A 113,552-nucleotide genomic window follows, 5' to 3' on the forward strand; every position below is an offset into this window, starting at 1 on the left:
GAACCTGCAGAACTGAGTTGATGACGGCGTTTATTCATGGACACCTCTGGCAAGCAAACGCCGGCCGTCCCCACCCGCCGTCGATCGTCATCCCGGCGAAAGCCGGGATCCAGCCGACGCAAGCGTCACCCGCGCCGTTCACACCGAGCCCGACGTGGGTTGGACCCCGGCTTTCGCCGGGGTGACGTCTCACGCAAAGAGGCAGCGGCGCCCCACATGCCTTCTGTCGAAGGCCACGTGGACCGCCGCCGACCTCTTCCTCAGTTGATCTTCTGGTCCAGGCTGCCGCTCTTGTAGCGCTTGGCCATCTCGGCGAGCGGGATCGGCTTGATGCGCGCGGCGTTGCCCGCGGTGCCGAATTCCTCGAAGCGCTGGATGCAGAGCTTGCGCATGGCTTCCATGGCGGGCTTCAGGTACTTGCGCGGATCGAACTCGCTCGGGTTCTCGGCGAAGATCTTACGGATCGCGCCGGTCATCGCCATCCGGTTGTCGGTGTCGATGTTGATCTTGCGCACGCCGTGCTTGATGCCCCGCTGGATCTCCTCCACCGGCACGCCCCAGGTGGGCTTCATCTCGCCGCCGTAGCGATTGATGATCTCCTGCAGGTCCTCCGGCACGGACGAGGAGCCGTGCATGACGAGATGCGTCGTCGGCAGGCGGCGGTGGATCTCCTCGATCACGTTCATGGCGAGAACCTCGCCATCCGGCTTGCGGGTGAACTTGTAGGCGCCGTGGCTGGTGCCCATGGCGACCGCGAGCGCGTCCACCTTGGTGTCCTTGACGAACTGCACCGCCTGCTCCGGGTCGGTCAGCAGCTGGTCGTGGGAGAGCACGCCCTCGAAGCCGTGGCCGTCCTCCTTCTCGCCCATGCCGGACTCCAGCGAGCCGAGCACGCCGATCTCGCCTTCCACCGAAACGCCGCCCCAGTGGGCCATGTCCACCACCCGGCGGGTGATGCCGGCGTTGTAGGCGTAGTCGCCCGGCGTCTTGCCGTCCTCCTTCAGGGAGCCGTCCATCATCACGGACGTGAAGCCGTTCTGGATGGCGGTCACGCAGGTGGCTTCGTTGTTGCCATGGTCGAGGTGCATGCAGATCGGAATGTCCGGATGCAGCTCCACAAGCCCGTCGATCAGCTTGGCGAGCACGATGTCGTTCGCATAGGCGCGCGCGCCACGGCTTGCCTGGATGATCACCGGCGAGTCGGTCGCGGCAGCGGCTTCGAGGATCGCCAGACCCTGTTCCATGTTGTTGATGTTGAAGGCCGGTACGCCGTATCCGTACTCGGCCGCATCATCCAGCAACTGGCGAAGCGTAATTCGGGCCATCTGTCATCCTCTCGTTGGGCCGGCCGCCCACCGAGGGAGGGGAGGGAGGCGGATGCGGACCGGCGCGGAAGCAGTCGGGCTATGAAATACCCAGAAATGTGACGTCTTGATCTACGCCTTTGGGCTGATTGAGGCACGAAATTCCGCCCCGATGCATGCAGGACGGGCGGCGCTGCTGACATTCATTGATTAACATTAACGACGCCGGCTCACCGTTCTTTCATGCACAAGCTGGCAAGCCGCTTGCCGGATCAGCATTTCTCGGCCCCCCTCGTGTCATCCGCGCTGCCGGATTCCGATCAACACCTGTCTAACGATGATCGTGAATTGTGACGTCTGTCACAGTCATTCCTGTTGTTTACTGCAATCCTAGTTGGTACTCTGACGCTGCTACCTTCTTGCTGGATGAGGCACCCATGGTCGCCCGCTCATTACACGGCTTGTCGTGGCTTTTCGGCCTTCTTCTTCTGGTCTCGGGCGCCACCGCGGCGTTCGCCAACACGCCGGTGGAGAAGCGGGTGGCGCTCGTCATTGGCAACGGCGCCTACACGGGCATCGCGGCGCTCGCCAATCCGGCCAACGACGCGCGGGCGGTGGCCACCAAGCTGCGCACCCTCGGCTTCGACACGGTGGAGGCGATCGACGCCAACGACACCGCCATGAAGAAGGCCATCCGCGAATTCGCCAGCCGGCTCGATGACGCGGACGTCGGCCTCTTCTACTACGCCGGCCATGGCATCCAGCTCGACAACGTGAACTATCTCCTCGCGGTCAACGCCGAGATCGCCGAGGAGGACGACGTCAACTACGGCGCGGCCGCCATCCGGGTCGACGACTTCCTGAAGCCGATGGACGACAAGGCCAACATCAAGATCGTCATCCTGGATGCCTGCCGCAACAACCCCTTCGTGGCCGAACTGCAGCGCAGCATGGGCAAGCGCAGCGTGGCGGTCGGGCGCGGCCTCGCCCGGCTCGACCCGGGCATCAACCGGCTGATCGCCTATTCCACCGAACCCGGCAACACGGCGAGCGACGGCACCGGCGACAACAGTCCCTTCACCAACGCGCTTTTGAAGCACATGGATGCGCCGGGCGTCAGCTTCGGCGACATGATGTCGGAGGTGACGGCCGACGTCGCCACCGCCACCAACAACGCCCAGGTCCCGTCCGTGGTGCAGTCGCTGCGCCAGCGCTTCCAGATGCGCCCGGCCGCCGAGGTGCAGGTCGCCGTGGCGGCGCCCCAGGCCGTGGCGCCCGGCGCCCCGCCGGCCGTCGCGCCCGGCACCGTCTATGTCCAGCCGGTCCCGACTCCGCCCTCCGGCCCGGACCTTGCCGGCGAGGACGCGCTCTGGGAGATGGTGCAGGGCTCCGACGATCCCGCCGACCTCCAGTACTACCTGGACCTCCATCCTTACGGCCGCTACGTGGGGGCCGCGCGCTTCCGTCTCGGCAAGCTGAAGGCGAAGGAGGATCCCGCCGCCGCCGCCGTCGTCGCCGAACCGGCCGCGACGCTGCCGCCGCCCGCCGTCATGCCCGTGCCCTTCGCCGGCTCGCCCCAGGCCGGGCAGGCGCCCATGTTCCAGACCGCGCCGCTGCAGCAGCCCAACCCCTACGGCCAGCCGCAGCCCGGCACCGGTCCGGTGGTCGCCGGCGTGGACCCGGCGCTCGCGGCCCCGCAACCGGGCATGCCGGCCCAGCGCAGCCTGTTCGACCTGTCGCAGCCCGGCGATCCCAACACCGAGGCGGCCTTCACAAGGGAGATCCGGCGCGAGATCCAGGGCCGGCTCACCAGCCTCAACTTCGGCACCGGCGGCGTCGACGGTGCCTTCGGCAACCGCACGCGCGATGCCATCTACAACTGGCAGGTCAGCAACGGCGCCGCTCCCACCCGCTACATGACCCAGCAGCAGCTGATCGCCCTTCGCGTCATGTCGGAGGAGCGCTACCCGGTGTGGCTGGCGGATCAGCAGCGCGCCGCCGCGGCCCGCGCCCAGCACCGGCCGCAGAAGCAGCAGCGCAAGCAGAGTTCAGGCAACGACGCCTTCAGCGGTGCCCTGATCGGCGGCGCCATCGGCGGCTTCGTCGGCAGCGTCATCGGCCGCCGCTGATCCGGCGAGATCGAGGAGGGGACGTGGCCTCGCCCCGGCGCGGACGCGCCGGGCGCTGCTTGGCGCTCAGATCCGCTTCTTGCGCTCCATCAGCCGCATGATCTTCGGCGTCAGGATCAACTGCATGGCGAGTTCCATCTTGGAGCCCGGCACCACGATGGAGTTGGCGCGCGACATGAAGCTGTCGTGGATCATGGAGAGCAGGTAGGGGAAGTCGATGCCGCGCGGGTTGCGGAAGCGGATCACCACCATGCTCTCGTCCGCGGTCGGGATCCACCTGGCCACGAACGGGTTGGAGGTGTCCACCGTCGGCACCCGCTGGAAATTGATGTCCGTCTCGGTGAACTGCGGGCAGATGTAGTGCACGTAGTCGTGCATGCGGCGCAGGATCACGTCCGTCACCGCCTCGGTGGAATAGCCGCGCGTGTCCCGGTCCCGGTGGATCTTCTGGATCCATTCCAGGTTGATGACCGGCACCACGCCGACCCGCAGGTCCACGTGCTGGCAGATGTTGATGTCGCCGGTGACGAGCGCGCCGTGCAGACCCTCGTAGAAGAGCAGGTCCGTCCCGTCCGGGAAGGGCTCCCACGGCGTGAAGGTGCCGACCGGCGCCTTGAACAGCCGCTCCTCCTCGTGGTCGTGGATGTAGTTGCGCGTCTGGCCGCTGCCGTTCTCCGCGTAGGTGCGGAAGGTGTGCTCCAGAAGGTCCAGCTGGTTGGCGTCCGGCCCGAAGTGGCTGAAGGTGGCGTTTCCCTTGGCCATCTCGTCGTTGGCCTTGGCCTTCATGGCGTCGCGGTCGTAGCGATGGAACGCATCGCCCTCGATATAGGCGGCCTTGATGCCCTCGCGCCGGAAGATGCGTTCGAACGTGTGGCGCACCGAGGTCGTGCCGGCCCCGGACGAGCCGGTGACGGCGATGATCGGATGGCGTTCGGACATGAATGGACCTTCTTCCCCCAGCACGCCCGGCCGGCCCCGTCACCGGGTCCGCCGTGGCGCGTCTCGCTTCCCCCGCGCGCCGCGTGCTCCTCTGGCGGGAGCCGTCGGCGCTTGACCGGCCGCCCGGGCGGCCCGCCCGAATCCCCCCGGATCGGAGCGCACGGCCCACGGTCGGCGATGGCGGTATCCTAGCACGACCCGGTCCTTCCCCGCGCGTGCCCGGTCGCCGCAACCCCGTCGCGACGGATCAGGCGCGGAACAGGCCGCGGTAGCCGAACAGCGGCGAGCGCTCGCCGAGCGCATCCGGGTCCGCCTCGTACTGCTCCACCCGCTGCACCTCCTTGGAGGCGCCGAAGATGATCGGCGTGCGCTGGTGCAGATCGGTCGGCACTACGTCCATGATCCGCTCGCGGCCCGTGGAGGCGCGGCCGCCGGCCTGCTCCACCAGGAAGGCGATCGGGTTGGCCTCGTAGGTCAGGCGAATGCGGCCGTTGGTGTAGCCCTTCCGGCTGTCGCCCGGGTAGAGGAACACGCCGCCGCGGGCGAGGATGCGGCTGGTGTCGGCCACCAGCGAGGCCACCCAGCGCATGTTGAAGTCCTTCTCCCGCGGGCCGTCGGCGCCGGCCAGGAGATCGTCCACATAGTGCCGGAAGCCGGGCGACCAGAAGCGGTAGTTTGAGGCGTTGACGGCGAACTCCTTGGTCTCCTCCGGAATGGCCGCGTGCGGGTTGCGCACATAGAAGGTGTTGTCTGCCCGGTCCAGGGTGAACACCTCCACGCCGGTGCCGAGGGTCAGCACGATGTCCGTGTGCGGGCCGTAGATCACATAGCCGGCGGCAAGCTGCCGGTTGCCGGGCTGCAGGAAGGGGTTGCCGTCGGCCACCATGGGCAGCACCGAGAAGATGGTACCGACCGACACGTTGGTCTCGATGTTGGACGAGCCGTCCAGCGGGTCCGTCGCCACGATCACGAGGCCGTCCGGGTCGAGGGTCTCGGCCTCGTCGGCCTCCTCCGATCCGACCAGGGCGACGCCGGTGCCGCGGAGGTTCTCCACCACCAGGTCGTGGGCCTTCACGTCGAGCGCCTTCTGGGCGTCGCCGCCGGAGTTGTCGCCCACCACGGAAGCGTGGTCGGTGCCGTGCGGACCCTCAGCCACCAGCGCTCCCAGAGCCGCGCCGGCCTTGGCGATTCCCGCCACCGCGCGCGCCACGGCGGTTCGCAGCGGATCACCGCCCGCGTACCCCTCCAGAAACACTTCCAGGCTGTCTTGGCTCGCCATGGTCCCGTTCTCCTCTGCCCATCTCTGATGGGCCGATCAAGCACCGGGACCGCACGTCTGTCGACCCCGCTGTGCGTCGCACGACAGGACCAACATAGGAGCATAGGACACGCAAGAGGGCCATAGAAATTTAATTGTTTTGCGTTACCATTCAAAAAAGCTAAAGTCCGGCTGTGTCGCAGGGGCGGCGACCGCGGAATTGCGTTTGATTTTCGAGGAGATGGCCGCCATGCGGCACACGACGTTGAAGCAGCTCCGGTCCCTTGCCGCTGTGATCCGGACCGGCACCGTCACTGCCGCCGCCAACGAACTCAACGTCACCCCGCCCGCCATCACCGCCCAGGTCAAGGCCCTCGAGGATCTCGTCGGCCTGCCGCTGATCGAGCGGGTCAGCGATCGCTTCAAGCCCACCGCCGCCGGCGAGGAGATCGCCACCACCTTGATGCGGATCGAGTCGCTTCTCTCCGAGTGCGGCCATGCGCTTGCCGAGCTGAAGGACGCCGGTGCCGGCAAGGTCACCATGGGCGCCGTCTCCACCGCCAAGTATTTCGCCCCCCGCGCCATCGCGGCCTTCCGCAAGGAACGGCCGCGGGTCGACATCCGCCTCTTCGTCGGCAACCGGGAGGACATGGTCGCCGCGCTCCGGAGCTACGAGATCGACCTCGCCATCATGGGCCGGCCCCCGCGCGAGCTGGAGGTGGAGTCCTGGGCGATCGGCGATCATCCGCTGGTCATCATCGCGCCGCCGGATCACCCGCTCGTCGGCGCCACCCAGATCCAGCCCATGGACCTGATGACGGAGACCTTCCTCGTCCGCGAGAACGGTTCCGGCACCCGCACCTCGTTCGAGGGCTATATGCTGGACGTCTGCCAGACGGCGCCGCCGAACGCCATCGAGGTCAGCTCCAATGAGACCATCAAGCAGGCCGTGATGGCCGGGCTCGGCATCGCCTTCATCTCGTCGCACACCATCGCCACCGAGGTGGAGATCGGGCGCCTCGCCATCCTCGACGTGGTCGGCCTGCCGATCCGCCGCCAGTGGTTCATGGTGCGCCGGGCCGACAAGCGCCTGCTGCCGGCCGCCGCCGCGCTCCGCGATTTCTGGATCCGCCGCGGCACCAGCTTCCTGCCCACCGTCCCGGGCATCGACTGAGGCGCCGGCCGAAGCCTGCCCCGCTCAGTCCCAGCTGCGGACGACGGTGGAGGTGTCCCCGCCGACCAGTTCGATCAGCGTCCGGAGCGCGGTGAATTCCTTGCAGCCGTTGCCGAAGTCGCCGTCCGAGAAGGTCAGCTCCACCCGCTTGCATTCCGTGCCCAGCCGGTCCAGCACCTCCACCGCTTCCACGTAGCGTCCGAGCTCCACATAGGCCTCACCCATGTATTCCAGCGCCGCGCGGTTGTGCGGGTTGATGGAGAGTGCCCGGCCGTAGGCGGTCAGCGAGGCTTCGAACCGCTTCAGCTTGCGGTGGGCGAAGCCGAGGCGGGCCCAGGCGTTGTCGTGGTGAGGCCGCTTGCTGACGACCTGCGCCATGTGCGTCACCACGCCGGCCCAGTCCTCCTTCTCCCACGCCGCCATGCCGGCCGCGTAGTCGGGATCGCCGGAGGGCGCGCGCGGGCTCATGTCGCCGCTGAACACCGCGTGCGCGGCGGGCGGTGCGGCGACCATCGTGGCGGAAAAGGCGACGACCGCGCAAAGCGCGATCGCCAGAGGCGTCCAGGTCCGTCCGGTCCGCGCGGGGCGGCCGCTCGGACACGGCGGGCGGTCGATCTTGGTCGTCGCCATCGTCCCCTCCTCAAGGGCATGCCAGACCGTTACGCCGGCTCAAGGCAACCGGATCACGCTCCGATCGCGAGACCATGGCGCATCACGCATGATCCGGTCGTGAACTCCGTCTGTATGAAAGGTGTTGGGGCAAGAGCGGCGGGTGTTATCCTCGCCCGGCGAGAAGAACAGGGCCCCGAAAGAGGACATGCCCATGAGCGCTATCGAGATCGTGCTGACCATCTGCCTCCTGTCCAACCCGACGGCCTGCGAACAGCGCGCCATTCCGGCGGTCGACGCCGGAAGCGTGAGCCAATGCATGTTCTGGGCGCAGCCTCACATCGCCGCATGGTCCTCCAACCATCCGAAATACAAGATCATCCGCTGGAAGTGCGAAGCTGGCGGCGGCGACCGCGAGAACATCTGACCCGCGGTCCGGAACGCCGGAGGGGTCGGGCGCGATCCGGTTGTCCGCCCCTCGCCATCCGTGGCACCCGCACGGCCTCGATGGGTCGCCATCGGGGCCGTATCCGTGTAGGAGTGCGCCGCCGGGTCCGCCGCCCGGCGCCGGTCGGCGCGCGGCGGTCCGGCCGAACGCCGCGTCCCGGAGCCTGCCGCCGATGTCCCTCCTGATTGCCCCGTCCATGCTGTCGTCCGATTTCTCCCGGCTCGCCGATGAACTCGGCGCCATCGACCGGGCCGGCGCCGACTGGATCCACCTCGACGTGATGGACGGCCATTTCGTGCCGAACATCACCTTCGGTCCGCCCATCATCAAGGCGATGCGCCCGCACACCACGAAGCTGTTCGACGTGCACCTGATGATCGAGCCGGTCGATCCCTTCCTGGCCGCCTTCGCCGATGCGGGCGCCGACCTCATCTCCGTCCACGTGGAGGCCGGCCGGCACGTGCACCGGACCCTGCAGGCGATCCGCGGCCTCGGCCGGCAGTCCGGCATCGTGCTCAACCCGGCAACGCCGGAGACCAGCCTCCAATACCTCCTCGACGACGTGGACCTCGTCCTCCTGATGACGGTGAACCCCGGCTTCGGCGGCCAGGCCTTCATTCCGGGCGTGGTGGAGAAGGTGCGGCGGGTGAAGGCCATGATCGGCGACCGGCCGGTCCGCCTCGAGATCGACGGCGGCGTCACGCCCGACACCGCGCCGGCCCTCGTCGCCGCCGGGGCGGACGTGCTCGTCGCCGGCACCGCCGTGTTCCGGGGCGGCACCGAGGCCGCCTACGCGGCCAACATCGCCGCGCTCCGCGCCGCCGGGGCGCCCCGATGAGCCCGACGACCCCGCTGCGCCCCGCTGCCGTCGTCTTCGACCTCGACGGCACCCTGGTCGACAGCCTGCCGGACATCGCCGACGCGCTCGCGGACCTGATGGTCGAACACGACCTGCCGCCGCACAGCCACGAAGCCGCCCGGCGGATGATCGGCAAGGGCGTCGCCGGCCTCGTGGAGCGCGCCTTCGCGGCCCACGGCCAGCACCCGGCGCCGGACGACCTGAAGGTCGCCGTCGCCCGCTATCTGGCGCTCTACGAACCCCGCGCCATGCGCGACACCGTGCTCTTCCCGCACGTGGAAACCGTCCTGCGCCAACTGGCCGCAGACGGCTGCAGACTCGCCGTCTGCACCAACAAGCCCACCGCCATCTCCCGCGAGATCATCGCCGCCTTCGGCCTTGCCGACCTCCTTCCGGTGGTCGTCGGCGGCGATTTCGGGCCGCCGCGCAAGCCGGATCCGGCCCTTCTCCTCGCCGCCCTCGACCTTCTCGGCGTCGCCCCGGCCGATGCGCTGATGGTCGGCGACAGTGCCGCCGATGTCGCAGCCGCCAAGGCCGCGGGGGTGCGTGTGATCGCGGTGGAATATGGCTATACTGACGTCGCGCCCGCCGACCTCGGCGCCGACTGGGTGATCGCCGACTTCAGCGGTCTTGTCGACGCCATGGCGGCGCTCCACGGCGCGGCCGAAGCCGGTCGAGGCTGACCCGCCGAGGCTGACCGGCCGTTCGTCGGTCGGCGGCGGTGTCCGGCGGGCACCGGAAAGGGCGAATTCCTATGCGTGATGAATGCGAGGGCAGGGCATGCGCGGGCTGAAGGCCCTCATCTTCGACGTGGACGGCACGCTGGCCGAAACCGAGGAGGTCCACCGCACCGCCTTCAACGAGGCCTTCAAGGCGGCCGGGCTCGGCTGGGTGTGGGACCAGGTGCTCTACCGCAAACTGCTCGCCGTCAGCGGCGGCCGCGAGCGGATCACCCATTATGTGGAGACCTACGATCCGCCGGGCGGTCCTGAGGCCCTCGGCCGCCTGCAGGAGATCCACGCCCTCAAGACCCAGCGATTCAACCGTCTGGTGGACGAGCGCAACTGCCCGTTCCGCCCGGGTGTCGAGCGCCTGCTGGAGGAGGCGACGAGCCGCGGCCTGAAGCTTGCCATCGCCACCACCACGGGCATTCCCAACGTGGAATCCCTCATCATCGCCAACCTGGACTATGCCGGCCTCGACCGTTTCGACGCCATCGTCGGCGGCGACGATGTGCAGGCCCGCAAACCTGCGCCCGACATCTACCTGATGGCCCTGGAGGCGCTTGGCCTGCCGGCGCGCAACTGCCTCGCCTTCGAGGACAGCCTCAACGGCCTGAAGGCCGCCACGGCGGCGGGTCTTCGAACCGTCGTGACGCCGAGCGTCTACACCGCCCAGGAGGATTTCTCCGGCGCCTTCTCGGTGATCTCCCACCTCGGCGATCCGTTCGATCCCTACGAGCACCTGGGCGGGGCAGGGGACCGCGACCGCATGGTCACCGTCAACGCGCTCCGCCGCTGGATGGACGACGACGACGACATGCGCAGCCTGCTGACCATCGGTGGCCGCAGCATCTACTGAAGGCGGCGGGCGATGGTCTTCGCAGACTGCCCGTCCGGCACGCAGGCCCGAGCGCACCTGTTCGACCAAATCTGCCTAAGATATAGGCGACTGATGGTGGATTGCATGCAATCCTTTCGGCCTCGATCCGGCCCCTCGCTCAACCGGCGCCTTCGGGTTCCCGGCTAACCGGTCGCTCCCTCTTCATTTTCACATCTCCGCGCCGGCCCGACCGGCGCTGGCACGCGCATTGCTCACATCCGCCTGAAGGATCGGGTCACGGGCCGCACGTCGCCCCGAAGACCGCAACAGGGGGAGACTTCATGCTGCATTCCATGATCAACCGCCGCGCGCTCTTGAAGGGCACCGGTGCCGGCGCTCTGGCGCTCGGCTCGGGCCTCATGTCCCTGCCGGCCCGCGCCGCCGGTCTGACCATCGGCATCCTCTACGTCGGCCCGCGCGACGACTTCGGCTGGAACCAGGCCCACGCGGTCGCCGCCGCCGCCCTGAAGGAAGTGCCGGACGTGACGGTGGTGGAAGAGGAGAACGTGCCCGAGACGATCTCCGTCGCCCAGTCGATGGAGTCCATGATCAGCCTCGACGGCGCCAACCTGATCTTCGCCACCTCGTTCGGCTACTACAATCCCTTCATGGTCGACATGGCCAAGAAGTACCCGGACGTGCAGTTCCGCCACGCCGCCCCGCTCTGGGTGGACGGCGACCCGACCAACGCCGGCTCCTACTTCGGCCAGCTCGACCAGGCCCACTATGTGGACGGCATCGCGGCCGGCCTCTGCACCAAGACCAACAAGCTCGGCTTCGTCGCCGCCAAGCCGATCGGCACGGTGCTGCGCAACATCAACTCCTTCGCCATGGGCGTGAAGAAGGTGAACCCGGCCGCGACCGTCCAGGTGATCTTCACCGGCGAGTGGTCCATGCCCGTGCGCGAGGCCGAGGCCGCCAACGCCCTCGTCGACGCCGGCTGCGACGTGCTCACCTGCCACGTGGACGGCCCGAAGGTGGTGATCGAGACCGCCGAGGGACGCGGCGTCATGAGCTGCGGCCACAACGCCTCCCAGGCGCCGCTCGCCCCGAAGGGCTTCATCACCGGCGCCGAGTACAAGTGGGAGACCATCTACAAGGACTACGCCGCCAAGCTCGCCGCCGGCGAGGCGCTGCCGAACTTCATCGGCGGCGGCTTCGACCTGGACTTCGTCCAGAACACCCCCTACGGCGCCGCCGCCACCCCGGAGGCGATCGCCGCCGCCGACACGGCCCGCGCGGACGTCAAGGCCGGCAAGCCGATCTTCGTCGGCCCCCTGAAGAAGCAGGACGGCTCCGTCCTCGTCGCCGAGGGCGCCTCGCTCGACAACTACGCGCCGGAGCTGAACGGCACCGACTACCTGATCGAAGGCGTCGTCGGCTCGATCACCTGACGGGTGGGGGCGACCCCTCTCCCCAACCCTCTCCCACAAGGGGAGAGGGGGACCCCCTGCGGTTCCGGCGGTTGAGACGGCGGCCGCGTCAGCCAATCGGCTCTTCCAGGCGTCCCCTCCCCCCTGGTGGGGGAGGGACAGGGAGAGGGGGGAACCTCCGTCCTCCCAAATGGATCAGACTGAAGGAACCCCCATGGCCGACATCCCCGTCCCGGCGCCATCCTTCGCCTTCTCGGAAGTCCTCGACCGGATCCGCCGCTCGGCGGAATACGTCGTCATCCCGCTCCTGGCGCTCGCCGCCTCGGCGGTGCTCTTCTCGGTCTTCCTGCTCTTCCTCGGCAAGAACCCGATCGACTTCTACAGCCTCGTCTGGCGCGGCGGCTTCGGCACGTCCTTCTCCTGGCAGAACACCCTGGTGCGGGCCTCCCCGCTCATCCTCGCCGGCCTCTGCGTCGCCATCCCGGCCCGGCTCGGCATGGTGGTGATCGGCGGCGAGGGCGCGCTCGTTCTCGGCGGCTTCGCGGCGGCGGTGATCGCCATCCCGATGGTCGCCTGGTCGCCCGCGCCGCTGACCCTCCTGATGATGATGATCGCCGCCATGGCGGTCGGCGGCATCTGGATCGGCTTCGTCGGCTACCTGCGGCACTACAGGGGCATCAACGAGACGATCTCGTCGCTCCTTCTCAGCTACATCGCCGTCTCCATACTGAACTTCTTCGTCGAAGGCGCGCTCCGCGACCCGTCCGATCCGAACAAGCCGTCCACCATGCCGATCGGGCCGGACACCATGATCGGCGCCATACCGGGCACCTCGGTGCACTGGGGCCTCGTGGCCGGCATCATCGCCTGCATCGCCACCTGGGTGCTGATGAACCGCACCACCTTCGGCTTCGCCGCCCGCATCACCGGCGGCAACGTGCGCGCCGCCATGGCCCAGGGCTTGCCGGTCGGCCGGCTGGTGCTGGTGTCGACGGCGCTCGCCGGGGCTTGCGCCGGGCTCGCCGGCTTCTTCGAGGTGGCGGCCATCCACGGCAAGGCCAACGCCTCGCTGATCGCCGGCTACGGCTTCACCGGCATCCTCGTCAGCTTCCTCGCCCGCCACAACCCGCTCGCCATCATCCCGGTCGCCATCTTCCTCGGCGGCATCGATGCGGCCGGCGGCCTCGTCCAGCGGCGCATGGAACTGCCGGACGCCACCGTCCAGGTGCTGCAGGGCCTGATGTTCCTGGTGCTCCTCGTCTCCGAGACGCTCTACGGCCGCTTCTCCATCTTCAAGGCAAAGGGAGCCTGACCGCTCATGGACGACGTCGGCCTCTCCACCGTCCTCCTCGCCATGCTGGCGGGGGCCATCCGGGTGTCCACGCCCTTCCTGTTCGTCGCCCTCGGCGAATGCCTCACCGAGAAGTCCGGCCGCATCAACCTCGGCCTGGAAGGCACCCTCGTGTTTGGCGCCATGGCGGCCTACGCCATCTCCTACGAGACCGGCAGCCCCTGGCTCGGCGTGTTCGTCGCCGGCCTCACCGGCGTCCTGTTCGGTGCCCTCCATGGCGCCATCTGCAAGCTGAAGGGCGTCAACGACATCGCCATCGGCATCGCCCTCATGCTGTTCGGCACCGGCCTAGCCTTCTTCTTCGGCAAGAGCTACATCCAGCCGGTGGCGCCGCGCCTCTCCTCGGTGGAGCTCGGGTCCTGGTCCAGCGACCCGAACGTCCAGAAGGCGCTGGAGGTCAACCCGCTCTTCCTGATCGGCATCCTGCTCGCCATCGTCATGTGGTGGGCCTTCCGCAACACCCGGCTCGGCCTCGTCATCCGCACCACCGGCGACAGCGCCCCGGCGGCGCTCGCCCTCGGCATCAACGTGGACCTCGTGCGCTTCCTCGCCACTGCGGCGGGCGGCTTCCTCGCCGGTGTCGGCGGCGCCTTCCTGTCGCTCTACTACCCGGGCTCGTGGACCGAGGGCCTCTCCTCCGGCCAGGGCCTGATGGCGGTGGCGCTCGTCATCTTCGCCCGCTGGAACCCGCTCGCCTGCTTCGGCGCGGCGCTCCTCTTCGGCGCGGCGGGCGCGCTCGGGCCGGCGCTCCAGTCCATCGGCATCAGCCGCGGCTACCACTTCTTCAACGCCGCGCCCTACGTGATGACCCTCGTCATCATGATCCTCTCCATCTCGCCCAAGCGGTCGCTGCGCGGCGCGCCGGGCGAGCTCTCCATCACCAAGTGATCCGGTCGGGCGGCCGCCCCGGTGCCGGCCGCCCCCTCATGCGCATGACAGAGGAGGCATTCCGATGAACGGTCTCGGCGGGCTCAACAAGTCGGACAACGGCGTCGTCATCGGCCTCGTGCAGCTGCAGCTGCCGGTGGTCGTCACCCCGGCCGACCTCCAGGCGCAGACCGAGAAGGTCGTCGCCATGGTGGCCAAGGCCCGGCGCAACCTTGGCACCATGGACCTGGTGGTCTTCCCCGAATACATGCTCCACGGCCTCTCCATGGACACCAACCCGGCCATCATGTGCCGGATGGACGGGCCGGAGGTCGCCGCGCTGAAGCAGGCCTGCGTGGACAACCGCATCTGGGGCTGCTTCTCCATCATGGAGTACAACCCGGACGGCTATCCCTGGAACACCGGCCTCATCATCGACGACACCGGCGAGGTCAAGCTCTACTACCGCAAGCTCCACCCCTGGGTGCCGGTGGAGCCGTGGGAGCCGGGCGACCTCGGCATCCCGGTGATCGAAGGGCCGAAGGGCGCCAAGATCGGCCTCATCATCTGCCACGACGGCATGTTCCCGGAGATGGCCCGCGAGTGCGCCTACAAGGGCGCCGAGATCATGATCCGCACGGCGGGCTATACCGCGCCGATCCGCCAGTCCTGGCGCTTCACCAACCAGGCCAACGCCTTCCAGAACCTGATGGTGACCGCCAATGTCTGCATGTGCGGCTCGGACGGCACGTTCGATTCCATGGGCGAGGGCATGATCGTCGACTTCGACGGCACCGTCATCGCCCACGGCACCACCGGCCGGCCGGACGAGATCATCACCGCCGAGGTCCGCCCGGACCTCGTGCGCGAGGCGCGCGCCGGCTGGGGCGTGGAGAACAACCCCTACCAGCTCTGGCACCGCGGCTACGTGGCCGTGAAGGGCGGCGCCATGGACTGCCCCTACACCTTCATGAAGGACATGGTGGCCGGCACCTACCGCCTGCCCTGGGAGGACACCGTCAAGATCACCGACGGCACCCCCTGCGGCTTCCCGGCGCCTACCCGCCTCTTTGGCGAAAGCCTCCTCAAGGACGCGGCGGAGTGACACCCATGCACGGCTTCGATCTGGTGGTGCGGCCGGTTCTGCGCGAGCGGGTGCGGGCGGGGGGCGGTTCCCCCCCACCCCAACCCTCCCCCGCAAGGGGGGAGGGGGTCGGTCGCGGGTCCGTGGCCCGTAGCGGTCTGCTCGCCGCCCTTTCAAACGCGCTGACCCGTCTCCCTCTCCCCTTGCGGGGGAGGGCCGGGGTGGGGGGGAACCTCGTCCTCGGTCGGCTCTTCGCCTCCACCCTCACCCCCCGGAGGCCCGCATGACCTCCCTCGACGAGCGCATCGCCGCCACCCTCGTGGCCGAGCCCCGCACCATCGCCTCCGAACCCTACCCCTGGCCCTACGACGGCGATCTCCGGCCGGAGAACACCGCCCTCGTGGTCATCGACATGCAGACCGACTTCTGCGGCCCCGGCGGCTACGTGGACTGCATGGGCTACGACCTCTCGCTCACCCGCGCGCCGATCGGCCCCATCCAGGCGCTGATGGCCGCCATGCGGACCAAGGGCTACACCATCATCCACACCCGCGAGGGCCATCGGCCGGACCTCTCCGACCTGCCGGCCAACAAGCGTTGGCGCTCCCAGCGGATCGGCGCCGGCATCGGCGACCAGGGGCCGGCGGGGCGCATCCTGGTGCGCGGCGAGCCGGGCTGGGAGATCATTCCGGAGCTCGCGCCGCTGCCGGGCGAGACCATCATCGACAAGCCGGGCAAGGGCTCCTTCTGCGCCACGGACCTGGAGATGATCCTCCGCCTCAAGGGCATCCGAAACATCGTGCTCACCGGCATCACCACCGACGTATGCGTTCACACCACCATGCGCGAGGCCAACGACCGCGGCTTCGAATGCCTGCTGGTGGAGGACTGTTGCGGCGCCACCAAGCACGAGAACCACCTCGCCGCCATCGACATGGTCAAGATGCAGGGCGGCGTCTTCGGCGCCGTCGCCACCAGTTCGGCCCTTCTGGAGGTCTTGTGATGAGTGCGCTCCCCGCCGCCGCACCAAGCCGCGCCATCGGGCTTGAAACCAAGGGCATGACCAAGGTCTTCGGCGCCATGACGGCGCTCGACACCGTGTCGATCAACGTCCGCCCCGGCTCCTTCCACGCCCTTCTCGGCGAGAACGGCGCCGGCAAGTCGACCCTCGTCAAGTGCATCATGGGCTTCTACCAGCCGACCCGCGGCCAGGTGTTCGTTAACGGCGCCGAGGTGCAGATCCCCAACCCGAAGGCCGCCCGCAGCCTCGGCATCGGCATGGTCTACCAGCACTTCACCCTCGTCCCGTCGCTCACCGCCACGGAGAATCTGGTGATCGCGCGGGCCGACGTGCCGGCGGTGATCGACTGGAAGAAGGAGAAGAAGACCCTCGCCGAGCTGATCGACCGGCTGCCCTTCAAGGTCCCGATGGACGTGCCGGTGTCGGGTCTTGCCGCCGGCGAGAAGCAGAAGCTGGAGATCCTGAAGCAGCTCTACCTCGACCAGCGCTTCCTGATCCTCGACGAGCCGACCTCCGTGCTGACCCCCCAGGAGGCCGACGAGATCCTCGGGCTCCTGCGCGGCATGACCGAGGCGGGCGACCTCACCATCCTGATGATCAGCCACAAGTTCCGCGAGGTGACCCAGTTCGTCGACGACGTCACCGTGCTGCGCAAGGGTGCCTTCGTCGGCAGCGCCTCGGCCAAGGACCTGACGGTCGCCGAGATGAGCCGGATGATGATCGGCGACATGAAGCTGCGCGAACGCGCCGCCCGCAAGCCCTTCACCAACCAGCCGGTGGTCTTGGAACTCGCCGGCCTCTTCGCCGACGACGACGAGGGTCTGCCGGCGGTGGAGGCGGTCAGCCTCAAGGTGCATGCGGGCGAGATCGTCGGCATCGCCGGCGTTTCCGGCAACGGCCAGTCGGAACTCATCGAGTGCCTCTCCGGCCAGCGCCCGCTCACCGACGGCCGCCTCTTCGTCAAGGACGAGCCCTACGAGCCGGAGCGCAAGAAGATGGCCCGCTTCAAGGTGTTCGGCCTGCCGGAGGAGCCCCTGAAGAACGCCGCCGTGCCGAAGATGAGCGTCGCCGAAAACCTCGCCTTCCGCTCCTTCGACCAGCCGCCCATCTCCAAGTCGCGCGGCTGGTTGTCGCCCGGCCCCATGCGCGCCAAGGCCAAGGAGCTGATCGCCGCCTATCGGGTGAAGACCCCCGGCCCGGACGAGCCGATCCAGAACCTCTCCGGCGGCAACGTCCAGCGCGCGATCCTCGCCCGCGAACTCTCGTCCGACGTGGACGTGCTCGTCGTCGCCAACCCCTGCTTCGGCCTCGATTTCGCGTCCATCGCCGAGATCCGCGGCCAGATCATGGACCAGCGCAACCGCGGCGCGGCCGTGCTCCTCGTCTCCGAAGACCTCGACGAGATCCTGGAGCTCTCCGACCGCATCGCCGTCATGAGCGAGGGCAAGATCGGCTACGTGGCGCTCGCATCGGAAACCGACCGCAACACCATCGGCCAGCACATGGCCGGGCATCACTGAGGGGAGGGGGGCGTCCAAGCGGGTGGAGGCGGATCGTTCGGTTCGGCGCGCTTCTCGACCAGCCGCATGCTTTCGCTGATCCCTGTCCACCGGCGGTGTTCCCCCCTCTCCCCAACCCTCCCCCTCCAGGGGGGAGGGGGTCCGTCGAGGCTGAAGGAAAAGGCGGCTCGTTCCCATCAACCGCCACCCGCCCCCTCTCCCCTTGAGGGAGAGGGTTGGGGAGAGGGGTGAACCTCCGACGCCAAACGCCTCGAACACCCTTTGACGGAGAGGGCACACCGCCCTCCACCCCCCGCCCACCAACCCATCCCCCCTCCAACCCCCCACGAGCCCCCGCCCATGTACACCGTCGCCGCCCAGCCCTTCGCCTTCACCTTCCCGGCCGAGACGGTCGCCCTCATCGTCATCGACATGCAGCGCGACTTCATCGAGCCCGGCGGGTTCGGCGAGACGCTCGGCAACGACGTGGCGCTCCTGGAGGCGATCGTGCCCACCACGGCGGCGCTGATCGGCCTCTTCCGCGAGCAGGGATGGCCGGTGATCCACACCCGCGAGAACCACGCGCCCGACCTCTCCGACTGCCCGCCCGCCAAGCGCGAGCGCGGCAACCCGGCGCTCCGCATCGGCGACGAGGGCGCCATGGGGCGCATCCTCATCCGCGGCGAGCCGGGCGCCGACATCATCGCCGCGCTCTATCCGGTCGAGGGCGAGTATGTGGTCGACAAGCCCGGCAAGGGCGCCTTCTACGCCACGCCCCTCACCGGCATCCTGAAGGACCTCGGCACCACCCACCTGATGTTCGCGGGCGTCACCACGGAGGTCTGCGTGCAGACCACCATGCGCGAGGCCAACGACCGCGGTTTCCAGAATCTTCTGATCGAGGACGCCACGGAGAGCTATTTCCCGGCCTTCAAGCAGGCCACATTGGAGATGATCCGCGCCCAGGGCGCGATCGTCGGTTGGACCGCGCCCTTCAGCGCCCTGAAGGACGCCGTATCCAGGGGTGATGCATGACGGATTTCGACGCCAAGGCCCACGTGGCCCACATGGAGGCCGTGATGGGCCTCGCCCTCGCGCCGGAGTGGCGCGCCACCGTGGAGGCTCACGTGGCCACCACCGCCCGCATGGCCGCCCTGGTGGCGGACTTCCCGCTGCCGGACGAGGTCGAACCCGCCGCCGTCTACGAGGCCGGCCGATGAGCCTCGATCCGCTGAACGGCACCGCCACGGAGATCGCCGCCCTCGTCAACGACCGCCAGATCTCCGCCCGCGACATCGCCCGCCTGTCGGTGGAGCGCATCGGCGCCATCGACGAGGCGGTGAACAGCTTCACCGACGTCACCGCCGCCCGCGCCTTCGCCGAGGCGGAGATCGTCGACAGCCGCATCCTGGCGGGTGAGAGCCTGCCGCTCGCCGGCGTCCCTTACGCGGTGAAGAACCTCTTCGACCTGGAAGGCGTGGTCACCCGCGCGGGCTCGAAGATCAACCGCGACAACCCGCCGGCCGGCCGCGATTCCACCCTGGTCACGCGCCTGCGCGAGGCCGGCGCCGTCTGCCTCGGCGCCCTCAACATGGGCGAGTACGCCTACGACTTCACCGGCCAGAACGCCCACGACGGCAACTGCAACAACCCGCACGACCTTGCCCGCATCACCGGCGGCTCGTCGTCCGGGTCGGGCGCGGCGCTCGCCGCCGGTCTCGTCGCCGTCACCCTCGGGTCCGACACCAACGGGTCGATCCGGGTGCCGTCGTCCTTCTGCGGCACCTTCGGGCTGAAGCCCACCTTCGGGCGCCTCAGCCGGGCGCACAGCTTCCCCTTCACCGCGAGCCTCGACCACCTCGGCCCCATGGCCCGCTCGGTCGCGGACCTTGCCACCGTGTTCGACGTGCTCCAGGGCGACGACCCGGCCGACCCGCATCTCGCCCACCGCCCGCCGGTCGCCACCGCCACGGAGCTTCCCAAGGGGGCGGAGGGCCTGCGCATCGCCATCGCCGGCGGCTACTTCCGCGACCCGGGCTTCCCGGTCGCCCTGGCGGCCGTCGACCATGTGGCGAAGGCCCTCGGCGTCGCCGAGACCGTCGAGATCCCGGAGGCCGCCCGCGCCCGCGCCGCCGCCTATGTGATCACCAACGCGGAATCCGCCGCGCTGCATCTGAAGCGCCTCCAGACCCGCGCCGCCGACTACGACCCGGAGACCCGCGACCGCTTCCTCGCCGGCGCCATGGTGCCGGCGGCCTGGTACCTGGACGCCCAACGCTTCCGCTCCTGGTTCCGCGCGGCCGTCAACCGGGTGTTCGAGACCGTCGACGTGATCCTCGCCCCCGCGACGCCCTTCCCGGCGCTGATGGCGACCGAGAAGACCATGACGGTCGGCGGGCAGGAGGTGCCAGTCCGCCCCAACATCGGCATCTTCACGCAGCCTATTTCCTTCGCCGGCCTACCGGTGGCGGCGGTGCCGGTGTGGCTGGACGGCCAGCGCATGCCCATCGGCGTCCAGGTCATCGCCGCCCCCTGGCGGGAGGATCACGCCCTCCGCGTCGCGGCCGCCCTGCAGGCGTCCGGGGCCGCGAAAGCGCCGGTGGCGATGATCGGCGGCTGACCCGCCGCCCGAAACCAGCCCGTCGGCGCCGCCGGCGGGCGACCGCATGGAGCATGAGGACCATCATGGCATCGGAAGGACGTTGGGCCGGGCGCAACACCGACAAGGACAGGCTGCGCGCCTCCATCTGGTCGGCCCTCGTGGAGGCGGGCGTCAACGTCGGCCCGGTGGAAAGCCGCATCCCAAACTTCGCCGGCGCCGACCTCGCCGCCCTCCACCTGTCGCGCACGCCCGAATGGGCCGCCGCCCGCGTGGTCAAGTGCAACCCGGATCCGCCGCAGATCCCGGTGCGCCTGCGCGCCCTCTACGACGGCAAGATCGTCTACGCCCCGGTGCCGGAGCTGACGGCCGGCTTCCCCTACATCAAGCTCGACCCGGCCGACCTTACCGAGCGCGGCGTCGACTACGAACTCGCCGCCACGTCCCAGGGCTATCTCATCTACGGCGAGCCGCTCGAGTTCGAGGCCATGGAGCGGATCGACTTCGCCGTGGTCGGCTCCGTGGCGGTCAGCCGGGCGGGCGGGCGCACCGGCAAGGGCGCGGGCTTCGCCGACCTGGAGACCGGCATCTTCCGTGAACTCGGCATCCTGCCCGACACGACGCCCATCGCCACCACCGTCCATACGGTCCAACTGGTGGACGACGCGGTGCTGCCCATGATGGCGCACGACAGCGCGCTCACCCAAGTGGCCACCGAGGTGGGCCTCATCGTCACCCACACCACCCATCCGCAGCCGAAGGGCGTCGACTGGTCCATGGTCCAGCCCGACCAGTTCCGCGACATCCCCTTCCTCTCCGCGCTCCGCGCCCGCATGGAGGCCCGCCCGTGACCCTGCCGATCAACCTGCCCGAGGTGGTGGCCGAAGTAGAGGCGGCCTTCGCCCGCTACGAGACCGCCCTCGTCACCAACGACGTCGCCACCCTCGACGCCCTCTTCTTCGACGCGCCGACCACCATCCGCTACGGCATCACGGAAAACCTCTACGGCTATCCGGAGATCGCCGCCTTCCGCGCCGCCCGCCCGTCCGTGGGTCTTGCCCGCACCATCGAGCGGACGGTGATCACCACCTACGGTACCGACATGGCCACGGCCTCCACCCTCTTCCGGCGCGAAACGACCCCCGGCCGGATCGGCCGGCAGATGCAGACGTGGATGCGCACCGCCGAGGGCTGGCGCGTGGTGGCGGCCCACGTGTCCGTCATCCCGGAACCGGATGGTCCGGCCGCCGGAACCGCCGGAACCGCTCCATGACCGATCCGGACGGCCCTGCGGACCCGCTTCTGGAACGGCGTTCCCGCACGCGGACCGAGGACCTGCGCCTTCAGCTTGCCGACGAGATCGTGCGCGGCGACCTCGCGCCCGGCATGGCCCTCGACGAGATGCGGATCGCCGCCCGTTTCGGCGTGTCGCGGACCCCTGTGCGCGAGGCGCTCCGCCAGCTCGCCGCCAGCGGTCTCGTGGAGATCCGCCCGCACCGGGGCGCCGTGGTGGCGCGGCTCTCCACGGAGAAGCTGCACGAACTCTTCGTCGCCATGGCCGAGCTTGAGGCCGTCTGCGCCGGCCTTGCCGCCGTGGCGATGACGCCGAACGAGCGCCGGGCGCTCGAAGAGATCCACGAGCTCCTCCGCGATCTCGTCCGCGCCGGCGATCCGCAGCGCTACCACGAGCTCAACGAGAGCTTCCACACGGCGGTCTATCTCGGCTCCCACAACGGCCACCTCGCCGAGGTCACCCTCGCCACCCGCGTCCGCCTCCAGCCCTTCCGCCGCGCCCAGTTCCGCACCCTCGGCCGCCTCTCGCGCTCCTACATGGAGCACGACGACATCGTCCGCGCCATCCTCCGCGCCGACCGCGACGCCGCCAGCCTCGCCATGCGCGACCACATCGGCACCGTCGAAACCGCCTTCGGCGAGTACATCGACATGCTCTGACGGGGGGAGGGTGCTTGGACCCGGTCGGCATCGGGCCAACCCTTCGACACCCGGCCAACCCTTCGACACTGGGCTATACCATCACCGCGAGAGCGCCCACCCTCCCCCTTGCGGGGAGGGTCGACAACCGCCGGCCGTCGGGAGGGGCCTCCCCGCCACCCGCCACCAACGCCCTAACCCCCCGCCACCCTCGACGTCATCCCGGCGAACGCCGGGATCCAACCGTCGCCGCCATCACCCGCCCGGATCCCGAACGCCCGCCGTCGGCTGGATCCCGACTTTCGTCGGGATGACGGTCGCGCGACGGATCCCCCGGCGCATCTCACCGCCCCGCCATACCGTCCCCCTTGCGCGTCGGGGAGGGGTCGCCCACGCCCCAATCCCCTCGACCGTCATCCCGGCGAACGCCGGGATCCAACCGTCGCCGCCATCACCCGCCCGGATCCCGAACGCCCGCCGTCGGCTGGATCCCGACTTTCGTCGGGATGACGGTCGCGCGACGGATCCCCCGGCGCATCTCACCGCCCCGCCATACCGTCCCCCTTGCGCGTCGGGGAGGGGTCGCCCACGCCCCAATCCCCTCGACCGTCATCCCGGCGAACGCCGGGATCCAACCGTCGCCGCCATCACCCGCCCGGATCCCGAACGCCCGCCGTCGGCTGGATCCCGACTTTCGTCGGGATGACGGTCGCGCGACGGATCCCCCGGCGCATGTCACCGCCCCGCCATACCCTCCTCCTGGCGGGAGGGTCGACGGCCGCAGGCCGTCGGGGAGGGGTCTCCACCCCCCTCACGGCAGCCCTTCCGTCGGGATCTTCAGCACCGTTCCGCAGTGCTTGCAGTGCACCGCGTCCGGGTCGTGCCGGTAGAGGCCGCAGACGGTGCACTCGAACAGCACCTTGTTCGGGCGGAACAGCACCTGGGCGAGGCGCAGGAAGAGCGTCACGCCGGCGATCATGATGACCACCGCCAACAGCCGCCCGGTGGTGCCCTCCAGGGTGATGTCGCCGAACCCGGTCGTCGTCAGCGACGTCACCGTGAAGTAGAGCGCGTCCACCCAGTTGTTGATCTCGTCGTTGCGCGCGTGCTGCGTCTCGTAGACGAGGCCGGTCATCACGAAGAGGAACACCATGAAATGCACCGAGGCGACGAACACCTCCTCGTGCTTGCGGAAATAGTCGAAGTCTTCCCTCAGCTTGCGCAGCAATTGGTAGGTGTGGAGCAGGCGCACCGTGCGCAGGATCCGGAGGAAGCCGGCCCCTTCGCCGAGCAGCGGCGCCAGGAAGGAGATGATGGCGGCAAGGTCGGCGAGCGATGCCGGGTGGATCAGGTCGCGCCACGGGCGGCGGCTGATCCAGAGGCGGGCCGCGAAATCGGCGAGCACCATCAGCCCGAGCAGCACATCGATCACTTCCACGATGACGTTGCGCTCCACGAACGACGTGCCGACGATGAAGAGCACCACCGCGGCGTCGATCACCACCAGCCCGTAGCGGAACCGGTGCGCGGTCGAGCTGTCGCCGAGGTAGAGCGCCCGCACCCGGTCGCGCAGCGCGCCCTCCGGCCTGGTCCTGTCCGTCCGCGTCTGTCCGAGCACGCCGCGCCTCGCTTACCGTATTCAAAAATCCAAACCGAACGTACCAGCCTTCCGCGCCGCCGCGCACCCGCACCATGGGCGGAGGCGCCAAGGATCGGGCGGCCTGCCCATAATCTGGGCGAGCGAACCGGAATTGTATGCAATACCCTGACGTCGGTACACCGGATCGCGACCTGCTTTCCCTGGCACGGGCCTTGCGACGCCGGTCCTGCCCAAGATCAACCGTTGAGGATGCGGACCTGACCATGACGGACATCGCGCTTGATCTCGCCCGGCTACGGCAGGCCTACGCGGACGGGCTCTCGCCCGAGCGGGTGGTGGAGGCGGTCTACGGGCGGATCGCGGCCGCGAACGACCCCGGCATCTTCCTCGCCCTGGTGCCGGAGGCCGAAGCAATGGCCGCCGCCCGGGCGCTCGGCCCCTACGATCCGGCCAAACCGCTCTTCGGCGTCCCCTTCGCGGTGAAGGACAACATCGACGTCGCCGGCTTGCCGACCACCGCCGCCTGTCCGGACTTCGCCTACACGCCCGCGGCCGACGCCGTGGCGGTGGCGCGGCTTCGCGCGGCGGGGGCCATCGTCATCGGCAAGACGAACCTCGACCAGTTCGCCACCGGCCTCGTCGGCGTGCGCACGCCCTATCCGGTGCCGCGGAACGCCCTCGATCCGGACCTCGTCCCCGGCGGCTCCTCGTCCGGATCGGCGGTCGCCGTAGCGCGCGGGCTCGTCAGCTTCGCGCTCGGCACCGACACCGCCGGCTCCGGCCGCGTGCCCGCCGGCCTCAACGCCATCGTCGGCCTGAAGCCCACGGTCGGGGCCGTCTCCGCCACCGGCGTGGTGCCGGCCTGCCGCACGCTCGACTGCGTGTCCGTGTTCGCCGGCACGGTGGCGGACGCCTGGGCGGTCTACGCCGCCATGGCGGGCTATGACGCCGCCGATCCCTATTCGCGCCGCGTCCCGCTCGGCCCGGTCGCCCTGCCGCCGGCGCTCACCGTCGGCCTGCCCACCGACGAGAGCCTGCGCTTCTTCGGCGACGAAGCCGCAGCCGCCGCCTTCAAGGCCAGCGTCGACGACCTGAAGGCCCTCGGCGCCCGCTTCGTGCCGGTCGATCTCACGCCCTTCTACGACGTGGCCGCGCTCCTCTACGAGGGCGCCTGGGTGGCCGAACGCTACGCCGCCATCGAGGGCTTCATCCGCGAGCGGGCCGACAGCGTCCACCCGGTCACCCGGGCGATCACGGCCGGCGCGCTCACCCGCTCGTCGGTGGACGCCTTCAAGGGCTTCTACCGCCTCGCCGCCCTGAAGCGGCAGGTGGAGCCGGTGCTGGAGGCGATCGACCTCCTCCTCGTGCCCACCTATCCGTCGCCCGTCACCCTCGCCGAGATCGCGGCCGAGCCGATCGCCGCCAACAGCCGGCTCGGCACCTACACCAATTTCGTCAACCTCCTGGACCTCTCCGCCCTCGCGGTGCCGGGCCGCGCCCGGCCGGACGGCCTGCCGGCCGGCATCACCCTCATCGGTAAGGCCGGCGCGGACGGGCTCCTGGCGGCGGCCGGCGCCGCGCTCCATGCGGCGCTCGGCACCACGATCGGCGCCACCGGCGTCCCGGTCCCGGACGCGCCCCCGCCGACGGGCGCCATCCCGGACGGCTGGATCGCCGTGTCCGTCGTCGGCGCCCACCTCTCCGGCATGCCGCTCAACCCGGAACTCACCCGGCTCGGCGCCCGCTTCGTCATGGCCGGCGAGACCGCGCCCATCTACCGGCTCTATGCGCTGGCCGGCGGCCCGCCCTTCCGGCCGGGTCTTGCCCGCGTCGGCGAGGCGGACGGCGCCGCGATCGCGCTCGAGGTCTGGGCCCTACCGCCGGAGGGCTTCGGCCGCTTCGTCGCCGGCATCCCGTCGCCGCTCGGCATCGGCACCGTGCGGCTCGCCGACGGCTCCACCGTGAAGGGCTTCATCTGCGAGGCGGCGGGCCTCGACGGCGCGCTCGACATCACCCACCACGGCGGGTGGCGCGCCTACATGGCCGCCAAGGCCGCATGAGACCGGCGCGACCCGACCGGGCCGGGCCGAGCTTCCGGTGGAAGGCGGTGCGCATGCTCCGGTCCGGTTGCGGCCGATTGCCTCATCGGCCCGTTTTCCTTTTCGCCATTTCCGGTCCTTCACACGGATGACGCCGGACGCAATGCAGTTAGTATAGTTCCCGTTCGATTGCCGAAACGTCCCGGTGTAGAAGCTAACCACCTGTCGTCTTCCGCCGAACGGACGCTCATTCGGAGCCGCATTTCAAAGGGGGTAGCATTTCATGGATGTCCAGAAGCTACTGATGCTCACCGCTGGTGGCGCGCCGGGGGCGATGTCCGGCGGCTATGCCGGCTTCGTCGGCGGATCCTCCACCGCGATGCGGATCACGCTCGGCGTCGCTCTGGCGCTCGGTGTCATCGGCTGGTCGCTGGCCGTCACCCGCGGGTCCGACATCGCCACCTACCAGGCCCAGATCGCCGAGGCGGGTCTTGGCGGCGTCGCGCCCGACAAGCTCACCGTCGCGCTTGCCGAGCGCCGGCGCGAGCTGACCCAGATCGAAAGCGCCATCGTGTCCCGCGCCGCCGCGCTCGGCGCCCGCGAGCAGCAGCTCGCCAAGGCCATCGCCGCCCAGGAGGCCGCCGAGGCCGCCGCCGCCGAGGCGGTCGCCCTGAAAGTCGCCGCCGAGGAAACGGTCGCCGCCGCCGCCACCCAGAAGTCCGGCATCGACCGCACCATCATCCGCGGCGAGAACGTGCTCGTCTCGCTCACCGCTGCCGTCGGCGCGCGGGAGAAGCAGCTCGCCGGCCTCACCGCCAAGGCCAACGCCCAGTCCAAGGAGCTGGACGAGCTTCGCCGCTTCCAGGCGTCCATGGCCGCCTACCACGCCGAGCGCGAGACCCTGAAGCGCCAGACGATCCGCGACGGCAACGCCCTCGTGTCGCTCTCCGCCGCCGTCGGCGCCCGCGAGCGCCAGCTCGGCGGCCTCATCGGCAAGGTGAACGCCGCGTCGGACCAGGTGCGCGAGATCGATCTCTGGCGCGCTGAGAAGGGCCGGATGCTGGCCGCCAACGCCGAGCTTGCCCGCGACGTGACGCGCACGGAAAACCGCCTCCTCACCACCAGCGTCGCCGCCAACGCCCGGCAGGTGCAGGTGGACAAGGCGATCGCCAAGCTTGCCGCCGTGGAGACCGAGGCCGAGAGCCTGAACCGGGCAGTGCTCGGCCACGAGGCCAAGCTCGTCGACCTCGACCGCCAGATCGCCAGCCTCGGCGAGGAGGCGACCGAGAAGTCCCGCGCGGTGGTGCGCGTCCACAACCAGCTGATCCCGATGATCTCCGCCGTCGGCGCCCGCGAGCAGCAGGTCCAGCGCCTGATCACCCGCAACGACGCCCTGGAGGCGGACGCCATGGCGCTCTCCCGCGAGATCGCCCTCAAGGACGCCCGCCTGGAGGAGATGACCGAGACCGCGACCGTCGCCGCCGATCGCCTGAAGGCCCTCAGCGAGTTCCTCTCCACCCAGACCACCCCGGTGGTCTCGCAGTAAAACGCCCCGGTCGGCGACGATCGACGCCCTGAAACGAAGAACGGCGGCCTCATGGGGCCGCCGTTTTCGTGTCCTGCGTCCGTGCCCGTCAGATCCGCCCCTCCCGCACCGCGTGGCAGGCGACCAGCAGGTCGCTGTCCGGCACCGCGAGCTCCGGCCGCTCCTTCGGGCAGGGCTCGTACATGTAGGGGCAGCGCGGGTGGAAGGCGCAGCCGGTCGGCGGGTTGAGCGGGGAGGGGAGTTCGCCCTTGAGCCGGATCCGCTCGCGCCTCCCGCCCGCCTCGGTCGACGGCGTCGCGGAGAGAAGCGCCCGGGTGTAGGGATGCTTCGGGTCGGCGAAGATCTCGTCGCGCGTCCCGTACTCCACCGGACGGCCGAGATACATCACCATCACCTCGTCGGCGATGTGGCGCACCACGCCGAGGTCGTGGCTGATGAACAGGTAGGCAAGGCCCATCTCCTCCTGCAGGTCCATCAGGAGGTTCAAGACCTGCGCCTGGATCGACACGTCGAGGGCCGACACCGGCTCGTCCAGCACCAGGATCTTCGGGTTCAGCATCAGCGCCCGCGCGATGGCGATGCGCTGCCGCTGGCCGCCGGAGAACATGTGCGGATAGCGCTCCGCGTGCTCCGGCCGCAGCCCCACCCGCCGCATCATGGCCTGCGCCTTGGCCCGCCGCGTCGCCGCGTCGTCGTCGGTGTTCACATAGAGCGGCTCCTCAAGGATGGCCGCCACGGTCTGGCGCGGGTTGAGCGAGCCGTAGGGGTCCTGGAACACGATCTGCACCGACTGGCGCAACAGCCGGGCATCGGCGGCCGAGCGGCCGTCCACCGTGCGGCCGTCCACCGTCAGACTGCCGGCGGTCGGCTTCTCGATCATGGTCACCACGCGGGCGAGGGTGGACTTGCCGCAGCCGCTCTCGCCCACCACCGCCAGCGTCTTGCCGGCCTTCAGATCGAAGCTCGCCTCGGCCAAAGCCCGCACATAGGCCGGCTTGCCGAAGAGGCCGCGCTTCAATTCGTAGGTGCGCGCGAGGCCGTCGGCGGCCAGCACCACCGTGGCGGGATCGACGGGGGCGTTCATGCGACCTCCTGCAGGTCCGGATGGATGGTCGCGCCGGGGCCGGGGTGCCCCACCGGCCGTCCGCCGGCGAGCGGATAGTGGCAGAGCGCGTAGCCCGCCTGCCGCCCCTGCACCGGCGGCACCTTGGTGACGCATCGCTCGGTGGCGAACTTGCAGCGCGGCGAGAACAGGCACCCGGTCGGCCGGTCGAACTGGCCCGGCACCACGCCCGGGATCGACGGCAAGCGCCGGGACGTCGCCCGCTCCGGCAGCGCCGCCAGCAGCGCGGCCGTGTAGGGATGGTGCGGATCGGCGAAGAGCCCGGCCACCGCCTGCTCCTCCACCTTCTGGCCGGCGTACTGCACCGACACCCGGTGCGCGGTCTCGGCGACCACGCCCATGTCGTGGGTGATCAGCACCAGGCCCATCCCGGTCTCGCTCTGAAGCTGCATCAGGAGTTCCAGGATCTGCGCCTGGATGGTCACGTCGAGCGCCGTGGTCGGCTCGTCGGCGATCAGGAGCTTCGGCTGGCAGGCGATCGCCATGGCGATCATCACGCGCTGGCTCATGCCGCCGGACAGCTGGTGCGGGAAGGCGTCCACCCGCTCCGCCGCCGCCGGAATGCCGACCATCTCCAGAAGCTCGATCACCCGCCGCCGCCGCGCCTTGCGGTCGAGCTTCAGGTGCACCTTCAACGCCTCGCCGATCTGGAAACCCACCGTGAAGCAAGGGTTGAGGCTCGACATGGGCTCCTGGAAGATCATCGCCATGTCCTTGCCGACGATCCGCCGCCGCTGCCGCGCCGACAGGCCCGCCAGTTCATGGCCGTCGAACAGCATGCGGTCCGCGGTGATGGTCGCCGTCCACGGCAACAGCCCCATCAGCGCCAGCATGGACACCGACTTGCCGGACCCGGACTCGCCCACGATGGACACGATCTCCCCCGCGTCCACCGTCATGGACACGCCGTCCACGGCTCGAAACGGCCCGCTGGCGGTCTTGAAGTCGACCGAGAGGTTCTGGATGTCGAGGAGTGGCATGGAGGTCAGCTCCGCCTGAGCTTCGGGTCGAGGGCGTCGCGAAGGCCGTCGCCGATGAGGTTGATGGCGAGCACGGTGATCAGGATGGCAAGGCCCGGAAAGGTGACCACCCACCAGGCGCTGAGGATGAACTCCCGCGCCTCGGCCAGCATGGTGCCCCACTCCGGTGTCGGCGGCTGGGCGCCCATGCCGAGGAAGCCGAGCGCGGCCGCGTCCAGGATGGCGTTGGAGAAGGAGAGCGCCGCCTGCACGATCAGCGGCGCCATGCAGTTCGGCAGGATGGTGACGAACATCAGGCGCAGCCGGCTCGCACCCGCCACGCGGGCGGAGGTGACATAGTCGCGGTTGCGCTCCGCCATCACGGCGGCGCGGGTCAGGCGCACATAGTGGGGCTGGGCGACGAGCGCGATGGCGATCATCGCGTTGACGAGGCCCGGGCCCAGCACCGCCACCAGCACCAGGGCGAGGAGCAGCGACGGGAAGGCGAGGAGCACGTCCATCACCCGCATGATCGCCGTATCCACCCAGCCGCGGAAGAAGCCCGCCACCAGCCCGAGGACGATGCCGCCGATCAGCGAGATGGAGACCACCACCACGCCGATGAAGAGCGAGTAGCGCGCGCCGAAGATGAGACGCGAGAGGATGTCGCGCCCCACTGCGTCGGTGCCGAGCAGGAAGCGCGTGTCCGCGCCCTCCGCCCAGGCGGGCGGGGAGAGCAGGTGGTCGCGGAACTGCTCGTTCGGGTGGAAGGGCGCGACCAGCGGCGCGAACACGGCGACGACGACCAGGAGGCCGAAGACGACGAGGCCGATGACGGCGCCGCGGTTCTCCGAGAAATAGGACCAGAACTCGCGCAGCCGGCCGGGCCGGGCATCCGTCTGCACCTTGGCGGCCGCGACGGTGTCGGTGCGGGTGACGTCGGTCATCGGATCACCTCGTGTGCCGGATCTTGGGATTGATGAGGCCGTAGAGCATGTCGACGATCAGATTGACGACCATCACCATCAGGGCGATCAGCACCAGCCCGCCCTGCACGGCCGGGTAGTCGCGGCGGAAGATGCTATCCACCATCCACTTGCCGATGCCCGGCCAGGAGAAGATCGTCTCCGTGAGGATGGCGCCGGCGATCAGCACGCCGATCTGCAGGCCGATGGTGGTGATCACCGGGATCAGCGCGTTGCGGAGCGCGTGAACGCCCACCACCCGGAAGGGCGACAAGCCCTTGGCGCGGGCGGTGCGGATATAGTCCTCGGACAGGACCTCCAGCATGGCCGACCGGGTCTGCCGGGCGATCACGGCGAGCGGGATGGTGCCGAGCACGATCGTCGGCAGGATGAGGTGCGAAGCCGCCGACGCGAAGGCGCCCTTCTGGCCGGAGATGAGGCTGTCGATCAGCATGAAGCCCGTGACCGACGGGAAGAAGTAGAGCAGCGAGATCCGCCCGGACACCGGCGTCCACTGCAGGATGCCGGAAAAGACGATGATGAGGAGGAGGGCCCACCAGAAGATCGGCATGGAATAGCCGACGAGGGCCGTGGCCATCAGCCCGTGGTCGAAGCCGGAGCCGCGCTTGACAGCCGCCACCACGCCGGCGGGAATGCCGAGCACGACGGCGAAGATCATGGCGCAGATGGAAAGCTCCACCGTGGCCGGGAAGAGGGCGAAGAACTCCTCGAAAACCGGCTTCTTGGTGATGATCGAGGTGCCGAAGTCGCCCTGGATCAGGGAGCCGAGATAGCCGGCGTACTGTTCCCAGATCGGCCGGTCGAAGCCGTAGCGCCCCATCAGCTCGGCGTAGCGTTCCGGCGACAGGCCGCGCTCGCCGGCCATCAGCAGGATGGGATCGCCGGGCAACAGGCGGATGAGGAAGAAGGCGACCAGGCTGACCCCGATGAAGGTCGGGATCACGAGGCCGATGCGCCTGAAAAGGAAGCCGAACATGGGCGGTCAGGGTACCAGTCGTTTGGTGAAGCGATGGGTCGGGACGGTCTCCACGCGGCCGTCCCGGGTCCAGATGGGATTGTCGAAGACGCCCCGGTCGGTCCAGCCGGCTTTCGCGTAGAAGGCGTAAGCCCTGGCGTTGCCCGTCATGCACTCGATGAGGCCATCGACAACGCCGCGCGCCGCAAGCTTCTCTTCAAGCACGGATAGCAAAAGCTTGGCAACCCCCCGGCCGCGGAACGATCTCGCCACGTAGAATTGGTCGATCGTCTCGTCCTCCAGCGCACCGAATGCGATCGGTTCAGCGTCGACGACTGCCACGAAGCTTTGGGTATGAAGCCCTTCCAGACGCTTGCGGAAGGTGTCGAGGGTCCTCTCCTCGGTCACATGGGGCGCCGCGAGGGCGCCGTGGGCGTCGTGCCAGGCCTCATGCCAGAGACGCGAGACGCGATCGTGATCGTCGGGGGCGAGCGGGCGAATGGTGATGTCGAGCATGGAGCATCCTGGTCGGTTGGCGGCGATCGGACAGGACGCAAGCCGCCGCGCCGCAACGACAGCGGCGCCGGGAGCCATCACCCCCGGCGCCGCCGATCCGTCAGCTCCGGGCGATCACTCGGTGATGTCCACGCCGTCGAAACGGTGCGAACCGAGCGGGTCCATCTTGTAGTTCTGCACGGACTTTGCCATCGGCATGAAGACAGTGGAGTGGGCGATGGTGGCCCACGGCGCCTGTTCCTTGAAGATGACCTGCGCCTGCTCGTAGAGTTCGGCGCGCTTCTCCTGGTCGGCCACGGTCTTGGCCTCCATGATCAGCTTGTTGAAGTCCTCGTTGCACCAGTTGGCGCGGTTGGACCCGCCGACCGCGTCGCAGCCGAGGAGAACGGCCAGGAAGTTGTCCGGGTCGCCGTTGTCGCCGGTCCAGCCGAGGATGACGGCACCGTCGCGCTCCTTGTCCTGGCTGCGCTTCAGGTATTCGCCCCACTCGTAGGAGACGATCTCGGTCTCCACGCCCACCTTGGCGAAGTCCGACTGGAGCAGTTCGGCGGTGCGGCGGGCGTTCGGCATGTAGGGCCGCTGCACCGGCATCGCCCAGATCTTCATCTTGAGGCCTGATACGCCGGCTTCCTCGAGCAGCTTCTTGGCGGCTTCCGGATCGTAGGCATCGTCCTGGACCGCGTCGTTGTAGGACCACATGGTCGGCGGGATCGGGTTCTTGGCCGCCTGGCCGGAGCCCTGGTAGACGGCGTCGATGATGGCCTGCTTGTTGATGGCCATGTTCAGCGCCTTGCGGACGCGGGCGTCGTCGAACGGCTTCATCAGCGTGTTGTAGCCGAGGTAGCCGACGTTGAGGCCGGCCTGCTCCATCATCTGGACGCTGTCATCGGACTTCAGGGCCTCGATGTCGGCCGGGTTGGGGTAGGGCACCACATGGCACTCGCCGGCCTTCAGCTTCTGCAGGCGGACGGCGGCGTCGGGCGTGATGGCGAAGACGAGGTCGTCGATCGCCTGCTTGCCTTCGAAGAAGTCCGCGTGGGCCTGGAAGCGGATCACCGCGTCCTTCTGGTAGGCCACGAACTTGAACGGCCCGGTGCCGACCGGCACCTGGTTGAGGTCGGCCATCCGGCCTTCCGCCTCGAGCTTGTCGGCGTACTCCTTCGACATGATGGACGCGAAGTCCATGGCCAGATTCGCGATCATCGGCGCTTCCGGCCGGTTCAGCACGAACTTGACGGTCAGGTCGTCCACCTTGTCGATCGACTTGATGAGGTCCGGCATGGACATGCCGGAGAAATACTCCCACGTGCCGCCGGCGTAGCTGTACCAGGGGCTGCTTTGGTCCATCTGGCGCATGAAGGAGAAGATCACGTCGTCCGCGTTGAGGTCGCGGGTCGGCGTGAAGAAGTCCGTGGTGTGGAATTTCACGCCCGGGCGCAGCTTGAAGGTGTACTCCAGGCCGTCCGCGGAAACCTCCCAGCTCTCGGCGAGGCCGGGGATGACGTTCGTCGTCCCGCGCTCGAACTCCACCAGGCGGTTGTAGACCGGCTTGGACGAGGCGTCGAAGGTGGTGCCGGCCGTGTACGGCGCCGGGTCGAAGCCCTCGGGGCTGCCCTCGGAGCAGTAGACGAGCGTCTTGGCGTTCGCCGCGGTGCTGAGACCGGCGGCAAGGATCGTGGCCGCCAGCAGGCGGGTGGTGGATTTCATGGTATGCGCACTCCCCTGAGCCGGCCCCTCCGGACCGGCAAGTCGCTCAACGACGGCCGCGCGCGATTTCTGTTTTGTCCACGCGGTCGAGCGAGCCATATCGGAACGGACAAACGGCATATTTGCAATATGTATCGCGTTATTTTTTGACCGTCCGATTTGGAATAACTTGTCGTTCAAAGCCTCTCCGGCGAGCGGATCCGACTACGTGACGCAGCGTCGGCGCGAAATTCTCCCGGACAGCGGCCCGGAGGCAACCATACTGCCACCCATCCGTCCGGCGGTGGATCGAACGGGTTCCGTTTCGCCCGCCGCTCTGGCACAACGGGGTTCATCGTGCAGTGCAACGGAAGCGGCCGCCGCGACGGCCAGGAGGCGTGATGTTCGAATGGGTCGTCGGTTTCGTCCAGCAGGGCGGCTATCTGGGCGTCGCCTTCCTGATGTTCCTGGAGAACGTGTTCCCGCCGATCCCCTCCGAGGTGATCATGCCGCTCGCCGGCTTTGCGGCCGCCCGCGGCGACATGAACATCTGGCTCGTGATCCTGTCCGGCACCATCGGCTCGCTCGCCGGCGCCTTCTTCTGGTACTACATCGGCGTCTGGCTCGGGAACGGGCGCGTGGAGTGGGCCATCACCCGCTTCGGTCGCATCCTCACCATGAACCTCGACGACCTTGAGAAGGCGCGCGAGTGGTTCCGCTGGAAGGCCAGTTGGGCCGTCTTCCTCGGCCGTCTGGTGCCGACCGTGCGCACACTCATCTCCGTGCCGGCCGGCATCGCCGGCATGTCCTTCGGCACCTTCGCCTTCTGGACCACCCTCGGCACCGCCGCCTGGACCGCGATTTTGGCCATGGCCGGTTACCTCCTGGAAAGCCAATACGAGACCGTGGAGGGCTATATCGACCCCGCGTCCAAGGTTGTCGTCGCGGTGATCGTCCTCGGTTACCTCTATCGCGTCATCACCTACAAGCCGCGCGCCGCCGTTGAAAAGTGATCGCGCGCACCGGTCGTTCTCAGATCGCCGGTCCGACTTGCCGGCGGTCGCCGATTATTTGCCGACTAACCTTCAGAAATTCATTTTGACCTTTCCATCCGGTGCGCTAGCACTAGATCGCGCTCCCGCCCTGTCGTCAGATAAAGGGCGGAGCGCGCGCCCTGCGGCGCGTATCGGCGGCTCCTTCGCGCGGGTCTCCAGGCCGCGGGGGAGGGCCTCCGCGCGGCGTGGAGGTCGGGCGTTGGCACAGAGGTCAAGCGGATGGCGTCGTCGGTCGAGGCGGAACTGAAGTTCGAGTTGGTGCGGGCCGACCTTGAGGCGCTGTCCGGCGGGCGGGGGCTCGACGACCTCGTGGTCGGCACGCCCGAAGTGGCCGACCTCCTCACCACCTATTGGGACACCCCCGCCGCCGACCTGCGCGCCGGGACGCTGTCGCTCCGGGTCCGCCGGAAGAACGGCGCGTTCGAGCAGACCGTGAAGGCCGGCGGCGTGCCGGGCCTGGCGCTCTCCTCGCGCGCGGAGTCCTCCGTCGCCATCGACGGCCCGACGCCCGACGTCTCGCTCATTCCGGATCCGGACTTGCGCACCCTCGTCGCCGAGCGCATCGGTGCCGGACCGCTGGAGCCCGCCTTCACGGTCGCGGTCCAGCGCACCGCCCGCATACTCGTCACCAAGGCCGGCGACGAGATCGAGTATGTGCTCGACAACGGGTCGGTCATCGCCGGCAGCGCCCGGGCGGAGATCCTGGAGGCCGAGTTCGAGCTGAAGAGCGGCGACCCGCGCGCGCTCTTTGCCGTCGCCAAGCAGGCGCTCGCCGGCATCCCCGTCCGCTTCTCCCGCGACACCAAGGCCGACCGCGGCTATCGTCTGGCCCTCGGCGAGCCGCCGCTCGCCTGGACGCCGGTGAAGGCCGTGGAGCCGGACCTCGACCCGGACGGCTCCGTGGAGGAGGCGCTGCGGGCCGTCCTTCGCTCCTGCGTCGCCCAGATCGCCGCCAACGCCGTCGCCGTCCAGGCGGGCGACGACGCGGAGGGGCCGCACCAGCTCCGGGTCGGTCTGCGCCGCCTCCGCAGCGCGCTCCTCGCCTTCCGCGCGGTGATCGACCCGGTCGGCGCCGCCCGCCTCGGCGGCGAGGTGAAGTGGCTCGGCCAAGTGGTCGGGGAACTCCGCGACATCGACGTCCTCATCGAGGAGATCGTCCTGCCCTGCGGCACCCACACGGACGTCAAGCCGCTCGTCGCCGTGCTGAAGAGCCGGCGCGAGGCGATCCGCGCCCGCGTGGTGGAAACGCTCGCCGGCGACCGGGTCGGCGCCTTCCTGATCGACCTCGCCGCCTATACCGAGGGCCGCGGCTGGCTTTCCTTCTCCGACATCGGCCAGACCGCCGCGCTCTCCGAGCCGGTCGGCGACTTCGCCCGCAGCGCCATCGTGAAGCGGTGGACCAAGGTGGCCCGCATGGGCCGGCGCGCCGACGAGCTCGACGGCGAGGAGCGGCACGACCTCCGCAAGGCCTTCAAGAAGCTCCGCTACACGCTCGACTTCTTCGCCGGTCTCGTGGACCGCAAGGACGAGAAGCGCATGCTGAAGGACGTCAAGACGGCCCAGGAACTCCTCGGCTATCTCAACGACGTGCGCATGGCCGAGGGCCTGCCGGCCATCGTCCACGCCGACCCCGCCATCCGCAAGCGCAAGGACGCTGCCGTCCTGGAGCGCACCATCGGCTTCTGCCTCGGCTGGCACCAGGCCCGCGCCGAGGCCGCCTGGACCGAGGCGAAGACCGTCGTCGCCCTCGGCGACGCCCCGCTCTGACGTCGCCCTCGGCGACGCTCCGTTCTGATCGCGTACGGCCGGGCGGCACCCCGTCGGTCCTGACAGAATTTCCAACCGGAAAAGCGTCGTCCGAAGCGGAGCCGGATAGTTAAGCGCTGGATTGGCCCATCGCAAATTCGTTTCGAATTTGGCCATCTCGCAGCGACAATATTGCGCGGGAGGCGTCCGTGCGGCCCCCAAGTGTTTGAAATATGGTTAATTTTAAGTGTATGGTAAAACTTCGTTCGCGGTCTGATCCCGCGCCGCACAATCGTTTTCGCTTGCGAGCCGAGAAATCCAGACTAGTTTGGTAGAGTGACTACGACAATGAGAGGTCGGGCAGCCATGAGCATGACCAGAAGCCTCGACGTGTTGGTCGTCTGTGCGGCGTTCGTTTTCGTGGGCGCCATCATCCTCGGCGCCTTCTAGAACCGCGCCGCCACGAAGACGACAGGCCTCGCGAAGGGCCGCCGGATCCGCGCCCTCAAGGGCGTTGCCGGTCGGGCAAGCAGGCCAACGGGTTCGGTCCGCGGGTTGAGGCATCCGCGTCGAGCCTGACGATCCCGAACGCGGCACCCTTGCCGCGTTCGCTTGGGCCGGCCGGGCAGCCACCCGGCCAGACGGCTCCGCCAATCCCGCCGCCGGCACCGCCGCTTTCGGATGGGATGAGAGCCCGGCTCAACAGGCCCCGGCGTTCTGCCAGGGGGCTTCCAGCCAATCGGACCGCCCGTCACAAGGGCGGCCACACAAGGGGCGATGCCCCGTCGGATCCGTCGATGACGACGTGTCCCACGATGGGCCGCTCGGCCGATGCCGTGTCCTGAAACACGGCTGTCCGCCACGCCCCGACCGCGGCCAGAACGGTCCGCGGCCCCGCGCCCGCCGGCACCGGCCTTTTGCCGGAACGCCTCGGTGCGCCCGAGCTTCCCTCGTTTGGCCGGCTTGGAGGCCGGCCGAACGAGCCTATCCTGGCGGGCTGTCGGCTCGCCGGACGATCGGCCCCGATCAGGCGGCGAAGACGAACCGCTCCACCTGCGCGCGGCGGCCGTCGAACCGGCCGAAGGCGTGGGCGGTGATCGCCGTGTCGGCGCCCTTCAGCACGACGCGGGCAGTGCTGTCGAACAGGCAGTCGATGGTGGAGATGGAGTTGGCGTCGGCCTCGATCCGCTCGATCTCGAGCATGCGGCCGTCGGCGACCTTGGCCCATTCGGACGTGGATTGGAGGGGGAAACGGCTGACGGCTTCGGCAATGAGCAACTTGGTCGAGTCCATGGGTCCTGTATCCTGAAACGCCACGATGAATATGAGCCATCGTCGGGCGGACGCGTTCTTTTCCGCCTAATGGCGACGAATCTGTGGCGGATGTTCCCCCGAAAATCCGGGGTTTCCGCCACCACCATCAATAAAACATTGCTGGATTAGACCGCGTTCCTCTGTGCTTTTCATCACATCCGAAGGGATGTGTGGAATGTGCCTATCTGGATCGCGATTCCTGTCGATTCTGTGGCGTCCGGGGCACAAGTCGCTTTCATTCACCAACCCTAACGAAAGATCGGTGAAATCCCGAGCGGGCGCGCGAAAACCGCCGCCGGCCGCTGCCGACGACGGTCGCCAAGTGCGCAGGGCCATGTCGCGGCCCGCGAAGAGGGAAATCTGCAAGCCGGCGAACCGTCGCCGTCAGTCCGGCGGGCCGTAGCCGCCGCCGGTCGGCGTGCGCACGATCACCGCCTCGCCGGCCGCCACCAGGGTCTCGTCGCTGCCCTGCAGCGTCTCCAGCGTGCCGTCCTGCCGGCGCACCAGGGTGGCGCCCACTTCGCCCGGATCGCCGCCCTCCAGCCCGTGCGGCGGCACCCGCCGGTGCGACGACAGGATGGCGAGCGTCAGCGTCTCCAGGAAGCGGATGGTCCGCTCGGTGCCGCTGCCGGCCGACCAGCGGCCCCGCCCGCCGGACCCGCGGCGGATGTGGAAATCCTCCAGCACCACCGGGAAGCGGGCCTCCAGCACTTCCGGGTCGGTCAGGCGCGAGTTGGTCATGTGGGTGTGCACCCCGTCCGTGCCGTCGAAACCGGGCCCGGCGGAGGACCCCGAACAGATCGTCTCGTAATACTGGTAGCGCCCGTCGCCGAAGGTCAGGTTGTTCATGGTGCCCTGGGCGGCGGCCATGGCTTTCAGCGCGCCGAACAGGCAGTCGGTCACGTGCTGGCTCGTCTCCACGTTGCCGGCCACCACGGCCGCCGGCCACTCCGGCTTCAGCATGGAGCCATCCGGCACCAGGATCTCGATGGGCCTCAGGCACCCCGCGTTCATGGGGATGTCGTCCTCCACCATCACGCGGAAGCAGTAGAGCACCGCCGCCCGGGTCACCGGCTCGGGCGCGTTGAAGTTCGTCGGCCGCTGGCCGCTCGTGCCGGTGAAGTCCACCGTCGCCGAGCGGGTCTCACGGTTCACCCGGATGGCCACCTTGATCACGGCGCCGTCGTCCATCTCCACCTGGAAGCTGCTGTCGGTCAGCCGGTCGATCACCCGGCGCACGCTCTCCTCGGCATTGTCCTGCACGTGGCCCATGTAGGCCTCCACCACCGGCAGGGAGAAGTGGCGCACCATCTTGCCCAGTTCGGCGACGCCCTTCTCGTTGGCGGCGATCTGCGCCTTCAGGTCGGCCACGTTCTGCGCCACGTTGCGCACCGGGTGGGCATGCTCGGTCAGAAGCCGCACCAGTTCCGGCTCGCGGAAGCGCCCGTCCGTGCCGTCCACCAGCAGGAAGTTGTCGATCAGCACGCCTTCCTCGTCCACCGTGGTGGCGCGCGGCGTCATGGACCCCGGCGCCGCCCCGCCGATGTCCGCGTGGTGGCCGCGGCTTGCCACGTAGAAGAGAAGCTCCGCGCCGTCCTCGTCGAACACCGGCGTCACCACCGTGATGTCCGGCAGGTGTGTGCCGCCGTTGTAGGGCGCGTTCAGCGCATAGACGTCGCCGGGCCGCAGGTCCGTCCCGTTCGCCCGGATCACCGCCTCCACGGACCGGTCCATCGACCCCAGGTGCACCGGCATGTGCGGCGCGTTGGCGACGAGCCGGCCCTCCCGGTCGAACACCGCGCAGGAGAAGTCCAGCCGCTCCTTGATGTTCACCGACGAGGCTGTGTTCTGCAGCGTCACGCCCATCTGCTCGGCGATCGACATGAAGAGGTTGTTGAACACCTCCAGCATCACCGGGTCGGCGCTGGTGCCGATGGGCTGGGCCCGTTCCATGGCCTCCACGCGGCTCAGCACCACGTGGTTGCGCGCGGTGATCTCGGCGCGCCAGCCCGGTTCCACCACGACGGTCTGGTGCGGCTCGATCAGGAGAGCGGGGCCAGGCACCTGCTGGCCGGGGCTCAGCCTGTCGCGCGTCACCACCGGCGCCGTCCGCCACCGGCCGGCGGAGAAGAAGCGCGTCACCGTGATGGGCTCCGGCGCGTCGGCGGTAAGGGCGTAGGGTGCGTCCGGCGCCGGTCCCAGCCGCTCGTCCGCCGCCTCCACCTCGGCCGCCTCCACCACGATGGCCCGGTCCGGGAAGAGGAAGCCGAAGCGCGCCTTGTGGGCGGCCTCGAACGCCGCCACGGCCGCGCCCGGGTCGAAGTCCTGAAAGCCGATCGGCAGCGGGCTGTCCGTCCCGTCGTACTTCAGGTGCAGCACCGGCCGCCAGCCCACCATGTCGGCGGGCACGCCCTGGGCGATCAGCTCGTCCACCGCTTCGGTCGCCAGAAGGTCGATGGCGGCCTTGAGGTCCGCCATGTGGTCCTCGTCGAACGGCCGCGCCACCGCCCGGCTGCGGTTGGAGCGGATCGCCGCCAGCCCCATGCCGTAGGCTGAGAGCACCCCGGAGAAGGCGTGCACGAACACCCGCGTCATGCCGAGCGCGTCCGCCACCGCGCAGGCGTGCTGGCCGCCGGCCCCGCCGAACGTGGTCAGCGTGTAGCCCGTCACGTCGTGGCCGCGCTGCACCGAGATGGTCTTGATGGCGTTCGCCATGTTGGCCGTGGCGATCGCCAGGAAGCCGTCCGCCACCGCCTCCGGCGCACGCCCGTCGCCGATCCGCTCGGCAAGGTCCGCGAAGGCCGCCCGCACGCTCTCCGCGTCCAGCGTCCGGTCGCGCCCGCGGCCGAAGATGGCGGGAAAGAAGTCCGGCTGCAGCTTGCCCACCATCACGTTGGCGTCGGTCACCGTCAGCGGCCCGCCGCGCCGGTAGCTCATCGGCCCCGGGTCGGCGCCCGCGCTGTCCGGTCCCACCCGGAAGCGCGCGCCGTCGAAGTGCAGGATGGAGCCGCCCCCCGCCGCCACCGTGTGGATGCGCATCATCGGCGCGCGCATGCGCACGCCCGCCACCTCCGTCTCGAAGGCCCGCTCGTATTCGCCGTCGAAGTGCGACACGTCCGTCGACGTGCCGCCCATGTCGAAGCCGATCACCTTGGCAAAGCCGGAGAGCCGCGCCGTCTCCACCGCCCCCACCACGCCGCCCGCCGGGCCGGACAGGATGGCGTCCTTGCCTTGGAAGAGGTCGGCGGAGGTCAGCCCGCCCGCCGACGTCATGAAGTAGAGCCGCGGCCGCTCTCCTTCGGTGCGCTCTCCCTCCGTGCTCTCGTCGTCGTTGCCGATCGCCGCCGCCACCGTGTTCACGTAGCGCCTGAGAATCGGTGACAGGTAGGCGTCCACCACCGTGGTGTCGCCCCGCCCGACCAGCTTCATCAGCGGCGAGACCTCGTGGCTGACCGAGACCTGGCCGAAGCCCATGGACCGCGCCACCTCGGCCACCCGCGCCTCGTGCTCGGGAAAGGCGTAGGCGTGCATGAACACGATCGCCACCGCCTCGATGCCGTCCGCCGCCGCCGCGTCGAGTGCCGCCCGCACGGCGCCGAGATCCGGCTCCGCCTCCACGGTGCCGTCCGCCCGCACCCGCTCGGCCACCTCCACCACGCGCTCGTAGAGAAGGTCCGGCTTGACGATCTTCTTCGCAAAGATATCCGGCCGCGCCTGGTAGCCGATCTCCAGCGCGTCCCGGAAACCCTTCGTGACGAGGAGCAGCGTCCGCGCGCCCTTGCGCTCCAGAAGCGCGTTGGTGGCGACCGTGGTGCCCATCTTCACCGCGCCGATCCGCCCGGCGGGCAGCGGAGCGTCGGCCGGAACGCCGAGGAGTTCGCGGATGCCCTGCAGCGCCGCATCCGGATAGGCCTCCGGGTTCACCGACAGCAGCTTCTTCGCCGTCAGCGCGCCGTCCGGTCTCCGCGCCACGATGTCCGTGAAGGTGCCGCCCCGGTCGATCCAGAAGTCCCACCGCCCGACGTCGTTCATGGATGCACCTTTAACGCTTTGCCAACCGACTCGACACGACGGCGCGGGCAAGGTCAACCGTCATGCCGCACTGCGGCGCGACACCGCCGCACGCCGTGCGAGCAGCACCACCGCCATCACGGCCAGGGCAAAACCGAGGGTCGTGCCATCGATCGTCTCGCCGAGGAGGGCGGCCGAGACGGCGAGCGTCACGAAGGTCTGCAGGAGCTGCACCTGCCCGACCCGCGCCACCCCGCCGATGGCAAGGCCGGCGTTCCAGAAGAAGAAGCCGATGAAGACCGAGAACACCGCCACGTAGAGGAGGGCGCCCACCGCCGCGCCGGGTGCCGCCGCGTAGTCCGGCCGGAACAGGAACAGCGACCCGGTCACCGTCACCGGCGCCATCAGCACCAGCGCCCAGGAGATCGCCTCCCAGCCCGACACCCAGCGCCCCGCCCGGGCGAACAGCGCATATCCGGTCGAGGCCGCCACCACCGAAAGCACGAGGAAGACGTCGCCTGCCCCCATGGAGGCGTCGGTCGTGCGCAGCGGGAAGGCGAGCACCAGGCCGGCGCCGACCAGGCTCCACACCCAGAAGAGCGCCGACGGCCGCTCGCCGTTGATCACCACCGCGGCGATCGAGGTGGCGAGCGGCAGGAGCCCCAGCACCACGCCCCCGTGCGCGGCCGGCACCGTCGTCATGGCAACGGCGGAGAAGATCGGAAAGCCGATCACCGTCATCAGCGCCGCCATGGCGAGCGTCGGCCAGGCGGCCCGCGGCGGCGGTCGGCGGCGGAGCACCAGGAGCAGGCTCGCCGCCAGAACCGCCGCGATCCCGGCCCGGCCGAGCGTCACGAACCACGGGTCGAAGGTCGCCACCGCGATCCGCGTCATCGGCAGCGTGGCGCCGAAGATGGCGATGCCCACGAACCCGAGCGCGAAGCCGAGAAGGTCGCGGTGGCTGGCGGGCGGCGTGGCAACGTCGACGTCGGACATGATCACCAAGGGCGGTTGGGACGGCGGAACGGCCCGCGTCCGCGAAGGCGGGATGCTTCCATCGCCCGTCCGCGACGGTAAGGAAACCCCGTGTCCCGGCACAGCACCTTTGCTCTGGCGGCGTGCCTCGCGTCGACGCGCGCCGGTACGGACGACGGATTACGAATTCGGTAACCGTCGCGTGCGAAAACATCCCTAACCGTTCGTTTGCGTTCGAGGTGCGTCATGGCTGTCGGCAAGTCCTACGGCTACCGGGCCGGATATCAGCCGATCCGAACCCCGTCCTACACACCCCAGCTCTACGGCACCGCCGGCAAGTGGTCCGCGGAGGCCGTCCGCTCGCGCGGCGTGACCTCCACCAACGCGGCGGACCTCTTCTTCGGTCCGGCCCAGAGCGGCACCGACTGGGCCGCCGCCTTCCTCACCGCCAGCAGCACCGACAGCGCCTTCCAGGACTACGTGAAGCGCAACCACGAGAAGTTTACCGGCGGCGTGCTGGAGGCCATGCTCACCCAGGCGGACCTGGTCGACTGGTACCAGGCGGAGCAGAAGGCCAAGATCGCCGAGCTCACCGAGAGCATCGCGGCGAACTCCGAAGGGCTCGACCTCTCCCCGGACGCCCTCGGCGTCGACGCGGAGGCGGTGGCCGACGGCGAAGAGGCGACCCCGAAGGGCGTCGACATCACCGTCTGAGCGATCCCCGCCCTCGGACTCACGGCCTGATCGCCCAGCCGTGATTTCCGAACGGGCGGCATGGGCTCCATGATGCACGAGGCGAAGGAACGCGGCGCACGCGGGCTCTCGCGCAACGCCGCTGGATCCCGTAATGTTCGCCCTCATGAGCCTCTGGTCCCGTCTCTCCGAAATCCTTGCTCGGCTGCCGCTGGCCGACGCCATCGCGCCGGTCATCGACAAGGTGGCGGAAGCCCTGAAGAGCAGCCTCGGCACCGAGGCCCGCCGCCAGGTCGCCTTCACGGTGTCCATGATCGCGCTGTCCGCCAAGATGGCGAAGGCCGACGGCGTCGTCACCGAGGACGAGGTCGGCGTCGTCCGCCGCCTGTTCGAGGTGCCGGAGGCCGAGCGGCGCAACGTCGCCCGCCTCTTCAACCTCGCCAAGCAGGACGTGGCGGGCTTTGAATCCTACGCCCGCAAGATCCAGGGCCTTCACGCCGACGAGCCCATGCTGCTGGAGGACATCGTCGACGGCCTGTTCGTCATCGCCAAGGCGGACGGCATCGTCCACGAGCGCGAGCTCGATTTCCTGGAGACGGTGGCGGAGATCTTCCAGGTCGCCCCCCAGGCCTTCGTGCGCATCCAGGCCCGCCACGTGCGCGTCGGCGACTTCGACCCCTACATGGTCCTCGGCGTTCCCCGCGGCGCCACGCCCGACGAGGTCAAGTCCGCCTACCGCAAGCTCGCCTCCGAGCACCACCCGGACCGCCTCGTCGCCCGCGGCGTCCCCGCCGAGTGCATCCGTCTCGCCACCGACCGCATGGCCTCCCTCAACCGCGCCTACGACCTCATCTCCCGCGGCGTCCCCGCCTGAGGGGAGGGCGAAGGCCCGGGTGCTGGGAACGGGGCGGTCCAAGGTAGGGTCGCGCGCGAGACCGCTCCGGCCCGGACGCGCACCGCCAACCGTTCCACCTCCTCCACGATCGTCATGGTCCGTGCAGGCGGACCACCCACGCATTCTTTTTGCCCCCCAATGCGTGGCTGGTCTGCCTAGAGCAGACCATGACGACGCAGGAACTGAACCGCGCTGCCATGCACCGCCTTGTTCAGATAACCACCCCATTGCATGCAGCTCGTCACCCCGGCGAAAGCCGGGGCCCAACCGACCGAACCATCATCCGCGCGGCCGAACACCGGTCGCCGTCGGCTGGATCCCGACTTCCGTCGGGATGACGTCCAAACCATCCCCCCACCCGCTCCACTCTCCGCCCAACCAACCATCGCCACCCCCCGATGGTCCTTGTCCCCAGCCCCGGCGACACTCCGCCTCCCGCCCCGCCGGGCTGCCCGGCGCCCATCCCCCTGGACAAATCGCACCGGCCGTGGTCTTTCCCGGCCAACCAGCACAGAAGGACATACCCCATGGCCGACGCGGCCCCGCACCTGCTCGTCATCGACGCGCGGTTCTACGAAGACCTTTCGGACGAGCTTCTCGCCGGCGCCACCGAGGCGCTCGCGGCGCGCGGCGCCACCTGGGACCGCATCGCCGTGCCGGGCGTCCTGGAGATCCCGGCCGCCCTCGCCATGGCGCTCGACGCGGTCGAGGACGGCACCGTGGAATACGACGGCTACGTCCTCCTCGGCGTCGTCATCCGCGGCGAGACCACCCACTACGAGATCGTCTCCAACGAGTCCGCGCGCGTGATCATGGAACTGGTCGTCAGCGAGAGCCTCGCCCTCGGCAACGGCATCCTCACCGTGGAGAACGGCGAGCAGGCCTGGGCCCGGGCACGGCGCAGCGACAAGAACAAGGGCGCCGCTGCCGCCGAGGCGGCCCTGGCGATGATCGACGTACGGACGAAATTCGGATCCTGACACCCATGAGCGACCCTCAAGGCACGGACCGGCGCCAAGGCCCGGCCGCCGGTTCGGGCCGGTCGGCCGAGCCGCGCCCCGCCAACCAGCGCGGCGCGGCGCGCCTTGCCGCCGTCCAGGCCCTCTACCAGCTGGAGATCGGCGGCGAGGACATCGTTTCCGTCGTCACCGAGTTCGAGGCCTTCCGCCTCGGCAAGGAGATCGACGGCGTGGAGTACCGCCAGGCCGACCCGGCCTGGTTCCGCGACATCGTGTCGGGCGTCGTCGGCGAGCAGCGGCGCATCGACCCGATGGTGCACACCGCCCTCGTGGAGGACTGGCCCCTGAAGCGGGTGGACGCCACCTTGCGGGCCATCCTGCGCTGCGGCACCTACGAGCTGATGAAGCGCCCTGACGTGCCCGGCAAGGTGATCATCACCGAGTATATCGACGTCGCCCGCGCCTTCTTCACCGAGGACGAGCCCAAGCTCGTCAACGGCGTGCTGGACCGCATCGCCCACGAGGTCCGCGCCGACGAGTTCCCGAAGCCGCCCGGAGCCGCCCCCGGAGCCGCCTCTTGACGGGCGCCGGCGATCGCCCGCCGGACGCCGCCGGCGCGGACACCCGTCCCGGCGAGTTCGAGCTGATCGCCCGCGTGTTCGCGCCGCTGGCCGGGGAGGGCGCCCTCGGCCTCGTGGACGACGCGGCCGGCTTCGCGCCGCCGCCCGGCCACGACCTCGTCCTCACCAAGGACGCGCTCGCCGCCGACGTGCACTTCTTCCGTGCCGACCCGTGGGACGCGGTCGCCCGCAAGGCCCTCCGGGTCAACCTCTCCGACCTCGCCTCCAAGGGCGCCGAGCCCGTCGGCTACCTGCTCGGCCTCGGCCTGCCCTCCGACTGGACGCTCGCCGACGTGGACGCCTTCGGCCGGGGCCTTGCCGCCGACCAGGCTGAATACGGCATCCGCCTCTTCGGCGGCGACACCATCCGCTCGCCGGACCGGCTCGTCCTCTCCGTCACCGCCATCGGCACCGTCCCGGCCGGCCGCATGGTCCGGCGCGGCGGCGCCTGCCCGGGCGACCTGATCGTCGTCACCGGTACCATCGGCGACGCCGCTCTCGGCCTCGCGCTCCGGCTCGACCCGGACCTCGCCGCCCGCGTCGGCCTGCCGGACGCCGATCGCGACCATCTGCTCGACCGCTACCTGCTGCCGCAGCCGCGCACCGCCGTCGCCGCCGCCGTGCTTGCCCACGCGTCTGGCGCCATGGACATCTCCGATGGCCTCGTCGGCGACCTCGCCAAGATGGCCGCGGCCTCGTCCGCCCACATCCAGATCGACGCCGCCCTCGTGCCGCTGTCGGAAGCTGCCCGCGCCGCCATCGCCCGCCTGGAAGGCCACCAGGGCGACGCCGGCGTGCCCGCCGACCCGCTCCGCACCGCGCTCACCGGCGGCGACGACTACGAGATCGCCGCGGCCGTGCCGGAGATGCAGGTGGACGCCTTCGTGGCCGACTGCCTCGCCGCCGGCGTGCCCGCCACCGTCATCGGTCGGGTCACGGCCGGGGAGGGCGTCCGGGTGAACGGGCGCGACAGTGCCCCGCTCGACCTCGGCGGCGGCAGTTTTCGCCATTTCTGACAGGCGGTTGGGCCTGACATCTCAGAAACAGAATCCGATCTTTCCGGTGATCCTTGAAAGCTTCCGCCGCGTGTTCCGCGCCGGTCGAGGCTCAAAGCGAGGATCCATTCGGCCGCACCCCGCGTTGGTCGCGCACGATCCCTGCCGGAGGCGCCCGTCATGAACCCCGCCAATCTGCAGCTGGAAGGCATCTACACGGTGCTTGCCGCGCTCATCACTGCGTTGGAGCGCAAGCAGATTCTCTCGTCCGCCGAAATCCTCGACGCGCTCGACGAGGCGGAGCGGTCCATCGAGGCGGACACGCGCCGCGCCGGCGACCTCTCCCACGCCAACCAGGAGGCCGTGCGCTTTCCGGTCCGCTACATGCGGGCGATCGCCGAGGCGAACGGCCCGTCCGGCCTGAAGGCCGGCGGCGACGGCCGGATGCCCACCTTCGGCGAGGTCGCCACCGCCATCGGCCGCCGCAAGGACGTCTGACCGCCGCGGGCACGCGCGCCTTCCGGAGACGGAGAACCGAGCCGGACCGCCGATCCGGGTCGAAGGGCAATAGCTTGATGGCGCTCGGTTAGGGGCGGGGTGCCGGCGGATGTCCCATCCTCGCCGTCATGGTCCGCGAAGGCGGACCACCCACGATTTTGTCATGACCCCAACCGACGCGAAACCGATCGGATGAAGCACGAAACATGCGTGGGTGCTCCGCCTTCGCGGACCATGACGGCGAACGGAGCGAATCGACTAGACAAGCATCCCGCTCCGCTTCGTCTGAAGCGATTGCCCAGATCCGGGTCCGGGAGGACCCACATATCGCGGCGCCGGGAAGTGTGCCATGGAGGGGACCTCGTGCTGTCCCAGCCCGTGCCCGGAGCCGATCCGATCGTGTCACTGCCGCTTGCCGAAGCCAAGTCCGCCGCGCGCCTTCTCGCCGCCTGCAACGCCCTCGGTGGGACCGTCGGCACCATCGCCATCGGCACCGGCGGGCTGGTCGGGGCGGCGCTGCTCGATCCGGCGGATCGATCCTTCGCCACCGTCCCGGTCTCCACCTTCATCATCGGCAGCGCCTTCGCGTCCATCCCGGCGGCGCTCCTGATGCGCCGCGTCGGCCGGCGCGCGGGCTTCATGTTCGGCGCCCTGTTCGGCGCGTGCGGCGGCGTCTTCGCCACCTTCACGGTGGCGATCGGCTCGTTCGGCCTCTTCTGCCTCGCCATGGCGAGCCTCGGCGTCGCCAACGCGTTCAACCAGCAGTACCGGTTCGCCGCCGCCGACGCCTCGGAGGCCGCCTTCAAGCCGAAGGCGATCAGCTGGGTGCTGGTCGGCGGCATCGTCAACGCCATCCTCGGGCCGCAGGCCTCCATCCTCGGCCACGACCTCCTGCCGGACGCGCTCTACGCCGGCCCCTTCCTCATCCAGGCCGGCCTCTTCGTTCTGACGGCGCTGCTCCTCACCCGGCTCAGCGTGCCGCCGCCGCCGCCGATCGCCCTTCGCGCTGCGGGCCGGCCGCTCCGCGAGATCGTCACCCTGCGCCGCTTCGTGGTGGCGCTCTCCGCCGCCGTCGCCTCCTACGCCCTCATGAGCTTCGTCATGACGGCGAGCCCGCTCGCCATGCTGGACCACCACCACGGCCACGCCGACGCCCAGCACGCCATCCAGTGGCACGTCATCGCCATGTACGGGCCGAGCTTCTTCTCCGGCGCCCTGGTGGCCCGCTTCGGCAAGACCCCCATGGTGGCGGCCGGCCTGCTCCTGATCGCGCTCGCCGCCGTCACGGCGCTCTCCGGCACCAGCCTTGCCCACTTCTTCCTGGCGCTCATCCTCCTCGGCGTCGGCTGGAACTTCGGCTTCGTCGGCGCCACCGCCATGGTGACCGAGCTCTACGCCCCGGAGGAGGCTTTCCGCGTGCAGGCCTTCAACGATGCGGTGCTGTTCGGCTGCGTCGCTGCCGCGTCCTTCTCGGCGGGGGGCGTGCTCGCCGTCAGCGGCTGGGATCTCGTGAACTGGATCGTCTTTCCCGTGGTCGCCCTCTGCCTCGGTCTCCTCGCCCTCGACGCCCGGAACCCCGCGGTCCGGGCCCCGCATGCGTAGTTCCGCTGAAGGCACGCATTTTCGGCGCCTGAACGGGTGCACTCGCCCTTGACGGCTGTCGCCCCTCCGATACCGTACGCGCAATCCTGCGGCGCAATCAGCAGGAACGACTCTCAACCGACGGCCCGGACAGGAAAAACAGAGGCGGGCCGCCTGAAACCGTTGAGAGCATCGACAAACCCGGCCGGAGAGGGGACCGGGTCCACGGGAGGGATCATGACCACACTTTATCTGATAGTCGCGTGCGGGCTGTTGTCCATTGCGTACGGCATCTGGGCCATCCGTTCGGTGATGGCCGCCGACCCCGGCACGAAGCGCATGCAGGAGATCGCCGGCTACGTCGCCGAAGGCGCCAAGGCCTATCTGAGGCGCCAGTACACCACCATCGGCATCGTCGGTGTCGTCATCTTCGCCATCGTCGGGGCCTTGCTCGGCTGGCTGGTGGCCGGCGGCTTCGCCATCGGGGCGATCCTCTCCGCCGTGGCGGGCTTCATCGGCATGAACGTGTCGGTGCGCGCCAACGTCCGCACCGCCCAGGCGTCCACCGTGTCGCTCGCCGGCGGTCTCGACATCGCCTTCAAGGCGGGCGCCGTCACCGGCATGCTGGTCGCGGGCCTCGCGCTCCTCGGCGTCGTGGTCTACTACATCATCCTCACCGGGCCGCTCGCTCTCGCGCCCACCAGCCGCGCGGTGATCGACAGCCTCGTCGCCCTCGGCTTCGGCGCCTCCCTCATCTCCATCTTCGCCCGGCTCGGCGGCGGCATCTTCACCAAGGGCGCGGACGTCGGCGGCGACCTTGTCGGCAAGGTGGAAGCCGGCATTCCGGAGGACGACCCGCGCAACCCCGCCACCATCGCGGATAACGTGGGCGACAACGTCGGCGACTGCGCCGGCATGGCGGCCGATCTCTTCGAGACCTACGCGGTCACCGTCGTCGCCACCATGGTGCTTGCCGCCATCTTCTTCGGCGGCCAGGAGATCGTCGGCCAGGTGATGATCTACCCGCTCGCCATCTGCGGCGTCTGCATCGTCACCTCCATCATCGGCACTTTCTTCGTCCGCCTCGGCTCGAAGAACTCCATCATGGGCGCCCTCTACAAGGGCCTGTGGGCGACCACGCTGCTCTCCGCCGTCGGCGTCGCCGGCGCCACCTACCTGACGATCGGCTTCGGCCCGGTCGGCGGGCCCATCGTGGACGGGATGCAGCTCACCGGCCGGCACCTCTTCTACTGCGGCCTGATCGGCCTTGCGGTCACCGGCGCCATCGTGTGGATCACCGAGTACTACACCGGCATCGGCTTCCGCCCGGTGAAGTCCATCAGCCAGGCCTCCGTCACCGGCCACGGCACCAACGTGATCCAGGGCCTCGCGGTCTCGCTGGAATCCACCGCCCTGCCGACGCTTGTCATCGTCATCGGCATCATCGGCACCTACGAGCTCGCCGGCCTCTTCGGCACCGCCATCGCGGTCACCACCATGCTGGGCCTTGCCGGCATGATCGTGGCGCTCGACGCCTTCGGGCCGGTCACCGACAATGCCGGCGGCATCGCCGAGATGGCGGGCCTGCCCAAGGAGGTGCGCCAGACCACAGACGCCCTCGACGCGGTCGGCAACACCACCAAGGCCGTCACCAAGGGCTATGCGATCGGCTCCGCCGGCCTCGGCGCCCTGGTGCTCTTCGCCGCCTACAACTACGACCTGCAGTTCTTCATCAACGAGGCGAACAAGCCGGGGGCCACGGAATACGCCTTCTTCCAGGGCGTCACCCCGGACTTCCAGCTCTCCAACCCCTACGTGGTCGTCGGCCTCCTCTTCGGCGGCCTCATCCCCTACCTCTTCGGCGGCATCGCCATGACGGCCGTCGGCCGCGCGGCCGGCTCCATCGTCGAGGAGGTGCGCCGCCAGTTCAAGGAGAAGCCCGGCATCATGACGGGCCACGACAAGCCCGACTACGGCCGGGCCGTCGACCTCCTCACCAAGGCGGCGATCCGCGAGATGATCGTGCCGTCGCTCCTGCCGGTGCTCGCCCCGATCGTCACCTTCTTCGTGGTCTACGGCATCGCCGGCAAGAGCCAGGCCTTCTCGGCGGTCGGCGCCATGCTGCTCGGCGTCATCGTTACCGGCCTCTTCGTCGCCATCTCGATGACCTCCGGCGGCGGCGCCTGGGACAACGCCAAGAAGTCGTTCGAGGACGGCTTCGTGGATGCCAACGGCGTCAAGCACTACAAGGGCTCGGAAGCCCACAAGGCTTCCGTCACCGGCGACACCGTCGGCGACCCCTACAAGGACACCGCCGGCCCCGCCGTGAACCCCGCTATCAAGATCACCAACATCGTGGCGCTGCTCCTGCTGGCCGTCCTCGCGCACGGGTGAGCGGGGAGGGGGGGCGGACGTCCTCGGATGGGCGGGCACCAGTCCCGCCGACCGGCGTGGTTCCGGTTCGGCCGACCGGCGTGGTTCTCGTCCGGCCGACCGGCGTGGTTCCGGTCCTGCCGACCGGCGTGGTTCCCCCCTCTCCCCAACCCTCCCCCTCCAGGGGGGAGGGGGCCGTCTGCGGGTGAGGCACATCGCTCGCGTCACTCTCCCAACGCACCCCCTCCCCCCTTGAGGGGGAGGGTTGGGGAGAGGGGGAACCTCCGCCCTTTCAGACCGGGAACCTCCGCCCTTAGCCGAACTGAAACCTCCGTCCCCAGCCGACCGGGAACCCCCGCCCCCAGCCGACCGCGACCCACCCCACCCCCCAACGCAAAAAGCCCCGCGGGATCCCTCCCGCGGGGCTTTCTCATTCCATCCGCCGAGCCCCGTCCTACCGGGTGATCGTCCCACCCCCGAACGGGTTGGTCCGTCCGACGGAGCCGAGGATCTGCGCGATGAGGTTGAGGTCCGCGCCGGTGGAGCGGGTACGGCGCTGGATGAAGTCGAACACGCGGCCGTCCTGCAGGCCGTAGTTGGCGATCTCGCGGACGGCGCCGGTCTCGTCGAAGTAGACCGCCAGCACCCGCTGGTCGGTCACGGTGCGGCCGGTCCAGGGGCTGTCCTCGGTGGTCTGCGAGATATAGTAGTACGCGTCCCCGGCGAGCGACGAGGTGGTCGACGGCGTGCCGAGCACCAGCAGCACCTGCTCGCGCGAGGAGCCGACCGGAACCTGGTCGAGGGCGTTCTCGGCGAGCACGTAGCCGTGCTGGCGCGGAGGCAACCCGCAGGCGGTGAGCGTCAGCGCAGCCGCCGCGGAAAGGATCACCACTCGGGCGCACAGCATCTTCGTCATCGTGTCCCTATCCCCAAGACCAGTCCCGCATGAGAACCGCCGGTCCCTGCCGCCGCCCAGCGGGCGGCGACGGCGGATGCCCGGCGGCTTGGCAACACGGTTATCCTGCGTTAGGTCACGAAGCAACGCCCTTTCACGAGAGGCGGCCCGCCACCCCGACGGCGCCGCCGCCCTGGAGGCACGGCCCGCCATGGTCTTCGCCCTGTTGAGAAAACGCGCCCGGGACCCGGTCCCGGGCCTCTATGCCACCATCGCCGCAGCGGCGCGCCGGCCGGAGCATTACCTCGCCCATCAGGTGCCCGACACGGTGGAGGGCCGGTTCGAGCTTCTCATGCTGATGACCGGGCTGGTGGTCGACCGGCTCAACCGCGCGGAGGACGGCGCCGCAAAGGAAGCCGGACGCCGCCTCGGCGAGACCTTCTTCGACGACATGGACCGCACGCTCCGCGAACTCGGCGTCGGCGACACCACGATGCCGAAGAAGATGAAGAAGATCGCCCGCGCCTTCTTCGGCCGCCTCGTCGCCACCCGCGCCGCCCTTGCGGCGTCTGATCCCGCCGTGCTGGAACAGTCGCTCGTCCGCAATGTTTATCAGGGCACAGGCGACGAGGCCTTCGAGCGCGCCGCCACCGCCGCGGAGCCGGCGCCGGCCGCCGTCGCGGCGCTCGCCGCCCACGTCCGGCGCCTCGCCGCCGCCCTTGCCGCCACGCCGGCGGAGGTGATCCTCGCCGGCGGCTTCGCCTTCCCCGAACCGGACCAGACCCCGACGGACGCTCGCCCATGACGAAGGATCCCGCCCCGCCCGAGCGCCCCGCGCGCTCTCCCTTCCGCCGCATGCAGTCGGTCAACGCCCTGCCGGCCAAGGGCACCACCGTCGTCATCGAGGCGAGCGAGGCGGAACGGGCCGCGCTCGCCGCCGACATCGACATCCTCTCCGTCGAACGGCTGCAGGCGACCCTCCTGGTGGCGCCCTGGCGCAAGCACGGCGTGAAGGTCACCGGGGAGGTGCGCGGCACCGTCCACCAGGCCTGCGTGGTCACCCTGGAGCCGGTGGAGGAGACCATCGTCGAGCCGATCGAGCGCACCTTCCTCCCCGAAAGCGAGATCGGCCCGGTCGGCGACGAGATCGAGGTGGACCCGGAGGCCGACGATCCGCCCGAACCCTTGGAGGGCGCCGGCATCGACCTCGGCGCCATCGCGGCGGAGCATCTGGCCCTTGGCCTCGATCCCTATCCGAAGGCGCCGGGCGTCGCGTTCGACGGGCTGATCGAGGACGACGGCAGCGACGACGAGCCTTCCCCGTTCGCCGCCCTTGCCGCGCTCAAAGCCGGCGAAAAAGGTTCGGGCGACCCGCATTGACCGAGCGGTCCCGCCCCGGTCGCCCGCCGCTCGCCGTCGCCGGTGTGGTGTCCCGCCCATGGTACGAAGCGGCGCGGCGGCGGGTGCTTCTTTTTTGTTGTCACCACACCGCAACCGGGTATGGTCCCGCCCGCGTCGTCGCCTTGCGTGGTCACCAATCGGCGCCGCATGCGATTCATGGTTCCTGATGGCCCAAGCGATGATCATTTCCGTCGACGTCATGGGAGGCGACCACGGTCCGTCCGTGGTCATCCCGGGCTGCGACATCCTGTTGTCGCGCCGCCCCGACGTGCGTTTCGCCCTCTTCGGTGACGAAAAGATCGTCCGGCCGATCCTCGATGCGCATCCGCGCGTCCGCGACGCCTCGACCTTCACCCATTGCGACGTCACCATCGGCATGGAGGAAAAGCCGAGCCAGGCCCTCCGGCACGGCCGCCGCACCTCGTCCATGTGGCGCGCCATCGAGGCGGTGAAGCGCGGCGAGGCCCAGGTGGCCGTCTCGGCCGGCAACACCGGCGCCCTCATGGCCATGGCCAAGTTCTGCCTGCGCAGCCTCGCCGGCATCGAGCGGCCGGCCATCGCGGCCATCTGGCCGACGCTGCGCTCCGAATCCGTGGTGCTCGACGTCGGCGCCACCGTCGGGGCCGACGCCCAGCAGCTCGTCGACTTCGCCGTCATGGGCGGCGCCATGGCGCGGGCGCTGTTCCAGGTGGAGACGCCCACCATCGGCCTCCTCAACATCGGCGTGGAGGAGATGAAGGGCAACGAGGAGGTGCGCGCCGCCGGCCAGCTGCTGCGCGAGTCCGACCTTCCGAACCTCAGCTACGCCGGCTTCGTGGAGGGCGACGACATCGGTCAGGGCAAGGTGGACGTGATCGTCACCGAGGGCTTTGCCGGCAACATCGCCCTGAAGACCGCCGAGGGCACCGCGCGCCAGGTGGGCGCCTACTTGCGCGCCGCCATGAGCCGCACCCTCTTTGCCCGCATCGGCTATCTCTTCGCCCGCACCGCCTTCCAGCGCCTGCGCGACAAGATGGACCCGCGCAAGCTCAACGGCGGCGTCTTCCTCGGCCTCAATGGCATCGTCATCAAGAGCCACGGCGGCACCGACGCGGAAGGGTTCGCCAGCGCGCTCGACCTTGGATTCGACATGGTCCGCAACGATCTCATGGCCAAGATCAACGCGGATCTCTCCGTCTATCACCGTGGGCGGACCGGCGTCGCCAACGTCGAACCCTGAAAGGCATCGCCTCGTGACCGTCACCCGCTCCGTCGTCACCGGTACCGGCAGCCATCTTCCCGCGCGCGTGGTCAGCAACGACGAACTCGCCGAACGCGTCGAGACCTCCGACGAATGGATCGTGCAGCGCACCGGCATCCGCCAGCGCTACCTCGCCGCGCCGGAAGAGACCACCGCGTCGCTCGCCACCGAGGCGGCCCGGAAGGCCATGGCGGCGGCCGGCGTGACGGCCGACGACATCGACCTCGTGGTGCTGGCGACCGCCACGCCCGACAACACGTTTCCGGCGACCGCCGTCGAAGTCCAGGCGCGCCTCGGCATCACCCGCGGCGCGGCCTTCGACATGCAGGCCGTCTGCAGCGGCTTTATCTTCGCCATGACCACCGCCGACAGCATGATCCGCACGGGCCTTGCCACCCGCGCGCTGGTCATCGGGGCGGAGACCTTCTCGCGCATCCTCGATTGGACCGACCGCACCACGTGCGTGCTCTTCGGCGACGGCGCCGGCGCGGTGGTGCTGGAGAAGCAGGCCGGGGAGGGCACCACGGCCGACCGGGGCGTGCTCACCGCCCACCTCAGGTCCGACGGGCGCCACAAGGACAAGCTTTATGTGGACGGCGGTGCCTCTTCCACGGGCACCATCGGCCACCTCCGCATGGAGGGCCGCGAGGTCTTCAAGTTCGCCGTCGGCGCCGTCACCGACGTGATCGAGGACGCTTTCCTCGCCACCGGCTTCGATGGCGACACCATCGACTGGTTCGTGCCCCACCAGGCCAACCGCCGCATCATCGAGGGATCGGCGAAGAAGCTTGGCATCGATCTTGCTAAAGTTGTCATCACAGTGGACCGGCACGGCAACACCTCGGCTGCCTCCATTCCGCTCGCCATCGATGCCGCGGTTGCGGATGGGCGCATTCGGAAGGGCGACGTGGTGCTTCTCGAGGCCATGGGTGGCGGATTCACCTGGGGTTCGATGATCGTCCGGTGGTGAACCGCGGCAAATTCGCAACGGGGCCGAATCGTCTTTCGAATTGTCTATATCTGGTAACGGGTTGGCCGCTATCTCGGTTGACCGTGACGGCGCGTCGGGCTTAGGGTGGCGGGCTTGTATCGCCGTGTCCAATCCGATGATGTGAAGGCCTGAACGTTCACCAGGGAGACGACGACCGATGGGGGGCAAGACCGTCACGCGTGCCGATTTGTGTGAGGCCGTCTACCAGAAGGTGGGGCTATCGCGCAGCGAGTCGGCCGAACTCGTCGAGGCTGTCCTCACCGAGATCGCCGATTGTCTGGTAACCGGCGAATCCGTAAAGTTGTCGTCGTTCGGCACCTTCACGGTCCGGTCCAAGACCGAGCGCATCGGCCGCAATCCGAAGACCGGCGAAGAGGTACCGATCCTGCCGCGCCGGGTGCTGGTGTTCAAGCCGAGCAACGTCCTGAAGCTCAGGATCAACGGCCACGACACCGCCGGCATGGAAGACTGAGCCGCCGGCCGCGGTTCGCCCGTCGGCGGGGGCCGGCCGGGCGGTCCACCGGCCCGGCCAGCGCACCGATGAACGACGGAAGGCCGGCTCTCACGCCGGTTCCAACAAGCGGCCCGGCTTCCGTTTTGCGAAGCCCGACAGCCGGCAGGGGCGGATAGCGACGCGTGGACAAGTCACCCGACGCCTTCAGGACCATCAGCGAAGTGGCGGAGGATCTCGATCTTCCCCAGCACGTGCTGCGCTTCTGGGAGACCCGCTTCACCCAGATCCGACCCATGAAGCGCGGCGGCGGCCGCCGCTACTACCGGCCGGACGATGTGGAGCTCCTGCGCGGCATCCGCCATCTGCTCTACGGCGAGGGCTACACCATCAAGGGCGTCCAGCGCATCCTGAAGGAGCAGGGCGTCCGCTTCGTCATGGAGATCTGGCGCAACCCCGGCATGCCCATCCCGGTGGAGACCGCCCGCGCCGGCCAGCGCCGCATGGCGGCCGCCGCAGGCGAGCCGGACGACGCCGCCGACGAGGCCGCCTTCCTGATCCACGACAACGAGGCCGTGGACGACGAGGGGGCCGACGATCCCGTCCGCGCCGAGGTGCCGGTCGCCGCCGCCCCGCTGCCGGAGGAGGTGCTCCCCGCCGGCATCCTGCCCGACGACGTGCCCCCGCGCGGCGGCTTCCGCTTCATGGAACGCTTCCGCAGCCACGACGCCTCCCACCCCACCGGCGCCCTCTCCCGCGAGGACATCCGCCGCCTTCAGTCGACGCTCTTCGAACTCCTGGAGTGCAAGCGCCTCCTCGACCAGACCCGCTGAGGGCAGGGCGGTCGCGCGCATCTTCTCAGCGTCCCGCCCCAGCCGCCCTCGCGCGAGGCGCCCTCAACACATGCGCGCCCGCCTATCCCACCCCCGCCCGGCACCGCGATTGCCTCTTGTCCTCCCCCTCGGAAGGCGCTAAACCCCACCGCAGTCGGAGCGTAGCGCAGCCTGGTTAGCGCACCAGTCTGGGGGACTGGGGGTCGGAGGTTCGAATCCTCTCGCTCCGACCATCTCCCGCACCACCGCATTCGCCCTTGGACGACACCGCGTCGGATCCGCCGTTCCGGCGACGAGTAAGCTTGCGACGATTGACGGGTCGGGGATCGGGCGGCGTCCGCCTTCAATGCAGAACCATCTGCGGCCCTGCGTGCTTCCCTAAGGTCATCAACAGGGAAACCACGCCATGAAGACCCGTTTCATCCTGCCGATCCTTGCGACCTTCGCCCTCGTCGCCTGCGACGAGCAGACCGCGGAAGCCCCGACCCAGCCGGAGTCCGAGGTCGCGGTGGTCGACGAGACCGCGCCTGCCGCCGACCCGGCCGTGCCGTCCGCCACCGGCCCCGCCGAGGTGCCCGACACCGCCATCACGCCGCCCGCCGCCACCGGCACCACGGACCAGCAGACCGCCGCCACCGATCCCGCCGTCACCGGTCCTGCGGCCACCGGCGCCGTCGGCACCACGGGCATCGACGCCGCCAGCCTTGCGGGCGCCTACACCGCCGGCCCTGTCGCCATGCAGCTTGAGGCCGATGGCACCTTCTCGTTCGAGGAGATTCAGGGCCAGGACCGCGTCGAGGGCACCTATCTGGTGCAGGGCGACGAGATCGTCTTCTCCAACCCGGCCGGCAACGCCACGGGTGCCCAGTTCCCGATCCGCTGCCGCCTGGTCCCGGGCGCCAACGGCTTCACCCTCCAGCAGGCCGAGGGCGCCTGCGGCCCGTTCGCGGACCTGGCGTTCGAACGCGCCGGCTGATCCGCTCGCCGTCGCCGAAACGGAAAGGCCCACGGACGCGTGCCGCGCCCGTGGGCCTTTTGCCGTCGCCGCTGATACCGAGCCCGAGCGGGCGCCGGCCGGTCAGTCCGTCACGAGGCGTCGGATCAGTACGCATTCTCCTGGTTGAGGATGCGGATGGGCGTCAGGCAGAGAATGTAGAAGTCGAACAGCACCGACCAGTTCTCGATATAGTAGAGGTCGTGGTCCACGCGCGCGCGGATCTTCTCCGGCGCGTCCACTTCCCCGCGCAGGCCATTCACCTGCGCCCAGCCGGTCACGCCCGGCTTCACCTTGTGCCGCGCGAAATAGCCGTCCACCACCTCTTCCCACAGCTGCTCGTGGGTGTGGGCGTTCACCGCGTGCGGCCGCGGCCCCACCAGCGACAGCTCGCCCCGGAGCACGTTGAAGAGCTGCGGCAGCTCGTCGAGCGAGGTCTTGCGGATGATCCGCCCGACGCGCGTCACGCGCGGGTCGTCGCGGGTCACCACCTTCTTGGCCGCCGGGTCCGCCATGTCGGTGAACATGGAGCGGAACTTCAACACCGAGATCACCTCGTTGTTGAAGCCGTAGCGCTTCTGGCGGAACAGCGCCGGCCCGCGGCTGTCCCACTTCACCGCCGCCGCCACGCCGAGGAAGACCGGCGACAGCAGCACGATGGCGAGGCTGGCGATCACCACGTCGAACACCCGCTTGATCACCGAATCCCAGCCGCTGATCGGCTTGTCGAAGAGATCGAGCAGCGGCACCGCGCCGATATAGCTGTAGCTGCGCGGCCGCAGCCGCAGCCGGGTGCCGTGCGCCGACAGGCGGATGTCCACCGGCAGCACCCAGAGCTTCTTCAGCATCTGGAGAAGCCGCGTCTCCGCCGTCATCGGGATGGAGACGATCACCATGTCCACCGCGCCGGCGCGGGCGAATTCCACCAGATCGTCCAGGTTGCCGAGCTTCGGATAGCCGGCCTGGCTCTCCGGGCTGCGGTCGTCCGCCCGGTCGTCGAAGATGCCGAGGATGGAGACCTCGTTGCCGCCCGTCCGGTCGAGCGCGCCGATCAGCGCCTCCGCGTTCGGGCCGCCGCCGACCAGCACCGTCCGCCGCTGCAGCCGCCCGGCGGCCGTCAGGTGGCGCACGGAGGCGGCGATCGCCATCGTGCTCAGGCAGAGCACCACCGTGCCGCTGCCGAACAGCACGCCGAGCCAGTGGCGCGCCGCGCCGTCGATCACACCGGCGACGAAGAGGGCGAGCGCCATCGCCCCCACCGCGCCCGTCCAGGCGGCCATCACCCGGGCGATCCGCACCGCCGGCCGGCGCATGATCGGCATCCGGTAGCCGCCGGTGACCTTCACCAGCAGCATGGCGAACGCCGCCGTCGCCGCCACCACCGGAACGCGGAGGGCGCCGAGGTCGGCCGCGATCGCGGCGGAGACCACCAGCGACACGGCCAGCAGCGCCAGGGCCTCGCCGGCCGCCGCCACGGTCTTCACGCTGGAATGCTGGAGGGTGTGGTCGCGCGCCGCCGCGGCGCGGGCGCGGGCCGCCTCGCGGGCGGCGCCTTCGCTGATCGGAAGCCGCGGCGCGCCAGCGGCGGCAGCATAGGAAGGATCCGTGAGGCTCGTCATGGAAACGCTGGTCTCCTCTGGGCGGCCGGAGGCACGGCGGGGCGGCGGGGCAGGGCGCCACGGCACACTCGCCCGCGCGCCGGCACCCGGGCCGGTCTTCGCCGACCGCCGTCGTTCGTGGTCGCATGCCGGCATCCTGCGCACCGAGACCGCGCCAAGCGGTTAATCCCGCAGGCGGTTTTCCCGGCAGCGTTTCGCCCCGGTCAAGCCGCGGGCGCAAATTGGAGCGGCGGCGTTAACGATCAGAACAGGCGCTGGCGCACGGTCAGCACATCGCCCGGCCGCACCGGGTCGGTCAGCGGCACGGACCCGGTCAGCACCTCGCCGTTGAGCTGGCGGGTGATCTGCACCAGGTCCTCGAAGGCGCGCGGGGTGAAGCCGCCGGCGATCGCCACGGCGGTCTGCACGGTGAGGCCGGTCACGAACACATACTGCCCCGGCGCCCGCACCTCGCCCATGATGAAGAAGGGCCGATAGGCGTCCACCTCCACCGAGACGTCCGGATCGCGCAGGAACCCGCGCTTCAACGCGCCGGCGATGGTGCCCGCCAGCTCCTGGGTGGTCCGTCCGCGCGCGCCCACGCTGCCGATCAGCGGCAGGCTCACGTGGCCCGACTGGTCGACCGTGTAGGTGTTGGTGAGCGAGGCCTGCTCGAAGACGGTGATGCGCAGCCGGTCGCCGCTGTCGAGCCGGTAGGGCTCGATGAGCTGGTTCTCGAAGGCCGACGGCGGAGCCGTCATCGTCCTGCATCCGGCCAGACCGGCCGCCACGATGGTCAGGAACGTGCGCCGAAGCATGGGGCTGTTCACCTCTTGGAAAGCTTTCGGCACCCTACGGCGACATGGTTAACGAACGTTAAAACGCCTATGTGATTGCCGATTCACCCTCACACCCGCGGTTGATAACCGATCCTGCGTCGAGGGAGATGGCATTACAGGCAGAAATGCGCATTTAATATCGTAAAATACGACAAAACCGCAGTCGCTCCATGGCAATGATGCATATTATTAATTATTTATGTGAACAATGGGGCATCTTTAGGAGGATACGAGAAGACCACGTCGCGGAACGGCGGCGGGTCCGGGGAGACGAGCAAGCCCGATGCCCATTCTCAACGCTCTGGTGGTCGACGACGTGGCCATGGTCCGCATGCAATTGCGCATCGCCATCAAGGAGATCCTTCACGACTGCCACGTCTTCGAAAGCGAGAGCGCGCTCGACGCGGCGCGCTTCCTGTCCCGCTTCATTCCCGAGGTGGTCTTCCTCGACCTGAACATGCCGGGGATCACCGGCCTGCAGTTCCTGGAAAAGCTCGATCGCATCACCACGGGCCGCAAGGCGCCCATCATCGTGTCGATCTCGTCCGACATCTCGCCCGGCACGTTGAAAGCGCTGCAGGATCGCGGCGCCTACGACATCCTGCCGAAGCCGTTCGACCGCATGGCGCTCGCAACCGTCCTCCTCCGCCTCATCCAGATGGCGCGCCTGCGCCGCGTGCTCATCGTCGACGACAGCGCCACCGTCCGCACCCTCGTCCGCCGCATCGTCCAGAAGAGCCGCTTCAACCTCGCCGTGGAAGAGGCCTCCACCGGCGAGGAGGCCATGCGCCTCTTCCGCGGCCAGGGCTTCGACGTCGCCTTCATGGACGTCAACATGCCCGGCGTCGACGGTCTGGAGGCCGCCGGCGAGATCCTCTACACCCGCCAGGGCGTGCACATCGTCATGATGTCCGGCGATGGCAACGAAAACGTCCGCCGCGCTGCCGCCCACATCGGCGTCCAGCACTTCCTCGCCAAACCCTTCTATCCCCACCAGGTCGACGCCGTCCTCCACACCCTCTACGACATGTCCAACTCCCGCTTCATCGAAGCCGCCCGCCAGGAGGTCTTCACCCAAGTGGAGGAGCTGTGACAGGGGAGGGGACCGCCGCCGACACAAGCCCGGCCCCTCGCGCCGCCCGCGCCCGTTCCCCGTAGCCGCGCGCACCCATCCGAGCGAGCTCACACCCCCGCCACCGTCAACGCTCCCGAACCTTCCCGATCGTCATGGTCCGCGCAGGCGGACCACCCACGCTGTCCGTGAACCACCACCGTCCCATGCGTGGCTGGTCCGGCTGAACCGGACCATGACGAGGTCGGAGCACGTGGCAGGCGGCGGCACAAGCGCCCCGGCACCCACTCCCCCGGCACCCGCGACGCTCGGCAACGCACCCGCCTCCCGCCACCCCGGGTCGTCACCCCGGCGAACGCCGGGGCCCAACCGTCCCGTCCATCTCCGTGCCGGTCCCTCGCCAGAACCGTCGGCTGGATCCCGGCTTCCGCCGGGATGACGGAGAGCAGGCCCGGCCGCCACCACCAACACCCACTGCCCCTCGCGCCCCGTCCGAACCGCCCCCGACCGTCATGGTCCGCGCAGGCGGACCACCCACGCATTCCGCGAACCACCACCGTCCCACGCGTGGCTGGTCCGGCTGAACCGGACCATGACGAGGTCGGAGCACGTGGCAGGCGGCGGCACAAGCGCCCCGGCACCCACTCCCCCGGCACCCGCGACGCTCGGCAACGCACCCGCCTCCCGCCACCCCGGGTCGTCACCCCGGCGAACGCCGGGGCCCAACCGTCCCGTCCATCTCCGTGCCGGTCCCTCGCCAGAACCGTCGGCTGGATCCCGGCTTCCGCCGGGATGACGGAGAGCAGGCCCGGCCGCCACCACCAACACCCACTGCCCCTCGCGCCCCGTCCGAACCGCCCCCGACCGTCATGGTCCGCGCAGGCGGACCACCCACGCATTCCGCGAACCACCACCGTCCCACGCGTGGCTGGTCCGGCTGAACCGGACCATGACGAGGTCGGAGCACGTGGCAGGCGGCGGCACAAGCGCCCCGGCACCCACTCCCCCGGCACCCGCGACGCTCGGCAAGGCACCCGCCTCCCGCCACCCCGGGTCGTCACCCCGGCGAACGCCGGGGCCCAACCGTCCCGTCCATCTCCGCGCCGGTTCCTCGTCCGAAACGCCGGCTGGATCCCGGCTTCCGCCGGGATGACGGGGAGGACGCCCGGCCGGACCCCGAACGCGCCCACCCCTCGCGCACGCCCGAACCGCCCCCGATCGTCATGGTCCGCGCAGGCCGACCACCCACGCATTCCGCGAACCACCACCGTCCCGCGCGTGGCTGGTCCGGCGGATCCCAACCACGACACGGTCGGAGCACGTTGCAACCCACGCCCGCCCGAACCGCGGCCCGCACCGCAACTCGACCTATCTCTTTAACACTATAGTTACCATGTCGACGCAGAGTCGGGAGGCTCAGCGTACCCGAGGCATGGTGATGATCGGTTCGATCCAACAACGGCCGCCCTATGACGACGATGGCGATCTGGACCTGTCCAGAGGCCTTCGCGCGGTCTGGCGGCGGCGGAAGACCGTTCTGGCGACCACGGCCCTCGTCTCCGCGCTCGCCTTTGCGGCGCTCTCGCTCACGCCTGCCACATACCGTGCCGAAACCCGGATTCGCCTGGAGCCGCAGGATGTTGCGGCCACCGCCGGCATTCCTGCGCCGAGCCAGTCCGAGATGGTGGACAGCCAGATCCAGCTGCTCACTTCGCGCGATCTCGCCCGCCGCGTGGCCGAGATGCAGTCGCTCGTCGACCGGCCCGACTTCGACGGCGCGGACAGGTCGCTGCTCGCCCGCGGGTTGTCGGCGGCCGGCTTCGGCGGCGATCCGAATCGCGTCTCGCCGGAGGAGCGCGTTCTCGACAGCCTGATGCGGCAGACCGAGGTCTTCGCCGTGGAGGGCTCGCGCGTGCTCGTGCTGCGCATCGCCTCCGGCGACCCGGCCCTCGCCGCCTCCGTCGCCAACGCCATGGCGGAGGAATACATGGCCCTCCAGGCGGAGGCCAAGCCCCGGCCGGTGGACGACCACACGGTCTGGCTCGCCACCGAGATCGAGGGCCTCAAGGCCAAGATCCGCCGGGCCGAGGGCGAACTCGCCAAGGTCGCGGCCGGGGAGGGGATCGGCGCCGTCGACCCGGGCCCGGTGCGCCGCCAGATCGCCGACCTCGCCCAGCGCCTCTCCGTCGCCCGCGCCGAACACACCGACGCCGAAGCCCGCGCCGCCCGCCTCGCCGGCGTGGTGGAAGCGCGCGGCGACCTCTCCGAAGCCGCGGACATTCTCGACGGCGGCGTCTATCCGGCGCTGCGCGCCCGCGAGGTGGAACTCCGCAACCGCCTGTCGGAGCTGTCCGTCACGCTGCTGCCCGGTCACCCGCAGGTCCGCGCCGTCCAGTCGCAGCTTGCCGACATTGAGGTCCAGCAGGCGGCCGAGGCCCGGCGCACTCTTGCCACCCTGCAGGCCGAAGCGCTCGCCGCCGCCGGGCGGGTCGCCACCCTCGACGGCGAACTCAGCACCCTGAAGGCGGAAGCCGCCGCCATCGTCGATCCGGCGGGCGACGCCGAGCAGCGCGCGCTGGAGCGCGAGATCGCCTCGGAACGGGCCATGCTGGCGAGCCTGGAGACCCGCTACCTGGAGGCCACCGCCCGCCAGAGCGCCCCCATGCCGCCGGTCGACGTGCGCATCCTCAGCCGCGCCACCGCGCCGGCCGAGCCCATCGGCCCCAAGGTGCTGCCGCTCACCGGTCTTGCCGGGCTCGCCGGATTCCTCGGCTCGATCGGCTGGATCCTCTCCGCCGAGGCGTTGCGCCTGCGCGCCCGCCGCCGCTCCGCCGACCTGCCGGCCACCGGCGAGGCCGCCGCCGACCATCCGGTCGGCGAGCCGGTCGAGGTTCCGGCCGCCGTCGCGCCCGGGCCCATGGCCGACGGCGCGCTCGATCGGTCCACCGACGACCGGGTTGCCCGCTTCCGCGCCGCCGTCGCCCTTGCGGCGTCCGAGCGCGCCGCGGCCCATCCTCCGGCCGCCGAACCGGCGCCGGCTCCGGTCCATGCGCCGCGTGCCGAACCCGCGCCGGCCGCGCCCGTCCAGGCCGCCGGCATCGGCGAGATGCACGCCGTTCTCGTCAGCGAGGGCACCACGCGCGTCGGCATCACCGGCGCGGTGTCGGCCGACGGGGTGGAGCGGGTGGTCGCCGGCTTCTCGCAGCTTGCCGCCGAGGAGGGCTCGCGGGTGGTGGTGGTCGACACGGTTGCCGCCCATGCGGGCCGGGAAGGGCCGGGGCTCTCCGACCTCCTCGCCGGCACGTCCGCGTTCGACGACATCATCCGCCGCAACCCGGCGACCCGCGCCCACGAGATCGGCGTCGGCTCCCGGCCGCTCGCCTCGGAGGTGTTCGCCGGCGAGGCGATCGCCACCGTGCTGACCGCGCTCGAGCACACCTACGACGTGGTGGTGCTCGACTTCGGTCTCATCGAACCGGATCCGAACCGGTTCAGCCTCCTGGCGACCGCCGACCTGACCATCCTGGTCGGCGACGCCGACGATCCGGACGTCGTCCGGATCCACGACCTGATGATCCGGAGCGGCATCGCCCCGGTCTCGATCATCCCGGTGCCGGCCGGCGAGAGCGTCGGCGAAGCCGCCTGACCATCCCGCCGGGTCCGACCGTCACCGGGCAACCGCCGACGCAGCCTGTCTTGATTTCAAGCATTTGACGACCGAACGCCCGCCCGTCTTTTCGACCGGCGGGCGTTTCTCGTTCCGGCGGATCGCATGTCCGTCAGGCGGTCGGTCGCTTCCGCCGCCGGCCCATCCACCAGATGATGAAGGCGGCGGGCGGCACCCAGATCAAGCCGCCCACCACGTAGAACACCAGTTGCGTGAAGCCGCTCGAGCCGGGCAGCAGCGCGGCGGCGAACATCAGCACCAGGAAAGGGTAGGCGATCACCAGGATGATCAGCAGCACGGCTCCGATCAGCGTGCGCAGGCGCGGCGGCATTCTGGCTCTCTCCCATCGACGACCCGCATGCGGATAGCATCTCGGCCCGCCGGCCGAAAGGCCCGCGACCCTGGGCGGAAGGCCCGCGACCGGTCGCCGCGTGCCCTAATGTTGCGCCGCACGGGCGCTATCTGTGCTAACAACCCGCCCGTCAGCCGCATCGCTTCCGCCCGCGAGTTCGTCGCCGATCATGTCGTCCCCCACCGCCTCCCATCCGCGCCTCCGCTCCGCCGCCGCCGTCCATGCGGCCGAGCTGCGGGGCGACCGTCACGTGCGCCTCTGGCTCTGGACCATCGCGGTCTTCGTGTTCGCCATGGTCATCGTCGGCGGCGCCACCCGGCTCACCGAGTCCGGGCTTTCCATCACCGAATGGAAGGTGATCCACGGCATCCTGCCGCCGCTCACCGAGGCGCAGTGGCTGGTGGAGTTCGACAAGTACCGGCAGATCCCGGAATACCAGCAGATCAACAAGGGGATGAGCCTCGCCGACTTCCAGTTCATCTACTGGTGGGAGTACGGCCACCGGCTGCTCGGCCGGGTGATCGGCTTCGTCTTCCTCATCCCCTTCCTGTGGTTCGCCATCCGCGGCACCATCCGGCGCGACATGCTCGGCCGCATCGGCCTCCTGTTCGTGCTCGGCGGCATCCAGGGCGCGATCGGCTGGTGGATGGTGGCGAGCGGCCTCACCGAGCGCACCGACGTCAGCCAGTACCGGCTCGCCACGCACCTCACCTTCGCCTGCATCATCTTCGCCGCCACCGTCTGGATCGCCGAAGGCTTCCGCGCCGCAAAGCCTTCCCTCGACGAGCCGGCCCACCTCGGCACCCTCGCCAAGGCCGTGATGGTCCTCGTCCTCGTGCAGATCTTCCTCGGCGGCCTCGTCGCCGGTCTCGACGCCGGCTACATCTACAACACCTGGCCGCTGATGGACGGCGCCTTGGTGCCGGACGGTCTTCTGTTCCAGTCGCCCTGGTGGCTGAACTTCTTTGAAAACCACATGACGGTGCAGTTCGTGCACCGGATCGGCGCCTACGCGCTCTTCGCCCTGGCGCTCGTCCAGTGGATCGCGGTCGCCCGCAGCGCCGCCGACCCGGCGCGCACCCGCATGGCTGCGGTCGTGTTCGGCCTCGTCTGCCTGCAGGCGGCGATCGGCATCGCGACCCTCCTCCTCGTGGTCCCGCTCGGCCTCGCCCTCCTGCACCAGGGCCTCGCCGTCATCGTGCTCGCCGCCGCCGTCCTCCACGCCCGGCGCCTCCACGACAGCCGCGCCGGCTGGCCGGTCCGCGGCACCCTCCCGCTCGCCGCCTGATCGCGTCCCTGACGCTCCCCGGGCCTCACCCCCCGATGCGCGGCATCGCGAAACCCGCGCCTCACATCCCGAGGCGCGGCACCTCGATCGCCGGGCAGCGGTCCATCACCACGCTCACCGCCGCCGCCTCGCCGCGGGCGGCGCCCTCGGCGTTCACGACGCCGAGCTGCAGCCACACCACCTTGGGCTTCGCTTCCAGCGCCAGCGCCTCGTCGATCACCGCCCCGGCGGCGTCGGAGTTGCGGAACACGTCCACCATGTCCACCGGCCCCGGCAGGTCCTTCAGCGAGGCCACCACCGTCGCCCCGTGGATCGTCTTGCCGGCGAGCCCGGGATTGACCGGGTGCACCGTGTAGCCCCGGCCGAGCAAAAACCCCAGCACCCGGTAGGAGGCCCGGTCCGGGTTGTTGCTCGCCCCGACGAGCGCGATCGTCTTCGTCTCCCTCAGGATGGTGCGGATCTCATCGTCCGTCTTGCCGTCACTGGTCATCCGGTCCTCGCTTCCCGCCCCGCCTCGCCAGACACCCTCGTGGAACGCCCCCGGACCGGCGCGGGTTGCGCCAGCCACAACGTCCCGAGACCCCGTCACACCCACTCGCCCTTGCGCATCACCGGCTCCTCGGACCCGTCGGCGTGGATCCCGTCCACGTCCACCGCGCCCGAGCCGATCATCCAGTCGATGTGAATGAGGCTCTTGTTGGCGCCCTTCTCGGCCAGCTCCTCGGGCGTCAGCCCGGCGCCGCCGCCGATGAAGCACTTGGAATAGGCCTGGCCGAGCGCGATGTGGCTGGAGGCGTTCTCGTCGTAGAGCGTGTTGTAGAAGAGGAGCCCGCTCCTGGAGATGGGCGAGGAATGCGGCACCAGCGCCACCTCGCCCAGCCGCCGGGCGCCCTCGTCGGTCTCCAGCACCTTGGCGAGCACGTCCGCCCCCTTGGAGGCGGTCGCCTCCACGATCCGCCCGCCCTCGAAGCGCACCGCGATGTCCTCGATCAGCGTGCCCTGGTAGGAGAGCGGCTTGGTGGACCGCACGAAGCCCTCCACCCGGTCCTTGTGCGGGGTGGTGAACACCTCCTCGGTCGGGATGTTGGCGTTGCACGTCTGGCCGTTCTTGGCCTCCGCCGCGCCGCCGCACCACTCGTGGTCGTCCGCCAGCCCCACCGTCAGGTCCGTGCCCGGCCCGCGGAAGCGCACCGCCGAGAACCGCTTGGCGTTCAGCACGTCCTTGCGCTGGTGAAGCTCCCCGTTGTGCCGCGCCCACTCGGCCACCGGATCGGCCGCATCGATGCGGGATGCCGCGAAGATCGCGTCCCACAGCTTCTCCACCGCCTTCTCCTCGGTGTCGTCCGGGAACATGGCCTTGGCCCAGGCGGGCGTCGCAAAGGACACGATGGTCCAGTTGATGTCGAAGTTCACGATCGGCTGCATGGCCGGCATGTAGGCGGCGCTGTTGGCCTTGTTCGCCCGCGCCACCTTCTCCGGATCCTGCCCGGCGAGCAGCGACGGGTTCGCGCCCGAGATCGCCAGCCGCGCCGCCCCGGCCTTGTAGGCCTCCGCCATTCCGCCGTAGAGCCACTCCGGCGCCGTGTCGAACGCCGCGTCCGATCCGTGGCGATAGCGGGCGAGGGTGGTCTCGTCGTCGCCGTAGATGGTGGTGACGAGGCTCGCGCCGGCCTTGTAGGCCTCCTCGGTGATCTTGCGCACCAGCGCCTGCGCCTCGATCGGCGCCGTCATCACCAGCTGCTGCCCCGCCTTCAACCCGAGCCCCACCTTCACGGCCACCTCGGCCAACTTGTCGAGACGGGTATCGTTGGGAAGGCGAGCCGGGGCGTTCATGGGGCAGGGTCTCCGTGGAATAGCGATCCCGAAGATATAAGCCGCCCCACCGCCCTTGTCAGCCAACCCGCGTCCGGTTGGAGCGGGTGAGGGCCGGCAGCTCCCTCCATCAAGAGCCCCCCGTTCGTCATGGTCCGGTTCAGCCGGACCACCCACGCATGTTCACACCCGCCGCCCGTCAGCATGCGCGGCTGGTCCGCCTTCGCGGACCATGACGATGATGGCGGTGGAGGAAGTGGATGGCGGTTTATGGGGGCAGCTTCCCGCGATCGAAAGTTCTCGCCCGTCAAGAGCTCCGCCGATCGTCATGGTCCGCGCAGCCGGACCACCCACGCATTGGCCACCGTCCCGCCTGGGAGAAAGCGTGGCTGGTCCGGCTGAACCGGACCATGACGATGGAGGGGCTGGGGAACCTGTCGCGCACGACCGGCGCCCCCACCCCATCACCCCCGCCCCATCACCCCCGCCCCCTCACGCCGGCTCCGCCATCCGCAGCGCCCACATCGCCTGGAACGCCGGCCGCCCCTGGCACGCCCCCAGCCACGCCTGCAGCGCCGGCAGCCCCGCGAACAGGTCGGGCGCCGGCTGCGCGTAGCGCGTCACCTCTGCGACGATCAGGTCGGCGATCGTGAAGCGTCCCCCCACCAGCCAGCCGCCGCTCGCGGCCAGCGCCGCGTCCAGCTGCTCCAGCCGCGGCCGCAGCGCCATCTTGGCCGCCGCCACCGCCGCCCGGTCGCCGGACCCGTCCCCCGCATCGGCCACGTTGAGCACGATCACCACTGCCGGCGCCTCGCACTGAGTCGCCGCCCACAGCATCCAGTTCAAGGTCAGCGCCTCTTCGGCGAGATCCTTCGGCGCCAGCGGCCCGCCGTGCTTCCGGGCGAGAGCCAGGCAGATGGCGAGACTTTCCGTCAGCACCACGCCGTCCAGCACCGCCGCCGGGATCTGCCCGGCCGGGTTGATCGCCAGATAGGCCGGCGTCCGCGTGTTCATCGGCGCGTCCGGCGCCATCGGGTCGGCCAGCCGCCGGGCCTGGATCACCGGCACGTGCTCGTACGGCACATCGAGTTCCAGGCAGGTCCACATCACCCGCGCCGCGCGCGACCGCGCCACGCCATAAAGTGTCAGGGTCACGATGCCGTCTCCTTGCGATCAACCGAGCCCGCACCAGACCGCCTGCCGCGCCCCCGGTCAAGCCCGCGCGCCGCCCGCCGGCCCGCTCGTCCCCACCCACCGGCGGCCGGCCTCCGCCCCGGTTCGGCCTTCAATCCCCGCCCGGCCATGCTATCCTCTTCCCCATGAACATCCGAAGCATCATCGCCGCCGACGGACTGCCCCGCCGCGCCTTCACGGTCGCGGAGGTGGAGCGCATGGTCGAGGTCGGCCTGATCGAGGAGGGCGAGCGCGTCGAGCTCGTCGAAGGGGAACTCATCCCGATATCGCCTCAAGGCAATCAGCATGAGGTCCTGAAGAGCGCCATCCTGGAGCGGTTCCACGCCGTTCGGCCATCGACAATACGGATCGGGGTCGAAACGATCCTGCGGTTGTCGAACGAGACCTTTCTCGTGCCGGACATCATCCTCTTCCCCATAGCGGTCGGCTTCAAGGGACTGAACGGCCCGGCCGTTCTCCTCGCCGTCGAGATCGGCGTCTCCTCGCTCGCCTACGATCTCGGCCGCAAGGCCCGCATCTACGCCGCCTTCGGCGTTCCCGAGCTCTGGGTCATCGACGCCGGATCGAGCATCGTCCACGTCCACCGGCATCCCGGCCCGGATGGCTACGCCGACATCACCCCCTGGCACGCCGACCACCTCATCCGCCCAACCCAAGCCCCCGCCTTCACCCTCCGCCTCGCCGACCTCGACCTGACCGACTAGGGCAGTCCCCCAACCGCGCGACCGCCCACCCGCTCCACCCCGCCCGTCATGGTCCGCGCAGGCGGACCACCCACGCTTTGGGGTCGGGCATCGGCACTTGTGTGATAATGCGTGGCTGGTCCGGCTGAACCGGACCATGACGATGACGGAGAGGATGAAAAACGGGGTGGAAAGGGGCGCAACCGGCGCACCGGCCCGCGCCCCGGCCTCCCACCCGAACCACCCCGATCGTCATGGTCCGCGAAGGCGGACCACCCACGCATTTCGGATCAGGCCTCGGCACTTGAGTGAGAATGCGTGGCTGGTCCGGCTGAACCGGACCATGACGAAGGCAGAGCGGGCGGAAATGGTGAGCGCACCCGGCCACCGGACGCCCGCCCGATTCACATCGCGCGTCATGGTCCGCGAAGGCGGACCACCCACGCATTCTGACCCGCCCCCCTCAGTCCTCGATCTGCCCCACGTCCCGGATCGCCCCTCGCGCGGCGCTGGTCGTCATCGCCGCGTAGGCGCGGAGGGCAGGGGTGATCTTGCGGGGGCGGGCGTCGGCCGGCTTCCAGGCCGCCTTGCCCTTCGCCGTCATGGCGGCGCGGCGTTCGGCGAACACCGCGTCCGACACGTCCACCCGGATCACCCGGTTCGGGATGTCGATGACGATCGGGTCGCCTTCCTCCACGAGGCCGATCAGCCCGCCTTCCGCCGCTTCCGGCGAGACGTGGCCGATCGAAAGCCCGGAGGTGCCGCCGGAGAAGCGGCCGTCGGTCACGAGCGCGCACGCCTTGCCGAGCCCCTTCGACTTCAGGTAGCTGGTCGGATAGAGCATCTCCTGCATGCCGGGGCCGCCCTTCGGGCCCTCGTAGCGGATCAGCACCACGTCGCCGGCCTTGATCTCGTTGGAGAGGATGGCCTTCACGGCCGCGTCCTGGCTTTCGAAGATGCGCGCCGGCCCGTTGAACGTGAGGATGCTGGCGTCGACGCCCGCCGTCTTCACGATGCAGCCCTCCTCGGCGAGGTTGCCGTAGAGTACCGCGAGGCCACCGTCCTTGGAGAAGGCGTGCTCGGCCGAGCGGATGGTGCCGCCCGCCCGGTCCGTGTCCAGCTCCTCCCAGCGGTTCGCCTGGCTGAACGCCACCTGGGTCGGCACGCCGCCGGGCGCGGCGCTGTAGAAGGCGCGCACGCTTTCCGAACGGGTGCGGGTGATGTCCCAGCGGTCGATGGCGTCCTTCAGGGTGGCGGCGTGCACGGTGCCGCAGTCGGCGTGCACGAGGCCGGCCTTCTCCAGTTCGCCGAGGATGGACATGATGCCGCCGGCCCGGTGCACGTCCTCCATGTGGACGTTGGCGACCGACGGGGCGACCTTGCAGAGCACCGGCACCCGGCGGGACAGCCGGTCGATGTCCTTCATGGTGAAGTCGACGCCCGCCTCGAAGGCGGCGGCCAACAGGTGCAGCACCGTGTTGGTGGAGCCGCCCATGGCGATGTCGAGCGTCATGGCGTTCTCGAACGCCTTGAAGTTGGCGATCGAGCGCGGCAGCACGGAGGCGTCGTCCTGCTCGTAATAGCGCTTGGCGAGGTCCACCACCAGGTGACCGGCCTCCACGAACAGGCGCTTGCGGTCGGCGTGGGTGGCGAGGGTGGAGCCGTTGCCGGGCAGCGACAGGCCGAGCGCCTCGGTCAGGCAGTTCATCGAGTTGGCGGTGAACATGCCCGAACAGGAGCCGCAGGTCGGGCAGGCCGAGCGCTCGATCGTCTTCACGTCCTCGTCGGACATGGCCTCGTCGGCCGCCGCCACCATGGCGTCCACCAGGTCGAGCTTCTTCAGCTTGTCGCCGAGCACCACCTTGCCGGCTTCCATCGGGCCGCCCGAGACGAACACCGCCGGGATGTTCAGCCGCATGGCCGCCATCAGCATGCCGGGGGTGATCTTGTCGCAGTTGGAGATGCACACCATCGCGTCGGCGCAATGGGCGTTGACCATGTACTCCACGCTGTCGGCGATCAGGTCGCGCGAGGGCAGGGAGTAGAGCATCCCGTCGTGGCCCATGGCGATGCCGTCGTCCACCGCGATGGTGTTGAACTCCTTGGCGACGCCACCGGCCTTCTCGATCTCCCGGGCGACCAGCTGGCCGAGGTCCTTCAGGTGCACATGGCCAGGCACGAACTGGGTGAAGGAGTTCACCACCGCGATGATCGGCTTGCCGAAGTCCTCGTCCTTCATGCCCGTCGCGCGCCAGAGGCCGCGGGCCCCGGCCATGTTGCGGCCGTGGGTGGTGGTGCGGGAGCGGTAGGCCGGCATGGTGTGTCCTCGGCGGTGGCTAGGGCGGTGGGAGTCGTCGGACCGTGGAAGGGACGACGGCGAAATTTTCGTGCGTATATCGGGTTTGATTTTCGCTGTCCAAGCCCGTGAGCCGCTCCAAGCCTTCGAAAAGCGCATTGGCCGGCTACAGACTGGCTACAGACGGACGACAAGCACGCTACATGCGGCGACATCATGCCTACAAGGCGGCACCAAGCGGCGCCAAATCGCGACAAGATACGCCCTGTAGCGCACGCCGATACAACCTGTGAGGGAACCCTGATCCGGGTGACCGATCCCCGTCCGACGGTCGGCGACCACAACCGGAACGGTCAGCCGGCTTCCAGTTCGGCTGCCTCGTAGGTGCCGGAAAGCTCCAGCCACTCCTCTTCGGCGGCGTCGATGGCCTTGAGGGCGTCGGCCCTTTCCTTGGAGAGCTTCGCGCCCTTGGCCGGATCCTTCGTAAAGAGATCCGGGTCGGCCAGCGCCCCGTCGAGCTTGGCGACGGTCTTGCGGAGCGTCTCCATCCGGTTCTCAACCGCTTGAATCTGTTTGCGAAGCGGGGCCAGCTGGGCGCGTTTCTCGGCCGCCATCCGGCGCCGGTCCGCGTTGGTCAGCCGGTCGCCGGACCTGGCCTCGCTGCGCCCGCCGTCCGGGCCGGAGAGCACGTAGCGGGTATAGTCGTTCATGTCCCCGTCGAACGGCCGCACCTGTCCGTCCGCCACCAGCCACAGGCGGTCGGCGGTCGCCTCCACCAAGTGGCGATCATGGCTGATCAGGATCACCGCCCCGTCGAAGGTGTTCAGCGCCTCGATCAGGCTTTCGCGGCTGTCGATGTCCAGATGGTTGGTCGGCTCGTCCAGAATCAACAGGTTAGGCCCGTGGAAGGTGGCCAGGCCCAAGAGCAGCCGGGCCTTCTCGCCGCCGGAAAGCTCGCGCGCAGGCGTGTCCATCTTGGCCGTCTCCAGCCCCATTCGCGCCACGCGCGACCGCACCTTCGCCTCCGGCTGGTCCGGCATCAGCCGCCGCACATGCTCCACCGCGCTCTCCGCCGGCCGCAGTTCGTCGAGCTGGTGCTGGGCGAAATAGGCGATCTCGATCTTGGTCGCCCGGGTCACCTCGCCGCCGAACGGCTCCAGCCGGCCGGCGATCAGCTTGGCCAGCGTCGACTTGCCGTTGCCGTTCTTGCCGAGGAGAGCGATCCGGTCGTCGTCGTCGATCCGCAAATTCAGGTTCCGGAGCACGGGCTTGGCCGGGTCGTAGCCGACCGCGAGCCGGTCGAACACCAGGATGGGCGGGGCGATCTTGGCGCGCGGCGGCGGGAAGGTGATGGGCTCCACGTGGTCTTCCACGACCGCGTCGATCAGTTCCATCCGCTCCAGCATCTTCACGCGAGACTGCGCCTGGGTCGCCTTGGAGGCCTTGGCCTTGAAGCGATCCACGAAGGATTGCAGGTGCTTGCGCCGGGCCTCCTGCTTCTCGCGCGCCTTCTCCTGCAGCAGCATCTTCTCCCGCCGCTGCCGCGCGAAGCTGGAATAGCCGCCACGCCAGAGCGTCAGCCGCTGCTGGTCCAGGTGGCAGATGTGGTCGACGGCGGTGTCGAGCAGATCGCGGTCGTGGCTGATCAGCAGCACCGTGTGCGGATATTTCTGCACATAGGTCTGCAGCCAGACCGTGCCCTCCAGATCGAGATAGTTGGTCGGCTCGTCCAGGAGCAGCAGGTCGGGTTCGGCAAAGAGAACCGCCGCGAGGGCGACCCGCATGCGCCAGCCGCCGGAGAAATCCTTGCACGGCCGCAGCTGATCCGCCGCGTCGAACCCCAATCCCGCCAGGATCGTCGCCGCCCGCGCCTCCGCCGAATGGGCGCCGATGTCGGCGAGCCGGATCTGGATCTCGGCGATCCGGTGCGGGTCCGTCGCCGTCTCCGCCTCCGCCAGCAAGGACAACCGCTCCGTGTCCGCGGCGAGGACGAAGTCGAGCAGGCTCTGCTCCGTCCCGGGTGCCTCCTGCGCCACCCGCCCGAGCTTCATCGCCCGCTTCAACTCGACCGAGCCGCTCTCCGGCGAGATATCCCCCGCAATCAACCCGAAGAGCGTCGTCTTCCCCGTGCCGTTGCGGCCCACGAGCCCGACCTTCGCCCCGTCGTGGATCACCACGGAGGCCTTATCGATGAGCATGCGCCCTGCAATGCGGTAGGTGAGGTCGGTGATCGTCAGCATGGACATGGGTTTGGCCGAGCCGTCGTCCGAACGCAAGAGGCCGACTAAGCCATTCGCTGTCGGCTCAACTCATGCGCTATGTTCCATGTTTTTACAACGCCTGCGCGGAGGGTGCTTCATGGAAGCGTCGATCGATCCGATCGACGCATGCCGAGAGGAGGTGAGACGATTGAAGATCCGGCTTAGTCTGGTCATCAGGCTGTATGGCTGCCACCTGCACCTGAAGATCAGCTTCTAAGGGAACGGGGGTCGGGCCATAGGCCCGGCCTCCACCGGATGAAGGTCGTCTCACCTCCCTCGTGTCGCAGAAACTACCATGGGCGCACCCCGATCGAAAGAGTGCGGCCGACCCGTCACACCGTGAACTGCTGGCCGAGTTCCACCACCCGGTTGGACGGGATGCGGTAGAAGTCGGTGGCGTTCGCCGCCATCCGGGTGAGGGCGATGAAGAGGCGGTCCTGCCAGATGGGCATGCCGGATTGCGGCGATGCCCGGAACGACCGCCGGTTCAGGAAGAAGCTGGTCGACATGATGTCGAACTTCAGCCCCTGTTTTCGGCAGAGCGCCAGCGCCTTCGGCACGTTCGGCGTCTCCACATAGCCGAAGGTCAAGGTCACACGGGTGAAGTCCTCGTTGAGCGGGTCGATCTTCACCCGCTCGGCCTCGCTGACGCGCGGCGCGGTCGAGACTCGCACCGTCAGCACCACGTTCTTGGCGTGCAGCACCGTATTGTGCTTCAGGTTGTGCATCAAGGCGCTCGGCGCGATCTCCGGATCGGAGGTCAGGAAGACCGCGGTGCCGGGCACGCGCACCGGATGGGACTTCTCCAGCATCCGCACCAGTTCCGCCAGCGGCACGCTCTCCCGGTGCGACTTCTCGTAGACGATGCGGGTGCCGCGCACCCAGGTCCACATGGAGATGGTGATGAAGGTGGCGAGCAGCAGCGGGAAGTAGCCGCCGTCCATGACCTTCAGGAGGTTGGCGCCGAGGAAGATCAACTCGATGGCAAGGAAGGGCGCCACCAGGGCGACCGCCATCCAGAGCGGCCGACGCCAGGCCTTCCAGACCACGATGAAGGCGAGCAGCGAGGTCATCACCATCTCGCCGGTCACCGAGATGCCGTAGGCCGACGCAAGGGCGCTGGACGACTGGAAGAACACCACCAGGATGAGCACGCCGCCGAGAAGCAGCCAGTTCACCCGCGGCATGTAGATCTGGCCGGCCTGCGTCTCGGAGGTGTGCCGGCTCTCCAGGCGCGGCAGAAGCCCGAGCTGCACCGCCTGCTGCGTCAGCGAATAGGCGCCGGTGATCACCGCCTGGCTGGCGATGATGGTGGCCACGGTGGCCAGGATCACGTAGGGCAGCCGCGCCCACTCGGGCACGAGCAGGAAGAAGGGGTTCTCGATCGCTTCGGGATGAGCGAGCACCAGCGCGCCCTGGCCGAGATAATTGAGCGTCAGCGCCGGAAACACGAGCAGCAGCCAGGCAGCCTGGATCGGCTTGCGGCCGAAGTGGCCCATGTCGGCGTAGAGCGCCTCGGCGCCGGTCACCGCCAGGAAGACGGAGCCGAGCACCACGAGGGCGAGAAGCCCGTGGTCGACGATGAAGGAGATCGCCGAGTAGGGGTTGAGCGCGTGCAGGATGGCCGGGTCGTCGCCTACGTGGATCGCGCCGGAGACCGCAAGGCACAGGAACCAGAAGGCCGTGATGGGGCCGAACAGCGCCGCCACCTTGCCGGTGCCGAAGCTCTGCACCGCAAACAGCGTCACGATGATCACGATCGTCAGCGGCACGATCAGGTCGTCGAGGCCGGGCGCGACCAGCTTCAGGCCTTCCACCGCGGACAGCACGGAGATGGCCGGCGTGATGACCGCGTCGCCGTAGAACAGCGAGGCGCCGAGAACGCCGAGGATGAAGACGATGGCGGAGCGGCGGCCGATGGCGCTCTGGGCGAGCGCCAGCAGCGACAGCGTGCCGCCTTCGCCGCGGTTGTCGGCGAACAGGATGAAGAGCACGTACTTGACGGTCACGATCAGGGTCAGCGACCACAGGAGCAACGAGACGACGCCGGTGACTTCGCTGCGCGTCACCATGCCGTCGACCGCGGTGTGGTGCAGTGCCTCACGGAAGGCATAGAGCGGGCTCGTGCCGATGTCGCCATAGACGACGCCGACGGACCCAAGGGCGAGACCGAAGAATCCCGCCTTGCCGTGGCCGGTCCCGTGTCCCCCGTTGTGGTCGTGATCGTGGGACTTGTCGGGGCTGGCGGGTGCCGCAGCGGACGGGCCCGCGCCTGGCGTGGCCTTGCTGCCTGGGGTTTCGCTCATGTCGAACCGTTTCGGCGATCGGACGTCGATGGACGTCGGCTCGATCGGCGGGCGCAGCATTTAAGGGATCGGGGGAGTGTTCGCAAGTGCACGCCGTCCTCTCGCATCCGCACCGCTTGGAGTCCCGTCCGCACTATCCACGACGCGGGGGTCGACGGAAAGAGGAAAAGCCGACGATTCGCACTGGCATCGATCAGCCGTCCGGAGCAAAGGCCCTCAAGCGTAAAAACCGGCCACCGCGGGGTGCGGTGACCGGTTTCCGTTCGATCTGTCAGGCGAGACTGGCGGTCAAATGCCTTCGCCGAGCGGCTTCACCACCACATGGCGGGCGTCGGCCGAGCAATCGACCTGAAGGCCGAGGCCCTCCGGGCTGGTGACGCTGGTGCCGGTGCCAGCGGCGACGGCGAACTGGACGCGGCTGCCCATGACCGGCACGTCGTCCTCGCCGACGCGATCCGAGATCACGAGCGTCAGGCTGCAGGTCTCACCGGCGCGGGCGAAGGTGCCGACAGCGTGCTTGGAGCCGAAGTCGTAGGCGAAGCCATAGCCGGCGGCGTGAACGGACGGCTGCGGAGCGACAAGGCCGATGTCGGCCGCGCTCACGGTGGCGATCGGGGTGGCGGCGAGGAGGATGGCGGCGGCGAGGGGGATCAGCTTGGTGTTCATTGTAGTCAGGCTCCAGAAAAACCGTGAGGGAGGGGCGCACCACCGGGGAGGGATCGGTGGTGCGCCCAATCGACGGCGGGGAGGAGGGTCTCCGCGGACGTCGGGTCGGGTGGACGGCGAGGGAGGGCGCCGGACACCCGGGGGTGGACTGAACGGACGGGTCTAGGGAGGATTTCGTCTGTCCAGTCCGAAACGGCAGTCTATGTGAACGCTCAGCTACTCAGCCTGCAAAGCACAGCAACAATGAATTCGTCATAGAAGGTCGAGCGGATCGTTGTGTTGGTCCTGATCGGGATCTGCTCTTGCTTGCCGCGCCGTCCGTTCGGATGTCGTCCACTTGGGATGGCTTTCATCCGACGAGCGGTTTGGTTCGCCGTTGCCGGACCGGGCTGCAAGGGGAAGCACACTTCCATTTGCGGGCCTTGTCTGGCAGGTCGGTTTCGAACCGTCCCGATGACCAAGGTATACGCTATGTTGCAGTGCAAAAGAAAGATGGGCTTGATAGGTTTAACCGATTGAAAGGGGGCTAAACCGGTTTAGCAATCTTCATAAGTTTTATGGATGAAATATACTTTTTCTGAAAGCGTGGGTACGAGGGACGACGAAACGGGCGCAAAACCGGCGCCGCGGGAAAAAGTCCCGGTGCATGGATTGATAGGCGATATCTATCATAGAGCGCTGTGCATACGCAGCATTCGTGGTATCCGTCGATCATCCTGCCGGGATCGTTCTCGCCTTGTGGGCGCGGTCGTGGTAAGCGGCGCTCCTTGCGGCCTCGTCTGGAGCTCGTTCGGCGGCGCCATGACGCTCTTTCATCTTCTTCTGGTCGCCGTCGGCGGCGGTCTCGGGTCGGTCTGCCGCCATGCGGTCTCGCTTGCGGCGGGGCGCTTGTTCGGCCCGGCCTTCCCGTGGGGCACGCTGGCGGTCAACGTGGCCGGATCGTTGGCGATGGGCCTCTTCGTCGGGGCGCTCGCCAGCCGGTTCGGCGGATCCGAGGCGCTGCGGCTTGCCGTGGCGACCGGGTTCCTCGGCGGCTTCACCACCCTTTCGTCGTTCTCGCTCGACGCCGTTGCGCTCTGGGAGCGCGGCGACGGGCTTCTCGCCGCCACCTACGTGGCCGCATCCATTCTCTTGTCTCTGGCGGGGCTCGTTGCAGGCCTTGCCGTCGTAAGGACACTCACATGACCAACGGTCCCACCGCCGGCCCCCGGGTGGAGCTGCGCACCGTCGCCAAGGACGAAGCCGGGCTTCGCCTCGACCGCTGGTTCAAGGAGCACTATCCCGGCCTCGGCTTCGGCCACCTGCAGAAGCTGATCCGCTCGGGCCAGGTGCGGGTCGACGGCAAGCGGGCGGACACCTCCACGCGCATCGCCGCCGGCCAGGTGGTCCGTGTGCCGCCGCTGCAGAGCGGCGACGCGGCCGGCGCGTCCGCCTCCTTCATCGCCGCCGACAACGGCGCGCCCATGGCCCGGCCGAAGCAGACGCCGTCCGCCAACGAGGCGGACTATCTGCGCGCGCTGGTTCTCTACGAGGACGAGCACGTGTTCGTCTTCAACAAGCCGGCCGGCCTTGCGGTGCAGGGCGGCTCCGGCATGACGCGCCACATCGACGGCATGCTGGAGGCGTTCCGCGATCCGCGCGGCGTGAAGCCGCGGCTCGTCCACCGGCTCGACCGGGAAACGTCCGGCTGTCTGCTCGTCGCCCGCACCCGTCTCGCCGCCTCCACCCTGGGGCGCACCTTCCAGACTCGCTCGGCCCGCAAGATCTACTGGGCGCTCGTCTACGGCCAGCCGCGCCCGGCCCAAGGCAAGATCTCCAGCTATCTGAAGCGGGTGCCGAGTCCGGACGGCGACATGATGGTGGTCGCCAAGCACGGGGAGAAGGACGCCCAGCACGCGGTCACCTACTATTCCACGGTGGACCAGGCGGGTGGCAAGCTGGCCTGGCTGACCCTGAAGCCCACCACCGGGCGCACCCACCAGTTGCGCGTCCACTGCCAGGCCATGGGCCACCCCATCATGGGCGACCCGCGCTATTTCGACATCGAGAACTACGCCTTCCCCGGCGGCATCCAGAATCGCCTGCACCTCCTCGCGCGCCGGCTGACGATCCCGCACCCGACCGGCAAGGGCGTCATCGACGTCACCGCGCCGCTGCCGCCCCACATGCTGCAGTCGTGGAACCTGCTCGGCTTCGAGGCCGAGAACGACCCGCGCGCGGACCCATCGTTTCCCGAGGATTGAGCGGCGTGGCGGCACACGGCGGCCGGACAGGCGGGACCTTCTTCCTGCTTTCCCCGGGGTGCGACCTTCCGTCAATCGGGAATGGTCGTCCTTGCGCCGCAATCGTCGACTGGAGAATATTCGCGCCGAGCGACCGCGATGGCGGGCATGACGCCTGCCTGCCGCGCCCGATAGTGGAAGGCGCGGAACAAGGCCGCACGGACGGAGGAAGATACATGAGACACTTGACTGGGGCGTTCGCCGGGGCTCTCGTCGCCGGTATCGTGGCCCTTGCGCCGATCGCGGCGGAGGCCCACGGCCCGACCCGCCAGAAGGTGGAGATCACCCGGGAGATCAACGCTCCGGCCGACAAGGTCTGGGCCGCCGTCAGCAACTTTCAGGACCTGTCCTGGGTGCCGGGCGTCGCCAAGGTGGAAGGCTCCGGCAGCGAAGTCGGCTCCAAGCGCACCATCACGCTGGAGAACGGCGAGACGCTGACCGAGACCGTCGACAAGCTCGACGCGGCCAAGATGATGATCATGTACCGGGCCGACGCGGACAACGTGAAGTTCCTGCCCGTCACCAACTACTCGTCGCGCCTCACCGTGAAGGCGAACGGCTCCGGCTCGACCGTGACCTGGTGGGGCGCCTTCTACCGCGGCTATCCGAACAACGATCCGCCGGCGGATCTCAACGACGAGACCGCGCTGAGCGCCGTGACGGGCCTCTACAACGCCGGTCTCGACGGCCTGAAGAAGAAGCTGGAAGGCGGCAGCTGATGCACCGGCGCCGGACGGCCGCCGCGGTTCTCGCGGCGGTCGGCCTCCTGGGTGCGTCGGTCGGCGCCGCGCGGGCGGACGAGGCCTTCGTCACCAACCAGCAGAGCGACGACGTCTCCGTGGTGGACCTCGACACGGCTACCGTGGTGGCGACCATCCCGGTCGGCGGCAAGCCGGCCGGCGTGGTGGCCTCGGCCGACGGCGCGCGTGTCTACGTGACGAGCCCGGACGCCAAGGCCGTGACGGTCATCGACGCCGCCGCGCGCTCGGTGATCGGCCGTATCGACGTCGGCGGCGGCCCGGTCGGCATCGTCTTGTCGCCGGACGACCGGCGGCTCTTTGTCGCCGACTGGTACACCAACCAGATCCTCGCCATCGACACCGCGACCCTCGCCGTCAACGGCCGCGTTCCGGTCGGGCGGGCGCCCGCCGGCATGGCGGTGACGCCGGACGGCGCGCTCCTCATCTCCTGCGACCGCGACGACGACCGGCTCTCCGTCATCGACACCGCCACCCTGACCGTCGTCGGCACGATCCCGGTCGGCACCCATCCGTTCGCCGTCACGCTCTCGGCGGATGGCCTGACGGCCTATGCGGCCAACGTCATGTCGGACGACGTGTCGGTGGTCGACGTTGCCGCGCGCCGGGAGATCGCCCGCGTGCCGACCGGCGACACGCCCTACGGCGTCGCCCTCGCGGCCGGGCGGGGCTTCGTCACCGACCAGCACGCCGACACCGTGACGGTGTTCGACCTGGAATCCCGCGCGGTCATCGCCACCCTCGACACGCCCGCTTTTCCGGAGGGCATCGCCGCCGCCCGCGACGGCCGCAAGGTCTGGGTGGCGAGTTGGGACGAGGACGTCCTCTTCTCCATCGACACCACCACCTTGGAGGTGGTCGACGAGGTGCCCGTCGGCACCAGCCCCCGCGCCTTCGGAGCCTTCATCCGCCCGACCGAGTGACCCGCCGGAGTGACCCGCCGGAGTGACCCGCCCGGTCATTCGGCGCAGCTGATCGCCACCGTCCGCTCCCAGCGCTCCACCACCGCGCCGGCCGCCTCGATCCGGGCGGCGACCGTCACCGGGGCGCAGCCGTGGTCGACGATGAAGGACCGCATGGTGGTGCCGAAGTCGCCGATCGCCGGGATCGGCCACGTCCCTTCGAACAAGGTGGACCCGTTCGCGCCGGTCGCCGTCACCGCCAGGTCCGGGGCCGGATCGAGCGTGCTGTTCGGGATGCCGTCGAGGATGAGGTCCACCACCAGCTGCAGCGACCGCCCGTCGTCGGTGATGACCGCGATCGGGCCGTCCACCCCCGCCACATCGTCGGAGAAGCCGCCGTTGTCCTCCCACAGGAGGAGGATCTTGGTCCGCCCGAAGCTTAGGTCGATCGCAAGGCCGGCGCCGGCCGAAGCCAGCGTCGAGGCAAGGGCGAGGACCGCCGTCGAGACCATCCCGTTCCGCACCGCGCGTCTCCCGTCCTGTCATGCATCTTGAACCCGCGTCAGGATGGCGTCTCGGCCGCCCCGGCTCAACCCCGGCCGTCGCCGCAGGCGCCGCTCGACAGGCGGGCTTCGGAACGCTAGGTGATCCGCCATGACTTCCAACGCCCCCAAACTGGTGCTGTTCGACTGCGACGGCACCCTCGTCGACAGCCAGGTGATGATCGTCGCCGCCATGACGCAGGCGTTCCAGACCGCCGGTCTGGTGCCGCCGTCGCGCGAGGCGGTGCTCTCCATCGTCGGCCTCTCGCTGCCGATCGCCATTGCCCGGCTCCTCGCCGAGCACCCGGATCTGCCGGTCGACCCGGTGGTGGAGGCCTACAAGGCGGCCTTCTTCTCGCTCCGCCAGAGCCTTCAGCACCACGAGCCGCTGTTCCCGCACGCCCGCACGGTGATCGAGGATCTCGCCGCCCGCCCGGACACCCTCCTCGGCGTGGTCACCGGCAAGTCCCGCCGCGGGCTCGACGCCATCCTGGCGCTGCACGGCCTCGCCGGTCATTTCGTCGTCCTGCGCACCGCCGACGACGCGCCGTCGAAGCCGGATCCCACCATGGTGCTCGACGCCATGGCGGCGGTCGGCGGCCACCCGTCCGCGACGCTGGTGATCGGCGACACCACCTACGACATCGAGATGGCCCAGGCCGCCGGCGCCCGCTCGATCGGCGTCTCGTGGGGCTATCACCCGGCTGCCGCGTTGACGGCGGCGGGGGCCCTGACGGTGATCGACGATTTCCGGCGGCTGCCGGACCTCGTCACCGACCTCTTCGCTCAAGGAGGCTAATCCATGCCGGATCTCTTCGACGACCTCGCCGGCCCGACCGACGCCGACCGCGACCGCGCAGCCACCGAACGGCGGGCCAACGCGCGGGAGCTGCCGAAGCGCTTCTACAACGAGGCCGCCGCGGCGCCGGAGGGTGACGGCTTCGCGGTGCTCCTCGACGGCCGGCCGGTGAAGACGCCCGCCCGCAAGGGCCTGGTGCTGCCGACGGAGGCGCTCGCCGCCGCCGTCGCGCGCGAATGGGCAGACCAGGGCACCCATGTGGACCCCGGCACCATGCATCTGACCCGCCTTGTCAACTCGGCCATCGACGGGGTCGCGGACCAGATCGACGCGGTCGCCGACGACATCGCCCGCTATGCAGGGTCCGACCTCCTCTTCTACCGCGCCGATGGTCCGGAGCGGCTGACCGCCCGGCAGACCGTGCTCTGGGATCCGGTGGTCGCCTGGGCCGAGCATCGCTTCGCCGTCCGCTTCCGCCTCGCCGAGGGCGTCATGCCGGTCGAGCAGGACGAGGCCGTAGTGGCTTCCGTCCGGGCCGCCATGCCGCGCGATCCGTTCGTGCTCGCCGGCCTTCACGCCATGACCACGCTGATGGGCTCGGTGCTCCTCGCCGTCGCGGTGCTGGAGCGGCGGGTCACGCCGCAGGAGGCCTGGGACGCCGCCCACGTGGACGAGGACTGGAACGTGGAGCTCTGGGGCGAGGACGACGAGGCCGCCACGCGCCGGGCCTACCGCCGCGCCGAACTGAACGCCGCCGCCCGTCTCGCCGGCCTCTGACCGCCGGCCCATCCAGGCGTCGCGACGCCGGAGAGCCGATCCCGGGCGCCTGATCAAACTCCCGTGACCCCCGGTTCGTCGTCATGGATTTTCTGCAATGTGACGGCGGGGGAAACCAAAGGGAGTCCGACATGGCCGAGCGCGTCACCATCACGCAGGAAATGATCCGCCTTTACGACGAGTACACCCACCTCACCCTCGACCGCCGGGGCTTCCTGGAGAAGCTGACCAAGGCCGCCGGGTCCACCGCCGCCGCCGTCGCTGCCGTGCCGCTCCTGGAGGCCAATCAGGCGCGTGCCGCCATGGTGGCCGCCGACGACGCGCGCCTCGTCAGCGAGCGGGTCGACTGGGCGGGCGGGTCCGGCCAGATGAGCGGGCTCCTCGTGCGCCCGGCCGGCGTGACGGAGGCGCTTCCCGCCGTCATCGTCATCCACGAGAACCGCGGCCTCAACGCCCATATCGAGGACGTCACCCGGCGCATGGCGCTGGAAGGCTTCATGGCGCTTGCGCCCGACTTCCTGGCGCCGGTCGGCGGCACCCCGTCGGACGAGGACCGTGCGCGCGAGATGATCGGCGCCCTCGATCCGGCGGCGACGCTAGAGAACGCCGTCCAGACGGTGGTCTACCTGGAGGGCAGGGCGGATTCCACGGCGGCGGTCGGCGCCATCGGCTTCTGCTGGGGTGGCGGCATGGTGAACCAGCTCGCCACCGCATCGGAACGGCTCCGGGCGGGTGTCGCCTACTACGGCCGCACCCCGGACGCTGCTGCGGTGCCGAACATCAAGGCGCGGATGATGCTGCACTACGCCGGTCTCGACGAGCGCATCAACCAGGGCATCGACGCCTATCGGGCCGCACTGGAAGCCGCCGAGGTCGACCACGTGATCCACGTCTATGACGGCGTCAACCACGCCTTCAACAACGACACGTCAGCGGCCCGCTACGACAAGGCGGCGGCCGACCTCGCCTGGAGCCGGACGATCGACTTTCTGAAGACAAGCCTCGCTTGAATTCAGGGAAGATTAACAGTTCGCGAAAACCGGAGCGGCCGTGTTCATCACGGCCGCTCCGTTTTTGTTTTCAAGTCCCCATAGCGACGGTTTCACTAGAAAAGCACGCCATGGTGCAGTGCAAACAAAGAGAAATGCTATCGCAACATAGGCAATCTCAATGAGATCATTCGGAATATCGGTCCGGGTGACAGTTCGTCCGCTTGTGCAGGTGCACCATTTCGGTGTTACTCTCCGGCGCAACAAGCAAGCATGTGACCGAGGCCAGCCTTGACCGTCAAATTCGCCGAAAAGTCGCGCCCCATGATCCGCGACGTGGCATCACCGAAGGGACGTCAGGTCGACGACGTTTCGATTGCCGAAGTCCGGCAGCTCCTGGGTGATGCGCCGCGTCGGCGCGATCTCCTGATCGAGCACCTGCACAAGATCCAGGACCACTACGGCTGCCTGCACGCCCGTCATCTGCGCGCGCTCGCCGAGGAGATGCGCCTCGCCCAGGCGGAGGTCTACGAGGTCGCGAGCTTCTACCACCACTTCGACATCGTGAAGGAAGGCGACGCCTCGCCCGCGCCGATCACCGTGCGCGTCTGCGACAGCCTCTCCTGCATGATGGCCGGCGCCGAACAGGTGATCGCCGCCCTGCAGGACCGCGTCGATCCGGCGGCCGTCCGCGTGGTGCGCGCGCCCTGCATCGGCCGCTGCGCCGAAGCGCCGGCGGCCATCGTCGGCCGCAACGCGGTCGGTCACGTCACCCCCGATGGTATCGGCGGGCTCCTTGCCGAGGGCCGCACCGCGCCGGAACTGCCCGCCTACGTGGATTTCGGCACCTATCGGGCGGCCGGCGGCTACCAGCTCCTGGAAAGCTGCCTGAGGGGCGAGCGCACGCCGGACGAGATCATCGGCCTCCTGTCGGATTCAGGCCTGCGCGGCCTTGGCGGCGCCGGCTTCCCGTCGGGCCGCAAATGGTCGATCGTGAAGGGCTATCCGGGTCCGCGCCTGATGTCGATCAACGGCGACGAGGGCGAGCCCGGCACCTTCAAGGACCGCTTCCATCTCGAGCGCGACCCGCACCGCATGATCGAGGGCGCGCTGATCGCCGCCTGGGCGGTCGGCTGCGAGCGCATCTACATGTATATGCGCGACGAGTACCCGACCGTGCTCGAAATCCTCGCCCGCGAGTTCGCGGCGGTGACGGCGGCGGGGCTTGCCGACCACACCGGCCTGGAACTGCGCCGCGGCGCCGGCGCCTACATCTGCGGCGAAGAGAGCGCCATGCTCGAATCGATCGAGGGCAAGCGCGGCCTGCCGCGCCACCGGCCGCCCTACATCGCCGAGGTGGGTCTCTTCGGCCGTCCGACCCTCAACCACAATGTGGAAACCCTCTTCTGGGTGCGCGACATCGTGGAGAAGGGCGTCGACTGGTTCTCCAGTCAGGGCCTCCACGGGTCCAAGGGCTTCCGCTCCTGGTCGGTGTCCGGCCGGGTGAAGGAGCCGGGCGTCAAGATCGCGCCCGCCGGCATCACCATGCACCAGCTCATCGACGACTATTGCGGCGGCATGGCCGAGGGTCACACCTTCAAGGCCTACCTGCCGGGCGGTGCGTCCGGCGGCATCCTGCCGGCCAAGCTCGGCGACGTGCCGCTCGACTTCGGCGGCGGTCTGGCCGGCCACGGCGCCTTCGTCGGCAGCCACGCGGTCGTGGTGCTGTCCGACCAGGACAACATCAAGGACGTCGCCCTCAACCTCATCGACTTCTTCAAGCACGAGAGCTGCGGCCAGTGCACGCCCTGCCGCTCCGGCACGGAGAAGCTCGTGTCCCTCCTGAAGTCCCGCCACCATGACGAGAACGCCATGGTCGACGTGATGCAGGTCATGCGGGACGCCTCCATCTGCGGCCTCGGCCAGGCGGCGCCCAATCCCGTGAATCATCTCCTCACCTTCTTTCACGACGACCTCGCCAAGGTGAAGTCATGACCGACACCGTTTCGTTCAAGCTCGATGGCCGCGATGTGGTGGCCGAGCCCGGTGAAACGATCTGGCAGGTGGCGCAGCGGTGCGGCACCGAGATCCCGCACCTCTGCTACTCCCCGGCGCCCGGCTATCGGCCCGACGGCAACTGCCGCGCCTGCATGGTGGACATCAAGGGCGAGCGCGTGCTCGCGGCCTCCTGCATCCGCACCCCGACGCCCGGCATGGAGGTCTCCACGGAGTCCCACCGCGCCGTGAAGGCGCGCGAGATGGTGTTCGAGATGCTGGCGACCGACCAGCCGCCGAAGGAGGAGGCGCCGGACCCGATGTCGAGCTTCTGGTCCTGGGCGGACCGGATGGACATCGAGATCGGCCGGCTCCCCAAGAAGGAGCACGGCACCCACGACATCTCCCACCCGGCGATGGCGGTGAACCTCGACGCCTGCATCTCCTGCGGCCTTTGCGTGCGTGCCTGCCGCGAGGTCCAGGTGAACGACGTCATCGGCATGGGCTATCGCGGCGGCCACGCCGTCCCGGTGTTCGACTTCGACGACCCGATGGGCAACTCCTCGTGCGTCGCCTGTGGCGAGTGCGTCCAGGCCTGCCCGACCGGCGCGCTCTTCGAGAAGAGCCTGATGGACGCCGCCGGCAAGAAGCGCACCGTGGTGCCCGACCGCACCGTCGACAGCGTCTGCCCCTATTGCGGCGTCGGCTGCCTGACCAAGGTGTCCGTCAAGGACGACAAGATCGTCCAGGTGGACGGCCGCGACGGCCCGGCCAACGAGAACCGGCTCTGCGTGAAGGGCCGCTTCGGCTACGACTACATCTTCCATCCGCACCGCCTCACCGTGCCGCTGATCCGCAAGGAGGGCGTGGCCAAGGACGCCCACATCCACATGGATCCGGGCAACCCGTGGGAGGTTTTCCGCGAGGCGACCTGGGAGGAGGCCCTTGACGTCGCCGCCCGCGGCCTTGCCACCGTGCGCGACCGGGATGGCGGCAACGCGCTGGCCGGCTTCGGCTCGGCCAAGGGCTCCAACGAGGAGGCCTATCTCTTCCAGAAACTCGTGCGACAGGGCTTCGGCACCAACAACGTGGACCACTGCACCCGCCTCTGCCACGCCTCGTCGGTGGCCGCCCTCATCGAGGGCATCGGCTCCGGCGCGGTGACGGCGCCGTTCACGGCCGCCGACACGTCGGACTGCATCATCGTCATCGGCGCCCGTCCGGAGCAGAACCACCCGGTCGCCGCCACCTACCTGAAGCAGGCCGCCAAGCGCGGTGCCAAGCTGATCGTCATGGATCCGCGCGGCCAGGGCCTGATGCGGCACGCCGCCTACGGCCTGAAGTTCACGCCGGGCCGCGACGTGGCGCTCCTCAACGCCATGATCCACACGATCATCGAAGAAGGCCTCACCGACGCCCAGTACATCCAGGCGAACGTCGACGGCTTCGAGTCCCTGAAGAAGAAGATCAAGGACTTCTCGCCCGAGGAGATGGAAAAGGTCTGCGGCATCCCGGCGGACACCATCCGCGAGGTGGCGCGCACCTACGCCAAGGCCGAACGCTCCATCATCTTCTGGGGCATGGGCGTTTCCCAGCACGTGCACGGCACGGACAACACCCGCTGCCTGATCGCGCTCGCCCTCATCACCGGCCACGTGGGCCGCGAGGGCACGGGCCTCCATCCGCTGCGCGGCCAGAACAACGTGCAGGGCGCCTCCGACGCCGGCCTCATCCCGATGATGTTCCCGGATTACAAGCTCGTCTCTGACGAGACCGTCCGCCTCGGCTTCGAGGATCTCTGGGGCCGTCCGCTCGACCAGAACCGCGGCCTGACGGTCGTGGAGATCATGGACGCCATCCACGACGGCAAGATCAAGGGCATGTACGTGCAGGGCGAGAATCCGGCCATGTCGGATCCGGACCAGCACCACGCCCGCGCGGCCCTCGCCATGCTGGAACACCTCGTCGTGCAGGACATCTTCCTGACCGAGACCGCCTGGCACGCCGACGTGGTTCTGCCCGCCTCCGCCCACGGCGAGAAGCTCGGCACCTACACCAACACCAACCGTCAGGTGCAGATTGGCCGGCAGGTGGTGCCGCCGCCGGGCAACGCGCGCCAGGACCTCGACCTCATCATGGAGATCGCCAACCGCCTCGGCTGCGGCTGGACCTACGGCTCCGTCGCTGAGGTGTTCAACGAGATGGCCTCGGTGATGCCGTCGCTGGACAACATCACCTGGGAGCGCATCGAGCGCGAAGGCTCCGTGACGTACCCGGCCGACGCGCCGGACAAGCCGGGCAACGAGATCATCTTCGGCGACGGCTTCCCCACCGCCGACGGCCGCGCCCGCATCGTGCCGACCGACCTCGTGCCGCCCGCCGAACTGCCCGACGCGGACTTCCCGCTGGTGCTCACCACCGGCCGTCTGCTGGAACACTGGCACACCGGGGCGATGACCCGACGCGCCGGCATCCTCGACGGCCAGGAGGGCGTGGAGATCGTCTGCATGCACCCGCGCGACATCGGCCGCATGGGCCTCACCGCTGGCGAGCGGGTCGCGGTGGAAACACGCCGCGGCCGGGTGGAGCCGATTCTCCGCGCCGACCGGGACGTGACCGAAGGCATGATCTTCATGCCCTTCTGCTTCACCGAGGCGCCGGCCAACTTCCTCACCAACCCGCAGCTCGACCCCTTCGGGAAGATTCCGGAGTTCAAGTTCTGCGCGGCCCGCGTGGGGCGGCTCGAACTGCAGGCCGCCGCCGAATAAGGCTGCTGTCGTAAACCATCCTGGGGATCCAGGCTTCAGGCGGCGGGGCTTTCAGTCCCGCCGCCTTCGTTTTGAACCGTTCACCATCTTTTTAAGCGTCATATTGTTAAATGTACTGAATACTAGGTCGGAAATCGCAATGGAGAGGCAGCATGGCTCCCACCGACCTGACCTTCAGCCTTGGCGCCGGAGGCCCCCAGACCCACCGGCCGCCCGCGGCGACCAGCCGGCGCGGAGCCCTTGAAGCGCCGGCCATCTTCCTCGGCTCCGCCGTCCTGGCGACCACCACCCTGATGCTCGACGGCGGCGCGATCGTGGCGCCCTATCTCGACCAGCTCGGCGTCGGACCCGTGGACAGCAGGCTCCTCGGCGCCGGCATCCTGGCCGCCGGCGTCGTCCTTGCGGCGATCCGGATCCGCACCCGGTCGCGCCGGGCCTTGCCGCCGCCGATGCTCGCGCCGGTCGCCCGCGGCGACCTCGACCACTCACGGCGCGATCCGGTCACCGGGCTCTTCAACCGCCGCCATCTCGCCGATTTCCTCGCCCAGCGGATCCTCCGCATGGAGGATCACGGCGGCACGCTGGCGCTCCTCCTTGTGACGCTGCCCGCGTCCGATCGCGCGGACGGACCCGATCCGGAGACCGAGCGGGCCGCCGCCCGCCAGCTCGGCGCCGTCGTGGCGGACGACAGCATGCTCGCCCGCCTCGGTCCCTCCCGTTTCGCCGTCGTGATCGACCGCGACGCGGACCTCGACCGCGGCCTCGCCGTCGGCCGAGCCATCCTGGCCGACTTCGGCACCGATCGCGCGTCCCAGCCGGTCGCCGTCGCACTCGCCCTCTACCCGGACCACGCCCGCTCGTCCGACGACCTGATCCGCCTTGCCGAGGAGGCTGTCGCCCTGCCGGTCCCCACGGACGACGGCCGGCCGCATCCCGGCGTCCGCCTGCCGGACCGGCTGCCCTTCACCCGCATCACCCCCCGTCAGCGCGCCTTCCGCGACGCCCTGTCGGACCGGGAGATCGGCAACGCCTACCGGCCGCTCTTTTCCCTGCGCACGCTCGACCTGCCCCTGTTCGAGGCCGTCCCGGTCTGGGAGAGCGCCGAAGAGGGCGCGCTGACGCCGGCCGAGATCCTGGCCCTTGCGGCCGACGCCAAACGGGTCCCGGACCTCTGGGCGCGCATGCTGGACGAGGCGTGTCGCGACCTCGCGGGCTGGACGGCGGAGACGTCTGTCCTTCTCGACCTGCCGGACCCGCTCATCGCCGTGGCGGACTGGACGGCCACCGCCCCCGACGACCCCGCCGCCGCGTCCGCCGGTCCGGTCGGGCTGCCCGCCGTCATGGCGGCGGCTGCGGCGCGGGCCGGCATCGCCACCGACCGGCTGGTGATCGGGCTCGGGGAGGACGGCGTCGCCGCCGATCCGCGCCGGGCGGATGCCGTCGCGGCGGCATTCCGGGCCGAGGGCTTCCGCCTCTGCCTGACGCGCTTCGGCGGCGGCGACTGTGGACCGCGCCAGATCGCCCGCCTGCCGGTCGCCTACGCGCGCCTCGACGCCGCCCTGTTCGACGCCGCCCGCCAGTCGGAGGCGGACGCGCGCGCCGCCGCCGCGGTTGTCGCGCTCGGCCGAAGCCTCGGTGCCGAGATCATCGCCGACGGCCTTGGCGATGCCGCCGACGTGACGCTCGCCGAGCGTCTCGGCTGCACCATGGGGCAGGGGGATTTCATCGCCCCGCCCGTCTCGGGCCGCGATGTGCCGGCGTTGCAGCGGGCGGCGGTGATCGGCGATCCGCCGGAAACCGAAGTGAACATCGTCCGCGAGCGCGTTGAAAACGAGCGGAAATGACGCTTTTCGCGGCTTGCATGCTCCGGCCGGACGTGGTCTGTCCACGAGACCTGCCGGAGTTTCCCGCCCCGTGTCCGACACCGCCAAAGGCGTCCTGTTGAAGGTGCTGTCGACCGTCGCGTTCGCCGTGATGGTCGTGCTCATCAAGCTGGTTTCCGACCGCGTGCCGCCGGGCGAGGTGCTGTTCGCCCGGGCTTTCTTCGGCACCCTGCCGGTGCTGGTCATGCTGCTGTGGGCCGGCGAACTCCGGGCGTCGCTGCGCACCAGCCAGCCGCTCGGCCACGTGCGGCGGGCGGTGGTGGGCACCATCTCCATGTTCTGCTGGTTCGCCAGCCTCAGCTACCTGCCCCTGCCGGACGCCACCGCCATCAACTACGCCGGACCGCTGTTCGGCGTCCTCTTCGCCGCGCTCCTGCTGCGCGAGACGGTGCGCATCTACCGCTGGTCGGCGGTGGCGGTCGGCTTCGTCGGGGTGCTCATCGTGCTCTCCGGCCAGCTTGCCGGACACGACGGCGTCGGCCACGACCGCCTGATCGGCGGCCTCCTCGCCCTTTCGTCCGCCGTGTTCGCCGCGCTCGCCATGGTCACCGTCCGCACCCTCACGGCCACTGAGACGACTGGCGCCATCGTCTTCTACTTCTCCTCCTCCGCCGCCATCCTCGCGCTCCTCACCGTGCCGTTCGGCTGGGTCGTGCCGACGCCTTGGGACGCCACGGCCCTCATCATCGCCGGCCTCTGCGGCGGTGTCGGGCAGGTGCTGATGACCCAGGCCTACCGCTTCGCGGAGGCCTCCGCCGTGGCGCCGTTCGACTATGTGAACATGATCTGGATCGTGATTGCCGCCTACTTCGTGTTCGGCGACGTGCCGACCGCCACGGTCTGGCTCGGCTCGGCCATCGTCATCGGGTCGAGCATCTTCGTGGTCCTCCGCGAGCGCCAGCTCGGCATCGAGCGCCGCCGCGACGCCGCCGCCCCCGGCGGCCAGACCTGAGGTTCCTCTCGGCCGACTCCCGCGCACATGGCAACCGCTTGCAGCGCGCGTTTGATCCTTCCCCATAGGGGAAGGTGGCCCGAAGGGCCGGAAGGGGTTGTCTTCGTTTGACTCTGTCGGCAACGGCCGGCGCTCGGCGATAGATGAAAACGCGCTGCTCGACCGAAAAAGACAACCCCGCCCCCGGCCGTCGGCCGGACCCTCCCCTGAGGGGAGGGATCATCTTGATCCCAGTTAGCCGTGACCGCGCTCCCCACCGGTTGACAGGCGCGTCCACCGGTCGCATATGACCGGATAGTGACGAGGGGCGCCGCCTGTCCGGGTGGCTGAGACGAACCCTTAGAACCTGATCCGGGTCATGCCGGCGGAGGGACGTCACCGGACCGGGATTGTCACCCGTGCCGCCCTTCGCCGATCCGCATGACGGCAAGGGACCATGGCGAGCACACGCACCTCCTTCGTCCATCCAACCGTCGACCTCGCCGTGCTCGGCGCGGGCGTGATGGGCCTCGTGACGGCGCTCACCGCCCGACGCGCCGGCCTTTCTGTCGCGGTGTTCGACCGGGCGGCGGACTTCACCGCCGGCGCCGGCTGGCGCTCCGGCGGTATGCTCGCCCCCGAGTGCGAGGCGGAGGTGTCGAGCCCGTCCGTCGTCGCCCTCGGCCGCCGCTCCATGGCGCTCTGGCCGGCGCTCGCCGACGTGGCGCTGAACGGCACCCTGGTGGTCGCGCCGCCGCGCGATCCCGCCGCGCTCGCCCGGTTCGCCCGTGTCACCGCCAGCCACCGCGCGGCGGATGCCGCCGCGGTCGCCGATCTGGAATCGGCGTTCGAGGGCCGCTTCCGTCAGGGGCTCTTCTACCCGACCGAAGGCCACCTGGACCCGCGCGCCACCCTCACAGCGCTGTTGGCGCGCCTCCGGGACGACGGCGTGCCGGTCACCTTCGCCTGGACCGGAACGCCGGAGGATCTTCCCGCCGCGACCCTCGTCGATGCCCGCGGCCTCGGCGCCCGCGACCGTCTGCCGATGCTTCGCGGCGTCAAGGGCGAGATGGCGCTGATCCGCTCCCGCGACGTCACGCTCACCCGGCCGGTGCGGCTCCTCCACCACCGCCATCCGCTCTACGTGGTGCCGCGCGCCGACGGCGTCTTCATGATCGGCGCCACCACGGTCGAAAGCGACGACGGCGACACGGTGTCGGTGCGCTCCGCCGGGGAACTCCTCACCCAGGCCTACGCGTTGCACCCGGCCTTCGGCGAGGCCGACATCTTGGAGTTCAACGCGGGCCTTCGCCCCGCCATGCCGGACAACGAGCCGGTGATCCGCCGCTTTGGCCGTACCCTCGCGGTCAACGGCCTCTACCGCCATGGCTGGCTGCTGGCGCCCGCGCTCGCCGAGACCGTGGTGGCCGTCGCCATCCACGACACCGAACCGGAGGCCGCATGCGCATCGTCCTGAACGGCGAGCCGGTGGACGTCGCCGCCACCGACATCGACTCGCTTCTCACGGCCGAGGGCTTCGACCCCACCCTGGTCGCCACCGCCGTCAACGGCGACTTCGTGCCCCGCGCCCACCGCCGCGACCTCCGCCTATCCGAGGGCGACAGCGTCGAGGTGTTCAGCCCCCGCCAGGGAGGATGACCCGATGGTGACCTTCTACGACCGCACGTTCGAAAGCCGCCTCCTGCTCGGCACCGCCCGCTACCCGTCGCCGGAGGCGCTCCGCCAGGCTGTGCTCCGGTCCGGCGCCGAGATCGTCACCGTGTCGCTCCGCCGGGAGTCCACCGGCGGCGAGAAGGCCGGGCACGCCTTCTGGTCGCTGATCCGCGACCTCGGCGTCGCCGTGCTGCCGAACACCGCCGGCTGCCACGGCGTGCGCGAGGCCATCACCACCGCCCAGATGGCGCGCGAGGTGTTCGGCACGTCCTGGATCAAGCTCGAAGTGGTGGGCGACCCGGAGACGCTGCAGCCCGACCCCTTTGCGCTCGTCGAGGCGACCCGCGCGCTCGTCGCCGACGGATTCCAGGTCTTTCCCTACATGACCGAGGATCTGGTGCTGGCCGAAAAGCTGATGGACGCCGGCTGCCGGGTGCTGATGCCCTGGGGCGCGCCGATCGGCACCGGCAAGGGCCTCAACAACCCCTACGCCCTCGCGCTCCTCCGCCGGCACTTCCCCGAGGCCACCCTGGTGGTGGACGCCGGCATCGGCAAGCCAAGCCACGCGGCGGCGGCCATGGAGCTCGGCTACGACGCCATCCTCCTCAACACCGCCGTCGCCACCGCCGGCGACCCGCCCGCCATGGCGGAGGCCTTCGCCGAGGCGATCCGTGCCGGCCGGCGCGGCCACGAGGCCGGCATGATGGCGGAGACCGACCTTGCCGTCGCCTCCACGCCCGTGTTCGGCGCGCCCTTCTCCCCGTTCTCCGGCTGAGGCCCCGCCTGAAGGATGCCCATGCTCCCGCGCTTCTACCAGATCGTCGACCGGGCCGCCTGGCTGCCCCGCCTTCTCCCCGTCGGGCTGAAACTGGTCCAGCTCCGCGTCAAGGACCTCGCCGGTCCGGCCCTCGACACGGAGATCGCCACGGCGCTCGAAGCCTGTTGGGCCGCCGGCGCCATCCTGATCGTCAACGACCATTGGCGGCAGGCGATCGACGCCAAGGCCGACTGGATCCACCTCGGCCAGGAGGACCTGGCGACGGCGGACCTTGCGGCGATCCGGCGGGCGGGCCTGAAGCTCGGCGTCAGCACCCACAGCCACGAGGAGCTGGAGACGGCGCTTGCCGCCGATCCGGACTATGTGGCGCTCGGCCCCGTCTATCCGACCACCCTGAAGGTGATGCCCTGGGCGCCGCAGGGGCTCGACCGGGTGCGCGAGTGGAAGCGGCTCATCGGCCGCCGGCCGCTCGTCGCCATCGGCGGCCTCACCCTGGAGCGGGCCGAGGGCGTCGCGGCGGCGGGGGCGGACGTGCTCTCCGTCGTCTCCGACGTCCTCGCGAACCCGTCGCCGGAGGCGCGCCTCGCCGCCTGGCTCTCCGCCGCCGACCGGTGGCCGACTGGTCCCGTCACAGACGACGGCGCGGCGCTCAGAACGCCTTGAAGGTGATGATGGTCTTGGTGTCGACGATGCCGTCCACCGGGTGCAGCTTCTCGTTGACGAAGTGGCCGATGTCCACGTCGGCCTCCACGTAGAACTTGGCGAGGAGGTCGTAGTCGCCGGCGGTGGAGTAGATCTCCGACGCGATCTCCCGTTCGGCGATGGCGTTGGCGACCGCGTAGGACTTGCCGAGCTGGCATTTGATGAGAACGAAGAACGGCTTCATCGAGGCCTCGAAACAATGGGGCAGGGCAGGTGGCGCGCAGTCGACCAGAAGCCGGGTCGGCGCGCAAGCATCCCACCCCGTCCCCACGCCGATCCACAGGGAGACCGAACATATGACGGCAATCGCGGTGACAATCGCCGGGTCCGACTCGGGCGGCGGCGCTGGCATCCAGGCGGACCTGAAGACCTTCTCCGCCCTCGGCGTCTACGGGGCGAGCGTCCTCACGGCGCTGACGGCGCAGAACACCCGCGGCGTCTTCGCCATCCACGACGTGCCGCCGGATTTCGTCCGCGCCCAGATGGACGCGGTCTTTTCCGATCTCGCGGTCGACGCCGTCAAGATCGGCATGCTGGCCACCCCCGCCGTCATCGACGCGGTGGCGGCGGGCCTGGAAGCCCACGGCCAGCGACAGGTGGTGCTCGACCCGGTGATGATCGCGGCGAGCGGCGATCCGCTTCTTCGCGACGACGCGGTCGACACCTTGCGCCGCCGCCTGATGCCGCTCGCCCTCCTGGTCACGCCCAACCTGCCGGAAGCCGCCCGCCTCCTCGACGGCCCGATCGCCGAGACCCGCGCCGACATGGCCGCCCAGGCCGCCGCGCTCCTCGCCCTCGGCCCGCGCGCCGTTCTCGTCAAGGGCGGCCACGGCACCGGGGCGGAGAGCGCCGACCTCCTCCTCGACGCCGACGGCCAGCTCTGGTTGACCGCCCCGCGCCACGCCACGACCAACACCCACGGCACCGGCTGCACCCTCTCGTCCGCCATCGCGGCGGAACTTGCCCGCGGACGGCAGCTCCGGGAAGCGGTCGCCGAGGCCAAGGCCTACGTGACGGCCGCGATCCGGGCCGCTGACGATTTGACGGTCGGCCACGGCCACGGACCCGTCCACCATTTCCACGCGTGGTGGGACGCGGGTTCCATCCCTGGATAAGGATCTTTGGCCGAACCTGACGCATGGGAATTTGTGTCGGTTCGGCCACACACTTTCCGAAATGCACGTCTTTCCCGTCCGGACGTCCGAGCCCGACGGCACGCTCCAGACTCATGCGTTTTGTCAAAAGGATCCGCCAAACTGCGGGCGGGTCTCGGAATTCTGATGATCCCGCAGACCAGATATCCTTACGGCAGGCAAGGAGCGCGTGCCGCTAGGGAAGTATTCCAGAGGCCGAATTCACCCAGTTGCCGTGCGCGTCACCGCACCACACAGTGTCCTCAACCGCCGCGGACGAACCGTTCGACGGAGGGTGCAGCAAGACCAGTGGGTGAGGAAAAATGTCTCGACGTGCATGGAAGGCGGGCGTCGCCCTCGCGGCGATCACGGCATCGGTGGGTGGCTCGGTCGGCACGGCCGAAGCCGGGGCGTTCGCTCTTCGCGAGCAGTCGGTCTACAGCCAGGGGGCGAGTTTCGCCGGCGCCGCGGCGCCGGGGGACAGCATCTCCGCCATGTACTGGAACCCGGCGGCAGTCACCACGGCGGTGGGGCTCGTGTTCGAGAGCAACCACAGCTTCATCTCGCCCCACGCCGACTTCGACCAGGACGACCGCACCACACCGCTCCTCAACGCGCTGGTGCCGGGCGACGGCGGCGACCTCGGCATCGACGCCTACCTGCCGTCCTCCTACACCGCCTACCAGCTGAACGAGAGCCTCTATTTCGGCGTGTCCATCAACACGCCCTACGGCCTCGGCACCCACGCGGACCGGCCCTGGATCGGCCAGGTGGATCACCTCCGCGCCAAGGTTCTCACCGTCGATGTGTCGCCGACCATCGGCTACAAGGTGAACGACCAGCTGAGCATCGCCATCGGCGCCCAGATCCAGTATTTCGACGTCAACATCACCCGCGCGCTCTTCCCCACGCCCACCTCGCCGACCGCCAACCTCTCTGGCGACGACATCGGCTTCGGCTTCACGGCGGGCGTGACCTACGAGCCGTTCGACGGCACCACCATCGGCCTCGGCTTCCGCTCCGCCATCGCCCATTCGCTGGAAGGCGAGCTCGTCTCGCCCACCTCGCCGGGCGGCCTGCCGATCACCGCGGACCTCACCTTGCCGGAGACCGTCACCCTCGGCCTCCGCCAGCGCATCAACGACCGCTTCACGCTTCTCGCCGGCATCGAGTGGCAGAACTGGAGCCGCCTCGGCATCGTCGACGTGGAGAACAGCGCCCTCGGCACCGTCACCGAGCTGGACTTCGAGTACAAGGACGGCTGGTTCTTCTCCCTCGGCGGCGAATACGCCTGGAACGAGAACCTGACGCTCCGCACCGGCCTCGGCTACGAGATCTCGCCGGTCACCGACGAGTTCCGCTCTGCGCGTCTGCCCGACGCCAACCGCATCTGGGCCTCGGTCGGCCTCACCTACGAGGTGAACGAGCGGCTCTCCTTCGACGCCGCCTACACCCACCTCTTCGGCGAGGAGTCCGACATCAACCGCACCAGCGCCGTCCCCGGCGGCTTCGGCCTGCCGGCCACCGTCACCTACGCCGGCTCCAGCGAAGCCAGCGCCGACATCCTGTCGGTCTCCCTCCGCTACAAGCTCGGCGGCTGACGGCGGTCGAACGGTACGCGCCCAATTTCTCGCCTCAGGGGAGGGCCAAGCTCCGCCGGCTGCGAAGCCGACCGAGGTCGAATGAAGTGCCCAATCCCTCCCCTTAGAGCGCTTTCCGACCTGACGGAATCGTCAGGTCGACAAGAAATCGCTCCAGATTCAAAAGCCTGGAGCATTCTCTCATCGATCAAGTCGTGCAACTTGATCGGAGAATGCTCTAGGGGAGGGTCCGGTCGTAGGCCGGGGGAAGGTTGTGTTTTTTCCCCGCCCCCCGCGCATTTTCGTTCAGAAGAAAGGCAGCCCCTTCCGGCCCTTCGGGCTACCTTCGCCTGAGGGGAAGGAATAAACCAGCGCCTCCCCGCCTCACCCGTTGATCGCCGCCCACAGCCGTGCCGGCGTCGCGGGCATGTCCACGTGGCGGATGCCCTTGCCGAAGTCGAGCGCGTCCACCACCGCGTTCATCACCGCCGGCGTGGCGCCGATCGTCCCGGCCTCGCCGGCGCCCTTGATGCCGAGCATGTTCGTCGCGGAGGGCACGTTCCGCGTTTCGAAGTGGAAGCCCGGCACGTCGTCTGCGCGCGGCATGGTGTAGTCCAGGAAGGACGCGGTCAGCAGCTGGCCGGTCTCGTCGTAGACCGTGTGCTCGTGCAGCGCCTGACCGATCGACTGCACCACGCCGCCGTGCACCTGGCCGGCGAGAAGCATCGGGTTCACCGTCACCCCGAAGTCGTCCACGATCGTATAGCGCAGGATGGCCGTGACCCCGGTGTCCGGGTCCACCTCCACCTCGCAGATGTGGGTGCCGTTCGGATAGGTGCACTCGTCCTGGACGAAGTTGCCGTGCGCCTTCAGCTTCTCCGGATCGGGCGCCGAGGCGGCGATGTCGGCGAGCGTCAGCGTCTTGTCGGTGCCCACCACCCGCACGTGCCCGTCCACCAGCTCCAGGTCGGCCTTGGAGGCCTCCAGTCGGTCGGCCGCCAGCTCCTTGATCTGCTCGACGAGCGCCTTGGAGGCGATGTCCACGGACGCCGCACCGAGCGGGATGGAGCGCGAGCCGCCCGTTCCGCCGCCCTTGGCCACCCGGTCGGTGTCGCCCTGCACGGTCTCGATCGCTTCCAGCGTCAGACCGAGGGCGGCGGCGATGATCTGCCCGTAGGCGGTCGCGTGGCCCTGGCCGTTGGTCTGGGTGCCGATGAAGAGCGTCACCGTCCCGTCGGTGTTCAGCACCACGTTGGCCTCCTCCGATCCGGGGAAGGCGCAGGCCTCGATGTAGGTGGCGATGCCGAGCCCGCGCCACTTGCCCGCCGCCTTGGCGGCGTCGCGCCGGGCCGGGAAGCCGGCACTGTCGGCCACGTCCAGGGCGCGCGTCAGGTGCCCGTCGAACTCGCCGGTGTCGTAGAGCCGGCCGGTTTGAGTGCGATAGGGCATCTGCGCCGGCGTGATGAAGTTGCGTCGCCGGATCTCCACCGGCCCGAGGCCGGTCTCGCGCCCGGCAAGGTCCATCAGCCGCTCCAGGAGGTAGGCGGCCTCCGGCCGGCCCGCACCCCGGTAGGCGTCCGTCGGCGTCGTGTGGGTGTAAACGCCCTTCACCACCGCGTGGAGCGCCGGCACATGGTAGACGCCGGTCGACATGGTGGCGCCCACCCAGGGGATGAACGGCCCGTACTGGTGGAGGTAGGCGCCCATGGCGGCGACGAGGTCCACCGAGAGCGCCTGGATGCGCCCGTCCCCGTCGAGCGCCAGCCGGCCCGTCACCACGTTGTCGCGGCCATGGGCATCGATCTGGAAATGCTCCGTGCGGTCGGACACCCACCGCACCGGCCGGCCGAAATCCTTGGCGGCCTTAATGATCAGCGGATACTCGCCATAGACGAAGGCCTTGGTGCCGAAGCCGCCGCCGACGTCCGGCGTCACCACGCGGATGCGGTCGCGGTCGACGCCGAGGATGTCCTTGGCGAGAAGGTCGCGCACCCCGTGGCCGCCCTGCGTGCCGGTGGTCAGCGTCCACCGGCCGGTCGCCGCGTCATACTCGGCAAGGCCGGCGCGCGGCTCCATGTAGTTGCAGACGATGCGGTTGTTGACGAGCGAAAGCTCCACCACCCGGGCGGCGCCGGCGAAGGCCGCCTCGGCGGCGTCCTTGTCGCCGAACCCGAAGGTGAAGGCGAGGTTGCTGCCGTGCTCCGGCCAGACCAGCGGCGTCTGCGGATCGAGCGCGCGGCCGGTCTCCACCGCAGCCGGGCGCCCGTCATAGTCGACCGCAATCAGTTCGGATGCCTCGCGGGCCGCGGCCGCCGTCTCGGCGAACACCACGGCGATCGCCTCGCCCACGTGGCGCACCACGTCGCGCGCAAGGATCGGATGGTCCGGAATCCAGAACTCCGATCCGTCCGCCTGCCGCGGCCGGGCCTTGGTGGGCATCAGGCCGAGGTCGTCGATGTCGTCGATGGTCCACACCGCCACGACGCCGGGCGCCGCCCGCGCGTCATCGAGGCCGGAGAGGCTGAAGGCCGCGTGCGCCATGGCGGACCGCACCACCACCATGTGGGCGGTGCCGGCCGGCAGGATGTCCGCCGTATAGCGACCATGCCCGGTGATGAGGGCCGCGTCCTCCCGTCGGCGCACAGGGGCGCCGATCCCGAATTTACGGTTCGCGATCTCGTTCATGTCCTGAAAGCCTTCCCGGCGCACGATAAGCGTTTGCCCTGACTATAGCGGCCGCACCGCAAGAGGCCAGGGGGCGTTGCGATGCCGCGCGTGCGAACGCATCGCTTTCTGCCGATGGTCGGTCAGGCTCCGACCCTCCGACCCTGCTCCTGAAGATCGGACGCGTCCGATCTTCAGGAGCGTCACGGCCTGACCGCCCGGCGCCCGTTCAAGTCTGGAGTCAGACATGCGGCGGGCTGTCGACGAGCACGGTCCCGACGTCCTTCCAGACGCCGCCGTGTTTCAACCAGCGGCGCTTCAGCGCCCGATAGCCGAGGAAGATGTCCACTTGCCGGCGCGCGATGCCGGGCAGGGAGGTGAAGCCGGGTCCCGCCCACGGCGAGAAGGGGTTCTGCCGCAGGTGCCCGTGCAGTTCCATCCTGAGGGTCGGCCTGTCGCTGGGGGTTCGGGCGTGGAAGCCGAACGTGTCCGCCACCACCAGCGTGTTGGCTTTCACCACCACCTTCCGCGGCGGCGGCAGGCGCATGGCCGCCAGTTCGTCCGGCCGCACCCGGAACGAGCCGTGCGCGTGGTGGCTGCGCGGGTCGTCTCGCGCGGTGAGGCTCATCCGGTACTCCCACTCCAGCCGTTCCGGCGTCAGCCGGTGCGAGCCCGGCACGTACATGAACGGCCCGTCGTCCTCGCCCACATCCTGCAGGAAGAGCCAGAGCTTGGCGGTCGGGTGGAAGGTGTCGGCGTGGAGATCGGTCTGCGGGTCCGGATCATGCCGGTTCGGCTCCGCGATGACGGTCTGGAGAAACCAGGCCGGGAAACCCCCGGTGGAGGCGGCATATTGGGCGACGGCGCGGATCCGGCGGTCGTCGATCACCGCCGCGGCGCCTGGCAGATCCGCCAGCACCCGCGGGCCGACCGGCGTCATCCGTGTCACCGTCTGCCCCTGGCGCATCTCGTGCGCGGGGAGGGGGCGGGAGCGGAGGGTTGCCACCATCCGCCTGAACACCGCGTCCGGCAGGACGTTCTCCAGGATCACGAATCCGTCCCGGTCGAACGCCGCCTTCAGGTCCGGGTCCACCCGGGGCGCCAGGATGGCGCGCCGGCGTTCAGCCGCCCGCCAGGCGAGGCTGATCCGGTTGCGGTGGAGCCCGCGCGCGTTCAGCTCCGGATCGCCGATCAGCGGATTCTTCAGAAAGGACTTGGTGCCGCCGGCGATGCCGGCCGCCCACAACGGCGTCTTGAGCCAATCGATCGCGCGCATTCGAGTATCACCGTCCCGGATGCATGCCCCCGGCGGGAACGCTAGCGCGCGATCTTTCGTATGGTCAATACTTCATATGTGGGCCTCAGATTGCGATGGAGCGCCGGTCGCGACCGGCGCCCGCCCGCTCAGAGCCCGAGGGCGCTCGCCCCGTCCTCGGCCCGGCCGACCACCCGGCGGAAGGACGCGAACAGGTCGCGGCCGATGCCCCATTCGTTGTCGGCGAGATCCTCCGTCACCGCCGTGCGGGCCTCCCACTCGGCGGCGTCCACCAGCGCCTCCAGGGTGCCGGCGATCCCGTCCACCCGGATGAGGTCGCCGTCCCGCACCTTGGCGATCGGCCCACCGTCCACCGCCTCGGGCGAGACGTGGATGGCGGCCGGCACCTTGCCGGAGGCGCCGGACATGCGCCCATCGGTGACGAGCGCCACCCGGTAGCCGCGGTCCTGCAACAGGCCGAGGGTCGGCGTCAGCTTGTGGAGTTCCGGCATGCCGTTGGCCTTCGGGCCCTGGAAGCGGATCACGGCCACGAAGTCGCGCTCCAGTTCGCCGCGCTTGAAGGCGGCCAGCATGGCGTCCTGGCTGTGGAACACCACGGCAGGGGCCTCCACCACCTGCCGCTCCGGCTTCACCGCCGAGGTCTTGATCACCGACTTGCCGAGATTGCCCTTCAGCACCTTCAGGCCGCCGCTCGCCTGGAAGGGGTTGGAGGCGGGCCGCAGCACCTTCTCGTCGGCGCTCGCCGCCGCCGTGTCCGTCCACTCCACCGTGCCGGCCTCGGTCAGCTTCGGCTCCACCGTATAGCCGGAGAGGGGAGTGCCCCAGACCGTCTTCACATCGTCGTGGAGCAGCCCCTCGTCGAGGAGCGTGCGGATCAGGAATCCCATGCCGCCAGCCGCATGGAAGTGGTTCACATCGGCGAGGCCGTTCGGGTAGACGCGGGCGACCAAGGGCGTTGCGTCGGAAAGGTCCGAGAAGTCGTCCCAGGTCAGGTGGATCCCGGCGGCGCGGGCCATGGCGACCAGATGCATGGTGTGGTTGGTCGACCCGCCGGTGGCGTGCAGGCCGACGACGCCGTTGACGATCGCCTTCTCGTCGATCACCTGACCGACCGGCGTGAATTCGTTGCCGGATCCGGCGATCGCCAGGGCCCGCTTGGCCGCCTCCTTGGTGAGCGCGTCACGAAGCGGCGTGTTCGGATTGACGAAGGTGGCGCCCGGCAGGTGCAGGCCCATGATCTCCATCAGCATCTGGTTGGAGTTGGCGGTGCCGTAGAAGGTGCAGGTGCCCGGCCCGTGGTAGGAGGCGCTCTCCGATTCCAGCAGCTCCTTCCGGCCCACCTTGCCTTCCGCGTAGAGCTGGCGGATGCGCGCCTTCTCGTCGTTCGGCAGGCCCGTGGTCATCGGGCCGCCCGGCACGAACACGGCTGGCAGATGGCCGAACGAGAGAGCGCCGATCACGAGGCCCGGCACGATCTTGTCGCAGATGCCGAGATAGACCGCCGCGTCGAACATGTCGTGGCTGAGCGCGACTGCGGTGGACATGGCGATCACATCGCGGGAGAAGAGCGACAGTTCCATGCCGATCTGGCCTTGGGTGACGCCGTCGCACATGGCCGGCACCCCGCCCGCCACCTGCGCCACCGCGCCGACCTCGCGGGCGGCCGAGCGGATGATCTCCGGATAGGTTTCGTAGGGCTGATGGGCCGACAACATGTCGTTGTAGGCGGTTACAATGCCCAGATTGGGCGCTACATCGCCCTTTAAAGCGTCCTTGTCGCCGGGGCCGCAGGCGGCGAAACCGTGCGCAAGGTTGCCGCACGCCAGCCGATTGCGCCTCGGCCCCTTCTCCGCCTGCTTCAACAGGCGCTCCAGATAACGCTGGCGGGTCTCGTAGGAGCGCTTCTCGATGCGCTCCGTCACGTCACCGATGCGGGCTTGAATGGTCATGGCGAGGCTCCGGGGGACGGGGGGAAGTCAGGGTTTGCGGGTGGGGGCAGTTACGGCCTGCTCCAGCGCCTGACGTATGAAGCGCTGATAGGGAATGCCTTCCCGCCGTGCCTTTTCCTTGACGGCGTTCAGCAGGGATTCCGGCAGCCGCATGTTCACGCGGGCGTCCTTGGTTTCGAATTCGAAACCGGCCGTGCGAAAGGAACCGAAGTCGAACGCGGAGAGATCCGCGGTTTCGACGAACCGCTCGGCGTCCTCATCACTCTGGAAGACCGGAAATGGCTTCTTCATAGGACTCGATTTCCTTGCGATGCATGTATCGGGCGCTGATCGGGCGAATGAGCAGTCGACCGTCCAGGGAACGCAACGTGAAAACGACGAAGATGAACTTGCCTTCCCCGGTCTGCCCGACGCCGATGAAGCGCGTTTCCGGCGCTTGCCGTCCGGCATCCTTGACCACTACACGGTCAAGCAGGAAAACCTCTTCGACCTCGTCCCGGTAGACCCCGTGCTTCTCGCACTTGGCCCGGTTTCCCTTGTCCCAGTCGAACCCGCCGATCCGCATCGACTATCCCGTCTGTATGTACAAACGTCAACACGAACCGATCAAGCCTCTCACCCGCACCAGAACACCACCGGCGGCCGCTCGGCCGTCAGCACCGCGCGAACCGGCATCTCCATTGGATCGCCGCTGGCAAGCGCCTGCTCCAGAACCGTTTTCTTCCCCGCCCCCTCGATATGGAGGGCCAAGCGGTCGGCGCCGAGGAGCATCGGCAGGGTGAGGGTAATTCTAGGCTCGCCGGCGCCCGGCGCCCGGATCGCCGCCACCGCCGCGCCGCCGATCGGGTCGATGGCGTCGGCGAGGCGGTCGCCGCCGGGAAAGAAGGAGGCCGTGTGCCCGTCGTCGCCCATGCCGAGGACCACCGCGGCGAACGGCAGCGGCATGTCGGCGAGCGTCCGCGCGACGAGGCCGAGGCTCTCGTCCGGCGTCGCCGTCTCCCGGTAGAGCGGCACGAAGGAGGCGAGGGCGGCCTTGTGGCTGATCAGGTGCCGGCGCACCAGCGCCCCGTTGGACCGGTCGGAGGTCTCCGGCACCCAGCGCTCGTCCACCAAGGTCACCCGAACCTTGGCCCAGTCTAGGTCGATATCTGACAGCGCCTCGAAGAAGCGCGTCGGCGTCCGCCCGCCGGAGACCGCGATGGCGGCCCGGCCGTCCCGGGCGAGCCGCGCGGCGATGCCCTCCGCCACGAAGGCGGCGAGGCCGGCGGCGAGGGCGTCGGGGCTGTCGAAGGTGCGTTGGTCGAGCATGGGCATCCGCATCCGCTTGGAAGAGGCGGTCCGGGCGCAGGCCCGGACGCCGTGAGCCTCAGGCGGCGTCCTCGTGCCAGGTGCGGCCGTCGCGCTCGATGAGCGCGATAGCGGCGGACGGGCCCCAGGTGCCGGACGTGTAGGCCTTCGGCGGATCCCGGCTCTCGTCCCACGCCTGGCGGATCGGATCCACCCATTTCCACGCCTGCTCCACCTCGTCGCGCCGCATGAACAACGTGGCGTTGCCCCGGATCACGTCGAGCAGCAGGCGCTCGTAAGCGTCCGGGCTGCGCACGTTGAAGGCGCTGGCGAAGCTCATGTCGAGCGGCACGCGGGTGAGGCGCATGCCGCCGGGGCCGGGATCCTTGATCATCAGCTGCAGTTTCACGCCCTCGTCCGGCTGCAGGCGGATGACGAGTTCGTTGGCCGCCAGACTGCCGGCGCCTTCGTCGAAGATGGAGTGCGGCACAGGCTTGAAGCGCACCACGATCTCCGACTGGCGCGCGGCGAGCCGCTTGCCGGTGCGCAGATAGAAGGGCACGCCGGCCCAGCGCCAGTTCTCCACCTCGGCCTTGATGGCGACGAAGGTCTCGGTGCGGCTTTCCTTGTTGGTGATCTCGTCGATATAGCCCGGCACCGCCCCGGTTGTGGAGGCGCCGGCCCGGTACTGGCCGCGCACGGTGCAGGCCTCGGCGGCCGCACCCGTCAGCGGCTTCAGCGACTTGAGCACCTTCAGCTTCTCCCCGCGCACCGCGTCCGCGTCGAGCGAAGTCGGCGCCTCCATGGCGACAAGGCAGAGGAGCTGCAGGATGTGGTTCTGCACCATGTCGCGCATGGCGCCGGAGGTGTCGTAATAGTCACCGCGGCCTTCCACGCCGATCGACTCGGCCACGGTGATCTGCACGTGGTCGATGTGGGCGCTGTTCCAGAGCGGCTCGAACAGGGCGTTGCCGAAGCGCAGCGCCATCAGGTTCTGCACCGTCTCCTTCCCGAGATAGTGGTCGATCCGGTAGATCTGCTCTTCCTTGAAGATCCGCCCGACCGAATCATTGGTGGCGCGGGCCGACTTCAGGTCCTTGCCGAGCGGCTTCTCCACGACGACGCGCGTCTTGTCGGTGATCAGCCCGTGGCGGCCGATGTGCTCGCAGATCGGGCCGAAGAGGTCCGGGCCGGTGGCGAGATAGAAGGCCCGCACCCGGTCCTCGCCCTCCTTCAGGAGCGCTGCGAGGTTGGCCCAGCCCTCTTCGGAGGTGGCGTCGGCGGCCACATAATGGATGCGCGACAGGAAGGTCTCGAGCACCCGCGGCAGGATCTCGTCGGGTCGGAGATACTTCTCCAGCGCCGCCTTCACGTCGGCCCGGTAGGCCTCGTGGCTGCTCTCCCGGCGCGACACGCCGATGATGCGAGCGACCTCCGGCAGCTGGCCGTCCAGCTCCCGGTGGTAGAGGGCCGGCAGCAGCTTGCGGCGAGCAAGGTCGCCGGTGCCCCCGAAGACCACATAGTCGAACGGATCGACGACGATGATGCGACTGGTCATGCTGCGCCGGAGCTCCATCTGTCACCCACTCTCGCTGGCCCTGGTCTGATCGGTGCTGCCCCGGCCCGGCACGAAACGGCGGGCGAAGGCAGCGCAACGCTACTTTCGTCTATCCCATTTTTTTGGCGTCCGAAACTGATCCGTCGCGTCGGATCACGTTTCAGCCGTCGCGCAGAGCCTTGTAGGCGCCGACCAGGCCGCGGGTGGAGGCGTCCTGGTCCGCCGCCGGTTCGGCCTCGTCCTTCAACACGGGCAGAAGCCGGGTCGCCAGTTCCTTGCCGAGTTCCACGCCCCACTGGTCGTAGGAGTTGATGCCCCAGATGGTGCCCTGGACGAAGACCTTGTGCTCGTAGAGGGCGATCAGCCGGCCGAGCGTGTGGGGGTCTAGCGTCCGGTAGAGGAGGGTGTTGGTCGGCCGGTTGCCCGGGAACACCTTGTGCGGAGCGAGCGCCGCGATCTCCGCCTCCGACTTGCCCGCCTTGCGAAGCTCGGCCGCGGCCTCCTCCAGCGTCTTGCCGCGCATCAGCGCTTCGGTCTGGGCGAGGGCGTTGGAGAGGAGCTTCGGATGGTGGTCGGAAAGCTGCTCGTGCGGCACAGCGGCGACGAGGAAGTCCGCCGGGATCACGTCGGTGCCCTGGTGGATCAGCTGATAGAAGGCGTGCTGGCCGTTGGTGCCGGGCTCGCCCCAGACGATCGGGCCCGTCGCCCGCGTCACCGGCGCGCCGTCGAGGGCGACGCCCTTGCCGTTCGATTCCATGTCGAGTTGCTGCAGGTAGGCGGCAAAGCGCGCCAGCCGCTGGTCGTAGGGCAGCACCGCGTGGGTGGAGAAGTCCCAGACGTTGCGGTACCAGACGCCGAGGAGCGCCATCAGCACCGGGATGTTCCGCTCCAGCGGGGCCTCGACGAAGTGCCGGTCCACCGCGTGGGCGCCGTCGAGGAAGGCCTCGAAGTTCTTCATGCCGACGGCGATGGCCACCGGCAGGCCGATCGCCGACCAGACCGAATAGCGTCCGCCGACCCAGTCCCAGAAGCCGAAGGCGCGCTCCACGTCGATACCGAAGGCCGCCACCTTGTCGAGCGCCGTGGAGACCGCGCAGAAATGCGCCCCGACCGCCGCCTCGCCGAGCGCGCCCGCCACCCAGGCCCGGGCCGTGGCGGCGTTGGTCATGGTCTCGGAAGTAGTGAAGGTCTTGGACGCGATGACGAAGAGGGTGGTCTTCGGGTCGAGCGTCTTCAGCGTGTCCGCGATATGGGCGCCGTCCACGTTCGACACATAGTGGAGCCGCGGCCCGCCGTCCGCATAAGGCGTCAGCGCCAGCGTCACCATGGCCGGACCGAGGTCGGAGCCGCCGATTCCGATGTTCACCACGTCGGTGAAGCGGGCGCCGCTGCTGGAGTCGATGGAGCCGTCCCGCACCCCGTCCGCAAAGGCGCCCATGCGGGCGAGCACCGCGGCCACGTCCGGCATCACGTCCTTGCCGTCCACCAGGACGGGCGTGCCGGCGCGGTTGCGGAGCGCCACATGCAGCACCGCCCGCTTCTCGGTCGTGTTGACGACGGCGCCGGCGAACATGGCGTCCCTGCGCGCCTCCACGCCCGCCGCCTGGGCGAGGTCGACGAGCAGGCCCATGGTCTCGTCGGTGACGCGATTCTTGGAATAGTCGAACAGGAGATCGTCGAGGCGCGCCTGAAAGCGATCGAATCGGCCCGGGTCCTCGGAAAAGAGGGTCCGCATCGGACGGTCCGCGAGCGCGGTCCTGTGGGCTTGCAGGCGCATGAACGCCTCGTCGAGGGCACTCGTCATGAAGGGTGGTCTCCAGGGTCGGCTTGTCCCGTGCGCGCGGATCATATGAGTCCAAAGGTTTAGGCGCTAGCCCTCGGGGCGCCGGGCAGGTCGGACGCCGATGCGCACGCAAGTCTCCGGGGCAAAGATCACATCCAAGATGTTTAACCATTGCCGCCAGATCGGGGCGTCACAAAAGTGAGACGGGAGTCGGACTAAATCGCCGCCAGTTGCATCAGAAAGGCGAGCGGCACCTGTCCGATCGAACCAGCCAAGATGTCCGCGACCGAAACGCCCCGGCATTTCCGAACCCTCTTCTTGTCGGACATCCATCTCGGCACCCGTGGATGTCAGGCGGAACTGCTGCTTGATTTCATGCGCCTGCACGACGCCGAGACCATCTATCTGGTCGGCGACATCATCGACGGCTGGCGCCTGAAGCGCATGTGGTACTGGAGCCAGGCGCACAACGACGTCATCCAGAAGCTGCTGCGCAAGGGCCGCAAGGGCGCGCGCATCATCTACCTGCCGGGCAACCACGACGAGTTCCTGCGCGGCTATCTCGGCACCCACTTCGGCGGCGTCGAGGTGGTGGACTCGGTGGTGCACGAGGCGGCGGACGGCCGGCGCTTCCTCATCATCCACGGCGACCAGTTCGACGTGGTGGTCCGGCACGCCAAGTGGCTCGCCTTCTTCGGCGACTGGGCCTACATGACCGCCCTCAACCTCAACACGGTGCTGAACAAGATCCGCCGCTGGCTGGGCTTTCCCTACTGGTCGCTATCGGCCTGGGCGAAGCTGAAGGTGAAAAACGCGGTTAACTTCATCGGCGCCTTCGAGCAGGCATTGACCGGCGAGGCCAAGCGCCAGGGCGCCGACGGCGTGATCTGCGGCCACATCCACCACGCCGCCATGCACGAGCGGTTCGGCCTCACCTACATCAACACCGGCGACTGGGTGGAGAGCTGCACGGCCGTCGCCGAGCACCACGACGGGCGCTTCGAGATCATCACCTGGCATCACCTCGGCCACCAGCGACCGGCGCTCTTGCCGGCTCCCGTGAACGCACAGGCGGCTGAATGACCCGCATCACCATCGTGACCGACGCCTGGCATCCGCAGGTGAACGGCGTCGTCCGGTCGATCGAGCGCACCAACGAGGAGCTCCTGAAGATGGGAGCCTCCGTCGAGATGGTGACCCCGCAAGGGTTCCGCACCATCCCGATGCCGACCTATCCGGAGATCCGCCTCGCCATGGCGACCTACCGGACGGTGTCCAAGGTCATCGAGCGCAGCCAGCCGAGCTACGTGCACATCGCCACCGAAGGGCCGCTCGGGGTGAAGGCGCGCAAGTGGTGCATGCGCCACAACATGCCCTACACCACGAGCTACCACACCCGCTTTCCCGAATACGTCTCCGCCCGCATCCCGGTGCCGGAGCGCTGGCTCTATGCCCTCGTCCGCCGCTTCCACAACGCCGGCGCCGGCTGCATGGTGGCGACCGACACGCTCGCCAAGGAGCTGAGCGCCCGCGGCTTCAAGAACCTGATGCGCTGGTCGCGCGGCATCGACCAGGACCTCTTCCGCCCGCGGCCCTTCACCGAGTCCGTGCTCGACCTGCCGCGGCCGATTTTCATGAACGTCGGCCGCGTCTCGGTGGAGAAGAACATCGAGGCCTTCCTGGAACTCGACCTTCCCGGCAGCAAGGTGGTGGTCGGCGACGGGCCGCAGCGCGAAAGCCTCGCCAAGCGCTTCCCCGCCGTCACCTTCACCGGCGCCAAGTTTGGCCAGGAGCTCGCCCGCCACTACGCGTCGGCCGACGTCTTCGTCTTCCCGAGCCGGACGGACACCTTCGGCAACGTCATCCTGGAAGCGCTCGCCTGCGGCGTGCCGGTGGCCGCCTATCCGGTGATGGGACCGCTCGACATCATCGGCGGGTCCGCCGCCGGCGCGCTCGACGAGGACCTGCGCACCGCCTGCCTCAAGGCGCTCGGCGTCTCGCGGGAGGCCGCGCGCGAGCACGCCATGCGGTACTCCTGGGCGAGCAGCGCGCGCCAGTTCCTCACCAACGTGCAGATCGCCAACGGCGAGCGGCTGGCGGAAAAGTCCGCCGCGGAGTAGACCGGGTCGGATCCGATCCGTCGTCCGGGAGCGCCCGCCCATGCGTTTCGACCTGCCGCCCACCGTCGAGGACATCCGCGCCGCCGCAGGGCGCATCCGCGGCCAAGCGGTCCGCACGCCGCTCCTGCCGGTCCGCCTGCCCGACGACAGCCTCGCCTATGTGAAGGCGGAAGTCCTGCAGCGCACCGGCTCGTTCAAGTTCCGCGGCGCCTTCAACCGCCTGTCGTTGATCCCGAAGGCGGCGCGGCCGGCCGGGGTGGTGGCCTGCTCGTCCGGCAACCACGCCCAGGGCGTCGCCGAGGCGGCCCGCCTGCTCGGCATGCCGGCCACCATCGTGATGCCGTCCGACGCCCCGGCCGTGAAGGTCGCCCGCACGCGCCAGATGGGCGCCGCGGTGGTGCTCTACGACCGCCTGACGGAAGACCGCGAGGCCATCGCCGCCGCCATCGCGGCGGAGACGGGCGCCACCTTCGTGCATCCCTACAACGACGCGGGCGTGATCGCCGGCCAGGGCACCGTCGGACTGGAGATTGCCGAAGACCTTGAGGCCTTGGGTCTTGCCGCCGACGCCGTGGTCGTCTGCGTCTCCGGCGGCGGCCTGATCGCCGGCGTGGCGGCGGCGCTGGAAACGCTCTCCCCTGCCACCCGGGTGCACGCGGCCGAGCCGGTCGGCTTCGACGACTACGGCCGCTCGATCCTTGCCGGCGAGCGGGTGACGAACGAACGCGTCTCCGGCTCCATCTGCGACGCCCTGATGGCGTCGTCCCCGGGCTCGATCGGCTGGGAGATCGGCCGGCGCCGGGTGACCTCCGGCGTCACCGTCAGCGACGCCGAAGCGCTCGCCGCCGTGGCCTTCGCGGCCCGCCACCTGCGGCTCGTGGTCGAACCCGGCGGCGCCGTCGCCCTCGCCACCCTCCTCACCGGCCGCGTCGAGACCGCCGACCGCACGGTGGTGGCCGTCCTCTCCGGCGGCAACGTGGACGACGCCATGCTGACGAAGGCGCTGGCGGGGTAGGGGGTCATACCAAGCTCGTTAAGTTCCGACCTGTCGGGACTTAACGAGCGCAGGCAAGCCCGACCGGGCGCAGGCCGGCAGGCCGTAACGCTCATGAAGGTCGGACGAGTCCGACCTTCATGAGCCTGGTATCAGTTGTGAAAGGCAGGCCGTGTGCGGGCGCTGCTCGTCCAACGTGCCGCGTCCTTCTCAACCCGTCATCCCGGCGTTCGCCGGGATGACGGTCTCATTCGGAGTGGAAATGAACTCGGCCCACGGGTGCCATCACCCGACCGGCCGGCCGCTGTCACCCTCTGACAACGCTCACGAGAACAGAGCCTGGCGCTCCGAACGGGACAGGCGGGCGAGGGGATCCTCGGCGGCGGGCTTGTCGCGGCCGACCACTTCGGACACGCCCTTCAGCGTGCCGATCGCCTCCTCCATCGCCTCGGCGGCGCGGGCGAGCACCGCGTCCTCGGCACCGCCGTCGACCGAGTCCGCCCCGACGTCCAAAGCCCCCGCTTCGTCCGCCGAAGCCTCCGCCTCAAGCGTGACTTCCGCCTCGACGCCCTCGCCATCCGCTGTCAACGCCTCGTCCGCGTCATCGACGGCGGCCACCAGGGCATCCGCCGCGGAACCGTCATCCGCCTCCGTCACATCGTCCGGCCCGGCGAACGCCTCCGCGGCCATCGCCTCGGCGGCATCGTCGTCTTCCGCCACGATGGCGTCGAACGCCATGTTGTCCGCCGCGTCATCCGCGTGCCCGGCGGTCGGTAGGTCGTCGAGATCGCCGAGCGCGTCGAACGGGTCCACCGCGCCGGTCCCGAACATGTCGTCCACCAGCGACTGGGCGACGCCCTCGCCCTCCATCTGCGGGCCGTTCAAAAGGTGCGCGTCCGGCCGGGTGTCGAACGGGTTGGCGGGCGTCTCCACGGCGGCCTGTAGGGTCTCCTCGCCCATGCCCCAGATCTCGATCATGGCGTCGATGCGGCTCTCCAGGTAGCGCAGCACGTGCACCACCTTCTGGGTCCGCTGGCCGGTGAGGTCCTGGAAGGAGCAGGCCATGTAGATGGTGGTGGTCAGCGACTCCACCTCGTCGCAGATCGCCTCGTCCACCCCCGCCTCGCGCATCACGAAGGCGTATTCCTGGATCTTCTCCGCCGCGCCGAGAATCTCCGACGTCGCCGTCTCGGTCTGGCTGACGATGGCGTCGAGCTCGTTGGAGGCCTTCTCGAAGCGGCTGCTGCCGGCCGGCGGATCCTGCTTGATCTGGGCGATCTCGAGCTTGGTGCGCTCGATCGCGTCCTTCATCTCGCCGATGTCCAGGCGGATGCGGTCGATGTCCGGCCGGCGCTCGCGCTTCAGCACGCGCTCCAGGCTTCCGATGGCGGCCAGCACCTGGGCGGTGTCGGCGGC

Annotated in this window: 97 protein-coding genes, 1 tRNA gene and 1 riboswitch (1 of these 99 running past the window's edge); of the genes, 62 read left to right on the forward strand and 36 right to left on the reverse strand. The window is 69.4% G+C overall.

Translation table 11 applies throughout. The features are described from left to right. Positions 1–260: 260 nt before the first annotated feature. Complete coding sequence (gene fba, locus BUQ68_RS08375) at positions 261–1,325, reverse strand: class II fructose-bisphosphate aldolase (RefSeq protein WP_075215519.1); 1,065 nt, start codon at positions 1,323–1,325, stop codon at positions 261–263. Between the two features lie 416 nt (positions 1,326–1,741). On the opposite strand from fba, the gene BUQ68_RS08380 reads away from it, so the two are divergent. Continuing rightward, positions 1,742–3,433, forward strand: a complete 1,692-nt coding sequence (locus BUQ68_RS08380) for a caspase family protein (protein ID WP_083656408.1) — start codon at positions 1,742–1,744, stop codon at positions 3,431–3,433. Between the two features lie 66 nt (positions 3,434–3,499). Here the strand turns inward: BUQ68_RS08380 and BUQ68_RS08385 are convergent, their stop codons facing one another. Together BUQ68_RS08385 and BUQ68_RS08390 are read right to left on the reverse strand one after the other, a co-directional pair. Further along, complete coding sequence (locus BUQ68_RS08385) at positions 3,500–4,372, reverse strand: phosphoribulokinase (protein WP_075215521.1); 873 nt, start codon at positions 4,370–4,372, stop codon at positions 3,500–3,502. 247 nt (positions 4,373–4,619) lie between these two features. Continuing rightward, positions 4,620–5,651, reverse strand: a complete 1,032-nt coding sequence (locus BUQ68_RS08390; RefSeq protein ID WP_075215522.1) for a class 1 fructose-bisphosphatase — start codon at positions 5,649–5,651, stop codon at positions 4,620–4,622. A gap of 229 nt (positions 5,652–5,880) precedes the next feature. On the opposite strand from BUQ68_RS08390, the gene BUQ68_RS08395 reads away from it, so the two are divergent. Continuing rightward, on the forward strand, positions 5,881–6,804 hold the full coding sequence (locus tag BUQ68_RS08395; RefSeq protein WP_075215811.1) for a LysR family transcriptional regulator: 924 nt from the start codon (positions 5,881–5,883) through the stop codon (positions 6,802–6,804). A 24-nt stretch (positions 6,805–6,828) separates the two neighbouring features. Here BUQ68_RS08395 and BUQ68_RS08400 read toward each other — a convergent pair whose 3' ends face one another. Continuing rightward, positions 6,829–7,434, reverse strand: a complete 606-nt coding sequence (locus tag BUQ68_RS08400; protein ID WP_075215523.1) for a tetratricopeptide repeat protein — start codon at positions 7,432–7,434, stop codon at positions 6,829–6,831. Between the two features lie 193 nt (positions 7,435–7,627). On the opposite strand from BUQ68_RS08400, the gene BUQ68_RS08405 reads away from it, so the two are divergent. The 16 genes from BUQ68_RS08405 to BUQ68_RS08480 all read left to right on the forward strand — a co-directional run bounded on the left by BUQ68_RS08405 (position 7,628) and on the right by BUQ68_RS08480 (position 22,069). Next, entirely contained in the window at positions 7,628–7,840 is a 213-nt protein-coding gene (locus BUQ68_RS08405; protein ID WP_075215524.1) for a hypothetical protein, read from the forward strand. A 193-nt stretch (positions 7,841–8,033) separates the two neighbouring features. Beyond that, positions 8,034–8,699, forward strand: a complete 666-nt coding sequence (rpe, locus tag BUQ68_RS08410; protein WP_075215525.1) for a ribulose-phosphate 3-epimerase — start codon at positions 8,034–8,036, stop codon at positions 8,697–8,699. Beyond that, positions 8,696–9,403, forward strand: a complete 708-nt coding sequence (gene gph / locus BUQ68_RS08415) for a phosphoglycolate phosphatase (RefSeq protein ID WP_075215526.1) — start codon at positions 8,696–8,698, stop codon at positions 9,401–9,403. The genes rpe and gph overlap by 4 nt, the downstream gene beginning before the upstream one ends. A 97-nt stretch (positions 9,404–9,500) precedes the next feature. Beyond that, complete coding sequence (locus tag BUQ68_RS08420) at positions 9,501–10,301, forward strand: HAD-IA family hydrolase (RefSeq protein ID WP_075215527.1); 801 nt, start codon at positions 9,501–9,503, stop codon at positions 10,299–10,301. A 302-nt stretch (positions 10,302–10,603) separates the two neighbouring features. After that, entirely contained in the window at positions 10,604–11,716 is a 1,113-nt protein-coding gene (locus BUQ68_RS08425) for a BMP family ABC transporter substrate-binding protein (RefSeq protein WP_075215528.1), read from the forward strand. Positions 11,717–11,909: 193 nt separating this feature from the next. Then, positions 11,910–13,007, forward strand: coding sequence for an ABC transporter permease (locus BUQ68_RS08430; RefSeq protein WP_075215529.1), 1,098 nt, complete (start codon positions 11,910–11,912; stop codon positions 13,005–13,007). 6 nt (positions 13,008–13,013) lie between these two features. Further along, entirely contained in the window at positions 13,014–13,934 is a 921-nt protein-coding gene (locus BUQ68_RS08435; RefSeq protein WP_075215530.1) for an ABC transporter permease, read from the forward strand. Between the two features lie 64 nt (positions 13,935–13,998). Continuing rightward, positions 13,999–15,018, forward strand: a complete 1,020-nt coding sequence (locus tag BUQ68_RS08440; protein ID WP_075215531.1) for a formamidase — start codon at positions 13,999–14,001, stop codon at positions 15,016–15,018. 262 nt (positions 15,019–15,280) lie between these two features. Next, on the forward strand, positions 15,281–16,000 hold the full coding sequence (biuH, locus tag BUQ68_RS08445) for a biuret amidohydrolase (protein ID WP_075215532.1): 720 nt from the start codon (positions 15,281–15,283) through the stop codon (positions 15,998–16,000). Next, entirely contained in the window at positions 16,000–17,538 is a 1,539-nt protein-coding gene (locus BUQ68_RS08450) for an ABC transporter ATP-binding protein (protein WP_075215533.1), read from the forward strand. Before biuH ends, BUQ68_RS08450 begins: the two co-directional genes overlap by 1 nt. Positions 17,539–17,877: 339 nt before the next feature. Beyond that, positions 17,878–18,552, forward strand: coding sequence for a cysteine hydrolase family protein (locus BUQ68_RS08455; protein WP_075215534.1), 675 nt, complete (start codon positions 17,878–17,880; stop codon positions 18,550–18,552). After that, positions 18,549–18,737, forward strand: a complete 189-nt coding sequence (locus tag BUQ68_RS08460; RefSeq protein WP_075215535.1) for a DUF4089 domain-containing protein — start codon at positions 18,549–18,551, stop codon at positions 18,735–18,737. Before BUQ68_RS08455 ends, BUQ68_RS08460 begins: the two co-directional genes overlap by 4 nt. After that, positions 18,734–20,137 (forward strand): AtzE family amidohydrolase, encoded by a 1,404-nt coding sequence (locus BUQ68_RS08465; protein WP_075215536.1) that lies wholly within the window; start codon positions 18,734–18,736, stop codon positions 20,135–20,137. Before BUQ68_RS08460 ends, BUQ68_RS08465 begins: the two co-directional genes overlap by 4 nt. Positions 20,138–20,202: 65 nt before the next feature. After that, positions 20,203–20,967: a 5-formyltetrahydrofolate cyclo-ligase gene (locus BUQ68_RS08470; protein ID WP_075215537.1), complete on the forward strand. Its 765-nt coding sequence runs from the start codon at positions 20,203–20,205 to the stop codon at positions 20,965–20,967. Between the two features lie 2 nt (positions 20,968–20,969). Then, a complete protein-coding gene (gene hpxZ / locus BUQ68_RS08475; protein ID WP_075215812.1) occupies positions 20,970–21,389 on the forward strand; it encodes an oxalurate catabolism protein HpxZ in 420 nt (139 codons plus the stop codon). Further along, positions 21,386–22,069, forward strand: a complete 684-nt coding sequence (locus tag BUQ68_RS08480) for a GntR family transcriptional regulator (protein WP_075215538.1) — start codon at positions 21,386–21,388, stop codon at positions 22,067–22,069. The genes hpxZ and BUQ68_RS08480 overlap by 4 nt, the downstream gene beginning before the upstream one ends. A 790-nt stretch (positions 22,070–22,859) precedes the next feature. Here the strand turns inward: BUQ68_RS08480 and BUQ68_RS08485 are convergent. Next, entirely contained in the window at positions 22,860–23,666 is an 807-nt protein-coding gene (locus tag BUQ68_RS08485; RefSeq protein ID WP_425349512.1) for a potassium channel family protein, read from the reverse strand. A 245-nt stretch (positions 23,667–23,911) separates the two neighbouring features. On the opposite strand from BUQ68_RS08485, the gene atzF reads away from it, so the two are divergent. After that, positions 23,912–25,708 carry an allophanate hydrolase gene (gene atzF / locus BUQ68_RS08490; protein WP_075215539.1) on the forward strand — a complete coding sequence of 599 codons (1,797 nt, stop codon included), beginning with the start codon at positions 23,912–23,914 and terminating at the stop codon, positions 25,706–25,708. A 262-nt stretch (positions 25,709–25,970) separates the two neighbouring features. Further along, positions 25,971–27,233, forward strand: coding sequence for a hypothetical protein (locus BUQ68_RS08495; protein ID WP_139315181.1), 1,263 nt, complete (start codon positions 25,971–25,973; stop codon positions 27,231–27,233). 88 nt (positions 27,234–27,321) lie between these two features. Here BUQ68_RS08495 and BUQ68_RS08500 read toward each other — a convergent pair whose 3' ends face one another. The 6 genes from BUQ68_RS08500 to BUQ68_RS08525 all read right to left on the reverse strand — a co-directional run bounded on the left by BUQ68_RS08500 (position 27,322) and on the right by BUQ68_RS08525 (position 33,479). Next, the gene (locus BUQ68_RS08500; RefSeq protein ID WP_075215541.1) at positions 27,322–28,317 is read right to left on the reverse strand and encodes a dipeptide ABC transporter ATP-binding protein; all 996 of its coding nucleotides are present in this window, start codon (positions 28,315–28,317) and stop codon (positions 27,322–27,324) included. Next, positions 28,314–29,336, reverse strand: coding sequence for an ABC transporter ATP-binding protein (locus BUQ68_RS08505; protein WP_075215542.1), 1,023 nt, complete (start codon positions 29,334–29,336; stop codon positions 28,314–28,316). Before BUQ68_RS08505 ends, BUQ68_RS08500 begins: the two co-directional genes overlap by 4 nt. A gap of 5 nt (positions 29,337–29,341) precedes the next feature. After that, positions 29,342–30,262 carry an ABC transporter permease subunit gene (locus tag BUQ68_RS08510; protein WP_075215543.1) on the reverse strand — a complete coding sequence of 307 codons (921 nt, stop codon included), beginning with the start codon at positions 30,260–30,262 and terminating at the stop codon, positions 29,342–29,344. 4 nt (positions 30,263–30,266) lie between these two features. Continuing rightward, positions 30,267–31,277: an ABC transporter permease subunit gene (locus BUQ68_RS08515; RefSeq protein WP_075215544.1), complete on the reverse strand. Its 1,011-nt coding sequence runs from the start codon at positions 31,275–31,277 to the stop codon at positions 30,267–30,269. A 6-nt stretch (positions 31,278–31,283) separates the two neighbouring features. After that, positions 31,284–31,772, reverse strand: a complete 489-nt coding sequence (locus tag BUQ68_RS08520) for a GNAT family N-acetyltransferase (protein ID WP_075215545.1) — start codon at positions 31,770–31,772, stop codon at positions 31,284–31,286. 114 nt (positions 31,773–31,886) lie between these two features. Continuing rightward, complete coding sequence (locus tag BUQ68_RS08525; protein WP_075215546.1) at positions 31,887–33,479, reverse strand: ABC transporter substrate-binding protein; 1,593 nt, start codon at positions 33,477–33,479, stop codon at positions 31,887–31,889. Between the two features lie 380 nt (positions 33,480–33,859). On the opposite strand from BUQ68_RS08525, the gene BUQ68_RS08530 reads away from it, so the two are divergent. Next, positions 33,860–34,471 (forward strand): DedA family protein, encoded by a 612-nt coding sequence (locus tag BUQ68_RS08530; RefSeq protein ID WP_075215547.1) that lies wholly within the window; start codon positions 33,860–33,862, stop codon positions 34,469–34,471. A 261-nt stretch (positions 34,472–34,732) separates the two neighbouring features. Further along, complete coding sequence (locus tag BUQ68_RS08535) at positions 34,733–36,280, forward strand: CYTH and CHAD domain-containing protein (protein ID WP_075215548.1); 1,548 nt, start codon at positions 34,733–34,735, stop codon at positions 36,278–36,280. A 1,005-nt stretch (positions 36,281–37,285) separates the two neighbouring features. Here BUQ68_RS08535 and BUQ68_RS08540 read toward each other — a convergent pair. The 3 genes from BUQ68_RS08540 to BUQ68_RS08550 form a co-directional block, all read right to left on the reverse strand. After that, positions 37,286–37,552, reverse strand: coding sequence for a hypothetical protein (locus BUQ68_RS08540; RefSeq protein WP_075215549.1), 267 nt, complete (start codon positions 37,550–37,552; stop codon positions 37,286–37,288). A gap of 405 nt (positions 37,553–37,957) precedes the next feature. Beyond that, positions 37,958–41,605: a hydantoinase B/oxoprolinase family protein gene (locus BUQ68_RS08545; RefSeq protein WP_075215550.1), complete on the reverse strand. Its 3,648-nt coding sequence runs from the start codon at positions 41,603–41,605 to the stop codon at positions 37,958–37,960. Between the two features lie 60 nt (positions 41,606–41,665). After that, the gene (locus BUQ68_RS08550) at positions 41,666–42,580 is read right to left on the reverse strand and encodes a DMT family transporter (RefSeq protein ID WP_075215814.1); all 915 of its coding nucleotides are present in this window, start codon (positions 42,578–42,580) and stop codon (positions 41,666–41,668) included. 225 nt (positions 42,581–42,805) lie between these two features. On the opposite strand from BUQ68_RS08550, the gene BUQ68_RS08555 reads away from it, so the two are divergent. From BUQ68_RS08555 to BUQ68_RS08590, 8 genes are all read left to right on the forward strand, one after another. After that, positions 42,806–43,273: a hypothetical protein gene (locus BUQ68_RS08555; protein WP_075215551.1), complete on the forward strand. Its 468-nt coding sequence runs from the start codon at positions 42,806–42,808 to the stop codon at positions 43,271–43,273. A gap of 145 nt (positions 43,274–43,418) precedes the next feature. Further along, positions 43,419–44,126, forward strand: a complete 708-nt coding sequence (locus BUQ68_RS08560) for a J domain-containing protein (RefSeq protein ID WP_075215815.1) — start codon at positions 43,419–43,421, stop codon at positions 44,124–44,126. A gap of 548 nt (positions 44,127–44,674) precedes the next feature. After that, the gene (gene ribH, locus BUQ68_RS08565; RefSeq protein ID WP_075215552.1) at positions 44,675–45,127 is read left to right on the forward strand and encodes a 6,7-dimethyl-8-ribityllumazine synthase; all 453 of its coding nucleotides are present in this window, start codon (positions 44,675–44,677) and stop codon (positions 45,125–45,127) included. Between the two features lie 5 nt (positions 45,128–45,132). Further along, entirely contained in the window at positions 45,133–45,687 is a 555-nt protein-coding gene (nusB, locus tag BUQ68_RS08570; protein ID WP_075215553.1) for a transcription antitermination factor NusB, read from the forward strand. Then, positions 45,684–46,742, forward strand: a complete 1,059-nt coding sequence (gene thiL, locus BUQ68_RS08575) for a thiamine-phosphate kinase (RefSeq protein ID WP_075215554.1) — start codon at positions 45,684–45,686, stop codon at positions 46,740–46,742. Before nusB ends, thiL begins: the two co-directional genes overlap by 4 nt. 159 nt (positions 46,743–46,901) lie before the next feature. Beyond that, on the forward strand, positions 46,902–47,219 hold the full coding sequence (locus BUQ68_RS08580; protein WP_075215555.1) for a hypothetical protein: 318 nt from the start codon (positions 46,902–46,904) through the stop codon (positions 47,217–47,219). A gap of 363 nt (positions 47,220–47,582) precedes the next feature. Next, on the forward strand, positions 47,583–48,821 hold the full coding sequence (locus BUQ68_RS08585) for an MFS transporter (RefSeq protein ID WP_245293202.1): 1,239 nt from the start codon (positions 47,583–47,585) through the stop codon (positions 48,819–48,821). A 216-nt stretch (positions 48,822–49,037) separates the two neighbouring features. Next, entirely contained in the window at positions 49,038–51,194 is a 2,157-nt protein-coding gene (locus BUQ68_RS08590) for a sodium-translocating pyrophosphatase (protein ID WP_175577768.1), read from the forward strand. A gap of 433 nt (positions 51,195–51,627) precedes the next feature. Here BUQ68_RS08590 and BUQ68_RS08595 read toward each other — a convergent pair whose 3' ends face one another. Further along, positions 51,628–52,089, reverse strand: coding sequence for an outer membrane protein assembly factor BamE (locus BUQ68_RS08595; RefSeq protein WP_075215556.1), 462 nt, complete (start codon positions 52,087–52,089; stop codon positions 51,628–51,630). 190 nt (positions 52,090–52,279) lie between these two features. Here BUQ68_RS08595 and BUQ68_RS08600 point away from each other — a divergent pair, with 190 nt between their 5' ends. The 8 genes from BUQ68_RS08600 (at position 52,280) to BUQ68_RS08635 (ending at position 57,960) form a co-directional block, all read left to right on the forward strand. Next, the gene (locus tag BUQ68_RS08600; RefSeq protein ID WP_075215557.1) at positions 52,280–52,873 is read left to right on the forward strand and encodes a ubiquinol-cytochrome C chaperone family protein; all 594 of its coding nucleotides are present in this window, start codon (positions 52,280–52,282) and stop codon (positions 52,871–52,873) included. Beyond that, positions 52,870–53,448 (forward strand): DUF177 domain-containing protein, encoded by a 579-nt coding sequence (locus BUQ68_RS08605; protein ID WP_075215558.1) that lies wholly within the window; start codon positions 52,870–52,872, stop codon positions 53,446–53,448. Before BUQ68_RS08600 ends, BUQ68_RS08605 begins: the two co-directional genes overlap by 4 nt. A 187-nt stretch (positions 53,449–53,635) precedes the next feature. After that, positions 53,636–54,688 carry a phosphate acyltransferase PlsX gene (gene plsX / locus BUQ68_RS08610; RefSeq protein ID WP_075215559.1) on the forward strand — a complete coding sequence of 351 codons (1,053 nt, stop codon included), beginning with the start codon at positions 53,636–53,638 and terminating at the stop codon, positions 54,686–54,688. Positions 54,689–54,701: 13 nt separating this feature from the next. Next, complete coding sequence (locus BUQ68_RS08615) at positions 54,702–55,679, forward strand: beta-ketoacyl-ACP synthase III (protein WP_075215560.1); 978 nt, start codon at positions 54,702–54,704, stop codon at positions 55,677–55,679. A 178-nt stretch (positions 55,680–55,857) separates the two neighbouring features. After that, positions 55,858–56,172 (forward strand): integration host factor subunit alpha, encoded by a 315-nt coding sequence (locus BUQ68_RS08620; protein ID WP_075215561.1) that lies wholly within the window; start codon positions 55,858–55,860, stop codon positions 56,170–56,172. A gap of 164 nt (positions 56,173–56,336) precedes the next feature. Further along, positions 56,337–56,984, forward strand: a complete 648-nt coding sequence (locus BUQ68_RS08625) for a MerR family transcriptional regulator (RefSeq protein WP_075215562.1) — start codon at positions 56,337–56,339, stop codon at positions 56,982–56,984. Between the two features lie 155 nt (positions 56,985–57,139). Then, positions 57,140–57,217: transfer RNA gene (locus BUQ68_RS08630), tRNA-Pro, on the forward strand. Positions 57,218–57,390: 173 nt separating this feature from the next. Beyond that, complete coding sequence (locus BUQ68_RS08635; RefSeq protein WP_075215563.1) at positions 57,391–57,960, forward strand: RodZ family helix-turn-helix domain-containing protein; 570 nt, start codon at positions 57,391–57,393, stop codon at positions 57,958–57,960. A gap of 125 nt (positions 57,961–58,085) precedes the next feature. Here BUQ68_RS08635 and BUQ68_RS08640 read toward each other — a convergent pair whose 3' ends face one another. Further along, the gene (locus tag BUQ68_RS08640) at positions 58,086–59,597 is read right to left on the reverse strand and encodes an undecaprenyl-phosphate glucose phosphotransferase (RefSeq protein WP_075215564.1); all 1,512 of its coding nucleotides are present in this window, start codon (positions 59,595–59,597) and stop codon (positions 58,086–58,088) included. 242 nt (positions 59,598–59,839) lie between these two features. Beyond that, positions 59,840–60,394, reverse strand: a complete 555-nt coding sequence (locus tag BUQ68_RS08645) for a polysaccharide biosynthesis/export family protein (RefSeq protein ID WP_075215565.1) — start codon at positions 60,392–60,394, stop codon at positions 59,840–59,842. A 304-nt stretch (positions 60,395–60,698) separates the two neighbouring features. Between BUQ68_RS08645 and BUQ68_RS08650 the strand changes: the two genes are divergently transcribed. Beyond that, positions 60,699–61,508 (forward strand): response regulator, encoded by an 810-nt coding sequence (locus tag BUQ68_RS08650; RefSeq protein ID WP_075215566.1) that lies wholly within the window; start codon positions 60,699–60,701, stop codon positions 61,506–61,508. A gap of 1,417 nt (positions 61,509–62,925) precedes the next feature. Further along, positions 62,926–65,133 (forward strand): GumC family protein, encoded by a 2,208-nt coding sequence (locus BUQ68_RS08655; protein WP_175577769.1) that lies wholly within the window; start codon positions 62,926–62,928, stop codon positions 65,131–65,133. Positions 65,134–65,266: 133 nt separating this feature from the next. Here BUQ68_RS08655 and BUQ68_RS08660 read toward each other — a convergent pair whose 3' ends face one another. Next, complete coding sequence (locus tag BUQ68_RS08660) at positions 65,267–65,485, reverse strand: DUF2842 domain-containing protein (protein WP_075215568.1); 219 nt, start codon at positions 65,483–65,485, stop codon at positions 65,267–65,269. A gap of 190 nt (positions 65,486–65,675) precedes the next feature. On the opposite strand from BUQ68_RS08660, the gene BUQ68_RS08665 reads away from it, so the two are divergent. Next, entirely contained in the window at positions 65,676–66,794 is a 1,119-nt protein-coding gene (locus tag BUQ68_RS08665) for a COX15/CtaA family protein (RefSeq protein ID WP_083656415.1), read from the forward strand. A gap of 61 nt (positions 66,795–66,855) precedes the next feature. Here the strand turns inward: BUQ68_RS08665 and BUQ68_RS08670 are convergent, their stop codons facing one another. The 3 genes from BUQ68_RS08670 to BUQ68_RS08680 form a co-directional block, all read right to left on the reverse strand. Beyond that, positions 66,856–67,284 (reverse strand): CoA-binding protein, encoded by a 429-nt coding sequence (locus BUQ68_RS08670; protein ID WP_075215569.1) that lies wholly within the window; start codon positions 67,282–67,284, stop codon positions 66,856–66,858. 95 nt (positions 67,285–67,379) lie between these two features. Next, positions 67,380–68,627, reverse strand: a complete 1,248-nt coding sequence (locus BUQ68_RS08675) for an aminopeptidase (protein WP_075215570.1) — start codon at positions 68,625–68,627, stop codon at positions 67,380–67,382. Between the two features lie 471 nt (positions 68,628–69,098). Beyond that, positions 69,099–69,761, reverse strand: a complete 663-nt coding sequence (locus tag BUQ68_RS08680; RefSeq protein WP_075215571.1) for a glutathione S-transferase family protein — start codon at positions 69,759–69,761, stop codon at positions 69,099–69,101. Positions 69,762–69,925: 164 nt separating this feature from the next. Between BUQ68_RS08680 and BUQ68_RS08685 the strand changes: the two genes are divergently transcribed. Further along, a complete protein-coding gene (locus BUQ68_RS08685; protein WP_075215572.1) occupies positions 69,926–70,504 on the forward strand; it encodes a Uma2 family endonuclease in 579 nt (192 codons plus the stop codon). A gap of 442 nt (positions 70,505–70,946) precedes the next feature. Here BUQ68_RS08685 and ilvD read toward each other — a convergent pair whose 3' ends face one another. The 4 genes from ilvD to BUQ68_RS08705 all read right to left on the reverse strand — a co-directional run bounded on the left by ilvD (position 70,947) and on the right by BUQ68_RS08705 (position 78,012). Next, positions 70,947–72,800 (reverse strand): dihydroxy-acid dehydratase, encoded by a 1,854-nt coding sequence (gene ilvD / locus BUQ68_RS08690; RefSeq protein WP_075215573.1) that lies wholly within the window; start codon positions 72,798–72,800, stop codon positions 70,947–70,949. 332 nt (positions 72,801–73,132) lie between these two features. Then, positions 73,133–75,019, reverse strand: coding sequence for an ABC-F family ATP-binding cassette domain-containing protein (locus BUQ68_RS08695; RefSeq protein ID WP_075215819.1), 1,887 nt, complete (start codon positions 75,017–75,019; stop codon positions 73,133–73,135). Positions 75,020–75,372: 353 nt separating this feature from the next. Then, the gene (locus tag BUQ68_RS08700; protein WP_075215820.1) at positions 75,373–77,346 is read right to left on the reverse strand and encodes a potassium transporter Kup; all 1,974 of its coding nucleotides are present in this window, start codon (positions 77,344–77,346) and stop codon (positions 75,373–75,375) included. A gap of 288 nt (positions 77,347–77,634) precedes the next feature. Beyond that, positions 77,635–78,012: a hypothetical protein gene (locus tag BUQ68_RS08705; RefSeq protein ID WP_075215574.1), complete on the reverse strand. Its 378-nt coding sequence runs from the start codon at positions 78,010–78,012 to the stop codon at positions 77,635–77,637. 801 nt (positions 78,013–78,813) lie between these two features. On the opposite strand from BUQ68_RS08705, the gene crcB reads away from it, so the two are divergent. The 4 genes from crcB (at position 78,814) to BUQ68_RS08725 (ending at position 81,975) form a co-directional block, all read left to right on the forward strand. Next, positions 78,814–79,197, forward strand: coding sequence for a fluoride efflux transporter CrcB (gene crcB / locus BUQ68_RS08710; protein ID WP_075215575.1), 384 nt, complete (start codon positions 78,814–78,816; stop codon positions 79,195–79,197). Further along, positions 79,194–80,255: an RluA family pseudouridine synthase gene (locus BUQ68_RS08715; protein ID WP_075215576.1), complete on the forward strand. Its 1,062-nt coding sequence runs from the start codon at positions 79,194–79,196 to the stop codon at positions 80,253–80,255. The genes crcB and BUQ68_RS08715 overlap by 4 nt, the downstream gene beginning before the upstream one ends. Positions 80,256–80,470: 215 nt before the next feature. Next, entirely contained in the window at positions 80,471–81,013 is a 543-nt protein-coding gene (locus BUQ68_RS08720; RefSeq protein ID WP_075215577.1) for an SRPBCC family protein, read from the forward strand. Next, positions 81,013–81,975: a YVTN family beta-propeller repeat protein gene (locus BUQ68_RS08725; RefSeq protein WP_075215578.1), complete on the forward strand. Its 963-nt coding sequence runs from the start codon at positions 81,013–81,015 to the stop codon at positions 81,973–81,975. Before BUQ68_RS08720 ends, BUQ68_RS08725 begins: the two co-directional genes overlap by 1 nt. A gap of 35 nt (positions 81,976–82,010) precedes the next feature. Here the strand turns inward: BUQ68_RS08725 and BUQ68_RS08730 are convergent, their stop codons facing one another. After that, entirely contained in the window at positions 82,011–82,466 is a 456-nt protein-coding gene (locus BUQ68_RS08730) for a hypothetical protein (RefSeq protein WP_075215579.1), read from the reverse strand. A gap of 142 nt (positions 82,467–82,608) precedes the next feature. On the opposite strand from BUQ68_RS08730, the gene BUQ68_RS08735 reads away from it, so the two are divergent. The 11 genes from BUQ68_RS08735 (at position 82,609) to BUQ68_RS08785 (ending at position 95,753) form a co-directional block, all read left to right on the forward strand. Next, complete coding sequence (locus BUQ68_RS08735; protein WP_075215580.1) at positions 82,609–83,295, forward strand: HAD-IA family hydrolase; 687 nt, start codon at positions 82,609–82,611, stop codon at positions 83,293–83,295. 3 nt (positions 83,296–83,298) lie between these two features. After that, complete coding sequence (locus BUQ68_RS08740) at positions 83,299–84,072, forward strand: ATP12 family chaperone protein (RefSeq protein WP_075215581.1); 774 nt, start codon at positions 83,299–83,301, stop codon at positions 84,070–84,072. A gap of 131 nt (positions 84,073–84,203) precedes the next feature. Next, a complete protein-coding gene (locus tag BUQ68_RS08745; RefSeq protein WP_075215582.1) occupies positions 84,204–85,082 on the forward strand; it encodes a dienelactone hydrolase family protein in 879 nt (292 codons plus the stop codon). A 303-nt stretch (positions 85,083–85,385) separates the two neighbouring features. Next, a complete protein-coding gene (locus tag BUQ68_RS08750) occupies positions 85,386–87,056 on the forward strand; it encodes an NAD(P)H-dependent oxidoreductase subunit E (RefSeq protein WP_075215821.1) in 1,671 nt (556 codons plus the stop codon). Beyond that, entirely contained in the window at positions 87,053–89,824 is a 2,772-nt protein-coding gene (fdhF, locus tag BUQ68_RS08755) for a formate dehydrogenase subunit alpha (protein ID WP_075215583.1), read from the forward strand. Before BUQ68_RS08750 ends, fdhF begins: the two co-directional genes overlap by 4 nt. Before the next feature lie 152 nt (positions 89,825–89,976). After that, positions 89,977–91,668 (forward strand): EAL domain-containing protein, encoded by a 1,692-nt coding sequence (locus BUQ68_RS08760; protein ID WP_075215584.1) that lies wholly within the window; start codon positions 89,977–89,979, stop codon positions 91,666–91,668. Between the two features lie 70 nt (positions 91,669–91,738). After that, the gene (locus BUQ68_RS08765) at positions 91,739–92,659 is read left to right on the forward strand and encodes a DMT family transporter (protein WP_245293203.1); all 921 of its coding nucleotides are present in this window, start codon (positions 91,739–91,741) and stop codon (positions 92,657–92,659) included. Between the two features lie 293 nt (positions 92,660–92,952). Beyond that, a riboswitch (TPP riboswitch) is annotated at positions 92,953–93,049 on the forward strand. Between the two features lie 46 nt (positions 93,050–93,095). Continuing rightward, the gene (locus tag BUQ68_RS08770) at positions 93,096–94,115 is read left to right on the forward strand and encodes an FAD-dependent oxidoreductase (protein WP_075215585.1); all 1,020 of its coding nucleotides are present in this window, start codon (positions 93,096–93,098) and stop codon (positions 94,113–94,115) included. Next, positions 94,100–94,297, forward strand: a complete 198-nt coding sequence (gene thiS, locus BUQ68_RS08775; protein ID WP_075215586.1) for a sulfur carrier protein ThiS — start codon at positions 94,100–94,102, stop codon at positions 94,295–94,297. The genes BUQ68_RS08770 and thiS overlap by 16 nt, the downstream gene beginning before the upstream one ends. 4 nt (positions 94,298–94,301) lie before the next feature. Next, entirely contained in the window at positions 94,302–95,087 is a 786-nt protein-coding gene (locus BUQ68_RS08780; protein WP_075215587.1) for a thiazole synthase, read from the forward strand. A gap of 21 nt (positions 95,088–95,108) precedes the next feature. Next, complete coding sequence (locus BUQ68_RS08785; protein ID WP_075215588.1) at positions 95,109–95,753, forward strand: thiamine phosphate synthase; 645 nt, start codon at positions 95,109–95,111, stop codon at positions 95,751–95,753. On the opposite strand, the gene BUQ68_RS08790 is transcribed toward BUQ68_RS08785, so the two are convergent. Next, positions 95,740–95,976 carry an Lrp/AsnC ligand binding domain-containing protein gene (locus BUQ68_RS08790; protein WP_075215589.1) on the reverse strand — a complete coding sequence of 79 codons (237 nt, stop codon included), beginning with the start codon at positions 95,974–95,976 and terminating at the stop codon, positions 95,740–95,742. The two genes, BUQ68_RS08785 and BUQ68_RS08790, sit on opposite strands and share 14 nt — an antisense overlap. Positions 95,977–96,088: 112 nt before the next feature. On the opposite strand from BUQ68_RS08790, the gene thiD reads away from it, so the two are divergent. Both thiD and BUQ68_RS08800 read left to right on the forward strand, forming a co-directional pair. Continuing rightward, a complete protein-coding gene (gene thiD, locus BUQ68_RS08795) occupies positions 96,089–96,907 on the forward strand; it encodes a bifunctional hydroxymethylpyrimidine kinase/phosphomethylpyrimidine kinase (RefSeq protein ID WP_075215590.1) in 819 nt (272 codons plus the stop codon). A 341-nt stretch (positions 96,908–97,248) separates the two neighbouring features. Further along, on the forward strand, positions 97,249–98,526 hold the full coding sequence (locus tag BUQ68_RS08800; protein WP_075215591.1) for an OmpP1/FadL family transporter: 1,278 nt from the start codon (positions 97,249–97,251) through the stop codon (positions 98,524–98,526). 363 nt (positions 98,527–98,889) lie between these two features. Here BUQ68_RS08800 and BUQ68_RS08805 read toward each other — a convergent pair whose 3' ends face one another. The 8 genes from BUQ68_RS08805 to pgi form a co-directional block, all read right to left on the reverse strand. Next, positions 98,890–101,190, reverse strand: coding sequence for a xanthine dehydrogenase family protein molybdopterin-binding subunit (locus tag BUQ68_RS08805; RefSeq protein ID WP_075215592.1), 2,301 nt, complete (start codon positions 101,188–101,190; stop codon positions 98,890–98,892). 220 nt (positions 101,191–101,410) lie between these two features. Then, on the reverse strand, positions 101,411–102,445 hold the full coding sequence (locus BUQ68_RS08810) for a phytanoyl-CoA dioxygenase family protein (RefSeq protein ID WP_075215593.1): 1,035 nt from the start codon (positions 102,443–102,445) through the stop codon (positions 101,411–101,413). 128 nt (positions 102,446–102,573) lie between these two features. Further along, entirely contained in the window at positions 102,574–104,394 is a 1,821-nt protein-coding gene (edd, locus tag BUQ68_RS08815) for a phosphogluconate dehydratase (RefSeq protein WP_075215594.1), read from the reverse strand. 27 nt (positions 104,395–104,421) lie between these two features. After that, complete coding sequence (locus BUQ68_RS08820) at positions 104,422–104,685, reverse strand: CopG family antitoxin (protein WP_075215595.1); 264 nt, start codon at positions 104,683–104,685, stop codon at positions 104,422–104,424. Next, a complete protein-coding gene (locus BUQ68_RS08825; RefSeq protein WP_075215596.1) occupies positions 104,654–104,959 on the reverse strand; it encodes a BrnT family toxin in 306 nt (101 codons plus the stop codon). Before BUQ68_RS08825 ends, BUQ68_RS08820 begins: the two co-directional genes overlap by 32 nt. A 50-nt stretch (positions 104,960–105,009) precedes the next feature. Beyond that, the gene (gene pgl, locus BUQ68_RS08830; RefSeq protein WP_175577770.1) at positions 105,010–105,702 is read right to left on the reverse strand and encodes a 6-phosphogluconolactonase; all 693 of its coding nucleotides are present in this window, start codon (positions 105,700–105,702) and stop codon (positions 105,010–105,012) included. Positions 105,703–105,760: 58 nt separating this feature from the next. After that, on the reverse strand, positions 105,761–107,239 hold the full coding sequence (gene zwf / locus BUQ68_RS08835) for a glucose-6-phosphate dehydrogenase (protein ID WP_075215823.1): 1,479 nt from the start codon (positions 107,237–107,239) through the stop codon (positions 105,761–105,763). A gap of 160 nt (positions 107,240–107,399) precedes the next feature. Continuing rightward, positions 107,400–109,043, reverse strand: coding sequence for a glucose-6-phosphate isomerase (gene pgi / locus BUQ68_RS08840; RefSeq protein WP_075215598.1), 1,644 nt, complete (start codon positions 109,041–109,043; stop codon positions 107,400–107,402). A gap of 255 nt (positions 109,044–109,298) precedes the next feature. Here pgi and BUQ68_RS08845 point away from each other — a divergent pair, with 255 nt between their 5' ends. The 3 genes from BUQ68_RS08845 to BUQ68_RS08855 are packed head-to-tail and all read left to right on the forward strand — an operon-like array spanning position 109,299 to position 112,157. Continuing rightward, the gene (locus BUQ68_RS08845; RefSeq protein WP_075215599.1) at positions 109,299–110,105 is read left to right on the forward strand and encodes a UDP-2,3-diacylglucosamine diphosphatase; all 807 of its coding nucleotides are present in this window, start codon (positions 109,299–109,301) and stop codon (positions 110,103–110,105) included. Beyond that, a complete protein-coding gene (locus BUQ68_RS08850; protein WP_075215600.1) occupies positions 110,102–111,142 on the forward strand; it encodes a glycosyltransferase family 4 protein in 1,041 nt (346 codons plus the stop codon). Before BUQ68_RS08845 ends, BUQ68_RS08850 begins: the two co-directional genes overlap by 4 nt. A gap of 40 nt (positions 111,143–111,182) precedes the next feature. Next, positions 111,183–112,157 carry a threonine ammonia-lyase gene (locus BUQ68_RS08855; protein WP_075215601.1) on the forward strand — a complete coding sequence of 325 codons (975 nt, stop codon included), beginning with the start codon at positions 111,183–111,185 and terminating at the stop codon, positions 112,155–112,157. 303 nt (positions 112,158–112,460) lie between these two features. Here BUQ68_RS08855 and BUQ68_RS08860 read toward each other — a convergent pair whose 3' ends face one another. After that, positions 112,461–113,552, reverse strand: the 3' portion of a protein-coding gene (locus tag BUQ68_RS08860) for a protein phosphatase CheZ (protein ID WP_075215602.1). 135 nt of this gene lie beyond the right edge of the window; the window shows 1,092 of its 1,227 coding nt (coding positions 136–1,227); its start codon lies off the right edge, out of view; the stop codon is at positions 112,461–112,463.

Source organism: Mongoliimonas terrestris, from assembly GCF_001927285.1.
Classification (GTDB): domain Bacteria; phylum Pseudomonadota; class Alphaproteobacteria; order Rhizobiales; family Pleomorphomonadaceae; genus Chthonobacter; species Chthonobacter terrestris.

What these genes read in the sequence shown, in the direction of transcription:
- fba (WP_075215519.1), bottom strand. Translation starts at nt 1,325, where the DNA reads ATGGCCCGAATTACGCTTCGCCAGTTGCTGGATGATGCGGCCGAGTAC.
- BUQ68_RS08380 (WP_083656408.1), top strand. Translation starts at nt 1,742, where the DNA reads ATGGTCGCCCGCTCATTACACGGCTTGTCGTGGCTTTTCGGCCTTCTT.
- BUQ68_RS08385 (WP_075215521.1), bottom strand. Translation starts at nt 4,372, where the DNA reads ATGTCCGAACGCCATCCGATCATCGCCGTCACCGGCTCGTCCGGGGCC.
- BUQ68_RS08390 (WP_075215522.1), bottom strand. Translation starts at nt 5,651, where the DNA reads ATGGCGAGCCAAGACAGCCTGGAAGTGTTTCTGGAGGGGTACGCGGGC.
- BUQ68_RS08395 (WP_075215811.1), top strand. Translation starts at nt 5,881, where the DNA reads ATGCGGCACACGACGTTGAAGCAGCTCCGGTCCCTTGCCGCTGTGATC.
- BUQ68_RS08400 (WP_075215523.1), bottom strand. Translation starts at nt 7,434, where the DNA reads ATGGCGACGACCAAGATCGACCGCCCGCCGTGTCCGAGCGGCCGCCCC.
- BUQ68_RS08405 (WP_075215524.1), top strand. Translation starts at nt 7,628, where the DNA reads ATGAGCGCTATCGAGATCGTGCTGACCATCTGCCTCCTGTCCAACCCG.
- rpe (WP_075215525.1), top strand. Translation starts at nt 8,034, where the DNA reads ATGTCCCTCCTGATTGCCCCGTCCATGCTGTCGTCCGATTTCTCCCGG.
- gph (WP_075215526.1), top strand. Translation starts at nt 8,696, where the DNA reads ATGAGCCCGACGACCCCGCTGCGCCCCGCTGCCGTCGTCTTCGACCTC.
- BUQ68_RS08420 (WP_075215527.1), top strand. Translation starts at nt 9,501, where the DNA reads ATGCGCGGGCTGAAGGCCCTCATCTTCGACGTGGACGGCACGCTGGCC.
- BUQ68_RS08425 (WP_075215528.1), top strand. Translation starts at nt 10,604, where the DNA reads ATGCTGCATTCCATGATCAACCGCCGCGCGCTCTTGAAGGGCACCGGT.
- BUQ68_RS08430 (WP_075215529.1), top strand. Translation starts at nt 11,910, where the DNA reads ATGGCCGACATCCCCGTCCCGGCGCCATCCTTCGCCTTCTCGGAAGTC.
- BUQ68_RS08435 (WP_075215530.1), top strand. Translation starts at nt 13,014, where the DNA reads ATGGACGACGTCGGCCTCTCCACCGTCCTCCTCGCCATGCTGGCGGGG.
- BUQ68_RS08440 (WP_075215531.1), top strand. Translation starts at nt 13,999, where the DNA reads ATGAACGGTCTCGGCGGGCTCAACAAGTCGGACAACGGCGTCGTCATC.
- biuH (WP_075215532.1), top strand. Translation starts at nt 15,281, where the DNA reads ATGACCTCCCTCGACGAGCGCATCGCCGCCACCCTCGTGGCCGAGCCC.
- BUQ68_RS08450 (WP_075215533.1), top strand. Translation starts at nt 16,000, where the DNA reads ATGAGTGCGCTCCCCGCCGCCGCACCAAGCCGCGCCATCGGGCTTGAA.
- BUQ68_RS08455 (WP_075215534.1), top strand. Translation starts at nt 17,878, where the DNA reads ATGTACACCGTCGCCGCCCAGCCCTTCGCCTTCACCTTCCCGGCCGAG.
- BUQ68_RS08460 (WP_075215535.1), top strand. Translation starts at nt 18,549, where the DNA reads ATGACGGATTTCGACGCCAAGGCCCACGTGGCCCACATGGAGGCCGTG.
- BUQ68_RS08465 (WP_075215536.1), top strand. Translation starts at nt 18,734, where the DNA reads ATGAGCCTCGATCCGCTGAACGGCACCGCCACGGAGATCGCCGCCCTC.
- BUQ68_RS08470 (WP_075215537.1), top strand. Translation starts at nt 20,203, where the DNA reads ATGGCATCGGAAGGACGTTGGGCCGGGCGCAACACCGACAAGGACAGG.
- BUQ68_RS08480 (WP_075215538.1), top strand. Translation starts at nt 21,386, where the DNA reads ATGACCGATCCGGACGGCCCTGCGGACCCGCTTCTGGAACGGCGTTCC.
- atzF (WP_075215539.1), top strand. Translation starts at nt 23,912, where the DNA reads ATGACGGACATCGCGCTTGATCTCGCCCGGCTACGGCAGGCCTACGCG.
- BUQ68_RS08495 (WP_139315181.1), top strand. Translation starts at nt 25,971, where the DNA reads ATGGATGTCCAGAAGCTACTGATGCTCACCGCTGGTGGCGCGCCGGGG.
- BUQ68_RS08500 (WP_075215541.1), bottom strand. Translation starts at nt 28,317, where the DNA reads ATGAACGCCCCCGTCGATCCCGCCACGGTGGTGCTGGCCGCCGACGGC.
- BUQ68_RS08505 (WP_075215542.1), bottom strand. Translation starts at nt 29,336, where the DNA reads ATGCCACTCCTCGACATCCAGAACCTCTCGGTCGACTTCAAGACCGCC.
- BUQ68_RS08510 (WP_075215543.1), bottom strand. Translation starts at nt 30,262, where the DNA reads ATGACCGACGTCACCCGCACCGACACCGTCGCGGCCGCCAAGGTGCAG.
- BUQ68_RS08515 (WP_075215544.1), bottom strand. Translation starts at nt 31,277, where the DNA reads ATGTTCGGCTTCCTTTTCAGGCGCATCGGCCTCGTGATCCCGACCTTC.
- BUQ68_RS08520 (WP_075215545.1), bottom strand. Translation starts at nt 31,772, where the DNA reads ATGCTCGACATCACCATTCGCCCGCTCGCCCCCGACGATCACGATCGC.
- BUQ68_RS08525 (WP_075215546.1), bottom strand. Translation starts at nt 33,479, where the DNA reads ATGAAATCCACCACCCGCCTGCTGGCGGCCACGATCCTTGCCGCCGGT.
- BUQ68_RS08530 (WP_075215547.1), top strand. Translation starts at nt 33,860, where the DNA reads ATGTTCGAATGGGTCGTCGGTTTCGTCCAGCAGGGCGGCTATCTGGGC.
- BUQ68_RS08535 (WP_075215548.1), top strand. Translation starts at nt 34,733, where the DNA reads ATGGCGTCGTCGGTCGAGGCGGAACTGAAGTTCGAGTTGGTGCGGGCC.
- BUQ68_RS08540 (WP_075215549.1), bottom strand. Translation starts at nt 37,552, where the DNA reads ATGGACTCGACCAAGTTGCTCATTGCCGAAGCCGTCAGCCGTTTCCCC.
- BUQ68_RS08545 (WP_075215550.1), bottom strand. Translation starts at nt 41,605, where the DNA reads ATGAACGACGTCGGGCGGTGGGACTTCTGGATCGACCGGGGCGGCACC.
- BUQ68_RS08550 (WP_075215814.1), bottom strand. Translation starts at nt 42,580, where the DNA reads ATGTCCGACGTCGACGTTGCCACGCCGCCCGCCAGCCACCGCGACCTT.
- BUQ68_RS08555 (WP_075215551.1), top strand. Translation starts at nt 42,806, where the DNA reads ATGGCTGTCGGCAAGTCCTACGGCTACCGGGCCGGATATCAGCCGATC.
- BUQ68_RS08560 (WP_075215815.1), top strand. Translation starts at nt 43,419, where the DNA reads ATGAGCCTCTGGTCCCGTCTCTCCGAAATCCTTGCTCGGCTGCCGCTG.
- ribH (WP_075215552.1), top strand. Translation starts at nt 44,675, where the DNA reads ATGGCCGACGCGGCCCCGCACCTGCTCGTCATCGACGCGCGGTTCTAC.
- nusB (WP_075215553.1), top strand. Translation starts at nt 45,133, where the DNA reads ATGAGCGACCCTCAAGGCACGGACCGGCGCCAAGGCCCGGCCGCCGGT.
- BUQ68_RS08580 (WP_075215555.1), top strand. Translation starts at nt 46,902, where the DNA reads ATGAACCCCGCCAATCTGCAGCTGGAAGGCATCTACACGGTGCTTGCC.
- BUQ68_RS08590 (WP_175577768.1), top strand. Translation starts at nt 49,038, where the DNA reads ATGACCACACTTTATCTGATAGTCGCGTGCGGGCTGTTGTCCATTGCG.
- BUQ68_RS08595 (WP_075215556.1), bottom strand. Translation starts at nt 52,089, where the DNA reads ATGACGAAGATGCTGTGCGCCCGAGTGGTGATCCTTTCCGCGGCGGCT.
- BUQ68_RS08600 (WP_075215557.1), top strand. Translation starts at nt 52,280, where the DNA reads ATGGTCTTCGCCCTGTTGAGAAAACGCGCCCGGGACCCGGTCCCGGGC.
- BUQ68_RS08605 (WP_075215558.1), top strand. Translation starts at nt 52,870, where the DNA reads ATGACGAAGGATCCCGCCCCGCCCGAGCGCCCCGCGCGCTCTCCCTTC.
- plsX (WP_075215559.1), top strand. Translation starts at nt 53,636, where the DNA reads ATGGCCCAAGCGATGATCATTTCCGTCGACGTCATGGGAGGCGACCAC.
- BUQ68_RS08620 (WP_075215561.1), top strand. Translation starts at nt 55,858, where the DNA reads ATGGGGGGCAAGACCGTCACGCGTGCCGATTTGTGTGAGGCCGTCTAC.
- BUQ68_RS08635 (WP_075215563.1), top strand. Translation starts at nt 57,391, where the DNA reads ATGAAGACCCGTTTCATCCTGCCGATCCTTGCGACCTTCGCCCTCGTC.
- BUQ68_RS08640 (WP_075215564.1), bottom strand. Translation starts at nt 59,597, where the DNA reads ATGACGAGCCTCACGGATCCTTCCTATGCTGCCGCCGCTGGCGCGCCG.
- BUQ68_RS08645 (WP_075215565.1), bottom strand. Translation starts at nt 60,394, where the DNA reads ATGCTTCGGCGCACGTTCCTGACCATCGTGGCGGCCGGTCTGGCCGGA.
- BUQ68_RS08650 (WP_075215566.1), top strand. Translation starts at nt 60,699, where the DNA reads ATGCCCATTCTCAACGCTCTGGTGGTCGACGACGTGGCCATGGTCCGC.
- BUQ68_RS08655 (WP_175577769.1), top strand. Translation starts at nt 62,926, where the DNA reads ATGATCGGTTCGATCCAACAACGGCCGCCCTATGACGACGATGGCGAT.
- BUQ68_RS08660 (WP_075215568.1), bottom strand. Translation starts at nt 65,485, where the DNA reads ATGCCGCCGCGCCTGCGCACGCTGATCGGAGCCGTGCTGCTGATCATC.
- BUQ68_RS08665 (WP_083656415.1), top strand. Translation starts at nt 65,676, where the DNA reads ATGTCGTCCCCCACCGCCTCCCATCCGCGCCTCCGCTCCGCCGCCGCC.
- BUQ68_RS08670 (WP_075215569.1), bottom strand. Translation starts at nt 67,284, where the DNA reads ATGACCAGTGACGGCAAGACGGACGATGAGATCCGCACCATCCTGAGG.
- BUQ68_RS08675 (WP_075215570.1), bottom strand. Translation starts at nt 68,627, where the DNA reads ATGAACGCCCCGGCTCGCCTTCCCAACGATACCCGTCTCGACAAGTTG.
- BUQ68_RS08685 (WP_075215572.1), top strand. Translation starts at nt 69,926, where the DNA reads ATGAACATCCGAAGCATCATCGCCGCCGACGGACTGCCCCGCCGCGCC.
- ilvD (WP_075215573.1), bottom strand. Translation starts at nt 72,800, where the DNA reads ATGCCGGCCTACCGCTCCCGCACCACCACCCACGGCCGCAACATGGCC.
- BUQ68_RS08695 (WP_075215819.1), bottom strand. Translation starts at nt 75,019, where the DNA reads ATGCTGACGATCACCGACCTCACCTACCGCATTGCAGGGCGCATGCTC.
- BUQ68_RS08700 (WP_075215820.1), bottom strand. Translation starts at nt 77,346, where the DNA reads ATGAGCGAAACCCCAGGCAGCAAGGCCACGCCAGGCGCGGGCCCGTCC.
- BUQ68_RS08705 (WP_075215574.1), bottom strand. Translation starts at nt 78,012, where the DNA reads ATGAACACCAAGCTGATCCCCCTCGCCGCCGCCATCCTCCTCGCCGCC.
- crcB (WP_075215575.1), top strand. Translation starts at nt 78,814, where the DNA reads ATGACGCTCTTTCATCTTCTTCTGGTCGCCGTCGGCGGCGGTCTCGGG.
- BUQ68_RS08715 (WP_075215576.1), top strand. Translation starts at nt 79,194, where the DNA reads ATGACCAACGGTCCCACCGCCGGCCCCCGGGTGGAGCTGCGCACCGTC.
- BUQ68_RS08720 (WP_075215577.1), top strand. Translation starts at nt 80,471, where the DNA reads ATGAGACACTTGACTGGGGCGTTCGCCGGGGCTCTCGTCGCCGGTATC.
- BUQ68_RS08725 (WP_075215578.1), top strand. Translation starts at nt 81,013, where the DNA reads ATGCACCGGCGCCGGACGGCCGCCGCGGTTCTCGCGGCGGTCGGCCTC.
- BUQ68_RS08730 (WP_075215579.1), bottom strand. Translation starts at nt 82,466, where the DNA reads ATGGTCTCGACGGCGGTCCTCGCCCTTGCCTCGACGCTGGCTTCGGCC.
- BUQ68_RS08735 (WP_075215580.1), top strand. Translation starts at nt 82,609, where the DNA reads ATGACTTCCAACGCCCCCAAACTGGTGCTGTTCGACTGCGACGGCACC.
- BUQ68_RS08740 (WP_075215581.1), top strand. Translation starts at nt 83,299, where the DNA reads ATGCCGGATCTCTTCGACGACCTCGCCGGCCCGACCGACGCCGACCGC.
- BUQ68_RS08745 (WP_075215582.1), top strand. Translation starts at nt 84,204, where the DNA reads ATGGCCGAGCGCGTCACCATCACGCAGGAAATGATCCGCCTTTACGAC.
- BUQ68_RS08750 (WP_075215821.1), top strand. Translation starts at nt 85,386, where the DNA reads ATGATCCGCGACGTGGCATCACCGAAGGGACGTCAGGTCGACGACGTT.
- fdhF (WP_075215583.1), top strand. Translation starts at nt 87,053, where the DNA reads ATGACCGACACCGTTTCGTTCAAGCTCGATGGCCGCGATGTGGTGGCC.
- BUQ68_RS08760 (WP_075215584.1), top strand. Translation starts at nt 89,977, where the DNA reads ATGGCTCCCACCGACCTGACCTTCAGCCTTGGCGCCGGAGGCCCCCAG.
- BUQ68_RS08770 (WP_075215585.1), top strand. Translation starts at nt 93,096, where the DNA reads ATGGCGAGCACACGCACCTCCTTCGTCCATCCAACCGTCGACCTCGCC.
- thiS (WP_075215586.1), top strand. Translation starts at nt 94,100, where the DNA reads ATGCGCATCGTCCTGAACGGCGAGCCGGTGGACGTCGCCGCCACCGAC.
- BUQ68_RS08780 (WP_075215587.1), top strand. Translation starts at nt 94,302, where the DNA reads ATGGTGACCTTCTACGACCGCACGTTCGAAAGCCGCCTCCTGCTCGGC.
- BUQ68_RS08785 (WP_075215588.1), top strand. Translation starts at nt 95,109, where the DNA reads ATGCTCCCGCGCTTCTACCAGATCGTCGACCGGGCCGCCTGGCTGCCC.
- BUQ68_RS08790 (WP_075215589.1), bottom strand. Translation starts at nt 95,976, where the DNA reads ATGAAGCCGTTCTTCGTTCTCATCAAATGCCAGCTCGGCAAGTCCTAC.
- thiD (WP_075215590.1), top strand. Translation starts at nt 96,089, where the DNA reads ATGACGGCAATCGCGGTGACAATCGCCGGGTCCGACTCGGGCGGCGGC.
- BUQ68_RS08800 (WP_075215591.1), top strand. Translation starts at nt 97,249, where the DNA reads ATGTCTCGACGTGCATGGAAGGCGGGCGTCGCCCTCGCGGCGATCACG.
- BUQ68_RS08805 (WP_075215592.1), bottom strand. Translation starts at nt 101,190, where the DNA reads ATGAACGAGATCGCGAACCGTAAATTCGGGATCGGCGCCCCTGTGCGC.
- BUQ68_RS08810 (WP_075215593.1), bottom strand. Translation starts at nt 102,445, where the DNA reads ATGCGCGCGATCGATTGGCTCAAGACGCCGTTGTGGGCGGCCGGCATC.
- edd (WP_075215594.1), bottom strand. Translation starts at nt 104,394, where the DNA reads ATGACCATTCAAGCCCGCATCGGTGACGTGACGGAGCGCATCGAGAAG.
- BUQ68_RS08820 (WP_075215595.1), bottom strand. Translation starts at nt 104,685, where the DNA reads ATGAAGAAGCCATTTCCGGTCTTCCAGAGTGATGAGGACGCCGAGCGG.
- BUQ68_RS08825 (WP_075215596.1), bottom strand. Translation starts at nt 104,959, where the DNA reads ATGCGGATCGGCGGGTTCGACTGGGACAAGGGAAACCGGGCCAAGTGC.
- pgl (WP_175577770.1), bottom strand. Translation starts at nt 105,702, where the DNA reads ATGCTCGACCAACGCACCTTCGACAGCCCCGACGCCCTCGCCGCCGGC.
- zwf (WP_075215823.1), bottom strand. Translation starts at nt 107,239, where the DNA reads ATGACCAGTCGCATCATCGTCGTCGATCCGTTCGACTATGTGGTCTTC.
- pgi (WP_075215598.1), bottom strand. Translation starts at nt 109,043, where the DNA reads ATGACGAGTGCCCTCGACGAGGCGTTCATGCGCCTGCAAGCCCACAGG.
- BUQ68_RS08845 (WP_075215599.1), top strand. Translation starts at nt 109,299, where the DNA reads ATGTCCGCGACCGAAACGCCCCGGCATTTCCGAACCCTCTTCTTGTCG.
- BUQ68_RS08850 (WP_075215600.1), top strand. Translation starts at nt 110,102, where the DNA reads ATGACCCGCATCACCATCGTGACCGACGCCTGGCATCCGCAGGTGAAC.
- BUQ68_RS08855 (WP_075215601.1), top strand. Translation starts at nt 111,183, where the DNA reads ATGCGTTTCGACCTGCCGCCCACCGTCGAGGACATCCGCGCCGCCGCA.